The organism is Pseudomonas sp. 9AZ (genome assembly GCF_902506525.1).
Taxonomy (GTDB): Bacteria; Pseudomonadota; Gammaproteobacteria; order Pseudomonadales; family Pseudomonadaceae; genus Aquipseudomonas; species Aquipseudomonas peli.
This window is the reverse complement of record NZ_LR733840.1, coordinates 2,883,419-2,997,060: the sequence shown is the minus strand read 5'-3', so window position 1 is coordinate 2,997,060 and position 113,642 is coordinate 2,883,419. Positions and strand designations below refer to the sequence as shown.

The 113,642-nt window shown below is 59.4% G+C and carries 103 protein-coding genes and 9 tRNA genes (2 of these 112 running past the window's edge); 91 read left to right on the top strand and 21 right to left on the bottom strand.

The window, feature by feature from the left end:
• The 23 genes from ALTER154_RS14030 to ALTER154_RS13920 form a co-directional block, all read left to right on the top strand.
• Positions 1-825, top strand: partial view of a flagellar hook-length control protein FliK gene (locus ALTER154_RS14030; protein ID WP_160087938.1) — the 3' portion only. The gene continues 426 nt to the left of window position 1, outside the view; the window shows 825 of its 1,251 coding nt (coding positions 427-1,251); its start codon lies off the left edge, out of view; it ends in the stop codon at positions 823-825.
• A 233-nt stretch (positions 826-1,058) separates the two neighbouring features.
• The gene (gene fliL / locus ALTER154_RS14025) at positions 1,059-1,586 is read left to right on the top strand and encodes a flagellar basal body-associated protein FliL (protein WP_090252085.1); all 528 of its coding nucleotides are present in this window, start codon (positions 1,059-1,061) and stop codon (positions 1,584-1,586) included.
• A 13-nt stretch (positions 1,587-1,599) separates the two neighbouring features.
• The gene (fliM, locus tag ALTER154_RS14020; protein ID WP_090252087.1) at positions 1,600-2,571 is read left to right on the top strand and encodes a flagellar motor switch protein FliM; all 972 of its coding nucleotides are present in this window, start codon (positions 1,600-1,602) and stop codon (positions 2,569-2,571) included.
• A gap of 32 nt (positions 2,572-2,603) precedes the next feature.
• On the top strand, positions 2,604-3,074 hold the full coding sequence (gene fliN, locus ALTER154_RS14015) for a flagellar motor switch protein FliN (protein WP_090252089.1): 471 nt from the start codon (positions 2,604-2,606) through the stop codon (positions 3,072-3,074).
• A 2-nt stretch (positions 3,075-3,076) separates the two neighbouring features.
• Positions 3,077-3,508, top strand: a complete 432-nt coding sequence (gene fliO, locus ALTER154_RS14010; RefSeq protein ID WP_160087936.1) for a flagellar biosynthetic protein FliO — start codon at positions 3,077-3,079, stop codon at positions 3,506-3,508.
• Positions 3,508-4,293 carry a flagellar type III secretion system pore protein FliP gene (gene fliP / locus ALTER154_RS14005; RefSeq protein WP_160087934.1) on the top strand — a complete coding sequence of 262 codons (786 nt, stop codon included), beginning with the start codon at positions 3,508-3,510 and terminating at the stop codon, positions 4,291-4,293. The genes fliO and fliP overlap by 1 nt, the downstream gene beginning before the upstream one ends.
• 2 nt (positions 4,294-4,295) lie before the next feature.
• Complete coding sequence (gene fliQ, locus ALTER154_RS14000; protein WP_090252096.1) at positions 4,296-4,565, top strand: flagellar biosynthesis protein FliQ; 270 nt, start codon at positions 4,296-4,298, stop codon at positions 4,563-4,565.
• Between the two features lies 1 nt (position 4,566).
• Positions 4,567-5,343: a flagellar biosynthetic protein FliR gene (gene fliR, locus ALTER154_RS13995; protein ID WP_160087932.1), complete on the top strand. Its 777-nt coding sequence runs from the start codon at positions 4,567-4,569 to the stop codon at positions 5,341-5,343.
• Positions 5,344-5,346: 3 nt separating this feature from the next.
• Positions 5,347-6,483 carry a flagellar biosynthesis protein FlhB gene (flhB, locus tag ALTER154_RS13990; protein WP_160087930.1) on the top strand — a complete coding sequence of 379 codons (1,137 nt, stop codon included), beginning with the start codon at positions 5,347-5,349 and terminating at the stop codon, positions 6,481-6,483.
• 132 nt (positions 6,484-6,615) lie between these two features.
• A complete protein-coding gene (flhA, locus tag ALTER154_RS13985; protein ID WP_160090136.1) occupies positions 6,616-8,739 on the top strand; it encodes a flagellar biosynthesis protein FlhA in 2,124 nt (707 codons plus the stop codon).
• A 15-nt stretch (positions 8,740-8,754) separates the two neighbouring features.
• Positions 8,755-10,056 carry a flagellar biosynthesis protein FlhF gene (flhF, locus tag ALTER154_RS13980; RefSeq protein ID WP_160087928.1) on the top strand — a complete coding sequence of 434 codons (1,302 nt, stop codon included), beginning with the start codon at positions 8,755-8,757 and terminating at the stop codon, positions 10,054-10,056.
• Positions 10,057-10,133: 77 nt separating this feature from the next.
• Positions 10,134-10,964 carry a flagellar synthesis regulator FleN gene (fleN, locus tag ALTER154_RS13975; RefSeq protein WP_090252106.1) on the top strand — a complete coding sequence of 277 codons (831 nt, stop codon included), beginning with the start codon at positions 10,134-10,136 and terminating at the stop codon, positions 10,962-10,964.
• The gene (gene fliA / locus ALTER154_RS13970; protein ID WP_167145311.1) at positions 10,961-11,707 is read left to right on the top strand and encodes an RNA polymerase sigma factor FliA; all 747 of its coding nucleotides are present in this window, start codon (positions 10,961-10,963) and stop codon (positions 11,705-11,707) included. The genes fleN and fliA overlap by 4 nt, the downstream gene beginning before the upstream one ends.
• A 97-nt stretch (positions 11,708-11,804) precedes the next feature.
• Positions 11,805-12,179 (top strand): chemotaxis response regulator CheY, encoded by a 375-nt coding sequence (locus tag ALTER154_RS13965; RefSeq protein ID WP_090254048.1) that lies wholly within the window; start codon positions 11,805-11,807, stop codon positions 12,177-12,179.
• A gap of 19 nt (positions 12,180-12,198) precedes the next feature.
• A complete protein-coding gene (locus tag ALTER154_RS13960) occupies positions 12,199-12,987 on the top strand; it encodes a protein phosphatase CheZ (RefSeq protein ID WP_160087926.1) in 789 nt (262 codons plus the stop codon).
• Positions 12,988-12,998: 11 nt separating this feature from the next.
• Positions 12,999-15,230 carry a chemotaxis protein CheA gene (locus ALTER154_RS13955; RefSeq protein ID WP_160087924.1) on the top strand — a complete coding sequence of 744 codons (2,232 nt, stop codon included), beginning with the start codon at positions 12,999-13,001 and terminating at the stop codon, positions 15,228-15,230.
• A gap of 43 nt (positions 15,231-15,273) precedes the next feature.
• Positions 15,274-16,389 carry a chemotaxis response regulator protein-glutamate methylesterase gene (locus ALTER154_RS13950; protein WP_160087922.1) on the top strand — a complete coding sequence of 372 codons (1,116 nt, stop codon included), beginning with the start codon at positions 15,274-15,276 and terminating at the stop codon, positions 16,387-16,389.
• A complete protein-coding gene (locus tag ALTER154_RS13945) occupies positions 16,389-17,129 on the top strand; it encodes a flagellar motor protein (RefSeq protein ID WP_090252121.1) in 741 nt (246 codons plus the stop codon). The genes ALTER154_RS13950 and ALTER154_RS13945 overlap by 1 nt, the downstream gene beginning before the upstream one ends.
• Before the next feature lie 12 nt (positions 17,130-17,141).
• Positions 17,142-18,011: a flagellar motor protein MotD gene (gene motD / locus ALTER154_RS13940; RefSeq protein WP_090252123.1), complete on the top strand. Its 870-nt coding sequence runs from the start codon at positions 17,142-17,144 to the stop codon at positions 18,009-18,011.
• A gap of 50 nt (positions 18,012-18,061) precedes the next feature.
• On the top strand, positions 18,062-18,850 hold the full coding sequence (locus ALTER154_RS13935) for a ParA family protein (protein ID WP_160087920.1): 789 nt from the start codon (positions 18,062-18,064) through the stop codon (positions 18,848-18,850).
• Between the two features lie 87 nt (positions 18,851-18,937).
• A complete protein-coding gene (locus ALTER154_RS13930; protein ID WP_160087918.1) occupies positions 18,938-19,777 on the top strand; it encodes a CheW domain-containing protein in 840 nt (279 codons plus the stop codon).
• A 105-nt stretch (positions 19,778-19,882) separates the two neighbouring features.
• Entirely contained in the window at positions 19,883-20,362 is a 480-nt protein-coding gene (locus ALTER154_RS13925; RefSeq protein ID WP_090252131.1) for a chemotaxis protein CheW, read from the top strand.
• A 3-nt stretch (positions 20,363-20,365) separates the two neighbouring features.
• The gene (locus ALTER154_RS13920; RefSeq protein ID WP_160087916.1) at positions 20,366-20,770 is read left to right on the top strand and encodes a DUF2802 domain-containing protein; all 405 of its coding nucleotides are present in this window, start codon (positions 20,366-20,368) and stop codon (positions 20,768-20,770) included.
• Positions 20,771-20,778: 8 nt separating this feature from the next.
• Here the strand turns inward: ALTER154_RS13920 and ALTER154_RS13915 are convergent, their stop codons facing one another.
• The gene (locus ALTER154_RS13915) at positions 20,779-21,105 is read right to left on the bottom strand and encodes an EscU/YscU/HrcU family type III secretion system export apparatus switch protein (RefSeq protein WP_160087914.1); all 327 of its coding nucleotides are present in this window, start codon (positions 21,103-21,105) and stop codon (positions 20,779-20,781) included.
• A complete protein-coding gene (locus ALTER154_RS13910; protein WP_160087912.1) occupies positions 21,102-22,646 on the bottom strand; it encodes a flagellar hook-length control protein FliK in 1,545 nt (514 codons plus the stop codon). Before ALTER154_RS13910 ends, ALTER154_RS13915 begins: the two co-directional genes overlap by 4 nt.
• A gap of 163 nt (positions 22,647-22,809) precedes the next feature.
• Between ALTER154_RS13910 and ccmA the strand changes: the two genes are divergently transcribed.
• The 10 genes from ccmA to ALTER154_RS13860 all read left to right on the top strand — a co-directional run bounded on the left by ccmA (position 22,810) and on the right by ALTER154_RS13860 (position 30,110).
• Entirely contained in the window at positions 22,810-23,445 is a 636-nt protein-coding gene (gene ccmA / locus ALTER154_RS13905) for a cytochrome c biogenesis heme-transporting ATPase CcmA (protein WP_160087910.1), read from the top strand.
• On the top strand, positions 23,442-24,113 hold the full coding sequence (ccmB, locus tag ALTER154_RS13900; RefSeq protein ID WP_090252142.1) for a heme exporter protein CcmB: 672 nt from the start codon (positions 23,442-23,444) through the stop codon (positions 24,111-24,113). The genes ccmA and ccmB overlap by 4 nt, the downstream gene beginning before the upstream one ends.
• A gap of 73 nt (positions 24,114-24,186) precedes the next feature.
• Positions 24,187-24,945 (top strand): heme ABC transporter permease, encoded by a 759-nt coding sequence (locus tag ALTER154_RS13895; protein ID WP_178126366.1) that lies wholly within the window; start codon positions 24,187-24,189, stop codon positions 24,943-24,945.
• Positions 24,942-25,118: a heme exporter protein CcmD gene (ccmD, locus tag ALTER154_RS13890; RefSeq protein WP_090244811.1), complete on the top strand. Its 177-nt coding sequence runs from the start codon at positions 24,942-24,944 to the stop codon at positions 25,116-25,118. The genes ALTER154_RS13895 and ccmD overlap by 4 nt, the downstream gene beginning before the upstream one ends.
• Positions 25,115-25,603: a cytochrome c maturation protein CcmE gene (gene ccmE / locus ALTER154_RS13885; RefSeq protein ID WP_090252147.1), complete on the top strand. Its 489-nt coding sequence runs from the start codon at positions 25,115-25,117 to the stop codon at positions 25,601-25,603. Before ccmD ends, ccmE begins: the two co-directional genes overlap by 4 nt.
• Complete coding sequence (locus ALTER154_RS13880; protein WP_160087906.1) at positions 25,600-27,573, top strand: heme lyase CcmF/NrfE family subunit; 1,974 nt, start codon at positions 25,600-25,602, stop codon at positions 27,571-27,573. The genes ccmE and ALTER154_RS13880 overlap by 4 nt, the downstream gene beginning before the upstream one ends.
• Complete coding sequence (locus ALTER154_RS13875; RefSeq protein WP_160087904.1) at positions 27,570-28,106, top strand: DsbE family thiol:disulfide interchange protein; 537 nt, start codon at positions 27,570-27,572, stop codon at positions 28,104-28,106. Before ALTER154_RS13880 ends, ALTER154_RS13875 begins: the two co-directional genes overlap by 4 nt.
• Positions 28,103-28,585, top strand: a complete 483-nt coding sequence (locus tag ALTER154_RS13870) for a cytochrome c-type biogenesis protein (protein ID WP_160087902.1) — start codon at positions 28,103-28,105, stop codon at positions 28,583-28,585. Before ALTER154_RS13875 ends, ALTER154_RS13870 begins: the two co-directional genes overlap by 4 nt.
• Positions 28,585-29,787 carry a c-type cytochrome biogenesis protein CcmI gene (gene ccmI, locus ALTER154_RS13865; RefSeq protein ID WP_090252157.1) on the top strand — a complete coding sequence of 401 codons (1,203 nt, stop codon included), beginning with the start codon at positions 28,585-28,587 and terminating at the stop codon, positions 29,785-29,787. Before ALTER154_RS13870 ends, ccmI begins: the two co-directional genes overlap by 1 nt.
• Positions 29,784-30,110: a hypothetical protein gene (locus ALTER154_RS13860; protein WP_160087900.1), complete on the top strand. Its 327-nt coding sequence runs from the start codon at positions 29,784-29,786 to the stop codon at positions 30,108-30,110. Before ccmI ends, ALTER154_RS13860 begins: the two co-directional genes overlap by 4 nt.
• Before the next feature lie 6 nt (positions 30,111-30,116).
• Here the strand turns inward: ALTER154_RS13860 and ALTER154_RS13855 are convergent, their stop codons facing one another.
• The 4 genes from ALTER154_RS13855 to ALTER154_RS13840 form a co-directional block, all read right to left on the bottom strand.
• A complete protein-coding gene (locus tag ALTER154_RS13855) occupies positions 30,117-30,560 on the bottom strand; it encodes a MerR family DNA-binding protein (protein WP_090252164.1) in 444 nt (147 codons plus the stop codon).
• A 75-nt stretch (positions 30,561-30,635) separates the two neighbouring features.
• Entirely contained in the window at positions 30,636-31,394 is a 759-nt protein-coding gene (locus ALTER154_RS13850; protein ID WP_372239955.1) for a VacJ family lipoprotein, read from the bottom strand.
• Positions 31,395-31,404: 10 nt separating this feature from the next.
• Positions 31,405-32,703, bottom strand: coding sequence for a serine/threonine protein kinase (locus ALTER154_RS13845; protein WP_160087898.1), 1,299 nt, complete (start codon positions 32,701-32,703; stop codon positions 31,405-31,407).
• 136 nt (positions 32,704-32,839) lie between these two features.
• Positions 32,840-33,412, bottom strand: coding sequence for a hypothetical protein (locus tag ALTER154_RS13840; RefSeq protein WP_160087896.1), 573 nt, complete (start codon positions 33,410-33,412; stop codon positions 32,840-32,842).
• 104 nt (positions 33,413-33,516) lie between these two features.
• Between ALTER154_RS13840 and ALTER154_RS13835 the strand changes: the two genes are divergently transcribed.
• The gene (locus tag ALTER154_RS13835) at positions 33,517-33,885 is read left to right on the top strand and encodes a hypothetical protein (protein WP_090252173.1); all 369 of its coding nucleotides are present in this window, start codon (positions 33,517-33,519) and stop codon (positions 33,883-33,885) included.
• Here ALTER154_RS13835 and ALTER154_RS13830 read toward each other — a convergent pair whose 3' ends face one another.
• The 5 genes from ALTER154_RS13830 to ALTER154_RS13810 form a co-directional block, all read right to left on the bottom strand.
• On the bottom strand, positions 33,886-35,445 hold the full coding sequence (locus ALTER154_RS13830; protein ID WP_160087894.1) for a beta (1-6) glucans synthase: 1,560 nt from the start codon (positions 35,443-35,445) through the stop codon (positions 33,886-33,888). It abuts the gene before it with no gap.
• 106 nt (positions 35,446-35,551) lie between these two features.
• A complete protein-coding gene (locus ALTER154_RS13825) occupies positions 35,552-35,776 on the bottom strand; it encodes a DUF2061 domain-containing protein (RefSeq protein ID WP_090252175.1) in 225 nt (74 codons plus the stop codon).
• A 263-nt stretch (positions 35,777-36,039) separates the two neighbouring features.
• Positions 36,040-36,116 (bottom strand) — tRNA-Pro (locus ALTER154_RS13820).
• Positions 36,117-36,125: 9 nt separating this feature from the next.
• Positions 36,126-36,201 (bottom strand) — tRNA-Asn (locus ALTER154_RS13815).
• Between the two features lie 67 nt (positions 36,202-36,268).
• Positions 36,269-37,465 (bottom strand): amino acid aminotransferase, encoded by a 1,197-nt coding sequence (locus ALTER154_RS13810; RefSeq protein WP_160087892.1) that lies wholly within the window; start codon positions 37,463-37,465, stop codon positions 36,269-36,271.
• A 176-nt stretch (positions 37,466-37,641) separates the two neighbouring features.
• Here ALTER154_RS13810 and uvrB point away from each other — a divergent pair, with 176 nt between their 5' ends.
• Positions 37,642-39,657, top strand: coding sequence for an excinuclease ABC subunit UvrB (uvrB, locus tag ALTER154_RS13805; RefSeq protein ID WP_090252181.1), 2,016 nt, complete (start codon positions 37,642-37,644; stop codon positions 39,655-39,657).
• Between the two features lie 80 nt (positions 39,658-39,737).
• Here the strand turns inward: uvrB and ALTER154_RS13800 are convergent, their stop codons facing one another.
• Genes ALTER154_RS13800 through ALTER154_RS13790 form a run of 3 tightly spaced genes read right to left on the bottom strand, consistent with a single transcriptional unit; the run spans position 39,738 to position 43,274 of the window.
• Positions 39,738-40,637 (bottom strand): EamA family transporter, encoded by a 900-nt coding sequence (locus tag ALTER154_RS13800; RefSeq protein ID WP_160087890.1) that lies wholly within the window; start codon positions 40,635-40,637, stop codon positions 39,738-39,740.
• A 47-nt stretch (positions 40,638-40,684) separates the two neighbouring features.
• Positions 40,685-42,175, bottom strand: coding sequence for an MDR family MFS transporter (locus ALTER154_RS13795; RefSeq protein WP_169852846.1), 1,491 nt, complete (start codon positions 42,173-42,175; stop codon positions 40,685-40,687).
• Positions 42,176-42,224: 49 nt separating this feature from the next.
• Positions 42,225-43,274, bottom strand: coding sequence for an HlyD family secretion protein (locus tag ALTER154_RS13790; protein WP_160087888.1), 1,050 nt, complete (start codon positions 43,272-43,274; stop codon positions 42,225-42,227).
• Positions 43,275-43,380: 106 nt separating this feature from the next.
• Here ALTER154_RS13790 and ALTER154_RS13785 point away from each other — a divergent pair, with 106 nt between their 5' ends.
• The 8 genes from ALTER154_RS13785 to ALTER154_RS13750 all read left to right on the top strand — a co-directional run bounded on the left by ALTER154_RS13785 (position 43,381) and on the right by ALTER154_RS13750 (position 48,073).
• Positions 43,381-44,301: a LysR family transcriptional regulator gene (locus ALTER154_RS13785; protein WP_160087886.1), complete on the top strand. Its 921-nt coding sequence runs from the start codon at positions 43,381-43,383 to the stop codon at positions 44,299-44,301.
• Between the two features lie 32 nt (positions 44,302-44,333).
• Positions 44,334-45,815 carry a glutamate--tRNA ligase gene (gene gltX / locus ALTER154_RS13780; protein ID WP_160087884.1) on the top strand — a complete coding sequence of 494 codons (1,482 nt, stop codon included), beginning with the start codon at positions 44,334-44,336 and terminating at the stop codon, positions 45,813-45,815.
• Between the two features lie 146 nt (positions 45,816-45,961).
• Positions 45,962-46,037, top strand: a tRNA-Ala gene (locus ALTER154_RS13775).
• A gap of 63 nt (positions 46,038-46,100) precedes the next feature.
• A tRNA-Glu gene (locus ALTER154_RS13770) sits at positions 46,101-46,176 on the top strand.
• Between the two features lie 51 nt (positions 46,177-46,227).
• Positions 46,228-46,303 (top strand) — tRNA-Ala (locus ALTER154_RS13765).
• Positions 46,304-46,367: 64 nt separating this feature from the next.
• Positions 46,368-46,443, top strand: a tRNA-Glu gene (locus ALTER154_RS13760).
• 240 nt (positions 46,444-46,683) lie between these two features.
• Positions 46,684-47,223: a TetR/AcrR family transcriptional regulator gene (locus tag ALTER154_RS13755; RefSeq protein ID WP_160090132.1), complete on the top strand. Its 540-nt coding sequence runs from the start codon at positions 46,684-46,686 to the stop codon at positions 47,221-47,223.
• A 10-nt stretch (positions 47,224-47,233) separates the two neighbouring features.
• Positions 47,234-48,073 (top strand): alpha/beta fold hydrolase, encoded by an 840-nt coding sequence (locus ALTER154_RS13750; RefSeq protein WP_160087882.1) that lies wholly within the window; start codon positions 47,234-47,236, stop codon positions 48,071-48,073.
• On the opposite strand, the gene ALTER154_RS13745 is transcribed toward ALTER154_RS13750, so the two are convergent.
• A complete protein-coding gene (locus tag ALTER154_RS13745; RefSeq protein ID WP_178126342.1) occupies positions 48,043-49,914 on the bottom strand; it encodes a diguanylate cyclase in 1,872 nt (623 codons plus the stop codon). The two genes, ALTER154_RS13750 and ALTER154_RS13745, sit on opposite strands and share 31 nt — an antisense overlap.
• Positions 49,915-49,998: 84 nt before the next feature.
• Here ALTER154_RS13745 and ALTER154_RS13740 point away from each other — a divergent pair, with 84 nt between their 5' ends.
• From ALTER154_RS13740 to ALTER154_RS13715, 6 genes are all read left to right on the top strand, one after another.
• Positions 49,999-50,679 carry a 6-phosphogluconolactonase gene (locus ALTER154_RS13740; protein ID WP_160087880.1) on the top strand — a complete coding sequence of 227 codons (681 nt, stop codon included), beginning with the start codon at positions 49,999-50,001 and terminating at the stop codon, positions 50,677-50,679.
• A 102-nt stretch (positions 50,680-50,781) separates the two neighbouring features.
• The gene (edd, locus tag ALTER154_RS13735) at positions 50,782-52,590 is read left to right on the top strand and encodes a phosphogluconate dehydratase (RefSeq protein ID WP_218585100.1); all 1,809 of its coding nucleotides are present in this window, start codon (positions 50,782-50,784) and stop codon (positions 52,588-52,590) included.
• A gap of 35 nt (positions 52,591-52,625) precedes the next feature.
• Positions 52,626-53,276: a bifunctional 4-hydroxy-2-oxoglutarate aldolase/2-dehydro-3-deoxy-phosphogluconate aldolase gene (locus tag ALTER154_RS13730; protein ID WP_090252212.1), complete on the top strand. Its 651-nt coding sequence runs from the start codon at positions 52,626-52,628 to the stop codon at positions 53,274-53,276.
• Positions 53,273-53,722 (top strand): thioesterase family protein, encoded by a 450-nt coding sequence (locus tag ALTER154_RS13725; RefSeq protein ID WP_090252215.1) that lies wholly within the window; start codon positions 53,273-53,275, stop codon positions 53,720-53,722. The genes ALTER154_RS13730 and ALTER154_RS13725 overlap by 4 nt, the downstream gene beginning before the upstream one ends.
• A gap of 115 nt (positions 53,723-53,837) precedes the next feature.
• Positions 53,838-54,818 (top strand): tRNA-dihydrouridine synthase, encoded by a 981-nt coding sequence (locus ALTER154_RS13720; RefSeq protein ID WP_160087878.1) that lies wholly within the window; start codon positions 53,838-53,840, stop codon positions 54,816-54,818.
• A gap of 144 nt (positions 54,819-54,962) precedes the next feature.
• Positions 54,963-55,409: an Hsp20 family protein gene (locus tag ALTER154_RS13715; RefSeq protein ID WP_090252221.1), complete on the top strand. Its 447-nt coding sequence runs from the start codon at positions 54,963-54,965 to the stop codon at positions 55,407-55,409.
• 48 nt (positions 55,410-55,457) lie between these two features.
• On the opposite strand, the gene ALTER154_RS13710 is transcribed toward ALTER154_RS13715, so the two are convergent.
• Together ALTER154_RS13710 and ALTER154_RS13705 are read right to left on the bottom strand one after the other, a co-directional pair.
• A complete protein-coding gene (locus ALTER154_RS13710; RefSeq protein ID WP_160087877.1) occupies positions 55,458-58,757 on the bottom strand; it encodes a bifunctional diguanylate cyclase/phosphodiesterase in 3,300 nt (1,099 codons plus the stop codon).
• 103 nt (positions 58,758-58,860) lie between these two features.
• On the bottom strand, positions 58,861-59,754 hold the full coding sequence (locus ALTER154_RS13705; protein WP_160087876.1) for a LysR family transcriptional regulator: 894 nt from the start codon (positions 59,752-59,754) through the stop codon (positions 58,861-58,863).
• Between the two features lie 182 nt (positions 59,755-59,936).
• Between ALTER154_RS13705 and leuC the strand changes: the two genes are divergently transcribed.
• From leuC to ALTER154_RS13625, 16 genes are all read left to right on the top strand, one after another.
• Complete coding sequence (gene leuC / locus ALTER154_RS13700; RefSeq protein ID WP_160087875.1) at positions 59,937-61,364, top strand: 3-isopropylmalate dehydratase large subunit; 1,428 nt, start codon at positions 59,937-59,939, stop codon at positions 61,362-61,364.
• A 10-nt stretch (positions 61,365-61,374) separates the two neighbouring features.
• Positions 61,375-62,022: a 3-isopropylmalate dehydratase small subunit gene (gene leuD, locus ALTER154_RS13695; RefSeq protein ID WP_160087874.1), complete on the top strand. Its 648-nt coding sequence runs from the start codon at positions 61,375-61,377 to the stop codon at positions 62,020-62,022.
• 51 nt (positions 62,023-62,073) lie between these two features.
• On the top strand, positions 62,074-63,156 hold the full coding sequence (gene leuB, locus ALTER154_RS13690) for a 3-isopropylmalate dehydrogenase (protein WP_160087873.1): 1,083 nt from the start codon (positions 62,074-62,076) through the stop codon (positions 63,154-63,156).
• A 54-nt stretch (positions 63,157-63,210) separates the two neighbouring features.
• On the top strand, positions 63,211-64,323 hold the full coding sequence (gene asd / locus ALTER154_RS13685) for an aspartate-semialdehyde dehydrogenase (RefSeq protein ID WP_069521323.1): 1,113 nt from the start codon (positions 63,211-63,213) through the stop codon (positions 64,321-64,323).
• 144 nt (positions 64,324-64,467) lie between these two features.
• On the top strand, positions 64,468-65,478 hold the full coding sequence (locus tag ALTER154_RS13680; protein WP_160087872.1) for an aspartate-semialdehyde dehydrogenase: 1,011 nt from the start codon (positions 64,468-64,470) through the stop codon (positions 65,476-65,478).
• 154 nt (positions 65,479-65,632) lie between these two features.
• Complete coding sequence (locus ALTER154_RS13675) at positions 65,633-68,446, top strand: FimV/HubP family polar landmark protein (protein WP_160087871.1); 2,814 nt, start codon at positions 65,633-65,635, stop codon at positions 68,444-68,446.
• A gap of 3 nt (positions 68,447-68,449) precedes the next feature.
• Entirely contained in the window at positions 68,450-69,316 is an 867-nt protein-coding gene (truA, locus tag ALTER154_RS13670; RefSeq protein WP_160087870.1) for a tRNA pseudouridine(38-40) synthase TruA, read from the top strand.
• A 51-nt stretch (positions 69,317-69,367) separates the two neighbouring features.
• Entirely contained in the window at positions 69,368-69,988 is a 621-nt protein-coding gene (locus ALTER154_RS13665; RefSeq protein WP_160087869.1) for a phosphoribosylanthranilate isomerase, read from the top strand.
• Positions 69,989-70,204: 216 nt separating this feature from the next.
• Complete coding sequence (gene accD, locus ALTER154_RS13660; RefSeq protein ID WP_160087868.1) at positions 70,205-71,089, top strand: acetyl-CoA carboxylase, carboxyltransferase subunit beta; 885 nt, start codon at positions 70,205-70,207, stop codon at positions 71,087-71,089.
• Complete coding sequence (gene folC, locus ALTER154_RS13655; protein ID WP_160087867.1) at positions 71,086-72,393, top strand: bifunctional tetrahydrofolate synthase/dihydrofolate synthase; 1,308 nt, start codon at positions 71,086-71,088, stop codon at positions 72,391-72,393. Before accD ends, folC begins: the two co-directional genes overlap by 4 nt.
• Complete coding sequence (locus ALTER154_RS13650) at positions 72,377-72,985, top strand: SPOR domain-containing protein (protein WP_160087866.1); 609 nt, start codon at positions 72,377-72,379, stop codon at positions 72,983-72,985. The genes folC and ALTER154_RS13650 overlap by 17 nt, the downstream gene beginning before the upstream one ends.
• A 148-nt stretch (positions 72,986-73,133) precedes the next feature.
• Positions 73,134-73,688, top strand: coding sequence for a CvpA family protein (locus tag ALTER154_RS13645; protein ID WP_160087864.1), 555 nt, complete (start codon positions 73,134-73,136; stop codon positions 73,686-73,688).
• 45 nt (positions 73,689-73,733) lie between these two features.
• Positions 73,734-75,242, top strand: coding sequence for an amidophosphoribosyltransferase (gene purF / locus ALTER154_RS13640; protein WP_090252254.1), 1,509 nt, complete (start codon positions 73,734-73,736; stop codon positions 75,240-75,242).
• 45 nt (positions 75,243-75,287) lie between these two features.
• Positions 75,288-76,499, top strand: a complete 1,212-nt coding sequence (locus ALTER154_RS13635) for an O-succinylhomoserine sulfhydrylase (RefSeq protein ID WP_160087861.1) — start codon at positions 75,288-75,290, stop codon at positions 76,497-76,499.
• A gap of 232 nt (positions 76,500-76,731) precedes the next feature.
• A complete protein-coding gene (locus tag ALTER154_RS13630) occupies positions 76,732-79,371 on the top strand; it encodes a LuxR C-terminal-related transcriptional regulator (protein WP_160087859.1) in 2,640 nt (879 codons plus the stop codon).
• 138 nt (positions 79,372-79,509) lie between these two features.
• Positions 79,510-82,254, top strand: coding sequence for a peroxidase family protein (locus ALTER154_RS13625; protein ID WP_160087857.1), 2,745 nt, complete (start codon positions 79,510-79,512; stop codon positions 82,252-82,254).
• A gap of 85 nt (positions 82,255-82,339) precedes the next feature.
• On the opposite strand, the gene gspD is transcribed toward ALTER154_RS13625, so the two are convergent.
• Positions 82,340-84,289, bottom strand: coding sequence for a type II secretion system secretin GspD (gspD, locus tag ALTER154_RS13620; protein ID WP_160087855.1), 1,950 nt, complete (start codon positions 84,287-84,289; stop codon positions 82,340-82,342).
• A 4-nt stretch (positions 84,290-84,293) separates the two neighbouring features.
• Positions 84,294-84,938, bottom strand: a complete 645-nt coding sequence (locus ALTER154_RS13615) for a type II secretion system protein N (RefSeq protein WP_160087853.1) — start codon at positions 84,936-84,938, stop codon at positions 84,294-84,296.
• A gap of 246 nt (positions 84,939-85,184) precedes the next feature.
• On the opposite strand from ALTER154_RS13615, the gene gspE reads away from it, so the two are divergent.
• The 12 genes from gspE (at position 85,185) to ALTER154_RS13555 (ending at position 93,058) form a co-directional block, all read left to right on the top strand.
• On the top strand, positions 85,185-86,672 hold the full coding sequence (gene gspE, locus ALTER154_RS13610; protein ID WP_160087851.1) for a type II secretion system ATPase GspE: 1,488 nt from the start codon (positions 85,185-85,187) through the stop codon (positions 86,670-86,672).
• Positions 86,673-86,685: 13 nt separating this feature from the next.
• Entirely contained in the window at positions 86,686-87,903 is a 1,218-nt protein-coding gene (xcpS, locus tag ALTER154_RS13605; RefSeq protein ID WP_160087849.1) for a GspF family T2SS innner membrane protein variant XcpS, read from the top strand.
• A gap of 3 nt (positions 87,904-87,906) precedes the next feature.
• Positions 87,907-88,332 carry a type II secretion system major pseudopilin GspG gene (gene gspG / locus ALTER154_RS13600; RefSeq protein ID WP_160087847.1) on the top strand — a complete coding sequence of 142 codons (426 nt, stop codon included), beginning with the start codon at positions 87,907-87,909 and terminating at the stop codon, positions 88,330-88,332.
• A gap of 5 nt (positions 88,333-88,337) precedes the next feature.
• Positions 88,338-88,877, top strand: coding sequence for a type II secretion system minor pseudopilin GspH (gspH, locus tag ALTER154_RS13595; RefSeq protein ID WP_160087845.1), 540 nt, complete (start codon positions 88,338-88,340; stop codon positions 88,875-88,877).
• Complete coding sequence (gene gspI, locus ALTER154_RS13590) at positions 88,877-89,266, top strand: type II secretion system minor pseudopilin GspI (protein ID WP_160090130.1); 390 nt, start codon at positions 88,877-88,879, stop codon at positions 89,264-89,266. The genes gspH and gspI overlap by 1 nt, the downstream gene beginning before the upstream one ends.
• The gene (gene gspJ, locus ALTER154_RS13585; RefSeq protein ID WP_160087843.1) at positions 89,263-89,958 is read left to right on the top strand and encodes a type II secretion system minor pseudopilin GspJ; all 696 of its coding nucleotides are present in this window, start codon (positions 89,263-89,265) and stop codon (positions 89,956-89,958) included. Before gspI ends, gspJ begins: the two co-directional genes overlap by 4 nt.
• Entirely contained in the window at positions 89,955-90,920 is a 966-nt protein-coding gene (gene gspK / locus ALTER154_RS13580; RefSeq protein ID WP_160087841.1) for a type II secretion system minor pseudopilin GspK, read from the top strand. Before gspJ ends, gspK begins: the two co-directional genes overlap by 4 nt.
• A complete protein-coding gene (gene gspL / locus ALTER154_RS13575; RefSeq protein ID WP_160087839.1) occupies positions 90,917-92,053 on the top strand; it encodes a type II secretion system protein GspL in 1,137 nt (378 codons plus the stop codon). The genes gspK and gspL overlap by 4 nt, the downstream gene beginning before the upstream one ends.
• Entirely contained in the window at positions 92,050-92,571 is a 522-nt protein-coding gene (locus ALTER154_RS13570; protein WP_160087837.1) for a type II secretion system protein M, read from the top strand. Before gspL ends, ALTER154_RS13570 begins: the two co-directional genes overlap by 4 nt.
• 125 nt (positions 92,572-92,696) lie before the next feature.
• Positions 92,697-92,772 (top strand) — tRNA-Val (locus ALTER154_RS13565).
• Positions 92,773-92,805: 33 nt separating this feature from the next.
• A tRNA-Asp gene (locus ALTER154_RS13560) sits at positions 92,806-92,882 on the top strand.
• A 99-nt stretch (positions 92,883-92,981) separates the two neighbouring features.
• Positions 92,982-93,058 (top strand) — tRNA-Asp (locus tag ALTER154_RS13555).
• A 288-nt stretch (positions 93,059-93,346) separates the two neighbouring features.
• Here the strand turns inward: ALTER154_RS13555 and ALTER154_RS13550 are convergent.
• On the bottom strand, positions 93,347-94,387 hold the full coding sequence (locus ALTER154_RS13550) for an AraC family transcriptional regulator (protein WP_372239929.1): 1,041 nt from the start codon (positions 94,385-94,387) through the stop codon (positions 93,347-93,349).
• Positions 94,388-94,617: 230 nt separating this feature from the next.
• Here ALTER154_RS13550 and ALTER154_RS13545 point away from each other — a divergent pair, with 230 nt between their 5' ends.
• The 5 genes from ALTER154_RS13545 to ALTER154_RS13525 all read left to right on the top strand — a co-directional run bounded on the left by ALTER154_RS13545 (position 94,618) and on the right by ALTER154_RS13525 (position 100,882).
• Complete coding sequence (locus ALTER154_RS13545; RefSeq protein WP_160087835.1) at positions 94,618-96,651, top strand: NADPH-dependent 2,4-dienoyl-CoA reductase; 2,034 nt, start codon at positions 94,618-94,620, stop codon at positions 96,649-96,651.
• A gap of 65 nt (positions 96,652-96,716) precedes the next feature.
• Positions 96,717-97,148: a nuclear transport factor 2 family protein gene (locus ALTER154_RS13540; protein ID WP_160087833.1), complete on the top strand. Its 432-nt coding sequence runs from the start codon at positions 96,717-96,719 to the stop codon at positions 97,146-97,148.
• 262 nt (positions 97,149-97,410) lie between these two features.
• Positions 97,411-98,781, top strand: coding sequence for a chromosome partitioning protein ParA (locus tag ALTER154_RS13535; protein ID WP_160087831.1), 1,371 nt, complete (start codon positions 97,411-97,413; stop codon positions 98,779-98,781).
• Between the two features lie 2 nt (positions 98,782-98,783).
• On the top strand, positions 98,784-99,719 hold the full coding sequence (locus tag ALTER154_RS13530; protein WP_160087829.1) for a 1-aminocyclopropane-1-carboxylate deaminase/D-cysteine desulfhydrase: 936 nt from the start codon (positions 98,784-98,786) through the stop codon (positions 99,717-99,719).
• 53 nt (positions 99,720-99,772) lie between these two features.
• Positions 99,773-100,882 (top strand): cyclic nucleotide-binding domain-containing protein, encoded by a 1,110-nt coding sequence (locus tag ALTER154_RS13525; RefSeq protein ID WP_160087827.1) that lies wholly within the window; start codon positions 99,773-99,775, stop codon positions 100,880-100,882.
• Position 100,883: 1 nt separating this feature from the next.
• On the opposite strand, the gene ALTER154_RS13520 is transcribed toward ALTER154_RS13525, so the two are convergent.
• Positions 100,884-101,831 (bottom strand): DUF1853 family protein, encoded by a 948-nt coding sequence (locus ALTER154_RS13520; protein ID WP_160087825.1) that lies wholly within the window; start codon positions 101,829-101,831, stop codon positions 100,884-100,886.
• A gap of 183 nt (positions 101,832-102,014) precedes the next feature.
• Here ALTER154_RS13520 and ALTER154_RS13515 point away from each other — a divergent pair, with 183 nt between their 5' ends.
• The 9 genes from ALTER154_RS13515 to ALTER154_RS13475 form a co-directional block, all read left to right on the top strand.
• On the top strand, positions 102,015-102,902 hold the full coding sequence (locus ALTER154_RS13515; protein ID WP_090252309.1) for an NAD(+) kinase: 888 nt from the start codon (positions 102,015-102,017) through the stop codon (positions 102,900-102,902).
• Positions 102,902-103,876 (top strand): metallophosphoesterase, encoded by a 975-nt coding sequence (locus tag ALTER154_RS13510; RefSeq protein ID WP_160087823.1) that lies wholly within the window; start codon positions 102,902-102,904, stop codon positions 103,874-103,876. Before ALTER154_RS13515 ends, ALTER154_RS13510 begins: the two co-directional genes overlap by 1 nt.
• Positions 103,873-104,742, top strand: coding sequence for a rhomboid family intramembrane serine protease (locus ALTER154_RS13505; protein ID WP_160087821.1), 870 nt, complete (start codon positions 103,873-103,875; stop codon positions 104,740-104,742). Before ALTER154_RS13510 ends, ALTER154_RS13505 begins: the two co-directional genes overlap by 4 nt.
• A gap of 46 nt (positions 104,743-104,788) precedes the next feature.
• Entirely contained in the window at positions 104,789-105,052 is a 264-nt protein-coding gene (locus ALTER154_RS13500) for a YeaC family protein (protein WP_090252318.1), read from the top strand.
• Positions 105,052-105,888 carry a DUF2797 domain-containing protein gene (locus tag ALTER154_RS13495; RefSeq protein WP_090252321.1) on the top strand — a complete coding sequence of 279 codons (837 nt, stop codon included), beginning with the start codon at positions 105,052-105,054 and terminating at the stop codon, positions 105,886-105,888. The genes ALTER154_RS13500 and ALTER154_RS13495 overlap by 1 nt, the downstream gene beginning before the upstream one ends.
• 54 nt (positions 105,889-105,942) lie before the next feature.
• A complete protein-coding gene (gene pepN, locus ALTER154_RS13490) occupies positions 105,943-108,603 on the top strand; it encodes an aminopeptidase N (RefSeq protein WP_160087819.1) in 2,661 nt (886 codons plus the stop codon).
• A 636-nt stretch (positions 108,604-109,239) separates the two neighbouring features.
• Positions 109,240-111,270: a DUF1302 domain-containing protein gene (locus ALTER154_RS13485; protein WP_160087817.1), complete on the top strand. Its 2,031-nt coding sequence runs from the start codon at positions 109,240-109,242 to the stop codon at positions 111,268-111,270.
• A gap of 66 nt (positions 111,271-111,336) precedes the next feature.
• The gene (locus ALTER154_RS13480; protein ID WP_160087815.1) at positions 111,337-112,707 is read left to right on the top strand and encodes a DUF1329 domain-containing protein; all 1,371 of its coding nucleotides are present in this window, start codon (positions 111,337-111,339) and stop codon (positions 112,705-112,707) included.
• Between the two features lie 210 nt (positions 112,708-112,917).
• Positions 112,918-113,642, top strand: the 5' portion of a protein-coding gene (locus ALTER154_RS13475; RefSeq protein WP_160090126.1) for a YCF48-related protein. 349 nt of this gene lie beyond the right edge of the window; 725 of the gene's 1,074 nt are visible here — the first part of the coding sequence; its start codon is at positions 112,918-112,920; its stop codon lies beyond the right edge, outside the window.

Here is a 113,642-nt window from a genome sequence, read left to right as displayed (position 1 = left end):
TCCGGCCCGGCGAGCATGACCGAGGCCAGCTTTGATGCTGAGCTGGATGCGCTCAATCAGCTGCCGGCAGTGCGCATGGCCCTGGAAATGGGGGCGAAGGAGAAGCTGCAGGCCGATCAGGCTGGAGCACCCTCGGTTCAGGCGCAAAACGTCAGTCAAAGCTTGTTGGCCAGTCAGGTGGTGCAGGATGAAACCCCGGTCGAGGGGGATAGCCTGGAACTGCCAGAGTTACAGCTTGAAGCCCTTACCGGTAAAAGCCTGGAGGCGTTGAAGGAAGGCACGGCCAATAACGCGCCGGAGAACTTTGTCAGTAAGCTCAATGCCCTGACTCAGGCGATGAACCAGCAAGTGACCCAGGCACGCGCGCCCTTATTGGCTGGCCAACCGGTGGCCATGCAGCAGGGTGGCTGGAGCGAAGCAGTGGTGGATCGGGTGATGGTGATGTCCAGCCAGAACCTCAAGTCGGCTGAGATTCAGCTGGATCCTGCAGAGCTCGGCCGTCTGGAGGTGCGCATCAGTGTCAACCAGGACCAAAGTCAGGTGACGTTCGCCAGTCCACATGCCGGTGTGCGTGAAGCGCTGGATTCGCAGATGCACCGTCTGCGTGAACTGTTTGCCCAGCAGGGTATGAATCAGCCGGACGTGAATGTTTCTGATCAGTCGCTCAACCGCGGTTGGCAAGGGCAGGGGAGCGATGGTGGCAACAGTCGCGGAGGGTCCTCCAGTGAACTGCTTGGCGGGGATGAGGAACTGCATTCGAGTGCGGTCGAATCGGCTCGCACGTCATCTGTAAGTGCCCGTGGCTTGGTTGATTACTACGCATAGAACGCTTGCTGCTGTAGTTGCATGGCCCACTGATCTAAACTGCATTTCGCCCGACTCCCCGTGTGTGGGAGTCGGGCGATTTTGTTTGGGCGTACGTTGATCGAATGCCTTGGTCGCATCACCTTCAGGTGCTGCGCCACTCGTACTGAGCAGGTTTGTTGACAGACTGGCATAACACTTGCTCGTAACCCTTTGAAAACGGATAGAACTCCGAATAACGACGGATTATTGGCATGGCTAAGAAAGAAGCAGCACCGGCACCGGCAAATGCCGAGGCGAAACCAGCCGGCAAAATGAAGCTGATCATTATCATCGTTATTGCGGTGTTGCTCGCTGTGGGCCTTTCTGTGGGGGGAACCTGGTTCTTTTTAAGTAAAAAGGACGCAGGGGCTGAAGAAGCCAAGGCAGAAGTCAGTGCCGAACCAGCAGTACCCGTCAAACAGGCCGCAATCTATGAAGAGCTGTCACCGGCCTTTGTCGTGAATTTCAACCACCAAGGCCGCGCCCGCTATATGCAGGTTAGTGTGGCGTTGATGACCCGTGATCAAGTGGCCCTGGATGCGCTCAAGGTGCATATGCCGGTGTTGCGTAACCGACTGGTGATGCTGTTTTCCGGTCAGGATTTCGGTTCCTTGCTAACCCCGGTCGGTAAAGAAATGCTGCGTCAGCAAGCGACTGCCAGCGTGCAGGAGCTGGCAGAGAAAGAGACCGGCAAAGTCACGGTTGAGCAAGTGCTGTTCACCAACCTCGTGTTGCAGTAATCAGGAGCCATCTATGGCTGTGCAAGACCTGCTTTCCCAGGATGAGATCGATGCCCTGCTGCATGGTGTCGACGACGGCTTGGTTGAAACCGAGGACGAAGCCGAACCGGGAAGCGTCAAGCAATATGACCTGACCAGTCAGGACCGCATTGTCCGTGGGCGCATGCCGACGCTTGAGATGATCAACGAGCGTTTTGCCCGCTATACCCGCATCAGCATGTTCAACCTGCTGCGCCGCTCCGCCGATGTGGCGGTGGGCGGTGTGCAGGTCATGAAATTTGGCGAATACGTGCACTCGCTGTACGTGCCGACCAGCCTCAACCTGGTGAAGATGAAGCCGTTGCGCGGCACCGGTCTGTTTATTCTCGACGCCAAGCTGGTGTTCAAGCTGGTCGACAACTTCTTTGGTGGCGATGGCCGGCACGCCAAGATCGAAGGGCGTGAGTTCACCCCCACTGAGTTGCGTGTGGTGCGCATGGTGCTCGATCAGGCCTTTATTGACCTCAAGGAAGCCTGGCACGCGGTTATGGATATCAACTTCGAGTACGTCAACTCGGAAGTGAATCCCGCGCTGGCCAACATCGTCAGTCCCAGTGAAGTGATCGTGGTATCGACCTTCCATATTGAATTGGATGGCGGTGGGGGTGACCTGCACATCACCATGCCGTATTCGATGATTGAGCCGATCCGCGAGATGCTTGATGCAGGCTTCCAGTCCGATGTGGACGATCAGGACGAGCGCTGGATCAAAGCGCTGCGCGAAGACATTCTTGGCGTCAGCGTGCCCCTGGGCGCGACTGTTGCCCGCCGCCAGCTCAAACTGCGCGACATTCTGCATATGCAGCCCGGTGACGTGATCCCGGTGGAACTGCCGGAAAGCGTGGTGCTGTGCGCTAACGGTGTGCCCTCTTTCAAGGTCAAGATGGGGGCGCACAAAGGCAAGCTGGCTTTGCAGGTGCTCGGCCCCATTGAGCGTAACCGCTAATTCCCCTATTCAACGCCAGCCGAGGAAATACGATGGCAGACGAAAACGAAAACGAAGCCAGCTCGCCCGAGGAGCAGGCACTCGCTGATGAGTGGGCGGCTGCATTGTCTGAAGCCGGCGATGCCGGGCAGGATGATATCGACGCCATGCTCGCCGCCAGCGACCCTGCTCCATCAGCGCCGCGTGCGCCAATGGAAGAGTTTGACAGTGCGCCGAAGATGAACCTGCCGGTGAATCTGGATGGGCCGAATTTGGATGTGATTCTGGATATTCCGGTGTCCATTTCCATGGAGGTCGGCAATACCGATATCACCATCCGTAACCTGCTGCAGCTCAACCAGGGCTCGGTGATCGAGTTGGATCGTTTGGCCGGTGAGCCGCTGGATGTGCTGGTCAACGGCACCCTGATCGCCCACGGCGAAGTGGTGGTGGTGAACGAGAAGTTCGGCATTCGCCTGACTGACGTGATCAGTCCAAGTGAACGCATCAAGAAGCTGCGCTAACCATGCTTAGAACCCTTGTGTTGGGCTTGCTGCTACCGGTTGCGGCCCTGGCTGCCGAACCGGCCGCGCAAGCGGCTGTACCCCTTGCTGGAACAGGTATGGGCGGGCAACTTGTGCAGCTGCTGCTGGGCCTGCTGTTGGTGATCGGTCTGATTTTTCTGCTGGCCTGGCTGGTGCGCCGCGTGCAGCAAATCGTGCCGCGGGGTGGCCAGGTCATCAAAGTGCTGGCCACCCAGGCGCTGGGGCCGCGTGATCGCCTGGTGCTGGTGCAGGTGGGTAACGAGCAGGTATTGCTGGGTTTGACCCCGGGCACCATCACGTCGTTGCATGTGCTGAAAGAACCGGTGCATATGCCGGATGTTGAACCTGCCTCGACCGAGTTTGCTCAGCGCCTGATGGAGCTGTTGGGTAAAGACCAGAAGGACAAGTCGTGATGCTGCGTTTGCTGCTGATGCTGGTTTTTAGCGTGGGTGCGTCACTGGCATTCGCTGCCGATCCTCCGACTGCCAGTACCTTGATTCAGTCGGGCAATAACCCGCTGTCGATCCCGGCCATCACCCTGAGTACCGACACAGCTGGGCAGCAGGAGTACTCGGTCAGCCTGCAAATCCTGCTGATCATGACTGCGCTGAGCTTTATTCCAGCGTTTGTCATGCTGATGACCAGTTTTACCCGGATCATCATTGTCTTCTCGATTCTGCGTCAGGCCCTGGGCTTACAACAGACACCGTCTAACCAGATCCTGGTTGGTATGGCGCTGTTTTTGACCATGTTTATCATGGCACCGGTGTTCGATCAGATTAACCGCGAGGCACTGCAGCCCTACCTGAACGAGCAACTGCCTGCGCAGGAAGCGATTCTCAAGGCCGAAGGGCCGATCAAGAATTTTATGCTGTCACAGACCCGTGAAAGCGATCTGGAACTGTTTGTGCGCTTGTCCAAACGCACGGATATCGCCAGCCCGGAAGAGGCGCCGCTGACCATTCTGGTGCCGGCGTTTGTCACGTCCGAGCTGAAAACCGCCTTCCAGATCGGCTTTATGATCTTTATTCCGTTCCTGATCATCGACATGGTGGTGGCCAGTATCTTGATGGCGATGGGGATGATGATGCTCTCGCCGTTAATCATTTCTCTGCCGTTCAAAATCATGCTGTTTGTGTTGATTGATGGCTGGGCGCTGATCATGGGCACTCTGGCTGCCAGCTTTGGAGGCACTTAGCCATGACCCCTGAGGTGGCTGTCGATCTGGTGCGCGATGCCTTGTGGCTAACGGCCATGATTGTGGGGATTCTCGTGGTTCCTAGTCTGATTGTTGGTTTGCTGGTGGCGATGTTTCAGGCGGCCACTCAAATCAACGAGCAGACCCTAAGTTTTTTGCCCAGGCTGCTGGTGATCCTGCTCGTGCTGATTTTTGCGGGTCCCTGGCTGGTGCGTGAGCTGATGGAGTACACCGAGAATCTGATCATGAACATTCCGATGCTGATCGGCTGACATGCTCGAGCTAAGCAACGAGCAGATCGGTGCGTGGGTGGGTAGCTTTCTGCTGCCGCTGTTTCGCATTTCAGCCCTGCTGATGTTTATGCCGATCATTGGTACCCAGCTGGTTTCGGCGCGGGTACGCCTGTACCTGGCCCTGGCTATCTGTGTGGTGATTATGCCGACCTTGCCACCGATGCCGGTGATTGATGCCATCAACCTGCAAGCCTTTATCTGGATTGCCCAGGAAGTCCTGATTGGCATGATGTTCGGGTTTGTCCTGCAACTGTTCTTTCAGGTGTTTGTCATTGCCGGTCAGATTGTGGCCATCCAGATGGGCCTTGGCTTTGCCTCAATGATTGACCCGGCCAATGGGATCTCGGTGCCAGTGATCGGTCAGGTGTTCATGATCTTGGTGACCTTGCTGTTTCTCGCCATGAACGCTCACCTGGTAGTGTTTGAAGTGCTGGCTGAGAGCTTCTTCACCCTGCCAGTAGGTGGTGGCTTTCTAGTGGAAAACTACTGGGAGATCGCCAACAAATTAGGCTGGGTATTGGGGGCGGCTCTGCTTCTGGTATTGCCGGCGATTACCGCGTTGTTGGTGATCAACCTGGCATTCGGGGTAATGACCCGCGCCGCGCCGCAGCTGAATATCTTCTCCATTGGTTTCCCACTGACCCTGGTGTTGGGCATGGTCATCGTGTGGATTGGCATGGCCGATATCCTCGCGCAGTACCAGGTATTTGCCACTGAGGCGTTGCAGTTTCTTCGTGAAATGGCGGGGGCGAGTTAAGCCATGGCCGAATCCGAGAGCGGTGCCGATAAAAGCGAAGAACCCACGGAGAAACGCCTACGCGAATCCCGTGAAAAGGGGCAGGTTGCCCGTTCTAAAGAACTCAATACCCTGGCGGTAACCCTCGGTGGTTTTGGTGGCATGCTCGCGTTTGGCGGCAGCATGGCTAACGCCATGCTCGACATCATGCGGGGTAATTTCTCGCTGACCCGCGAGGTGATCATGGATGAGCGCAGCATGTCGCTGTGGCTGGCAGCCTCTGGGCAGATCGCGCTGGAAGCGCTGTTCCCGCTGTTCGTGTTGTTGTTGATTGTGTCGATTGTGGGGCCGATCTCTCTCGGTGGCTGGCTGTTCTCGGCCGAAGCCATGGCGCCTAAACTCAGCCGCATGAACCCTCTGGCGGGGCTTAAACGCATGTTTTCGACCGATGCCTTGGTTGAGCTGCTCAAGGCGTTGGCCAAGTTCACTCTGATTCTGTTGGTGGGCGTAGCGGTGCTTTCCGCCTGGCAAGAAGACCTGCTGGCGATCGTCCATGAGCCGATTGAAGCGGCCATCCTGCACTCCGCCACCGTGGTGGGTTGGAGTGCATTGTGGATGTCCTGCGGGCTGATTCTGATTGCCGCCGTGGATGTGCCGTTTCAGCTCTGGAGCAGTAAGCAGAAGCTGATGATGACCAAGCAGGAAGTGCGCGACGAGTACAAGGACAGCGAGGGTAAGCCCGAGGTCAAACAGCGTATTCGCCAGTTGCAGCGTGAAATGGCCGAGCGACGCATGATGCAGTCGGTGCCCGACGCTGATGTGGTCATTACCAACCCGACGCACTTTGCCGTGGCTTTGAAGTACGACCCGGCCAAAGGCAGTGCGCCGGTGCTGCTGGCCAAGGGCGGTGACTTCACCGCATTGAAGATTCGCGAAATCGCCAACGAGCACAAGGTCATGGTGCTGGAGTCACCAGCCTTGGCGCGGGCGGTGTTCTATTCCACTGAGCTGGATCAGGAAATCCCGGCCGGCCTGTACCTGGCCATCGCTCAGGTCCTGGCGTACGTCTACCAGCTGCGTCAGTACCAGGCGGGCAAGGGCAAACGTCCTGGCCCGTTGCCGGATATGCCCATCCCGCCAGATTTACGCCGCGACGAGTAACGCTCAGCCACATTGCTTTGGCGCGTTGGCTGTTTGACGGGCTCTGGCAAAGTTGGACAGCTTCTTGCAAAACCCCTCCCAAAGGCGCGACTCGCGTCAAAAGATTGAATTGGCTGGGGTAGTGGTGTGGCAATAGATCGCTCACAAATGATCGGTGATGTGCGCAGTAACCTGTCGGGGTTGAAACAGGGCAACCTGGGCATCCCACTGTTGCTGCTGGTCATGCTCGGCATGGTCATGCTGCCGATTCCACCGTTTCTCCTTGATGTGCTGTTTACCTTCAGTATTGCCCTGTCGATCGTCGTCCTGCTGGTAGCGATCTACGCCCTGCGCCCGCTGGATTTCGCGGTATTCCCGACCATTCTGCTGGCGGCAACCTTGCTGCGTCTGGCGCTTAACGTCGCCTCCACGCGGGTGGTGCTACTTAACGGTCAGGACGGTCACGACGCTGCGGGTAAGGTGATCCAGGCTTTCGGTGAGGTGGTGATCGGCGGTAACTACGTGGTCGGTATCGTGGTGTTCGCGATCCTGATGATCATCAACTTCGTGGTGGTCACCAAAGGTGCCGGACGTATCTCCGAGGTCAGTGCGCGTTTCACCTTGGACGCCATGCCGGGCAAGCAGATGGCCATCGACGCGGACCTGAATGCCGGGTTGATCGATCAGGCGGAGGCCAAGAAGCGTCGCAGCGAAGTGTCCCAGGAAGCCGACTTCTATGGCTCCATGGACGGTGCCAGCAAGTTTGTGCGCGGCGATGCGATTGCCGGCCTGCTGATTCTGTTCATCAACCTGATCGGTGGCATCGCCATCGGTATTTTCCAGCATGACCTGAGTTTCGCCGACGCGGGCCGTATCTACACTTTGCTGACCATCGGTGACGGCCTGGTGGCGCAGATTCCATCGCTGCTGCTGTCGACTGCCGCCGCGATCATGGTGACCCGTGTTTCCAGCTCGGAAGACATGGGTGCTCAGGTCAATCGGCAGATGTTCGCCTCGCCGCGTGCGCTGGCGGTGACGGCTGCGGTGATGATCGCCATGGGCCTGGTGCCCGGCATGCCACATTTCTCTTTTATAAGCCTGGGCCTGGTGGCTGCGGGTGCTGCGTACTGGATTGCCAACAAACAGCGTACAACCAAGGAAAATGAGATCAAGGAAGTGCAGCGCCAACAGGAGATGCTGCCGGCGCAGAAGGCTCAAGAGGTCAAGGAGCTGGGCTGGGACGACGTGACACCGGTGGATATGGTCGGCCTGGAGGTGGGGTATCGGCTGATTCCGTTGGTTGACCGTAACCAGGGTGGCCAGCTGCTGGCGCGGATCAAGGGCGTGCGTAAGAAGCTCTCACAGGAAATGGGCTTTCTGATGCCCTCGGTGCATATCCGCGACAACCTGGACCTGCAGCCCAATGCTTATCGCCTGACGCTGATGGGGGTCAGCGTAGCCGAGGCCGAGGTGTACCCGGATCGTGAGCTGGCGATCAACCCCGGCCAGGTGTTCGGTCCGCTCAATGGCATCGCCGCCAAGGATCCGGCATTCGGTCTGGAGGCGGTGTGGATCGACCCGAGTCAGCGCGATCAGGCGCAGTCGCTTGGCTACACCGTGGTGGACGCCAGTACCGTAGTGGCGACACACCTCAACCAGGTCCTGCACAAACATGCCCACGAGCTGCTGGGTCACGAGGAAGTGCAACAGTTGATGCAGCTCTTGGCCAAGAGCTCGCCGAAGCTGGCTGAAGAGCTGGTGCCAGGGATGATTTCCCTGTCAACCCTGCTCAAGGTGCTGCAGAGCCTGCTGCAGGAACAGGTGCCGGTACGCGATATCCGCACCATCGCCGAGGCCATCGCCAACGTCGCTGTGAAGAGTCAAGATCCCGCCGCGATGGTGGCGGCGGTACGCGTCGCGTTGGCTCGCGCAATCGTGCAAAGCATTGTGGGACTAGAGCTGGAGCTGCCTGTTATCACCCTTGAACCCAGGTTGGAACAGATATTGCTCAACAGTATCCAGAAGGCCGGTCAAGGCTCCGAGGAGGGCATCCTCCTCGAACCTGGCATGGCCGAGAAGCTGCAGCGTTCCCTGGTGGAAGCGGCGCAGCGCCAGGAAATGCTCGGCAAGCCAGTGATTCTGCTGGTGGCCGGTCCGGTCCGGGCGATGCTCTCGCGATTCGCGCGGCTGGCGGTTCCGAGTATCCATGTACTGGCATACCAGGAAATTCCGGATAACAAGCAGGTCACCATCGTTGCGACGGTGGGGCAGAACTAACCGAGGTTACAGGCCATGCAGGTCAAACGCTTTTTCGCCGCCGATATGCGTACCGCCATGAAATTGGTGCGTGATGAGCTGGGTGCCGATGCCTCGATCATTGGCAATCGCCGGGTAGCCGGTGGTGTCGAATTGACCGCCGCGCTGGATTATCAGGTGCCAGCCGCACCGGCCCGTCAGCCCAACCCTGCGTTGGAAGCCGAGCTGCGCAAGACTCAGGCGAAAATTGCCACGGCCCAGGCCGAGCTGACCACCCGCACTCAGGTCGATGCCGGCAAAGATCGTCAGCTGTTTGGCGCGGCTGACAGCCTGCCTGCTGACAGCTTGGCGGCCGTGATGCGCAAATCGCAGGCAGCGCCAGCTGCGGCAACCGATCAGCGCGCTCTGGATGCCATGCGTTTCGAACTGCATGGCCTGCGTGAGCTGATTGAAGTGCAGCTGGGCTCGATTGCCTGGGGTCAGTTGCAGAACCGTCGCCCGCAGCAAGCCAATTTATGGCGTCGCCTGCAGCGCATGGGCTTGTCGGCCGAATTGTCGAAAGCGCTGCTGGAGCGTGTGAATACGGTGACAGAACCTCGCCAGGCCTGGCGCATGGTGCTGGCGCACCTGGCTCACGCGATCAAAACGCCGAAGCAGGAACCGATGGAAGAGGGCGGCGTAATCGCCTTGGTTGGCCCCGCTGGCATGGGCAAAACCACTACTTTGGCCAAGCTGGCCGCGCGTTACGTGCTCAAGTACGGCGCGCAGCATATTGCCCTGGTCAGCCTGGACAGCTACCGCATTGGTGCTCAGGAGCAGCTCAAGACCTTGGGGCGTATTCTCAATGTCCCGGTGACCCTGGTTGATCCTGGCCAATCGTTGACTCAAGCCTTGGCACCGCTGGCGCGTAAGCGAGTGGTGCTGATTGACACCGCCGGCCTGCCCGCCAATGACCCAGCCCTGCGCATGCAGCTGGAAACGCTGGCCAGCCGTGGTGTCAACGCAAAAAATTATCTGGTCATGGCCGCTACCAGCCAGGGCCAAGTGCTGAAAGCCGCCTACCATAGTTATAAGCGTTGCGGCTTGTCTGGCTGCATTCTGACAAAAGCGGATGAGGCCACCAGCCTGGGTGAGGTTTTAGGACTGGCTATTAGCCAGCGTCTACCGGTAGCCTATCTCGCTGATGGGCCACGCATTCCCGATGATTTGCAGATTCCACGCAGTCATCAATTGGTTAGCCGGGCCGTAGGGCTGCAGGCGACCCAGGATCCAAGCGAAGATACGATGGTGGAGATGTTTGCCGGGCTTTACCAGCAACCCGCACGACGCGTCAGTTAAGCGTCCTGCTGTTGGCAATGAACCGCGCTTAGCCAGCCAAGTGGCTCCAGTCGAAGTTAGACAAGGTGTGTAGAAATATGGGTATGCATCCCGTACAGGTGATTGCGGTGACCGGCGGCAAAGGTGGCGTCGGTAAGACCAACGTCTCGGTGAACCTGGCGTTGGCCCTGGCTGATCTCGGCCGTCGGGTGATGCTGATGGACGCCGACCTTGGCTTGGCCAACGTCGACGTGTTGTTGGGCCTCAGCGCCAAACGCACCCTGGAAGACGTCATCAGTGGCGAGTGCGAGCTGCGCGATGTGTTACTGCAGGGCCCTGGCGGCATTCGTATCGTGCCGGCAGCCTCGGGTATTCAGAGCATGGTGCAGCTGTCACCCATGCAACATGCGGGGCTTATCCAGGCGTTCAGCGATATCAGTGACAACCTCGACGTGTTGATCATCGACACCGCCGCGGGTATTGGTGACGGTGTTGTGAGCTTCGTGCGCGCTGCCCAGGAAGTGCTGGTGGTGGTGTGTGATGAGCCGACTTCGATTACCGATGCCTACGCACTGATCAAATTGCTTAATCGCGATCACGGCATGAACCGTTTCCGGGTATTGGCCAATATGGCCCACAGCCCGCAGGAAGGTCGCAACCTCTTTGCTAAGCTGACTAAAGTGACTGACCGTTTCCTTGATGTTGCCCTGCAGTATGTAGGCGCGGTGCCATATGACGAGTCAGTGCGCAAGGCCGTGCAGAAGCAGCGTGCGGTCTACGAAGCCTTTCCGCGTTCGAAGTGTGCGCTGGCGTTCAAAGCGATAGCCCAGAAAGTTGACGCCTGGCCGTTACCGGCCAATCCGCGTGGCCATTTGGAGTTTTTCGTTGAGCGTCTGGTGCAGCAACCGATCGCGGACACGGCTATATGACAGCAGCCTCTGGACTTCGTATGTATAGCAAGGCGCAGGCGCAGGATTCCCAGCACCAGTTGATCGAGCGCTACGCGCCCCTGGTCAAACGCATTGCCTATCACCTGTTGGCCCGCCTGCCGGCCAATGTACAGGTCGACGATCTGATTCAGGCCGGAATGATCGGCTTGCTCGAAGCGTCAAAAAAATACGACTCCAGTAAAGGCGCCAGTTTCGAAACGTTTGCGGGTATTCGCATTCGCGGTTCGATGCTCGATGAAGTGCGCAAAGGCGACTGGGCGCCACGTTCGGTGCATCGCAATAGCCGCATGGTCAGTGATGCAATTAGAAAAATTGAGGCCAGAACGGGTCGAGACGCTAAAGATCAAGAGGTTGCGGCCGAACTCCAATTGAGTCTCGAGGATTACTACGGCATTCTTGGCGACACTTTAGGCAGCCGCCTGTTCAGTTTCGACGACCTGTTGCAGGACGGCGAACACGGTGGGCTGGGTGAAGACGCTGGCAGCAACCACCTCGAACCTTCTCGTGATCTGGAAGATGAACGCTTTCAGGCGGCCCTGGCAGATGCCATTGCCAACCTGCCGGAGCGCGAGCGCTTGGTGTTAGCGCTATATTACGATGAAGAACTGAATCTTAAAGAGATCGGCGAGGTGTTAGGGGTTAGCGAATCACGTGTAAGCCAACTACACAGTCAGTGTGCCGCACGTTTACGTGCTCGACTGGGTGAGTGGCGCGCACATTGAGTTGTATTCGCTGATGCTGGGCCGGTTTCACGATTAAAAGCGCATGCAGGTTGCTGCCTGCGTTTGGGACTGTACGGAGGTCGACTTGGACAAGAACATGAAAATCCTCATCGTTGATGACTTTTCAACGATGCGACGGATCATCAAGAACCTTCTGCGTGACTTGGGGTTCACCAATACCGCGGAAGCGGATGATGGCGTAACCGCGCTGCCCATGCTGCAAAGCGGTAGCTTCGATTTCCTCGTGACTGACTGGAACATGCCTGGCATGACGGGTATCGATCTGTTGCGCGCAGTGCGTGCGGATGATCGCTTGAAAACCTTGCCGGTGCTGATGGTCACGGCAGAAGCCAAGCGTGATCAGATCATCGAAGCAGCCCAGGCGGGGGTTAACGGTTATGTGGTCAAGCCGTTCACAGCCCAAGTGCTGAAAGAGAAGATTGAAAAGATCTTCGAGCGAGTCAACGGCTGATGTTTGCCACGAGGGTGCTATGGAGCATAAAGATTCCGTTCAAGGTGACCTTGAGTCGACCCTGAAATACAACGCTCGCCAACTGGTAGATAGCCTGGAACAAGGCAACTTTGGTGAAGCGGTACAGCTGATACATGAGCTCAACAAGGCACGTGACCGTGGTCTTTACCATGAAGTCGGTAAGCTGACTCGTGAGCTGCATAACGCCATCGTCAATTTCCAGCTCGACCCCCGTGTGCCACATGCCACTGAGGTTTCGCAAATTACCGATGCCACTGAGCGCCTGAATTATGTGGTGACGATGACCGAAAAAGCGGCCAATCGCACCATGGATCTGGTCGAGCAAAGTGCCCCGCTGGTAAATGACCTCAGCGATGAAGCGCAAAGCCTCAGCGGTGATTGGGGGCGCTTCATGCGCCGGGAAATGAGTGCCGATGGCTTTCGCGAGTTAGCCAAGCGTGTGGAACTTTTTCTCGCGCGAAGCGAGCGCGACGGTGCCAAGATTTCTGCACACCTCAATGACATCCTGTTGGCCCAGGATTATCAGGACCTGACCGGCCAGGTGATCAAGCGTGTAACGCAGCTGGTTACCGAAGTGGAAAGCAACTTGCTGAAACTGGTGCTGATGGCCAGTCAGGTCGATCAGTTTGCCGGCATTGAGCACAACCATGAGTTGCTCCGCGCCGAACAAGAAAAACAAAAAGAGCCTTCGCGTGGTGAAGGTCCGCAGATTCATGCCGATAAGCGTGAAGACGTCGCATCCAATCAGGATGATGTCGACGACCTGCTTTCCAGCCTGGGATTTTAGGAGCACGTCTTATGAGCTTCGGCGCCGATGAAGAAATCCTCCAGGACTTCCTGGTAGAGGCCGGCGAGATTCTTGAACTACTGTCTGAGCAGCTTGTAGAGCTGGAAAGTCGCCCGGACGACATGAATCTACTCAACGCCATTTTTCGCGGGTTTCACACCGTCAAAGGTGGTGCTGGCTTTCTCCAGCTCAATGAGCTGGTGGAATGCTGCCATATCGCAGAAAACGTCTTTGACATCCTGCGTAAGGGTGAGCGGCGCGTCGACTCCGCGTTGATGGATGTGGTGCTGGAAGCACTGGATGCCGTCAACAGCATGTTTACCGAGGTCCGTGAACGTACCGATCTCACTCCGGCTACGCCTGAGCTGCTTGCCGCCTTGGCGCGTTTGGCTGAGCCGGCGGGTGCTGATGATGCCGCACCCGTTGAAGCGCACGCTGAACCTGAGCTGGAATCTGAACCTGAGGTTGCAGTCGAGGTTGAAGAGGCCGCTGGCGATATCACGGACACTGAATTCGAGCAGTTATTAGGCGCCTTGGGGGACTCACCGGCGCCAATGGCCGCGGCTGCCAGCAGTGATGAAATCACCGATGATGAGTTTGAGTCGTTGCTTGATCAGCTGCATGGCAAAGGCCAATTTGTAGCACCTGATGTAGCTGTAGCTCCCGCTATGCCTGCTGTAGCGGCACCTGCTGCAACGGCCACGGGCGGTGATGAAATCACCGACGATGAATTTGAATCGTTGCTTGATCAGTTGCACGGTAAAGGTCAGTTTGCGCCTCCTCCTGTATCGGCACCTGCTTCACCTGAAGCGGTGGCTGAGTCCGCTGCTGTGCCGAGTGGCGACATCACGGATGATGAGTTTGAAGCACTGCTTGATCAGCTGCATGGCAAAGGCAAGTTTGTTGAGCCTGAAGCGATCAAACCTGTAACGCCTGCGCCGACTGCCAAGCCTGTGGAACCTGCCAAAGCGGCCGCCAAACCTGCGGCAAAACCTGCCGCTAAGGTTGAGCCTGCAAAAGCTCCTGCAGCTCCGGCCGCTGCGCCTGTTGCTGAGAAGGCTGCGCCGCCCAGTGAGGCGGAAACCACTGTGCGGGTCGATACCGCACGGCTCGACGAAATCATGAACATGGTTGGCGAGCTGGTGCTGGTGCGAAATCGCTTGGTGCGACTTGGATCAAGCAGTGGCGATGAGGCAATGTCTAAAGCGGTGTCGAACCTAGATGTGGTGACGGCTGACTTGCAGACAGCGGTGATGAAAACCCGCATGCAGCCCATCAAGAAGGTGTTCGGGCGCTTCCCTCGGCTGGTTCGCGATTTGGCGCGAAACCTTAAGAAAGAGATCAACTTGGAGTTGGTCGGTGAAGAAACTGACCTCGACAAGAACCTGGTTGAAGCCTTGGCTGATCCGCTTGTCCACTTGGTGCGCAACGCGGTTGACCATGGCATTGAAACCCCGGAAGAGCGCGAAGCCTCAGGTAAGGCGCGTGGCGGTAAGGTGATATTGTCCGCTGAGCAGGAAGGTGATCACATCCTCTTGTCGATCTCTGACGATGGCAAGGGCATGGATGCGGATGTGCTGCGCGCCAAAGCCGTGGAAAAAGGCTTGCTGGATAAAGACGCGGCCGACCGTCTCAATGAGTTCGAATGCTACAACCTGATCTTTGCCCCGGGCTTCTCGACCAAGACTGAAATTTCCGATGTGTCTGGGCGCGGCGTGGGCATGGATGTGGTGAAAACCAAGATTTCCCAGCTCAACGGCACGGTCAATGTGTTTTCGGTCAAGGGACAGGGCTCAAAAATCGTTATCAAGGTGCCGCTGACCCTGGCGATTATGCCAACACTGATGGTGATGTTGGCCAATCAGGCGTTTGCTTTCCCGCTGGTCAACGTGAACGAGATTTTCCACCTCGATCTGTCGCGAACAAATGTGGTTGACGGCCAGGAAGTGGTGATCGTGCGCGACAAGGCGTTGCCGTTGTTCTATCTCAAGCGCTGGTTGATCGGCAGTGCAGCACACGTGGAGCAGGGTGAGGGCCATGTGGTGATCCTCACTGTTGGCAGTCAGCGTATTGGCTTCGTGGTCGATCAACTGGTCGGACAGGAAGAAGTGGTCATCAAACCGCTGGGCAAAATGCTACAGGGTACGCCGGGCATGTCGGGTGCAACCATTACCGGTGATGGTCGTATTGCCCTGATTCTTGACGTGCCGAGCATGCTCAAACGTTACGCGCGGCGCATCTGATTGTTAGCGGCGCAGCTATCTGTGGCGCCGTTTAGGAGTGTTTATGGCTGTTAAGGTGTTGGTGGTTGATGACTCCGGTTTTTTCCGCCGGCGCGTGTCGGAAATTCTTTCAGCCGACCCGAATATTCAGGTAATCGGCACCGCCACTAACGGCCGTGAAGCCATTGAGCAGGCGCAGGCGCTCAAGCCCGATGTGATTACTATGGATTACGAGATGCCGATGATGGATGGCATCACCGCTGTACGTAATATCATGCAGCGCTGCCCGACACCCGTACTGATGTTCTCTTCGCTAACCCATGAAGGTGCGCGAGTGACGTTGGATGCGCTGGAAGCCGGGGCGGTGGATTTTCTGCCGAAGAATTTTGAGGACATTTCGCGCAATCCTGAGCGAGTTAAGCAACTGCTTTGCGAGAAAATTCACACGATTGCCCGCAGTAATCGTCGCAGTTTCAGCCCATCCCCTGTCTCTACTCCCGCAGCTATACCCGCTGCAGCAGCCAAGCCTGCGTCGCGTCCAGTAACCTCTGCCAGCACGCCAGGCCGTCCAGCTGTGGCGCCTGCCCCCGTTGTTGCCAGTGCGGCGCCAAAACGTAAATCCTACAAGCTTGTTGCGATCGGTACTTCCACCGGTGGACCGGTTGCGCTTCAGCGGGTACTGACTCAATTGCCGGTGAATTTTCCAGCACCAATCGTGCTGATCCAGCATATGCCGGCTGCCTTTACCAAAGCCTTTGCCGAACGTCTCGACAAGCTCTGCCGCATCAGTGTCAAGGAAGCTGAGGACGGTGATGTCTTGCGTCCCGGTCTGGCACTGCTCGCACCGGGTGGCAAGCAGATGATGGTGGATGCGCGGGGCGTGGTGAAAATCCTGCCTGGCGATGAGCGCCTGAATTACAAACCCTGTGTCGATATCACTTTCGGTTCCGTCGCCAAGTCTTATGGTGACAAGGTGCTGGCGGTGGTGCTCACAGGTATGGGGGCGGACGGCCGTGAGGGCGCTCGCCTGCTAAAGCAGAGTGGAAGCCAAGTGTGGGCACAAGACGAAGCCAGCTGCGTGATCTACGGCATGCCGATGGCTATTGTAAAAGCCAACCTGGCTGATGCGATTTACCCGCTGGATGATATCGGCAGGCACCTGGCGGAGACCTGTATTTAATGGATGTACTGAGCCTTATTGGGGTCATCCTGGCGTTTGTCGCCATTCTTGGCGGCAACTACCTCGAAGGGGGCCATGCTGCGGCCCTGCTCAATGGGCCGGCTGCATTGATTGTGATTGGCGGTACCTTGGGTGCGGCTTTTTTGCAGGCGCCCGTGCATGTGTTCAAACGGGCCCTGGCCATTATTAGCTGGATATTCTTTCCGCCGCGCGTGGACCTGGCCGGTGGTATTAACCGGGTGGTTGGTTGGAGCATGACTGCGCGCAAGGAGGGTTTGCTCGGTCTTGAGGCCGTGGCAGATGCCGAACCCGATCCCTATGCGCGCAAAGGCTTGCAGCTGTTGGTCGATGGCGCCGAGCCTGAGGCTATTCGCAGTATTCTCGAGGTCGATCTGTACACCCAGGAAGGCCGTGATATTCAGGCGGCCAAAGTGTTTGAAAGCATGGGCGGTTATGCGCCGACCATCGGCATTATCGGTGCAGTGATGGGCTTGATCCATGTGATGGGTAACCTGGCCGACCCAAGCATGCTCGGCAGTGGAATTGCCGTGGCGTTCGTGGCAACTATCTACGGCGTTGGCTTTGCCAACCTGTTGTTATTGCCTATTGGTAACAAGCTCAAAGCTATCGCTCAGCGCCAATCCCGTTATCGCGAGATGCTGCTTGAAGGCATCCTGTCGATTGCGGAGGGTGAAAACCCGCGCTCCATCGAACTGAAGCTGCAAGGCTTCATGGATTGATGGGGACACCTTATGGCCCGCCGGCGTCATCAAGAAGAGCATGAAAATCATGAGCGGTGGCTAGTCTCTTACGCCGACTTCATTACTCTGCTGTTCGCCTTTTTTGTGGTGATGTACTCGATTTCCTCGCTCAATGAAGGCAAGTACAAAATTCTTTCTGACAGCCTGACCGGGGTGTTCAATCAACCTGATCGCGCTATCAAACCGATTCCGGTTGGTGACGAGCGTCCGCGGACCACGGAGCCGGACCGTTCCTTGGTGGATGAAGAAAGCGCTCAGTCTTCGGCTGATGATCTGCAGAATATTGCCAACAGTGTGCGCGAGGCTTTCGGCGACTTGATTCAGTCGGATCAGCTGAAGGTCAGTGGAAATGAGCTGTGGATCGAGATTGAGCTCAGCTCTAGCCTGTTGTTCACCAGCGGCGATGCTATTCCTAACAACGCAGCGTTCGATATCATCGAAAAGGTAGCCAAAATTCTGGCGCCGTACGAGAATCCAATACATGTGGAAGGCTTTACCGATAATCTGCCGATTCAGACGGCTCAGTTCCCGACCAACTGGGAGCTGTCTACCGCAAGGGCTGCGAGTATCGTGCGTATGCTGACGATGGATGGGGTCAACCCCAGCCGCCTGGCAGCGGTCGGTTATGGTGAGTTCCAGCCCGTCGCGGATAACACCACCGCTGAAGGGCGCGGGCGCAATCGTCGCGTCGTGTTAGTGATCTCGCGTAATCTAGACGTACGTCGCAGCGTTAGCGGTGTGGGCAGTGCCAATGCTAAGCCTGATGCGGCGTTGCAACGTGCTGGCACGCAACCTGCAAAAGCCCCAGCAGCGCCGGTCCCGCAAGCGGGTGCCGTCAATCCCCCGTCGCCGGTCCCATAGGGTGGCCCCGTTCTCGGTCAGGCTGCAGCTGAACCGGGAGGATGATAACGATGAGAGTCTGGGCAGTAGCCAATCAAAAAGGTGGAGTCGGTAAGACCACCACATCAATCGCTCTGGCAGGCCTGTTGGCAGATGCCGGCAAGCGTGTGGTGATCGTTGATCTCGATCCCCATGGGTCGATGACCAGCTACTTCGGGCACGACCCGGACAGCCTGGAACACAGCAGCTTCGATTTGTTCCAACATAAAGGCTCTGTACCGCGCGGTTTGCCCCAGCAGCTGCTCCTGCCTACCAGTGATGAGCGTATCTCCCTGCTGCCGTCCAGCACTGCACTGGCCACCTTGGAGCGCCAGTCACCCGGGCAGAGTGGCTTGGGCTTGGTGATAGCCAAGAGCCTTGCGCAGCTTTGGCAGGATTTTGATCATGCGGTGATCGACAGTCCGCCCTTACTTGGCGTGTTGATGGTCAATGCCTTGGCGGCAAGTCAGCAGCTGGTAATTCCTGTGCAGACTGAATTTCTGGCCGTAAAAGGCTTGGAGCGGATGGTCAATACCCTGGCGATGATCAACCGTTCGCGTCAGCAGGCGTTGCCGTACACCATCGTACCGACCCTGTTCGACCGTCGTACCCAAGCGTCGATGGGCACGCTGCGTGTGTTGCGCAACAGTTACCCTGATCACCTGTGGCCGGCCTATATTCCGGTTGATACGCGTTTACGTGATGCCAGTCGGGCAGGGGTGACCCCGTCAACGTTTGATAGCAACAGCCGCGGTGTACTGGCTTATCGCGCCTTACTCAAACACCTGCTTTCTCAGCAGATTGCTGCTCAGGTCGCTTGAGATGAACGACTATGCTGAAGATATGGGCTCAAGTCTGTCGCTAGCGCGGCCGATAGTCTGTACAGATTGTTATTGCGAGTTGTCTTGATGAGTCGTCCTTTAGCCACCGCTACACGTTCGCAACAGGTCTTGCAGTCCTATTTGGATGGCTTGTTGCAGGAGGCTGCGGTCGAGTTTGTCGATAGCATCACGCTGGATGAATTCGAGGCCGCGGTGCTGGAAGAGCAGGTGCGCGATGCGCGCAGCATGCCGCAGGTGAGCGTCGCTAAGGTCAAGCCTCTGGCTGAGCTGGCGCCACGTCCATTGGTGCTGCCCACTTTCGAGATGCCCACTGCGCACGTTGAAGTTCACGTCGAGTCGCTGCCAGAGGTTGTAGAAACTGTTGTAGTGGCTGAGTCGTTGCAGTCAGAGCCGCAGATGTTGGTGGTACCTGAGGCGGTGCCGCAGGGGCGGCCTGAATGGGCGCAAGGGTCTTTCGAATGCCTGTTATTTGATGTAGCTGGGCTGACCTTAGCCGTTCCGCTGGTGTGCCTGGGTTCGATTTATCCCCTGGAGGGGCAGGAGCTGACACCATTATTTGGTCAGCCTGACTGGTTTCTCGGCATACTGCCGAGCCAGGCCGGTAACCTGAAAGTGTTGGATACAGCGCGCTGGGTGATGCCTGACCGTTATCGCGATGATTTTCGCGAAGGGTTGCAGTATGTAATTTCCGTTGAAGGTTATGAGTGGGGGCTGGCTGTGCATCAAGTCAGCCGCTCGATTCGGCTGGATCCCGACGAGGTTAAATGGCGCAGCCAGCGTACGCAGCGTCCGTGGCTCGCGGGTACGGTGATTGAACACATGTGCGCCTTACTGGATGTCGCATCTCTGGCCGAGTTGATTGCCAGTGGTGCTGCCAAGCGCATGACTGCCAAGCAGGTGCATTGAATAACGCAGGGCTGTGCGAGGTGCGCAGCTTTGCATCTATAGTAATCACAGCGGGGTATACACCCGCGATCGCCGCCGCGAGCGGTTCATGACGAGGCTAGGGACATGAAGAAAAGTTCTGCACAAGGTTCTGATGATCCGATTCTGCAGTGGGTAACGTTCCGCCTGGATAACGAAACCTATGGCATCAATGTGATGCAGGTTCAGGAAGTCCTGCGCTACACCGAAATTGCCCCTGTGCCGGGTGCGCCGAGCTATGTGCTGGGCATCATCAACCTGCGCGGCAATGTGGTCACAGTCATCGATACACGTCAGCGTTTCGGGTTGGACTCCACCGAGGTGACCGATAACACCCGTATCGTGATTATCGAGGCCGACAAGCAAGTGGTCGGTATCTTGGTCGATAGCGTGGCCGAAGTGGTTTATCTGCGTCAGTCTGAAGTGGAAACTGCTCCGAACGTGGGTAATGACGAATCTGCCAAGTTTATCCAGGGCGTGTGCAACAAGAACGGCGAGCTACTGATTCTGGTTGAGCTGGACAAGATGATGAGCGAAGAAGAGTGGTCCGATCTGGAGAGCATCTAAGTCATGCTCGAAGCGCTGCTGGTCGCATTAGCCCTGGTGTGCCTGGGGCTGGTATGCGCCAGTATCTGGCTTCTCAGGCAGTTGCGCGACTTTATCAAGTTGCAAGGTGAGCGTGACGCAGTGCGTGATCGCCGGCTCAAAGAACTTAGCCGGCGGCTGGATGCCTACCTGACTGGTAGCGTGCAGATGGGGGAGGAGTTGCACGAATTGCGTAGGGTTGTTGCACCTTTGCCGGACAAACTTAATCAGATTGAGCAGCGTGATCCCAGCAGCCTGTCATTCACTCAGGCTGCACGTTTGGCGGGTATGGGTGCCAGCGTGGATGATCTGACCCAGTCATGCGGTCTGAGTAAGGCCGAGGCTGAGTTGGTCAGCAAGATGCAGCAGGCCAAACTGCAGCGCTCCTGAGGCTCCCTTCACTCTGGCGGTCCTGCCAATAAACGCAGCGGCGGTGTGATGTCGGTATCCCGCCCTGTACCGGCCGGTGCCTTACCTTTCAAATACCAGGCAAAGGCGATGATTTCCGCGATACAGCGATACAGCTGCTCGGGAATTGCATCACCCAGTTCCAGTCGCGCCAACAATCGCACCAGCTCAGCATTTTCATAGATCGGTACTTCGTACTCGCGGGCAATCGCCAGAATGGCTTCGGCCAGTTCGTCATCGCCTTTGGCACTGAGTACGGGCGCTTTCTGGCCGTCGTAGGTGAGGGCGATGGCTTGGCGGGGGGCGCTCTTCTTCATGCGGTTTCATCCACCCAGCGCTGTTCCAACGTCGTGCGCGGCCCGCGTGGCGGCGTGCCTTGGTTGCAGGCCAGCTCGCCAACCTGCACGCCGGCGGCATTCAGGCGTTGACGCAGGTTATCCAGCTCCGCATCGATCAGGTTGACGGTGCTGCTGCGCTCAGCCCACAACTGACTAGAAAGGCGGCCATGGGCCAATTGCGCCTGCACCTGCAAGGGCCCTAGTGGATCCAGATCAAAGGCCAGTTCGACTTTCCACAGGGTTTCCTTTTTATCGGGTTTGCCTTGTGGGTTGCTTTCATCGCGCTGGATTTTTACCTGCAGTGGAACCAATTCCTGCTGATTGCGCATCGGCAGTTCCAGTTGCCAGGTGGTCAGCAGGTTGCCATCCGGACCGACCTGGCTCTGCGCAAGGCTGGAAAGTTGGTGGGTCTGCAGGCGAGAGAGGGCAGCCGCGGCGAGCTTTAGCATGGTTTCCAGGTCGGCCTCACCTTCCATGGCCTGTAGCAGGCGTGAGGGCAGGGGGAAATTCAGCGCTTGCTGGCGATTCGTGGCTTTGCCCAGGTTGCCGAGCAGGTCGCGTGCGAGTGCGGGCATCGCCTGGGCCAGCGATGTCCCTGCGGTGGCTGCGGCCAGTGGTGTGCCGGTGGACAGATTCGGCAGTAATTGAGTGATCAGGCGCAGCAGGTTGGCTTTCAGGTCGTTCGGCAGTGCCTGGCCCTGACCGCCAAGTAATTTGCTTTCCAGCAGGATGCCACTGTTTTCAAGGGCGGCAGCCAGGCCTTTGGCGCTGCTCAACTGCGCGGCGTCGGGCATGATGCCGAAGAGTTTATCGATGCTGGTGCGCAGGCCTTCGCTCATGTCGGCATTGCCACGCATACCCTGCAGGGCGCTGAACAGCCCTTCCAATGAGCCCTGGCGGTTGCTTTGGTTGCCCAGTTGCTGGCTCAGGGCAAGTTGGTCAAGGCGGCCACTCAGAGGCAGGAAATTCAGCGCCTGGCTGCCCTGTACCTGAGCGCTGAGCAGGCTACCCAAAGGCAGTGCCAGTGGGGTTTCCAGAGACAGCTTGCTGCCAGCCAGTGGCGTATTGAGCAAGCTGACCAGCACCTTGTAGATCACCTGTTGCGAGCGGCCCTGCAGCAATTCTTCGCGTGCCACTACCTTGCCCTGCAGCAGGGTGCCAACGGGCAATTGGTCGAGGTTCAGGCTGGTCAGAGGTTTGTCTCCTCCCATCAGCAGGGACAGGGCCAGGCGGGTTTCCGACAGGGCTGTTACGGCCAGGGATGTGCCCTGGGCCAGCGGGCGCGGGCTGTTGGCCTCAAGGGTCGCCTGATTTCCATTATTCAGGGTCAGCTTGAGCAGCACTTGAAAACTCTGCGCCACTTCCTTGAGTGCGATGACTTCGGCCTTGGCGGTTTCGCCACTGGCCAGCAAGCCCTGCATGGGCTGTAACAGTTTCACTGCCAGGTCCGCCGCGACAGCGCTGGGGCGGCTGCTGGGGGGCGTTGGCGCAATAGGCCGCGGGCTGCTGATTTCGCTCATTGGCGGGTTACACCCTGTCGAAAATGCCCGCTGCGGCAGGCGGAGCTGGGCATGTATAATCGCGCCCCGTCTGGTTCGGCTGCGCATTCCATTTGCGTCAGTATAGCGGCCAAGACGCTGCCGACTTGAACAGCTTTTGCCATCCATCTTAGGTGCCGATGCCTTGACCAGCCCTCTTCTTGAAGCCGTTGCGCTCGCCTGTGAGCGAGACTGGCGCATGCTCTTCGAGCGTGTGGAGCTGCGTCTGGTTCCCGGTGAAATGCTTCAGGTGGCAGGCCCCAATGGCAGTGGTAAAACCAGCCTGCTGCGCTTGCTGGCTGGGTTGATGCAGCCCACTGCCGGTGAGATTCGTCTGAATGGTCGCCCATTGATCGCGCAGCGCGCCGAGCTTGCGCGCAACCTGCTGTGGATTGGACATGCTGCCGGCATCAAGGGCTTGCTTACTGCCGAGGAAAACCTCACCTGGCTTTGCGCCCTGCATCAGCCGGTCGAGCGCGAGACCATCTGGCAGGCTCTGGCGGCGGTGGGGCTGCGCGGGTTTGAAGATGTGCCTTGCCACACCCTGTCCGCCGGGCAGCAGCGCCGTGTCGCGTTGGCGCGTTTGTATCTGCCAGGCCCGTCGCTGTGGGTGCTGGATGAACCGTTTACTGCGCTGGACAAGGCGGCAGTAGCACAGCTGGAGAACCATCTCGCCGCGCATTGTCAGCAAGGTGGCCTGGTGGTGTTGACCACGCACCATGAATTGACGGTCAAGCCGGCCGGCTACCGCGAGCTTGATCTGGGGCAGCGTCCGTTATGAGCAATGTCTTTAGCCTATTGCTCGCCCGCGAGGCGCGCCTGTTGTTTCGCCGCCCGGCCGAGCTGGCCAATCCGTTAGTGTTCTTTGCCATTGTGATTGCGTTGTTCCCATTGGCGGTGGGGCCGCAGACGCAGTTGTTACAAAGCCTTTCGCCGGGGCTGGTGTGGGTGGCGGCCCTATTGGCCGTGCTGCTCTCGCTGGACGGGCTGTTTCGCAGTGATTTCGAGGACGGCTCGCTGGAGCAGTGGGTCCTTTCGCCGCACCCCCTGGCTCTTCTGGTTCTGGCCAAGGTGCTGGCACACTGGCTGTTCTCTGGCCTGGCGCTGGTGCTGTTGGCGCCACTGCTGGCGTTGATGTTGGGTTTGCCGGGGCGCTGCCTGCCGGTGCTACTGATCTCGCTGCTGCTCGGTACGCCGGTGCTGAGCTTACTAGGCGCAGTCGGCGCGGCGCTGACGGTAGGTCTGAAGCGTGGCGGCCTGTTGCTCGCGTTGCTGATTTTGCCGTTGTACATCCCGGTGCTGATTCTCGGCAGCGGTGCGCTACAAGCCAGCCTGCAAGGATTGCCGGCGGTTGGTCACTTGTTGTGGCTGGCCAGCCTCACCGCATTGGCGGTGACCTTGACACCTTTTGCCATCGCCGCTGGTCTGACGATCAGTGTCGCTGAGTAGACAATAAGCCTGAATGGCCGGTTGATCGTGGTGCCTGCCTGCGCCCTGATCAGCCCTAGCACTGATGAGTAACCTGATGAACTGGACGTGGTTTCACAAGCTCGGCTCGCCTAAATGGTTTTATGAAATCAGCCGCCGCTGGCTCCCCTGGTTGGCCCTGGCCGCCGCTGTGCTGTTGGCGGTCGGCCTGGTTTGGGGCCTGGCGTTTGCGCCGCCGGATTACCAGCAGGGCAACAGCTTTCGCATCATCTACATCCATGTGCCTGCGGCGTTTCTCGCTCAGTCGATCTACGTGATGTTGGCGGTGGCCGGCGTTGTCGGGCTGGTGTGGAAAATGAAACTGGCCGATGTCGCCTTGCAGCAGGCCGCACCCATCGGCGCCTGGATGACGGCGATCGCTCTGGTGACCGGTGCGGTGTGGGGCAAGCCGACCTGGGGCACGTACTGGGTGTGGGATGCCCGCCTGACCTCGATGCTGATTCTGCTGTTCCTGTATTTCGGTGTAATCGCCCTCGGCAATGCCATCACCAACCGTGACAGCGCGGCTAAGGCCTGTGCGGTGCTGGCCATTGTGGGTGTGGTGAACATCCCGATCATCAAATACTCGGTGGAGTGGTGGAACACCCTGCACCAGCCGGCCACCTTCAGTGTGGTGGCCAAGCCGGCCATGCCGTTTGAGATGTGGATGCCGCTGCTGATCATGGTACTGGGCTTCTACTGTTTCTTTGGGGCCGTGCTGCTGATGCGCATGCGCCTGGAAGTGCTCAAGCGCGAGGCCCGCAGCAGTTGGGCCAAAACCGAGATCAACGCGCAGGTGGAGAAGGGGCTATGAGTTTTGCCAGCTTCAGCGAGTTTCTCGCCATGGGCACCCACGGGCCTTATGTCTGGTCCTGTTATGCCATCAGCCTGGCTGTGCTGGGGCTGAATGTGGCGCTGCCAATCCTGGCGCGTCGCCGTTATCTGCAAGACGAGGCGCGTCGTTTGCGCCGGGAGGAGTCGAAGTGAACCCCGTGCGTAAAAAACGCCTGTATATCGTCCTGGCAATCATCGCCGGTGTCGGCATCGCTGTGGCGCTTGCCCTGAGCGCGTTGCAGCAGAACATCAACCTGTTCTACACCCCGACCCAGATCGCTAACGGCGAAGCCCCGCAGGACACCCGCATCCGTGCCGGCGGCCTGGTTGAGGAGGGCTCGGTGAAGCGCTCCAGCGACTCACTGGACACCGATTTTGTCGTCACTGACGGCGCCAAGAGCGTGACCATCCGCTACAGCGGCATCCTTCCGGACCTGTTTCGTGAAGGGCAGGGCATCGTCGCCATGGGCAAGCTCGACGCCAGTGGCGTGCTGATTGCCGATGAAGTACTGGCCAAACACGATGAAAACTACATGCCGCCGGAAGTCATGCAGGCCTTGGAGCAGAGCGGCATGAAACAGCAGCACGACGCGGCCAAAGCGGCCAAGCAAGCGTCCCCATCGGAGTACGCACAATGATCCCCGAACTCGGCCATCTGGCGATGATTCTGGCGCTGTGCATGGCGCTGGTGCAGGCAACACTGCCGTTGATCGGTGCCTGGCGGGGTGACCGGCAATGGATGAGCCTGGCGCAGCCGGCTGCCTGGGGGCAGTTCGCCTTTATGCTGTTTGCGTTCGTCTGCCTGACCTATGCCTTTATGATCGACGACTTCACCGTCGCCTATGTGGCCAACAACTCCAATAGTGCACTGCCGTGGTATTACAAATTCAGCGCTGTGTGGGGCGCCCACGAAGGGTCGCTGTTGCTGTGGGGGCTGATCCTTGCCGGTTGGACCTTTGCTGTGTCGATCTTCTCGCGGCAGTTGCCGGAAGAGATGATCGCCCGCGTGCTGGCGATCATGGGCATCATCAGCATCGGCTTTTTGTTGTTTTTGATCATCACGTCCAATCCTTTCGAGCGGCTGCTGTTTGACACCCCGGCTGATGGCCGTGACCTCAACCCGCTGTTGCAGGACTTCGGTCTGATCATCCACCCGCCGATGCTCTACATGGGCTATGTCGGTTTCTCCGTGGCCTTCGCCTTCGCTATTGCTGCGTTGCTGGGCGGCAAGCTCGATGCAGCATGGGCGCGCTGGTCGCGGCCGTGGACCATCGTCGCTTGGGCCTTCCTTGGCATCGGTATCGCGCTGGGCTCGTGGTGGGCCTACTACGAACTTGGCTGGGGTGGTTGGTGGTTCTGGGATCCGGTGGAAAACGCCTCCTTTATGCCCTGGTTGGTCGGCACCGCGTTGATCCACTCCCTGGCTGTGACGGAAAAACGCGGCGTGTTCAAAAGCTGGACCGTACTGCTGGCGATTGCCGCGTTCTCCTTGAGCCTGCTGGGCACCTTCCTGGTCCGTTCCGGCGTGCTGACCTCGGTGCATGCTTTCGCCAGTGACCCTGAGCGCGGCGTGTTTATTCTGGTGTTCCTGCTGATCGTGGTGGGCAGCTCCTTGGCGCTGTTTGCCATCCGCGCGCCGGTGGTGAAAAGCCAAGTTGGCTTTGCCCTGTGGTCGCGGGAAACCTTGCTGCTGGTCAACAACCTGATTCTGGTGGTGTCCGCTGCGATGATCCTGCTCGGCACCCTCTACCCCTTGGTGCTGGATGCCACCACTGGCGCTAAATTGTCCGTTGGGCCGCCTTACTTCAACGCCTTGTTTGTGCCGCTGATGGGCTTGCTGATGGCTGTAATTGCCGTCGGTGTGATCGTACGTTGGAAGGACACGCCGGTGCAGTGGTTGCTTGGCATGCTCGCCCCGGTGCTGATTGGCAGCGTGGTGCTGGCTGTTGTCGCGACGTTCCTGGTCGGTGATTTCAACTGGGCGGTGCTCGCTGTTTGCCTGTTGTCCGCTTGGGTGGTGCTGGCGGGTGTGCGCGACATCCTTGAGAAAACCCGTCACAAAGGCCTGCTCAAAGGGCTGCCGAGCCTGACCCGTAGCTACTGGGGCATGCAAACTGCGCACCTCGGCATGGCGGTGTGTGCCCTCGGTGTGGTGTTGACCAGCGTGGGCAGCTTTGAGCGTGACATGCGCATGGCGCCGGGCGAGTCGGTCGAAATCGGCGGTTATCAGTTTATCTTTGAAGGGGCTGAGCACTTCGAAGGGCCGAACTTCACGTCGGATAAAGGCACGGTGCGGATCCTCGAAGCGGGCAAACAAATTGCCGTGCTGCACCCCGAGAAACGCCTGTACACCGTGCAGCAATCGGTGATGACCGAGGCGGGCATTGATGCTGGTATCACCCGTGACCTGTTCGTTGCTTTGGGTGAGCCGTTGGAAGACGGGGCGTGGGCGGTGCGTGTCCACATCAAACCGTTCGTCCGTTGGATCTGGTTTGGCGCCTTGTTGATGGGGCTCGGTGGCTTCCTGGCCGCAGCGGATAAGCGCTACCGGATGAAGGTGCGCACCCGTGTGCGTGATGCCCTGGGTATGGCGGGGGCGCAGGCATGAAGCGTTTACTGCTGCTGTTGCCGTTAGTGGTTTTCCTAGGCGTCGCGGTGTTTCTCTACCGCGGCTTGTTCCTAGATCCTTCCGAACTGCCGTCGGCGTTGATCGGTAAACCCCTGCCGGCGTTCTCCCTGCCGGCGGTGCAGGATGGCAAGCCGCTTACCGAGGCTGATCTCAAGGGCAAACCGGCGCTGGTCAACGTTTGGGCCACCTGGTGTGTGGCCTGCCGCGTGGAACACCCAGTGTTGAACAAACTGGCCAAGTTGGGTGTGACTATTTACGGGGTCAACTACAAGGACGACAACGCCGCCGCGCAGAAGTGGCTGGTGGAGTTCCATGACCCCTATCAGCTGAACATCAATGATGCGCGCGGCACCCTGGGCCTGGACCTGGGCGTGTATGGCGCACCCGAGACCTTCCTGATCGACAAGGACGGCATCATCCGCCACAAGTTTGTCGGGGTGATCGATGAGCGTGTCTGGCGCGAACAGCTGGCGCCGCTGTATCAGGCACTTGTCGACGAGGCCCAGCCATGAAGCGTCTGCTGAGTGCTGCGGTACTAGGGTTGGCCTTGCTGGGCACCGCTCAGGCCGCAATCGACACTTACGAGTTTGCCAGTGAGGCGGAGCGTGAGCGTTACCGCAACCTGGTCGAAGAGCTGCGTTGCCCCAAGTGCCAGAACCAGAACATTGCCGACTCTGATGCGCCGATTGCCATGGACCTGCGCGCGCAGATCTTCCGAATGCTGGAAGAGGGGCAGAGCAATGAGCAGATCATTGATTTTCTGGTCAGCCGTTATGGTGATTTCGTGCTCTACAAACCGCCGGTCACCGCGCGCACCTTGCTGCTGTGGTATGGCCCAGCTGGCTTGTTGGCCGGTGGTTTTGTCCTGCTGGGGGTCATCCTGTTGCGTCGTCGTAGCAAGCCGGGCGTTATCGCCAGCGGCCTGTCTGCCGATGAACAGCAACGTCTGGCTGCTTTGCTAAATCAAACGCCTGTGGATAAGAAAGACTGATGATTGAATTCTGGTTGTGCGCTGGCCTGCTGTTGCTGACAGCCCTGGCGTTTCTGCTGATCCCGGTGCTGCGTGCACGCAAGGTTCAGGCTGAGGAAGACCGTACGGCACTCAACGTGACCCTTTATCAGGAGCGCTTGCTGGATCTGCAAAGCCAGCACGCTGCCGGGGCACTGAATGCTGAGCAGTTGGCCAGTGGCCGTGACGAGGCTGCTCGCGAGCTGCTCGCGGATACTGAGGGTGCGCTGGCGCAGCCGACCCAGCGCAAGCTGGGCAGCACGGTCCCGTTGATTGCCGCGCTGCTGATGCCGCTGCTGGGTTATGGCCTTTATCAGCACTGGGGCGCCATTGGGGATGTTGAGCGCGCACAGGTTTTTGCAGCGCAGCCGAAGACCATCGAGGAAATGACCGCACGCTTGGAGGCCGCAGTAAAGAGCAACCCTGAGTCGGCGGAAAGTTGGTACTTCCTGGGGCGTACCTATATGGCGCAGGAACGTGCCGCCGATGCCGTCGTGGCGTTTGAGCGTGCTGTGGGTGTGGCCGGGCGTGAGCCGGAGTTGCTCGGGCAGTGGGCTCAGGCGCTGTATTTCGCCGGTGACAAGCAGTGGACCGCGCAATTGCAGGCGTTGACAGATGAAGCACTGAAAGCCGATCCGGCGGAGGTTACCAGTCTTGGGCTGTTAGGGATTGCGGCCTATGAAAGCGGCCAGTTCCAGAAAGCCATCGGTCACTGGCAGCAGCTGGTAGCGGTGTTGCCGGCGGAAGACCCGTCTCGCCAGGCTATTCAGGGTGGTATTGAGCGTGCTCAGGAGCAATTGGGCGAGCCCGCCACTCAGTCAACACCCGCTACCTCTCCAGGTCTGACAGTTCGGGTTGAGTTGGACCCTGCGCTGCAGGGCAAGGTGCAACCGGGCGATGCGGTGTTCGTGTTTGCTCGAGCGGTCTCCGGGCCGCCGATGCCGCTCGCGGTCAAGCGTCTGAGCGTGGCTGATTTGCCGGCTGAGGTCAGCCTGTCAGACAGCGATGCGATGATGCCGCAGCTGAAAATCTCCGGCTTCGAACAGGTGCAGTTGGTCGCGCGCATTTCGCGCAGTGGTAACGCTACGGCCGGTGAATGGGTAGGTAGCAGCCAGCCGCTGGCCAGCAAGACCACGGAATTGCAGCAGCTGCGGATCGACAGTGCCGACAGCAAAGCGCCATGAAGTCGTTACTGCGTGGCGTCGTGCTGATTGGCCTGCTGGGACTCGGTGCTTGCGTGCAAACACCAACGGCTACCGCGCCCGTTACCAGTCCAAGTGGCAGCAGCAACCACCCACGCTTTGCCCCGCCACCTGGGGTGGACAGCCAGTGGAATGCGCAGTTAGGGGTGTACGTGGTGGGTGGTGCTTCTCACCTCTATTACCGTGAGCGCACTTATTACCGCTGGAACTCTGGCTGGAGTTTGGCCGGTAATCCGCAGGGCCCCTGGTTGCCTACCGACAGCAGCGGTGTGCCGCCGGGCTTATATCGTCGTTACGCTCAGTAAGCGTTTTTAGTGGGCAGGGCAGGGCGTCGCTGGGCGGCGTTCGATATCCGGCTCGAAATCTTCGATCAACCGGCAGATGGCCTGACCATCTGGTGCGCATTCGCCCTTGTCGGCCCAATCGTCGAAGGCGTTCTGCATCACCAGCGCCAGGCGTTGGCACTCCTCGATGTGTGCCTGTAGCGCCGCCAAGCGTTCACTGAGCAGGTCACGGACCTCTGCGCAGGGCGCCTGGCCGTTATCGGCACTGGTGAGTATCTGCTGGGTGTCTTTCAGGCTAAAACCCAAGCGCCGGGCGCGCGCGATAAAACGCAGGCGTTGCAGGTCGGTGCTGGAGTATTCCTGGTAGCCGTTATCCGGGTTGCGCGTAGGTCTGAGCAGGCCGAGATCGGTGTAGTGACGCACGGTCTCACTGCTGACGACGGCGGCTTTGGCCAGTTGGGCGACACGCATCGATAAATACTCCGAAAAACTAAAGGCCGCGCCAGGTTAAAACCTGGGGGCGGCCCTTGGGTCAAGCTCGCAGGCTTATTCGGCGATCTGCAGCTTGCGCGCCTCGTGGTAGAAGAAGCGAATTTTCTCGTACTCGAACGGTGAATTGAGCTGACCGTAGCGGAAGTTCACCGTGGAGCGCTGGTCGACCACTTCCAGCAGGGTAATTTCTGGGTGGCTGACACTGGCTTCGGCGACATTCAACCAATTGACCTGGCTCTTGGCGGCAAAGTCTGCCACCAGACCGCCGGTATCACGCAGGTTCGATGGCCCCAGCAGCGGCAGAATCAGGTAAGGCCCGGCAGGTGTGCCGTAATAGCCCAGGGTCTGACCGAAGTCTTCGCGTTGCTTGGGCAGGCCCATGCGCGTAGCAGGGTCCCAAAGGCCGGCGACCCCCAGGGTGGTGTTGAGCAGCAGGCGCCCGGTGGTCTGCATGGCGCGCTTGCCCTTGAGCTGCAGCGCGCTGTTGAGCAGGTTAGGTACATCACCCAGGTTGCTGAAGAAGTTGCTGACGCCGGTCTGCACCAGGTTGGGGGTGATATAGCGGTAGCCATCGACAATCGGCAAGAACACCCACTCATCGAAGCGGTAGTTGAAGTGATAGACGCGACGGTTCCACGACTCCAACGGGTCATAGACGTCGAGCGCGTTGAGGGTCGAGCGTTCAAACTCGCGCTGGTCCAGCCCCGGATTGAACTGCAGGTGCTGCAGCGGTTGTTTGAAACCGTCGTCATCAACGGTGTGCTGGGCATGCGCCAGGCCGCTACCGAGCGCAAGGGTGAAAAACACGGCAATAAAGGTTGGCTTAGCCACGGAAGAACTCCAGCATGGCGTCGCTATTGACGCGGTAGTTGAGGTTGCCGCAATGGCCACCCAGCGGATAAACGGTCAGGCGATCCCCCAGGGTGCGCCGCAAAAAGCCCAGGTCACCTGGGCCGAGGATGAGGTCATCGGCATTGTGCATAACGGCGATCTTGCTGCTGTTTTTCAGGTAATCGGCGACGCCATACAGGCTGATCTGGTCAATCAGCTGCGCCACGCTGCCACCGTCGGTGCGTGCGCGCCACATGGGGATCAGTTGCTCGGTCAGGTAACAGTCGAAGTCGCACTGCAGGGCGCGCCGGAAGAACGGCGTAAGACTGGTGCCTTCGCTGATCGGGTAGTTGATCGGGGTGATCAGTCCGCGGCGGTTGATCAGGTCCGAGGTAAAGGTGATATCGGCAGCTGAGAAGCGAAAAGCCGCGCCAATCAGCATGGCCATCTGCTCGTCGTTGAGCTGCTCGCCGGAGTTCTGGAAGTCATAGAGCAGGGCGTCATTGATGTCGACGTAGCCCTTGTTCTGGAAGTAGCGGGTCAACTTGCCTAACACCAGTTCATAGAATGTGGTGCTGTTGTCGATGCCATCCACCTTGGTCTGCACGAGGCGGTCGAGATTAGTGGTCGAGGTGTAGAGGTTGACCGGCGGGTTGAGCAGCAGCACGCGTTTGAAGTTGAAGCTGCGACGCGTCTCGTCCAGCTCGCTGACAAAGGCCGCCTGCAGCGCACCCAGGCTGTAGCCGGTGAGGTGATATTCACTGACTTTCAAGCGCGGATGCTGGGCGCGCACCGCCTGCATGGTGCGGTACAGATCGTCGGCGTCTTCACGGGTAATGCCGGGCGTGGCAAAGCGTGAGGCGGAGGTCATGAAGTCATAGCTGGTCGGCGATGACAATTGCACCACGTGATAACCCGCACCGTAGAACAGCTTCTTCAGGTATTCCGGGGTGCTGCTGGCGTAATGCGCGCCCGTGCCGGCAATGATAAAGATCAGCGGCGCTTCGCCGGACTGTTTGGCAATGCGGTAGTGCATCTTGGTCACCGGCCAGAAGTTTTCTGGCAACTCAAACTCGCGCTCCGGGCGCAGTTTGATCTGGTGGTCACTTTGGTTGATGTCCGCGTCAGCCGGCAGTTTCGGGCGCAGCTCGGGCGGTGTGGTTGCCAGCGTGGCTTCGAAAGGGTTGCTGATCGGGTAGCCATAACTGCTGGCGTCGATATCGGCGGCGCTGACGGGAGCCACCAGCGCGAGGCAACTGAGAAGGGCAAGCAGACGAGGGACAGGCGACATGGCTAAATCTCTTGAGAGCTAGGGCTGATGCAGTGCTTCAGGTGCGGGTCGATTTGACCACATAAGCGTGGTTAAGTGCCGTTTAGTTATAGAACTGTCAGTTTTCAGGCAAAAGAGCCATTTGAAACTGGGTGCGTCAAGGCAATACGGCCAATTGTTCAACCCAGATTAGCTCGCAGGCGCCGTCACCGGTGTCTTCGCGGCTGAGTGAACTGATCCAACGATAGCCATCGTCACCGTCGATTCGCACCAGCTGTCCACTCAGGCGAATCTGCTGACCTTCTTTGAGCCTGGTCAGGGTGCTGGCTACCGCCGGGTTGGCGGGTATCAGGTGCATATTGGCGCTGTGAATCTCGATCTGTCGGCGTTCGATTGGCAGTTGTTCGGCGCGCCAGAAGTACCAGCGGTTACGCTGGCTGATGGTGATATGGCGCAGCACCTCCGGATCAGCCATCGGCCCCCAGCCGAGCGCCAGGTCGGTTGGCGAGAGCTTGGCGCCGCGGTCAAAGTAATAGTCTTCACGCCCGAGGATGCGCGCTTCCAGTTGGAACGGCTGCAACGTACTGACGGTGTGCGCGGCTAAGCGCCAACTGCCGCTGTGTGATGGGGTGCTGGCAGGCGGGCCGCTGGGCGTGGGCAGCACAATGACCCACAGCATCCAGAGGCCGAGCAAGCTTGCGACGATCAGTATCAGGCGACGTATCAGCATGGCTGGATTCTAGCCGCAGCGGCGGTGAGTAGGCGATCTCGGGGGGTGTTATCCGCGACGCGGCGGCTTATCCTACGCAGCCTTTTCAATTGCCCGAGTTACCCATGTCTCGTTATTTGCCTCTGACTGCTCTGCTGATCGCCGCGGCCCTGTGTCTGGCCCTGAGCTTTGTGCTGCGTTACCAACTGATGGAAGGCGCACAGTGGGTTGGTTTATGCGTTGATGACCCGCAGCAGATGGCTTGCCAGGTGCGTGCCAGCCTTGGCTGGTTGATCCATTTCCGTGTATTGGCTTGGGCTGCGCTGGTCTGTGCTGTGTTGGCATTTGTGTTGCCCGGCGCTTGGGGCAAGCGACTGGCAGTGCCGGCCTTGCTGCTCGGCCTGCCGGCGCTGGTGTTGTACAGCGCCAGCCTGGCAGTTTTTGCCGTCGTGCTGGCGCTGCTGCGTTGGGTGCGTGCGCCGCAAATCGCCTGATTAGGCGGCTTGCGCTTTAACCCGCAGGCTGCGCCACAGCGCCGCCACCAGTAGCACGCAGGTCATCGCCCAGCCGATGGCTTGCCAGTTGCTCAGGGTTTCCTGGTACAGCTGCGGTGCAATGCAGGCGCCGATCAGCAAGGCAAGCAAGGCTACTTCACGGCGGTAGCCGCCTACTGGGCGGCACAGGTAGACCAGTGCCGGTAGCAGCAGTGCCGCGCTGGGGAAGCTGCGGTAGCGCGCATCCACCACCAGCGCGAGCATCATCACCGCACCGGCAAAGCCGCTTAGGGTCAACCACAGTGCGCCCCGGCTATGCAGCCAGTTGAAGGTGCGTGCGCGCCAGCCATTTCGGCTGCTGAGTAGCAGTGCGCCATGGCTCAGCACCACGAGGTTGAGCACGATCAGTGCCCCTGCCCAGAGCCATTCGCCCACGTAACGGCTGGTGACCAGCGTTAGTTCTGCAAACAGGCCGATACAGGCAGCACCCACTGCCGCGAGCAGCGGTAGCAAGAGCGCGGCGCGGGGTGAGTGGGGACGGCCAGCCCACAAGAGGGCAGCGGCTGCAAGTGCCAGGCTGATCATCAGCCAGGTCGGCCAGTGCGGCAGGTTGGACACCGGGCCGGCGAGGATTGATTTGTCCTGGCGATCCGCATCGTAGAGCCCCCAATAACCCCCGACGGCACCTTCACTGACGCGTTTCCACGGCTGGTCAAAGGCCTCGATCAGGTTATAGCGCCAGCCGTTTTGCTCGGCCATGGCGACGAAACCACGAATGAATTTCGCCTGGTTGACCAGGCTGGGTACGGCGGTTTCGCGTTGGCGACCTTCGCTTGGCCAGCCAGTCTCGCCGATTAGGATGTCCTTGGGGGCATAGGCATTGCCAAAGGTCTGGCGGACCTCGGCGACTTCATGCAGCGCATTTTCGATACCCGCTGGGTTGTCTTCCCAATAAGGCAGCAAGTGGATGGTGATGAAGTCCACTGCGGGAGCAACTTCCGGATGCTTGAGCCAGAACTCCCAGACATCGGCATAGGTCACCGGCTGCTTGATCTGTGCCTTGACCTGTTCAATCAACACCACCAGTTGCTGTGGGGTCACTTCCTTGCGTAGCAGCGCTTCGTTACCGACGATCACTGCTTGCACCACATCTGGGTGTGCGTTGGCGATTTTAACCAGGCCGGCAATCTCAACCGCGGTGTCGGCTGGGTTTCGGCTGACCCAGGCGCCGACGATGAGCTTCAAGCCATGTTTGCGCGCCATGTTCGGCAACTCTTCCAGATCGGTCACCGAATAGGTGCGCAGGCACTCAAAGCGCTCGGCGAGTAGCGCCAGGTCGGCTTCCATTCGCTCTGGACGCAGCTGCATCGGTTGATCGAAGGGCGATTGGTCTTTGTCGAACGGTGTGTAAGACGCGCACTGCAGTTTGTGCGTGGGCGTTGCGGCATCCGCCAATGTGACGGGTTGACCAATGCCATACCACAGGCCGAATAGCGCAAGGAGGCCAAGCAGGCAGGCAAATGCAAAAGGAGCGGTAGGAAAGCGAGAGGTAGCAGGCATGATGCGGGCGCGTATGGTGGTTGAGCCGCGCATAGTAGCGGATTGGCACAGTGCCACGCTGGCTGTTTTTTATGCCCTGTTCAGGTTTTTACCCTCGCACCAGGCCTTATGCCTGGTGATGCAGCCAGGCATGTGTGGGGCGTTCAGCGGCAGCCTTAGGGCGCCCCTCAATACGCTGCCAGACCTTCTCGTGAAAGTAGAAACCCACCGAGTTGCACAGCGGTTCGATAGCCGCCACCAGGCCACTGGCTGCGATACTGCCGGTCAGGGCGTAAGTGACACCAAAGGCGATGCAGAAGTGCATGAGGGTGAAGGTCAGGGTCTTGAGCATGGCGCACCTCGAGTGAGAATTATTCTTCATTGAGGTGTAGCGTAGTGGTGAGGCTGTGATTGGTGAAATGTTTGGATTGAATGGCTTTAATAGTTTTTGATGATTTATGTTCGTGGTGCGCGCCATAAGATAGGCAATAAAAAACCCGCACAAGGCGGGTTTTTTACATTCAAGCGAACTTGAATGGTGTTGCATGCGACTTGCGTGTTCTGCGAACAGCTGCGTAAAGACAGCTGCATTTCGCACCACGTGCGACCCAAAAATGGTCGGGGTAGGGGGATTCGAACTCCCGACATCCTGCTCCCAAAGCAGGCGCGCTACCGGACTGCGCTATACCCCGATGAACTACTGGCTCCGCGACCTGGACTCGAACCAGGGACCCAATGATTAACAGTCATTTGCTCTACCGACTGAGCTATCGCGGAACGATGGCGCGTATCCTACTGATTCAAAAAGGGAAGTCAAGCATATGCTGACTTCCTTTTAGCAGGTTTACAGCACCTGGGCGATGGCCTGGGTCACCGCAGGCAGGTTTCGCTGGTTCAGCGCGGCGACGCAGATGCGGCCAGTGCTGACCGCGTAGATGCCAAACTCGGTTTTCAAGCGTTCTACCTGCTCGGCGGTCAAGCCCGAGTAGGAGAACATACCGCGCTGCTGAGCGACAAAGCTGAAGTCGCGTTTGCAGTTCAATGCAGCCAGCTGTTCAACCATGGCCATACGCATGCCGCGAATACGCTCGCGCATGCCGGCCAGCTCTTCTTCCCACAGTGCGCGCAGCTCAGGGCTGTTCAGCACACTGGCCACCACGGTGGCGCCGTGGGTCGGCGGGTTGGAGTAGTTGGTGCGGATCACGCGCTTGGCTTGCGAGAGCACGCGGCCTGCTTCTTCCTTGCTGCCGGTGACAATCGACAGGGCGCCGACGCGTTCGCCGTACAGCGAGAAGGATTTGGAGAACGAGCTGGAGACGAAGAACGGGATGCCGGAGGCGGCAAACAGGCGCACGGCAAAGGCATCCTGCTCGATACCGTCGCCAAAGCCCTGGTAGGCGATGTCGAGGAATGGCACGTGCTCGCGCTCGCGCAACACCTCCAACACGGCTTTCCAGTCGTCCAGCGACAGGTCGACACCGGTCGGGTTATGGCAGCAGGCGTGCAGCACGACAACCGAGCGCGCAGGCAGATTTTTCAGGTCTTCGAGCATGCCGGCACGGTTGATGCCGTGGCTGGCTGCGTCGTAATAGCGGTAGTTCTGTACTGGGAAACCCGCTGATTCAAACAAGGCGCGGTGGTTTTCCCAGCTTGGGTCGCTGATCGCCACCACAGTGTTGGGCAGCAAGCGCTTGAGGAAATCAGCGCCGGTCTTCAGTGCGCCCGTACCGCCAACGGCCTGGGTGGTGATCACCCGGCCAGCGGCGATCAGTTCAGAGTCAGCACCCAGCAACAGTTTCTGCACGGCGCTGTCATAGGCGGCAATGCCTTCGATCGGCAGGTAGCCGCGTGGGGCATGGGCTTCAATGCGGGCTTTCTCGGCTTCGGCTACGGCGCGTAGCAGCGGAATGCGGCCTTCCTCGTTGTAGTACACGCCTACGCCCAAATTGACCTTGGTCGTGCGGGTATCGGCGTTGAAGGCTTCGTTGAGGCCCAGGATAGGATCGCGCGGAGCCATTTCGACGGCAGAGAACAGACTCATGGATGCGGCAGCTCTGAAGAGGAGAAGTGGGGATCAGGCAACACCCGACTAGGGGTTGCGTAAGTGCGGCGGTAGTATAACGGCGCATAACCTGTGCTGCGACAGCAGGCACACGCTTTTCACCGGTTTTGACGTAGGCTTTCAGGCCGCGTCACATCCGCTTGTCGAGGTCCGTCATGTCCGAGTTTCAACTGGTCACCCGTTTCCAGCCTGCCGGCGATCAGCCCGAGGCGATTCGGCAGATGGTCGAAGGCCTTGAAGCAGGTTTGTCACACCAAACACTGTTAGGCGTGACGGGCTCGGGTAAGACGTTTTCCATCGCCAACGTGATTGCCCAAGTCCAGCGGCCGACGCTGGTGCTGGCGCCGAACAAGACCTTGGCTGCGCAGTTATACGGGGAGTTCAAGAGCTTCTTCCCGAACAACGCGGTGGAGTATTTCGTGTCGTACTACGACTACTACCAGCCAGAAGCCTATGTGCCGTCCTCGGACACCTTTATCGAGAAGGATGCGTCGATCAACGACCACATCGAGCAGATGCGCCTGTCGGCGACCAAAGCGCTGCTGGAGCGGCCGGACGCGATCATCGTCACCACCGTGTCGTGCATCTACGGCCTGGGGAGCCCCGAGTCGTACCTGAAGATGGTGCTGCACGTCGATCGCGGCGACAAAATGGACCAGCGCGCCTTGCTGCGCCGCCTGGCCGACCTGCAATACACCCGCAATGACATGGACTTTGCCCGCGCCACCTTCCGCGTGCGCGGTGATGTGATTGATATTTACCCGGCCGAATCTGACCTAGAAGCCATTCGCATCGAACTGTTTGATGATGAGGTGGAAAGCATTTCGGCCTTCGACCCGCTGACTGGCGAGGTCATCCGTAAGCTGCCGCGTTTCACCTTCTACCCCAAGAGTCACTACGTCACCCCGCGTGAAGTGCTGCTGGAGGCAGTGGAGAAGATCAAAGTCGAGCTGGTTGAGCGCCTGGAGTACCTGCGCAGCAATAACAAGCTGGTGGAAGCGCAGCGCCTGGAGCAACGCACCCGTTTTGACCTGGAAATGATCATCGAGCTGGGTTACTGCAACGGCATCGAAAACTACTCGCGTTACCTCTCGGGCCGTGATTCTGGCCAGCCGCCGCCGACGCTGTATGACTACCTGCCAGACCAGGCGCTGTTGGTAATCGACGAGTCCCACGTCTCGGTGCCGCAGGTCGGCGCGATGTATAAGGGCGACCGTTCGCGTAAAGAAACCCTGGTCGAATACGGTTTCCGCCTGCCGTCGGCGCTGGATAACCGCCCCATGCGCTTCGAAGAGTGGGAAGCCGCCAGCCCGCAGACCATCTTCGTTTCCGCCACGCCGGGCAACTATGAAGCCGAGCATGCCGGCCGGGTGATCGAGCAGGTAGTGCGGCCGACTGGTCTGGTTGACCCGCAGATCGAGGTGCGCCCGGCGTTGACCCAAGTCGACGACCTGCTCTCGGAAATTCACAAGCGCGTGGCCATTGAGGAGCGCGTATTGGTCACCACCCTGACCAAACGCATGGCCGAAGACTTGACCGATTACTTGGGCGATCACGGGGTCAAGGTGCGTTACCTGCACTCGGATATCGACACCGTAGAGCGCGTCGAGATCATCCGCGACTTACGCATCGGGGCGTTCGACGTGTTGGTGGGTATCAACCTGCTCCGCGAAGGCCTGGATATGCCGGAAGTGTCGCTGGTAGCAATTCTTGATGCGGACAAAGAGGGTTTCCTGCGTTCCGAACGCTCGTTGATCCAGACCATTGGCCGCGCTGCCCGTAACCTCAATGGTCGGGCGATTCTGTATGCCGACCGCATGACCGGTTCGATGGAGCGCGCCATCGGCGAAACCGAGCGGCGGCGCAACAAGCAGATCGCGTTCAACGAAGCCAATGGCATTACCCCCAAGGGTGTGTTCAAAGACGTTAAGGACATCCTGGAGGGGGCCGTGGTGCCTGGCGCGCGCAGCAAGAAGCGCAAGGGCATGGCTCAGGCGGCTGAGGAAAGTGCGCGTTACGAGAACGAACTGCGGTCACCGAGCGAAATCACCAAGCGCATTCGCCAGCTGGAAGAGAAAATGTACGCCTTGGCCCGCGATCTGGAATTCGAGGCCGCCGCCCAGCTGCGTGATGAAATCCAGAAACTGCGCGATCGATTGCTGCAGGTTTGATTGGCTGGGTGTGGAAGGGGCTTTCGCCGCGACAGGCTGACTGTTTGTCCGCGGCTAAAGCCCCTTTTTCAGGTGTGCGATTAACGTCGGCCGAAGATAATCAGCACTACACCGCTGAGGGTGATGCCGCAGGCCAGCAGTGCCATCAAGCTGAGCCGTTCGCCCAGCAGCAGGTAGCCCAGCAGCAAGGCTACCACTGGGTTGACGAAGGCGAAGGTCGACACCAGGCTCGGGCGCACTTCACGCAACAGCCAGAAATACGCGGGATACACACCCAGGCTGACAGGTAGCACCAGATACGCCAGCCACAGCCAGGCATTGCCGCTTATTGCGCGCAGGTCCAGCGCTTGCCAGTCGCCATGCCACAGGCCGAACAGCGCCAGCAGTAGCGCGCCGATCAGCATCTGCAGGCTTAGTCCCAGCCAGCTGGAACGAAACGGCGGGCGCTGGCGCATAAGCCAGGCACCGCCGGCCCAGAGCAGTGTGGCGAATACCACCAGCAGACCGGCAAACCATTGCTCAGTCGACGCGCGTTGGTCCAAGCCGTTGTTCATCAGCAGGACAATCCCGCTGCAGGCCAGCGCCAGCCCACACATTACCCAAAGCGGCGGACGCTCACCGAGCAGCCATTCCAACGCTACGCTCCACAGCGGCAGGGTGGTGTAGAGCATGGCCAGCATGCCGGTGGGCAGGTACTGATTGGCGTAGATCAGCGCGCCCTGGCCGACGGCAATCAGCGCCAGGCTGCCGATCAGTACGCCGCCCCAGTCGCTGCGCTGGATGCGCAGTTGGCCGCTGAGCAGCACCCAGACCAGGGCGAGCAGGCCGGCAATCGAGAAACGTAGGCTGCCGATGGCAAAGGGCGGTACTTCCAGCAAGAGGAAGTGGTTGGCCAGGTAAGTCGTGCCCCAGCCAATGTAAATAATGGCGAAGGCACCGATCAGCAGCAGGGAGCGGGTGCGCGAAGCGGATGCGGACATGGATGACCTGAAACAGCAGCGCGCCGGTATGCGGCGCGCGCGATGGATTAGTGCGCGGCACCACCGGTAGTGCCAGCGGGCAGTTTGCGCGTCAGCAGAACTGCCAGCATGCTGATGCCGAGGGCGATGCCGATGCAGTGGAAGGCGTCATTGTAGGCCATGATCGCCGCCTGCTGATGGGTGATCTCGCTGAGTTTGGCCAGTGCCGCTTGTTCGCTGCCGAGCTTTTCAGTCAGTAGCGCCAGGCGCTCGGCGACCTGCGGGTTTGTCGGTACCAGCGACTCGCGCAGGTAGTCGAAATACACCTTGGCACGGCTGTCCAGCAGGGTCGCTAGCAGGGCGATGCCAATGGCGCCGCCGAGGTTACGCAGAATGTTGAACAGGCTCGACGCCGAGCCGGCATCCTGCGGTAGCGTATAAGCAGTGGCGATCAGTGAAATGGTGACCATCACCAGCGGCTGGCCCAGCGCACGCAACAGCTGGATGTGGTTGAACTGCTCGCCGGCGAAATCCGGGTTGAGTACCCCGGAGAGGAAGCTGGCACCGCCGAATAGGCCAAACCCCAGTGCGCACAGCCATTTCGGCGAGATCTTCTTCATCAGCAGCGGCACCAGCGGAATCAGAAACAGCTGTGGCACGCCCATCCACATGATCACCTCGCCGATCTGCAGGGCGTTGTAGCCCTGGATCTGCGCCAGGTACAGCGGCAGTACATAGATCGAGCCATACAAGCCCATGCCCAGGCCGATGCTGGAAATACTCGACAGGCCGAAGTTACGTTCACGCAGCACGCCGAGGTTGATCAGCGGGTTGGGACGCGAGATTTGCAGGATGACGAACAGCACCAGGCTGATCGCGGCGATGCTGCCCAGCCCGCTGATCAGGCTGGACTCCAGCCAGTCCTTGCGATGGCCTTCTTCGAGAAACACCTGCAGGCAGCCCAAGCCCATACCGAGAGTGACAATGCCGGCGTAATCGGTGCTTTTCAGCAGCTGCCAGTCGGCGGGCTTTTTCTCCAGACCGTACATCAGCCCGGCGATCATCAGCAGACCGGGCGGCACGTTGATGTAGAAGATGTATTCCCAGCCGAAGTTTTCTGTCAGCCAGCCGCCGAGGGTCGGGCCGATCGAGGGGGCGAAGGTGGCGGTCAGGGCGAACAGCGCCATGCCCTTGGCGCGGTGGTGTTCCGGCAGTTTGATCAGCGTCAGGGTGAACGCCAGGGGAATCAACGCGCCGCCGGTAAAACCCTGCATGGCGCGGAACACGATCATGCTCTCCAGGCTCCAGGCCATTGAGCAGAGCAGCGAGGAGGCGAGGAAACCCAATGACACCCATACCGCCAAGCGGCGTGCCGACAGCAACTGCACCAGCCAGGCGGTGAGCGGGATCATGATGATTTCCGCCACCAGGTAGGAGGTGGAAATCCACGAGCCTTCCTCCAGGGTGGCCGACAGCGCGCCCTGGATGTCCTTCAGCGATGAGTTGGTGATCTGGATATCCAGTACCGCCATAAAGGCACCGAGCATCACGCTCATCACCGCGATCCAGTCGCGCCGGCTCGGCTCGCCTGTGGGGCGGATCAGCGCATCAGCTGCCATGGTGCGGCTCGGACTGCAGGTCGACCTTGACCTCGACCGACATGCCCGGACGAATCAGCCCCTTGAGTGGGTTGTCGGCGGCAAAGGTAAGTTTCACCGGGATGCGCTGCACCACTTTGGTGAAGTTGCCGGTGGCGTTATCCGGCGGCAGCAGGCTGAACTGCGCACCTGAGGCGGCAAATAAGCTTTCGATGCGGCCTTCGATCGGCGTGTCAGGGAAGCTGTCGAAGGTCAGTTCGGCACTCTGCCCAGGGCGCATGTGGCCGATCTGGGTTTCTTTGAAGTTGGCCTGAATCCAGATGTCCTGATCCGGTACCAGTGACAGCAGGTAGGCGCCGGTCTGCACATATTGGCCGTGGCGTGCGGCGCGCTGGCCGATAAAACCGCTGATGGGGGCGCGAATTTCAGTGCGGGCAATATTCAGTTCAGCCTGGGCCAGGTCGGTACGGGCGCTGCTGATCTGCGCTTCCAGACGCTTGATCTCGGCTTGCAGGGTGCTGACCTGCTGACGTTGGGCTTGTAGGTCGGCTTGCGCTTTGCTCACTTGCGAGCGGGCAATGCGGCTGTCGGCGGCCAGGGTGGTGACACGCTCTTCGGAAACGAAACCGGGCTTGCGCAGGGTTTGCGCGCGCGACAGGTCGATCTGCGTACGACCCAGGGTGGCTTCACTGGCCGACACATCGGCACGACTTGCAGCAATCAGGCTGTCCTGTTGGTTCAGTGTGCTGCGCGCCTGACTCAGTTCGGCCTCGCGGATGGCCAGGGTGGCTTCGGCGCGTTGCTTGGCCAGCTCAAAGTCGGCGCTTTCCAGCACCAATAGCAGCTCACCCTGCTCGACATGCTGGTTGTCTTGCACCAATACCTTGTCGATGCGTGCGCCCAGCTGGCTGGACACACGGGTGATTTCACCTTGTACATAGGCGTTGTCGGTGCTTTCAAGGTGTCGGCCGATCAGCCACCAATGGCCGAAAAAGGCGGCAGCGATGAGGCTGAGAATAAGTAGGAAGACAAACAGGCGGCGTTGCAGTTGGGCAGGCATGGTGGGCGCTCGAAGCTCGGGCAAAAGTGTAAGCAAATCTAACAGTGTTCCTTTAGTGCCTGTAGTCGTTAGAATTCGGAAACTTTGTTGCTTATGAGGAACAATCATGGGGCTGGATGATGCGCTGATCTTTACGCGGGTGGTCGAGTGCCACAGCTTCACCCTGGCAGCGCAGGGGCTGGGTATGCAGAAGTCGACCGTCAGTCGGCGCATTGTTCTGCTCGAAGAGCGTCTTGGTGTGCGCCTGCTCAATCGCACCACACGCAAGCTGCGCCTAACGGAAGTCGGACAGGCCTATTACGAGCGCTGTCGGCAGATCATGCTCGACTTTGCCGAGGCCGAGCAGGCGGTGATGCAATTGCAGTTGGAACCCTCGGGATTGCTGCGCATCACTGCACCTATTGAATTTGGTCAGCTGTTCCTTGGCAGGGTACTGGGTGACTTCATGCGCCAGTACCCGCAGATCAGCGCCGAGGTGGAGTTGACATCGCGGCATGTCGACCCCGTTGAGGAAGGGGTGGATATCGCCATTCTGGTGGGGCAGCCGCAGGACTCCACCTTGATTGCACGCAAGATGTTCGAGACCAGTCGGCGTCTGTATGCCAGTCCGGATTACCTGGCTCGGCACGGTACGCCGCGAACGGTCGAGGAATTGGCGGGGCATCGCGCCGTTATGTTGCCGCGAGACTCGTCGCGTTATTGGCCGTTGGCGGGCGAAAACATCACCTGCCAGAGCGTGCTGTCGTGCAACAACATCACCTTTGCCCGAGAAGCCGTCATGGCGGGGGCTGGTATCGCCGGGCTACCCGTGATGATCTGCGGTGCTGCTGTAGAGGCGGGGCAACTGGTTGAACTGTTGCCCGAAGCGCGTCTGACGGTCGGCGAACTCTATGCGGTCTATCCATCACGGCGGTTCCAGGCCATGAAGGTGAAAACTTTCCTGGATTTTCTGATACGCAGTCTGTCGTTGTCGGGTGGTCACCTGCTGGAGCCGCCCACGGCTGGCCTGTTACCATCGCCGTCTTAATCCGCGTTCACTGCAACTCTTCGAGACTTTCCATGACCACCGTCCGCACCCGTATTGCGCCGTCGCCCACTGGTGATCCGCACGTAGGCACCGCCTATATCGCCCTGTTCAACCTGTGCTTTGCCCGTCAGCACGGTGGCGAATTTATCCTGCGTATCGAAGATACCGATCAGGTGCGTTCGACGCGTGAGTCTGAGCAGCAGATCTACGACGCCCTGCGCTGGCTGGGCATCGAGTGGAGTGAAGGTCCTGATGTCGGCGGCCCGCACGGCCCGTATCGGCAAAGCGAGCGCGGCCACATCTACCAGAAGTACAGCGCCGAGCTGGTGGAGAAGGGGCATGCCTTCCACTGCTTCTGCAGTGCTGAGCGCCTGGACAAAGTGCGTGCCGAGCAGATGGAAGCCAAGCAGACGCCGCGTTATGACGGCCATTGCATGCACCTGTCCGCCGCCGAAGTGCAACAGCGCCTGGCGGCTGGCGAGCCGAATGTGGTGCGGATGAAGGTGCCGACCGAAGGCGTTTGCGTGGTGCCGGACATGCTGCGTGGCGAAGTGGAGATCCCATGGGATCGCATGGACATGCAGGTGCTGATGAAGACTGATGGTCTGCCGACCTACTTCCTGGCCAACGTAGTTGACGACCACTTGATGGGTATCACCCACGTGCTGCGCGGTGAAGAATGGCTGCCGTCGGCACCCAAGTTGATCCTGTTGTACGAGTACTTCGGCTGGGAAAAACCGCAGCTGTGCTACATGCCGCTGCTGCGTAACCCGGACAAGAGCAAGCTGTCCAAGCGCAAAAACCCGACCTCGATCACTTTCTACGAACGCATGGGCTTCTTGCCCCAGGCGATGCTCAACTACCTCGGGCGTATGGGCTGGTCGATGCCGGATGAGCGCGAGAAGTTCAGTCTCGACGAGATGGTTGCGCACTTCGATATCAACCGCGTATCGCTGGGCGGGCCGATTTTCGACCTGGAGAAGCTGTCCTGGCTCAACGGCCAGTGGATGCGTGAGCTGAGCGTCGAAGACTTCGCCGCTGGCGCGCAGAAGTGGGCGTTCAACAGCAACTACCTGATGCAGATCGCCCCGCATGTACAGGGCAGGGTAGAGACGTTTAGCCAGATCGCCCCGCTGGCCAGTTTCTTCTTTGCGGGCGGCTTGACGCTGGACGCCAAGCTGTTCGAGAGCAAAAAGCTCAGTGCCGATCAGGTACGCCAGGTCATGCAGTTGATCCTGTGGAAGCTTGAAGCGCTGCGTCAGTGGGAAAAGGACAGGATCACTGGTTGCATTCAGGCCGTGGTGGAGCACCTGGAGCTGAAGTTGCGTGACGCCATGCCGTTGATGTTTGCTGCTGTCACCGGTCAGGCCAGCTCGGTATCCGTACTTGATGCCATGGAAATCCTCGGCCCGGATCTGACTCGCTTCCGTCTGCGTCAGGCCATTGAGCTGCTCGGTGGTGTGTCGAAGAAAGAAAACAAAGAGTGGGAGAAGCTGCTGGCAGCCATTGCCTAAGCAGCTGAATGCCCCGTCCGGCCGTCGTTTTGGCGTGCCGGTATGGGGTAAGTGGTTGTTCTGTCAGCATAAAGAATGCAGATGCTGGTAAAAATTTTGTTGACAGGTGTGGGGCGCGCTCTTAACATGCGCCCCGTCCTTGAGATGGGGCTATAGCTCAGCTGGGAGAGCGCTTGCATGGCATGCAAGAGGTCAACGGTTCGATCCCGTTTAGCTCCACCATCTTCAAAGCCGAAAGGCTTGCAACAATCAGCTCCCGTAGCTGGTTGTTTGTAGAAGGGTTACGTCCCCTTCGTCTAGTGGCCTAGGACACCGCCCTTTCACGGCGGTAACAGGGGTTCGAGTCCCCTAGGGGACGCCAGTTTCAAAAAGCAGTGCTGGTTTGGGCTGTGAGCCGAGAGGCGATAAATCTGGGGGTATAGCTCAGCTGGGAGAGCGCTTGCATGGCATGCAAGAGGTCAACGGTTCGATCCCGTTTATCTCCACCAATTTTGCAGCAGTAACAACTGCCACGGGGCCAGCGTAAAGCTGGCCTTGTTCTTCGAAGGTTTCGTCCCCTTCGTCTAGTGGCCTAGGACACCGCCCTTTCACGGCGGTAACAGGGGTTCGAGTCCCCTAGGGGACGCCATTTTTGCCCGCTTTGCGGGATTTTGAAGGGTCATTCATTAGTGAATGGCCCTTTTGTTTTTGTGGTCTGACATCCCTGGCGGCCACCCTGCGAACCGTTGCTACGCGACGTTAAAAATTGCCCCGAGCAATTTTTTCTACCTCCTGAACAGTATTCTCTAGCCGATCAGCGGTTGCCGCAGAGGCTTGCTTAATTATATTTCGACCTTAATATTATGGTTGTAATGTTAAGGAGGCAGGCATCAGCGATAAGAAGGCGCAAACCCGCGAGCGCATCCTCGCAGCTGCTGGTGCGGCGTTGTTGCAGCGCGGTCCGACTGAGCCTGGTCTGGCGGAGTTGATGGGCGCTGCAGGCCTGACAGTCGGTGGCTTCTATGCGCACTTCACGAGCAAGGACGCGCTGATGTTGGAAGTGTTTCAGCAGATGCTTTGTCAGCGCCGCGAGCGAGTCACGCAGTTTGATGCCGCGCTGCTTGGCCATGAGCGTCGGGTGTTGCTGGCTGCCTTTTATCTCTCGCGTAAGCACCGTGATGCTAGCGAGCAAGGGTGTCCGTTGCCCAGTTCGATAGGCGAGCTGGCGCGTATGCCGGAAGGCTTTCGCGTCGTGCTGGCCGAGCATATCGAGTTGATCACGGCGCAGCTGGCGGGCCGTCCTGAAGAGGCTGAGCAGGCGCTGGCCGATATTGCCTTGATGGTCGGAGGGCTGCCGCTGGCACGCGCGCTGGGCCCCGGTGAGTTGTCTGATCGAGTCTTGCGTGCCGCTAAATCGGCAATCGTCTGAGGATATGTCAATGAATAGCATGAGCTGGGTTCGTGGTTTCAACGCATCGATTGGTCTGCTGGCGCCGCATGCCCTGGCCAGCAAGTTGCGCCGGGAGTTTATGACGCCACACACCTTGCCGCCGCGGGATTGGGAATTGCCGCTGCTGGCGCAGGCCGAGCGCATCACCCTGCGTTTCGGTCTGTCCGCGCTGCGCTGGGGCAGTGGGCCAGCCGTGTTGTTGATGCATGGCTGGGAAGGGCGGCCGACGCAGTTTGCCGAGCTGATCAAGGCTTTGGTTAATGCTGGCTACGGCGTGGTGGCGCTGGATGCTCCGGCTCATGGCCGTTCGCCTGGGCGCGAGGCCAATGTGGTGCTGTTTGCCCGTGCCTTGCTGGAGGCTGCCAGTGAGTTGCCACCACTCAAAGCAGTGATTGGTCACTCCATGGGCGGCGCTAGCGCCTTGCTGGCCACTCAGTTGGGCTTGCGTACTGAGGCGCTCGTCAGCATTGCCGCGCCCAGCCGAATTCTGACTATGCTGCGGCGCTTCTCGCACTACATGGGGCTGCCGCGCCAGGCCCGCGCGCACTTTGTCCAGTTGGTCGAAGAGCAGGCAGGGATTCCTGCAGGGCAACTTGATAGCGCGCACTATCAACTGGATTTTCCCGGACTGGTCGTGCATGCGGTAGACGATCCGATGGTGCCGTTCAGCGAGGCAGAGGCCATTCACCAGCGCTGGTTCGACAGTCGTCTGCTGCGCCTCGAGCGTGGTGGGCATCAGCGCGTATTGGCTGATCCGCAGGTGGTGCAGGCCGTGCTGACGCTGTTGGCGTCGTTGAATCAGGCACCGTCCAATGCGCTTGCCTCGTAGCCAACAACCCGGTTACGCCCGGCGGCCTTGGCTTGATAGAGCGCTTGGTCAGCGTGCCGTAACAGCTGCTCGCGTTCGCTGTTGGGGCCTGGCGTGAGGGTGTACACGCCGATGCTTAGGCTCAGGTCGATACTCAAACCCTGGTGCATGCAGGGATGACTGGCCAGGTCTGCGCGAAGCTGCTCGGCCAGGTCCATGGCGCCAGATTGGTGGGTGTCGCAGAGCACGGCGGCAAACTCCTCACCGCCAAAACGTACCAGTAGGTCATTACTGCGCATGCGCTGCTGCATGCGCAGGGCGGCGTGCTGCAAGCAGGCATCGCCGACCAGATGGCCGTGCAGGTCGTTGACCTTCTTGAAGTGATCCAGGTCCATCATCAGCATTGAAATCGGCTGCTGGCTGCGTTTGGCCTGTGCCAGCAGACGCTCCAGTTCTTCGTTGAGCACCTGACGATTGAAGAGCCCGGTCAGGCTGTCGCGACGACTCAGTTCAGCCAGCTGACGGTTGGCAATCGATAGTTCCTGCAGGGCCTGTTGCAGGGAGGCGGTGCGCTCCTGCACGCGGGCTTCCAAGCCTTCGTTAATTTGTTGTTGCAGGTCCAGGCTCTTGGCCTGCTCCAAGCGCAGCTGGTGCTCGTTGGCAAATAGCTGAGCTTGAGCTTCTTGCTGGGCGTTTTGCGCAAGCCGAATGCGTAAGCCAAGGGCTATTGAAAAGATCACCAGCTCAAGCAGGCTGCCGATCTGCTGGGCGTGCAGGGTTAGCAGCGAATTGGCGATCAGGCCGGTGCCGCTCAGCACGCTGAACAGGCTGGCGATAATCAGTGCTGACCAGCCCAGGGCAAACAGCTTGGCCGGCGGGTAGCCGTCGCGCCAGCGCAGCACGGTGAAGATGCAGCCGAAAATTGCACAGACCAGAAGCAGCACGAAACTGCCGATTAACGCGACGAGGTAGGGCGCTGCCACGGCCAGTGCCATCACCAGCAGGCTGCAGCCAATTAGGCCGTGGCAAATCCAGCTGTAAGCCCGATGGTGATTTTTGAGGTCGAGCACGCCATGGGTGAACAGTACGCCGAACAGTGTCGCCAGCGCCGAACTGAACGGGAAACTCATCTGCTGCCATGTCAGTGACTCGGGCCAGAACCATTGCAGGGCGAAGCCTAACTGGATGAACTGGTAAAAGCTGAAGCTGGCGACAAACAGGCTGTACCAGAGGTAGTTACGGTCGCGGGTGATGATAAAAATCGACAGGTTGTAAATCATCATCACCAGCAGCGCACCAAAGAACAGGCCCTGGAGCAGCAGCATGCGTTGTTCATACTGGTTGAAGGCCTGGCTGCTCATCAGGCTAGCGCTGAGGTTGGCCGAGCCGTCTGTCTGCATGCGCAGGATCAGCTCACGTTCTTCCCCGGCAGCCAGGCTGAATGGCAACACCAGTTGGCGATGATTGACCCAGCGTTGGTGGAACGGCCGCTGATCGCCCGCCTGGTACACCCGGCCGTCGTCCAGACCGTAGGCATCCAGAGTGTCGAGCAGCGGATTACCGATCAACAGCACCCAGTTGATGGCGTTATCAGCCGGGTTGTGCAGGCTGAAACGCAACCAGTAGGCGTGTGTGCTGTAGCCGAAACTGGCATCGCGACGGGCTACCGGTTGCCAGGCCGATTCAGGCAGCTGGCGAACGCTGTGAATGTCCGCCAGGCCTTCGGGGTCAGCCCAGACATGCATGGCCGGGCCTGGCAGTAGCGGGGTATCGCTGGCTAGAAGCGGCAGGCTGGAGGCCTGCGCCAGTGTCGGCAGCAACAGCAGTAGGAGTACGCGCAGCAACACAATCAAAAGAGGCATTCCATGGCAAGGATGTTGGCGACACGACAAAGGTGCATTATTACGCGGCCTTATGACATACCGATAGCTTCTCCGGGGTCGCTTATGAGCCAAAATTTGTTGCATTGCTATGCTCAGCGCGACGCTTGTCTGCATGCGCTGGCTGCTGATCTGTCAACGCAGATTCGGGCCACGCTGGGGCAGCTGCCTCGCGCCGGTCTGATCCTACCCGGCGGCAGTAGCCCACAGGCCTTATTGCCCCTCTTGGCGCAGCAGTTGGACAGCGAGCGGATTGATCTCAGTCCCAGTGATGAGCGCTGGGTGCCATCGCAGGCGGCCGAAAGTAATTGGCAGTTGTTGCATCAGGGGCTGCCGCAGGCTAATTGCCTTGACCCACGTCAGGGCGCAACGCTTGAACAATCGGCATTGAGCTGGGGCGAGCAGTTGGCGCAGTGGCCGCCGTTTAGTGCTGTGTTGCTCGGCATGGGTGAAGACGCGCATATCGCCTCGCTGTTTCCCGGTATGCCCGGCCTGGCTGCTGCGCTGGATCCGCAAGCTCAACCTGCAGCCTTGCCAGCTCTGGCGCCGCAAGCACCGCTTGAGCGGTTGTCGCTGAACCTGGCGATGCTGCAGCGTGGCCAGTGGCTCGGCTTGCTGGCGTTCGGCGAGCGCAAGCGCGAGCTGATTGATGCCGTGCTGGCGGACCAACCTTCGGCTCGCGAGTTACCGCTGTATGCTTGGCTGCAGCGCAGTCCGTTGCCGGTAAATATCTACTGGGCACCCTGAGAGCATGTTGAGGTCTGCTGCATATAGGCGCTGCTGCGTTAGAGCAGTGGCTAAGCCGTTACACTGCAAGCCTGTACCTCACCGAGAAAGGGAATAGTCATGTTGCATCCGGTTGTTGAGCAGGTGACCGCAGCACTGGAAAAACGCTCGGCCAAACGCCGCGAGCGTTATTTGCAGCGCCTGACCCAGGCTGCCGCGCGCACCGCACATCAGGCCCTGGGCTGCTCCAACCTGGCCCATGCCCTGGCGGCGCAGCCTGATGATGCGCGGCTGATCATGAAGCAGGGCGGCTCGCCGCATGTCGCGATCATTTCCAGCTACAACGATCTACTCTCGGCCCATGCGCCGCTCAGGGACTATCCCGAGCGCCTGAAAGTGGCGCTGGCCAAGGCCGGCGCGACCTCGCAGTTTGCGGCTGGGGTGCCGGCCATGTGCGATGGCATTACTCAGGGCGAAGGCGGCATGCAACTGTCGCTGTTCTCCCGCGACCTGATTGCCCAGGCTGCTGGCATCGGGTTGACCCACGGTATTTTCGATGGCGCGCTGTATTTGGGGGTGTGTGACAAGATCGTCCCTGGCCTGCTGATTGGCGCGCTGCATTTCGGACATCTGCCGGCCGTATTCGTGCCGGCCGGGCCCATGCAATCGGGGCTGCCGAACAAGGAAAAAGCCGCAGTCCGCCAGCGTTATGCCCGTGGCGAAGCCAGTCGTGATGAGCTGCTGGCTGCCGAGTTGGCTGCCTACCACCAGGCCGGCACCTGCACCTTCTACGGCACGGCCAATACCAATCAGTTACTGATGGAAGCCATGGGCCTGCACGTGCCGGGCAGCGCCTTTATTCACCCCTATACACCGCTGCGCGATGCCATGACCGATGAGGCCGCGCGGCTGGTGGCGCACAACAGCCGCCAGGGCGAGCGCTATCTGCCGGTCGGTCAGCAGATTGATGCGCGGGCGCTGATCAATGCGGTGGTGGCTTTGCTTGCCAGCGGCGGCTCAACCAATCACACCTTGCACCTGCCGGCCATCGCTCGAGCAGCGGGCTATGAACTGAGCTGGGATGATTTCGCCGCGTTGTCCAAGGTGGTGCCGCTGCTGGCGCGGGTTTATCCGAATGGCGCGGCGGACGTGAATCAGTTTCAGGCCGCCGGTGGGCCGGCCTGGTTGCTGCGTGAACTGCTCGACGTCGGCCTGCTGCATGACGATGTTGCCACCGCTGCCGGACATGGTTTGCGTGCCTATACCCGCGAGCCCTGGCTGGAGGGCGAACGTCTGGCCTGGCGTGACCTACCGGCACAGAGTCCGGCGCCGGATATTGTTCGGCACGTGGCTGAGCCTTTTGCTGAGGAGGGCGGGCTGGTGCTGCTGGCTGGCAACCTGGGGCGCGCCATCCTGAAAACCTCAGCGGTGGATCCGGCGTTCTGGCACATCCGCGCCCAGGCGCGCATCTTCGATTCGGAAGCAGCTGTGCAGGCGGCCTACAGCGCCGGCGATCTACAAGGTGACCTGGTGCTGGTGGTGCGCTTCCAAGGCCCACAAGCCAATGGCATGCCTGAGCTGCACAAACTGATGCCGTTGTTGGCCAATTTGCAGCAAGCCGGCCAGCGGGTGGCCCTGGTGACCGATGGGCGCATGTCTGGGGCTTCGGGGCAGGTATCCACTGCCTTGCACGTCACCCCGGAGGCGGCAGCCGGTGGTCCCTTGGCGCGGCTGCAGGACGGTGATTGGTTGGTACTGGATGCACAAAATGGTCTGCTGCAGGTGGAACTGACTGAGCAGCAATTGGCCGCGCGGCCATTGGCATCTGCCAGTACCGAGCTGGAATTGGGCTATGGTCTGGAAATGTTCGCCGCGCAGCGCCGCCTGGTCGGCTCGGCTGAGCAGGGCGCCAGCAGCCTGTTTGAAGACTGAACGCGACAATTGAATTTGAGAGCGGGGAGCAAGGCATGAGCCTGACGATGGATGTGGTGCTGCAGCAGGCCCGCCCGGTGTTGCCGGTGCTGGTGATTGAAGACATCAGCCTGGCGGTGGACCTGGCCCGTGCGCTGCACGCCGGTGGCATCCGCGTGCTGGAAGTGACCTTGCGCACGCCGCGGGCATTGGATGCCCTGGCGGCGATGCGCAAGGAACTGCCGGACCTGTTGATTGGCGCCGGAACAGTGATCCACGCCGAGCAGTTTCTCGAAGCCCGCGATGCCGGTGCACAGTTTGCCGTCAGCCCTGGCTGCACTGAACGTCTGGCGGCGGCGGCAGAGGATTCAGGCCTGCCATATCTGCCGGGTGTGATGACGCCGTCCGAGGTGCTGCTGGCGCTGGAATACGGCTACCGCTCGCTCAAGCTATTTCCGGCTGATGGCGCCACCAGCATCAAGATGCTCAAGAGTTTCAAAGGCCCGTTTACCGGTATTCGCTTCTGCCCAACCGGCGGGGTAACCCCGGATAACCTGCTGGGCTTCCTGCGCTTGCCCAACGTGGCCTGTGTCGGCGGCACCTGGATCGCGCCAAGTAACCTGGTACGCGCACGTGCCTGGGATCAGATTACCCAGCTGGCTGCCGAGGCGCGCGCCTTGGCCGGTAGCCTGGAGCAGTCGGCATGAGCTGGGAGCTGAGCAATCCCTTTGTCATTGATATTCAGGTGACGGCCGAGGATATCGACGGCCTTGGTCATGCCAATAATGCGGTCTACGTCAGCTGGTTGGAGCGCTGCGCCTGGCGCCATTCGCAGTTTCTGGGGCTGGACCTGGCTGAGTATCGCCGCCTCGACCGCGCTATGGCCGTACTGCGCCATGAGATCGACTATCTGGCCAGCGCCTACGAAGACCAGCAGCTGCAGATGGCTACCTGGATCGTCGAGTCCGACCAGCGCCTGAAGATGGACCGACGCTTCCAGCTGATTCGCCCGGAAGATGGCATGACCCTGTTGCGCGCGAAAACCACCTTTGTCTGCATCGAACTGTCCAGTGGTAAGCCCAAGCGTATGCCGCCAGAGTTTGTTGAGGGTTATGGCGCTGCTTTGCAACCCCCATTTCCCATGGAACTGTGACGCGCCGTTGGGCTAATGCCTGAGCGTTTCACCATCACGCCGCGTACACTACGCGGCGTTTTTCTACCTGCGACTTTTAGCCGAAGCGCAGCACCGCATTTTCAAGAGATTGCCTATGCAAATCGCCCTGGCCCCGATGGAGGGGTTGGTCGACGAAATCCTTCGCGATGTGCTCACTCAGGTGGGCGGCATCGATTGGTGTGTGACGGAATTTATCCGGGTGACCGAGCGGGTATTGCCCGTCAGCACCTATGAGAAGCTCGCGCCCGAATTGTTCTGCGACGCGCAAACGGCCGCCGGCACGCCGCTGCGTGTGCAGTTCCTCGGCTCCGATCCTGCCTGCCTGGCGGATAACGCGGCGTTTGCCTGCACCCTCGGCGCGCCTGTGATCGACCTCAACTTCGGCTGCCCGGCCAAGACGGTGAACAAGTCCCGTGGCGGCGCGGTATTGCTCAAAGAGCCTGAGCTGCTGCATGCCATCGTCCGTGAAGTGCGTCGTGCGGTGCCGGCCGCGATCCCGGTCACGGCGAAAATGCGCCTGGGTTTTGATCACAAGGACTATGCCCTTGAGTGCGCCGAGGCATTGGCCGAGGGCGGCGCGGCGCAGATCGTTGTGCACGCGCGGACCAAGGTCGAAGGCTACAAGCCGCCGGCACACTGGGAGTGGGTGGCGCGGGTGCAGGACGCGGTGAAAGTGCCGGTATTTGCTAATGGCGAGATCTGGACCCTGGATGACTGGCGGCGTTGCCGTGAGGTCAGTGGGGTTGAGGACATCATGCTTGGTCGTGGCCTGGTGGCGCGTCCTGATTTGGCCCGGCAGATTGCCGCTGCCAGGGCAGGGCAGGACGTGGTTGCCATGAGTTGGGCTGAGTTGCAGCCGTTGCTTGCGGATTTCTGGCTGCAGGCGCGGCGCAAAATGTCACCACGCTACGCACCGGGTCGGCTCAAACAGTGGTTGGCTATGCTGACACGCAGCTACCCCGAAGCCACCGAGCTGTTCAACCTGCTGCGCCGCGAAAACGACTGTCTGCGCATTGATGGCTTGCTCGGTATCCAGTTTGCCGAGGTAGAGCCCGTCGAGCAGGCCAGTGCCTGACGATCTGCCAGCCCTTACTGCCGCTCTGGCGCTGTGCAATACATGCAGCACTTGAAATTTTTCTGAGTCACCACATGTTCAGTGGTGTGGGATGCCGAAGTCGGGTCCTGCGCTTATTCACTCGCTGAACCTCAGGAGATTTTTATGAGCACTGCATTTTCCATGACACCGCTGTTCCGTCAGTCCGTTGGCTTCGACCGGTTTAATGATCTGTTCGAGTCGGCCATGCGCAACGAGGCAGGTAGCAGCTATCCACCCTATAACGTCGAGAAGTATGCCGACGATCAATACCGCATCGTGGTTGCGGCTGCGGGCTTCCAAGAAGACGATTTGGAGCTGCAGGTCGAGCGCGGCGTGTTGACCGTTAGCGGTGGCAAGCGCGATACCAGCGCCGAGAACGTCACATACCTGTACCAGGGCATCGCTCAGCGCGCCTTCAAACTGTCGTTCCGCTTGGCCGACCATATCGAGGTCAAGGCTGCCAGCCTGGTCAACGGCCTGCTGAATATCGACCTGGTGCGTATCGTGCCGGAAGAGGCAAAAGCCAAGCGCATTCCAATCGGTGCTGGCCGCACTGTGCTGCAAAGCTAAGCAGCGTTGCGGTTAACAACAAGGGCACCTGCGGGTGCCCTTGTTGTTTTACAGGGGCGCCGGTATGCGGTTGTCGTGCAGCATCTGGCGGAACTGCTGCAGTGGCACCGGCCGGCTGAACAGGTAGCCCTGATAGTGGTGACAGCCCTGTTGCTGGAGAAACTCCAACTGATCGACCTGTTCAACCCCTTCGGCAATCATGCCCAAGCCCAGGCTGCGAGCCATGGCGACGATTGCGCGGATAATCTCGGCATCGTTGGCATCCAGGGTGGCGTCGCGCACGAACGACTGATCAATCTTCAGCACATCCACCGGCAGGCGCTTGAGGTAGGTCAGCGAGCTGTAGCCGGTGCCAAAATCGTCCATGGCGAAGGTCACGCCGATGCGCTTGAGGCGGTTCATCTTGGCGATGGTGTCGTCGATGTTCTGGATCACGATGCCTTCGGTGATTTCCAGTTTGAGCATCTGCGGCGGCAGGTGGCTGTTGGTCAGGCTGCTTTCTACTCGGTCAACAAAGTCATGCTGACGGAACTGTCGAGGGCTGATGTTGACGCATAGGCTGAACTGCGCGCCGTTGACCATGCCCTGCTCAATCAGGCGGGCGCAGGCGTGGCAGGCTTCGGCAAGTACCCATGCGCCGACTTCAAGAATCAGCCCGCTTTCTTCGAGCACATGGATAAACAGCGCCGGCGACTGCGGCCCGAGGGTTGGGTGCATCCAGCGCAAGAGGGCTTCGGCCCCGATAATCTGGTTGTTCCGTGCATCCACCTGAGGCTGAAAGTACAACTCGAATTCACCCCGGGCGAGCGCCAGGCGCAGGTCGTTTTCCAGGCGCAGGCGCTCGCTGGCAGCCTTCTGCATGGTGTTGCGAAACAGTTGGATGCAGTTGCGGCCCGAATCTTTGGCCCTGTACAGGGCGATATCCGCACGCTTGAGCACATCGGATGGTGTATCGCCGTGGTCAGGCACCAGGGCGATGCCAATGCTGGGCGTGACTTGCAGTTGGTGGCCGTCGAGCAGCATGGGTTCGGCGAGTAAGTGGCGCAGTTTTTCCGCCAGGGCGCGGACCTGTTGCACGACCTTTGAACGCTTGCCTTCCAGGCCGGAAATCAGCACGACAAACTCGTCGCCACCCAGGCGTGCCACCGTGTCTTCCTGACGTACGCTGGATTCCAAGCGCGCCGTCACCAGCTTGAGCACCGCATCGCCGACGGGATGGCCGAGTGAGTCGTTGATGTGTTTGAAGTGGTCCAGGTCAATAAATAGCAGGGCGCCACGCAGTTCGTGACGTTTGAGCAGAGCGATTTGCTGGGTCAGGCGATCAAGCAGCAGTGCACGGTTGGGCAGGTTGGTCAGCGAGTCGTGGTAAGCCAGGTGCTGCACCTGAGCCTGGGCCTCCTTGAGCTCGCTGATATCGCGGGCGGTGAGCAGCAGGCAGGGGATGTTGTTGAGCTGGATGGGATTTACCGATACCTCAACCATTTTGATGCTGCCGTCGCGGTGTCTTCCATGCATTTCCATGCGGCGCACATGCCCGTCGCGTTTAAGCGTATCTAGCATCTGGATGCGTTCTGATGGATCGGCCCACACGTTAATTTCTAGGGCCGTACGCCCAATGACCTCTTCAGCGCTGTAGCCGTTTAGCCTGCAGAAGCCTTCATTTACCTCAATGTAGCGGGCAGTGTCGCGTTCGGTAATGGTGATGGCGTCCGGGCTTGATTGGAATGCCAGGGCGAACTTCTCCTGGCTGGCTTGCAGCGCTGCTTGGGCTTTTTGCCGTTCACTGATGTCACGGAAGGTGGTAAGGATGCAGGGTTGATTATTCAGCAGCAGGGGTCTGGTGGACACCACGCAGGTGATCACGCGTCCTTGTTTATCGAGGTAATCCGCCACTTCGTTATGCAGGCTCTTATCGCGTTCGAGCTTGTCGTATAGCGCGTTTCGTACGTCGAGGTTGGCCCAGAAGTTCAGCTCGGTCATGCGCCGGCCGATAATTTCCTCGGGCTGCCAGCCGAAGGCCTGGCTGAAGCTTGAGTTGATTTCCATGGCCACGCCGTCCGGCAGGGTGGTCAGGGCGACGGGGTCAGGGCTGGCTTGGAACAGGTTGGCGAATTTGGCTTCAGAAGCGGCCAGGCGTTGTTCGCGGCGCACACGCTCGCTGATATCGATGAGGATGCCGGCCATGCGTTCAGGCTTGCCGTCTGCGTCGCGGTAGAGCTTGGCGGTGCTTTCCAGGTAATGCACCTCCTTGTTGCCGTATACCGCGCGGTAGGTGACCTGGTAATCCTCGGTGAGTCCCTGCGCCAAGTTATTGAAGTGCTTGCGCATGGCGTGACGATCTTCCAGTGGGACGCAGCTGAAGAACTTGCGAAAATCATCATGGAAGGGCTCATCTTCCAAGCCGTGTAGCTTTGAGGCGCGCGCCGAGCCAAACAGCATATTGCTGGGAATGTGCCAGTCCCACGTGCCGAGGTCGGCCGAATCCAGGGCCAGATTCAGGCGCTCCTGGCTGTCGTGAAGATCGCGCTCCTGCTGGCGTTGCTGGGTAATGTCACGCAGCGACAGAACCAGGCAGGGAATGCCATCCAGGATAATTTCGCCGCCAAACAGCAGATTCCGGCGAATACTGCCATCGCGGTGGTAGAGCGGTACTTCCAGGCCGTTGAGGGTGTTGCTTTTGACTGCACCCATCATCCGTTGGCGATCTTTGAGGCACGCCCAGATGCCCATTTCCAGCGAGGTGCGGCCCAGGGTCTGTTCGCTGGTCCAGCCGAATTGACGTTCGAAACCTGCGTTGATTTCGATAAAGCGGCCGCTGGATTTCTCCGTGATAACCACCGCGTCCGGGCTGTAGTTGAAGGCCTGGGCGAACTTTTCCTCGCTGCTGCGCAGTGCCTGTTCGCGGGCTTGCTGGTTGCTGATGTCGCGGATGACACCAATGACACGCTGCTTACCATCGGCGTCCAGTTGCAGGCTGCCGCTGATCTCCAGCCAGTGCAAGCTGCCGTCCGGCCAGCGAATACGGTGGCGGAAGGCACGGTTGCTGGGGTTGCCGGCCAGCAGTTGTTCAAACAGGCGTAGAATATCTGGGCGGTCTTCCTCGGGAATCAGCTCGATATAGTCGATGCGTTTTTCCAGCGGTTGCTTAGGGTCGAGGCCGAAAAGCGCCTGGGCGCCCCGTGACCAGCTGACACGGCCGCTTTCGATGTCCCAGTACCAAGTGCCCAGTTTGGCGCCGTTAAGGGCGCGCAACAGGCGCGGGGCATCGTTCCAGGCGTTTTCGAATTCGGCAGGATCCAGTGCCGGGATAAACGGCAGTGGCGGACGGCGATCACTGGATTTAGCCACGACCAACTCTTCCTTTGTATGCGTGGGTTTCCTGGTCGCTGGCTGAGCTACGGGGCTGAGTCATGCAGAAACCTTTCTTATCGTTATAAGCCCACGTTAGCCCCTAGTCGCTGGCCATTGCAAGGCCATCACGCTGAGCATCCAGCAGGTTCATAAAGGCCCGCGCGGCGTTGGAAAGGGTGCGTTCAGTGTGGCTGATATAGCCCAGCTGACGGGTCAGCTGGATGCCCGGTAATGGCAGGCGCGCGACCTGATCATCGAGCATGGTGCGCGGTAGGACGCTCCAGGCTAGGCCGATGGAAACCATCATCTTGATGGTTTCCAGGTAGTTGGTGCTCATGGCGATATTCGGCGTCAGCCCTTGGGCCTCAAACAGGCGTCGCACAATGTGGTGGGTAAAGGTGTTGCCACCGGGAAATACCGCCGGGTGATGCGCTACATCGGCCAGACTGATCGCCTGGCTGCGTGCCAGCGGGTGCTCGGGAGCGGCGACGAAATCCAGCGTGTCGTCCCACACGGCCACGGCATGCACCGGCTCGCGGGTTTCCGGAGCCAGGGTGATCACCGCCAGCTCAGCGCGACCATGCAGCACCTCTTCATAGGCCACTTCGGAGTCGAGGAACTGGATATCCAGTGCCACCTGCGGGTGCGCCCGGGTAAAGGCGCGTAGCAGCGGCGGCAGGCGGTGCAGGCCGATATGGTGGCTGGTGGCAAGCGTCAGGCGGCCGCTTATCTCGCCGTTCAGATTGGTCAGCGCACGGCGCGTATCATCCAGCACATTGAGTATCTGGTAGGCCCGCGGCAGTAAGGCGCGGCCGGCTTCGGTCAGGCTGACCTCGCGGCCCAGGCGATCGAACAGGCGCACACTCAGCTGCTGCTCCAGGCTGGCGATGCGTTTGCTCACCGCCGGCTGGGTAAGGTGCAGGCGTTCCGCCGCTTCGGAGAAGCTGCCCAGCTCGGCGATGGCAATAAAGGCATTGAGGGTGGCGAGATCCATGCGGCTTTTCCTGGCAGTGGGCGAAGCGCAATTTGCGCTGCTCAAGTTTACTTGTATTCCATTGAGGAATCCTTTGGATGAAAAATATGAATTTGAGTAATTTAACTCAAGCCCATAGGATTACCCCATAAGCCAAAGGGCTATTTGCCCAGGCATAGAAACAGGTTGATGAGGGATAGCGGATGGCCGGCAAAACGCTGTACGACAAGCTCTGGGAAATGCACGAAGTGAAGCGCCGCGACGATGGTTCGTCGCTGATCTACATCGACCGGCATATCCTCCACGAAGTGACCTCGCCCCAGGCCTTTGAGGGCTTGCGTCTGGCCAGCCGTAAACCGTGGCGCATCGACGCCAACATCGCCACCCCGGACCACAACGTGCCGACCACCAAGGCCGAGCGTCAGGGCGGCCTGGAAGCAATCGCTGATGAAGTGTCGCGCATTCAGGTGCAAACCTTGGATGAGAACTGCGATGACTTCGGCATTCTCGAATTCAAGATGAACGACATTCGCCAGGGCATCGTTCACGTAGTTGGCCCAGAGCAGGGCGCGACTTTGCCGGGCATGACCGTGGTCTGCGGCGACTCGCATACCTCGACCCATGGCGCCTTCGGTGCGCTGGCCCATGGCATTGGCACCTCTGAGGTCGAGCATGTGCTCGCCACCCAGTGCCTGGTGGCCAAGAAGATGAAGAACATGCAGGTGCTGGTCGAAGGCAAGCTGCCGTTCGGCGTGACCGCCAAAGACATCGTACTGGCCGTGATCGGCAAAATCGGCACCGCCGGCGGTAACGGCCATGCGTTGGAGTTTGCTGGCAGCGCAATCCGCGACTTGTCGCTGGAAGGGCGCATGACCATCTGCAACATGTCCATCGAAGCCGGTGCCCGCGTGGGCCTGGTGGCGGTGGATGAAAAAACCATTGCCTATGTCGAAGGTCGTCCATTTGCCCCGAAAGGCGCCGATTGGGCCGCCGCCGTGGCGCAGTGGCAGGATCTGGTGTCCGACGCCGATGCGCATTTTGACACTGTGGTTGAGCTGCGCGCTGAAGACATTAAGCCGCAAGTCAGCTGGGGCACTTCGCCGGAAATGGTGCTGGCGGTTGACCAGAACGTGCCGGACCCGGCTGCCGAAAGCGACCCGGTGAAGAAGGATTCGATCATCCGCGCCCTGAAATATATGGGCTTGCAGGCCAATCAAGCGATCACCGATATCCAACTGGATCGCGTGTTTATCGGCTCCTGCACCAATTCGCGGATCGAAGACCTGCGCGCCGCTGCTGAAGTGGCCAAGGGTCGTAAGGTCGCCAGCACCATCAAGCAGGCAATGGTGGTGCCGGGCTCCGGCTTGGTCAAAGCCCAGGCGGAACAAGAAGGTTTGCACCACATCTTTATCGAAGCCGGTTTTGAATGGCGCGAGCCGGGCTGCTCGATGTGCCTGGCGATGAACCCGGACAAACTCGGCAGTGGTGAGCATTGCGCATCCACCTCCAACCGTAACTTCGAAGGCCGTCAGGGCGCCGGTGGGCGTACTCACTTGGTCAGCCCGGCGATGGCTGCTGCGGCGGCGGTGACTGGTCGTTTTATCGATGTGCGCGAATTGATCCAGGCTTAAGGAGCTGACGATGAAAGCCTTTACCCAACACACCGGCCTGGTCGCTCCACTTGATCGCGCCAACGTCGACACCGACCAGATCATCCCCAAGCAGTTCTTGAAGTCGATCAAGCGCACCGGCTTCGGTCCGAACCTGTTCGATGAGTGGCGCTACCATGATGTCGGTCAGCCGAATCAGGACAACTCCAAGCGCCCGGTGAATCAGGAGTTCGTACTGAACTTCGCGCGTTACCAAGGTGCCAGCGTGCTGCTGGCGCGGGAGAACTTTGGTTGCGGCTCCAGTCGTGAGCACGCCCCTTGGGCGCTTGAAGAATACGGCTTCCGCACAATCATCGCGCCGAGCTTTGCCGATATCTTCTTTAACAACAGCTTCAAGAACGGCCTGCTGCCGATCATCCTCAAAGAGGACGAGGTCGATGCGCTGTTCCAGCAGGCGGAAGCCACTGTCGGCTACCAGCTGACCGTCGACCTGGCCGCGCAAACCGTGACCCGTCCGGATGGCGTGCAGTACAGCTTCGAGGTCGATGCCTTCCGCAAGCATTGCCTGCTCAATGGCCTGGACGATATCGGCCTGACCCTGCAGGACAGCGACGCGATTAAGACCTTTGAAACCACCTATCAGCAGCGCAGCCCTTGGCTGTTCGGCGCCATCAAGTAATCAGTGGGCGAGTGCATGTGTCACTTGCCGATTTAATGAGTTGAGAAAAGCATGTCCAAACAGATTCTGATTCTCCCTGGTGACGGTATTGGCCCGGAAATCATGGCCGAAGCGGTCAAGGTGCTGGAACTGGCCAACGATAAGTACAACCTGGGTTTCGAGCTGAGCTTCGATGACCTCGGCGGTGCGGCCATCGACCGTTATGGCGTGCCGCTGGCCGATGAAACGCTGGATCGCGCCAAGGCCGCCGATGCCATTCTGCTCGGCGCTGTTGGCGGGCCGAAGTGGGACGCCATTGACCCGGCGATCCGTCCGGAGCGCGGCCTGCTGAAGATTCGCTCGCAGCTGGGGCTGTTCGGCAACCTGCGTCCGGCGATTCTCTATCCGCAACTGGCCGATGCCTCCAGTCTCAAGCGCGAAATCGTCGCTGGCCTGGATATCCTCATCGTGCGTGAGCTGACGGGCGGCATCTATTTCGGTCAGCCGCGTGAAAGCAAAGTGCTGGAAAACGGCGAGCGCATGGCCTACGACACCCTGCCGTACAGCGAGAGCGAAATCCGCCGTATCGCCCGCGTCGGCTTCGACATGGCTCGCGTGCGTGGCAAGAAGCTCTGCTCGGTGGACAAGGCCAACGTGCTGGCCTCCAGCCAACTCTGGCGTGCCGTGGTCATTGAAGTGGCCAAGGACTACCCGGACGTCGAACTCAGCCACATGTACGTCGACAACGCCGCCATGCAGCTGGTGCGCGCGCCGAAGCAGTTTGACGTGATGGTCACCGACAACATGTTCGGCGACATTCTTTCGGACGAGGCCTCCATGCTCACTGGCTCCATCGGCATGCTGCCGTCGGCGTCGCTGGACGCCAACAACAAGGGCATGTACGAACCGTGCCACGGCAGCGCGCCGGATATCGCCGGGCAGGGCATTGCCAACCCGTTGGCGACCATCCTCTCGGTGTCGATGATGCTGCGTTACAGCTTCAATCAAACGGCGGCGGCTGATGCCATCGAGCTGGCCGTAAGCAACGTGCTGGATCAGGGCCTGCGTACCGGCGATATCTTCAGTGCGGGTACAACCAAGGTCGGCACCGCGGCAATGGGTGATGCGGTAGTCGAAGCGCTGCGTAGTCTGTAATCTTCCTGGCCCGCCGGAGGTCTCCGGTGGTCAGCTTATATAGGTGTAGTGGTTATGAAACGTGTAGGTCTGATCGGTTGGCGCGGCATGGTCGGTTCCGTGCTGATGCAACGCATGCTGGAAGAGCAGGATTTCGACTTGATCGAGCCCGTGTTCTTCACCACCTCCAATGTCGGCGGCCAAGGCCCGGCGATTGGCAAGGAAACGGCGCCTTTGAAGGACGCCTACAGCATTGACGAGCTGAAAAGCCTGGACGTGATTCTCACCTGCCAAGGTGGCGACTACACCAGCGAAGTGTTCCCCAAGCTGCGCGAAGCCGGCTGGCAGGGTTACTGGATCGATGCCGCCTCGTCGCTGCGCATGGATGACAGTTCGGTCATTGTGCTCGACCCGGTTAACCGCAAGGTGATCGACCAGCAACTGGATGCCGGCACCAAGAACTACATCGGTGGCAACTGCACCGTCAGCCTGATGCTGATGGCGCTGGGCGGCCTGTATGAGGCTGGCCTGGTCGAGTGGATGAGCGCCATGACCTACCAGGCGGCTTCTGGTGCTGGTGCGCAGAACATGCGTGAGCTGATCAAACAGATGGGCGCGATCAATGCTTCCGTGGCTGATGAACTGGCCGACCCGGCTAGCGCCATTCTGGATATCGATCGCAAAGTGGCCGAAGCCATGCGCGGCGAATCCTTCCCGGTCGATAACTTCGGCGTGCCGCTGGCCGGCAGCCTGATTCCTTACATCGACAAGGAACTGCCGAACGGCCAGAGCCGTGAAGAGTGGAAGGGCCAGGCAGAAACCAACAAGATCCTCGGTCGTTTCAAGAACCCGATCCCGGTTGATGGCCTGTGCGTGCGCATCGGTGCCATGCGTTGCCACAGCCAGGCGCTGACCATCAAGCTGAACAAGGACGTGCCGCTGTCGGACATCGAAGGCCTGATTAGCCAGCACAACCCTTGGGTCAAGCTGGTGCCGAACCAGCGTGAAGCGAGCATTCGCGAGCTGGGTCCGACTGCTGTAACGGGTACCCTGAGCGTACCGGTCGGCCGTCTGCGTAAGCTCAACATGGGCTCGCAGTACCTCGGCGCGTTCACCGTCGGTGACCAGCTGCTGTGGGGCGCGGCCGAGCCGCTGCGGCGCATGCTGCGTATCCTGCTGGAGCGTTAATCGCGCGGTGCTGATACGTAAACAGGCTGATTAGGAGGGGCGGGCTGTTGGGCATTCGAGTCAAATCGAGTGCTCAATAGTCCGCTCCTTTGCATTTTGCGGGTGCAGCTATACAGTGCTGGGCTTATTTATCAGAGCCTTGCCATGACCCGTACTTTTGATATTGCCGTAATCGGCGCCACCGGCAGCGTTGGTGAAACCCTGGTGCAGCTGCTGGAAGAGCGCGAGTTCCCGGTGGCTAATCTGCATCTGGTAGCCAGCGGTGAGTCAGCCGGACGCTCCTTGTCCTACAAGGGCAAGAACCTGCGCGTACGCGATCTGGAAACCTTCGATTTTGCCAGCGTGCGGCTGGTGTTCTTTGCTGCTGGCAGCAAAGTGACGCAGAAGTATGCCTCGCAAGCCGCTGCGGCTGGCTGCGCAGTGATTGATCTGGCCAGTGGTTTGCCCGCCGCCCAGGCGCCACGAGTGATTCCCGAGGTCAATCCTGTCGTCTTAGCGAGCTTGACGGCGCCTTATCTGTTGACCAGCCCAAGCGCCCCGGGTGTTGCACTGGCCGCGGTGCTAGCGGCGTTGCCTGAGCAAGTGCGTATTCAGCGGGTGACTGTGACGGCCTGCCTGGCGGTTTCCAGTCGCGGGCGGGAAGGGGTGTCCGAGTTGGCGCGGCAAACCGCCGAGCTGCTCAATGGCCGAGCATTCGAGCCGCAGCTGTTTGATCGGCAAATGGCCTTCAATCTGCTGGCGCAGGTCGAACAGACCGATAGCGCAGGGCACGCAGCGCTAGAGCGGCAGATTGCCGGCGAGCTTAAGGAGTTGCTGGCCTTGCCCGATTTGCAGGTTGCGGTGACCTGTATTCAGGTTCCGGTGTTCTTTGGCGACAGCCTGAACGTTTCAGTGCAGACCGAGTCGGCCATCGACCTTACGCAGGTATACGCTGCTCTGGACGCCGCGCCGGCTCTGGAATTAGTGCAAATGGATGATTATCCGACCGCGGTCGGCGACGCCGTCGGCCAGGATGTGGTCTATGTTGGCCGAGTGCGCGCCGGTTTGGCTGATCCTGCTGAACTCAATTTGTGGATTGCGTCTGATAACGTGAGAAAAGGCGCGGCGCTAAATGCTGTGCAATTGGCCGAGTTGTTGATAAAACACTATCTGTAAAAGATACTTACCAAGAAATTTGAAGAATCTTTCGAGCTTGGCAATACTGGCTGAGTTGATTGCTGGATGGGGTTGCGTCTTCGGGCGTAGTAGGCAGCAATTATCAACATCCTCTCGCTGGTCGAGAAAAAAAGATAAAACAAGGGATAACGCTATGGTTCGGGTTCGCAAACTGGTGCTGGCAATCGCAGCTGCTTCGGCGCTGTCATCCGGTATGGCGCACGCGCTGGGGCTGGGTGAGGTGACCCTGCAATCGGCGCTCAATCAGCCGTTAGTGGCTGAGATTGAGTTGCTGGAAGTTCGTGACCTGGCTTCCAACGAAGTTATACCGACCCTAGCGTCCCCGGAAGCATTCACTAAAGCCGGCGTTGATCGTCAGTTCTTCCTGACTGACCTGAAATTCACCCCGGTGCTCAAGCCCAATGGCAAAAGCGTCATTCGGGTGACCTCCAGCAAACCCATGCGTGAGCCTTACCTGAACTTCCTGGTTGAAGTGCTCTGGCCGAATGGCCGTTTGTTGCGTGAATACACCGTGTTGCTGGATCCGCCGCTGTATACCCCGCAGAGCGTTATTCCTGCTGCAGCGCAAATGCCTGTAGCTGCACCAGCGCCTGCGCCACGTGTGCAAGCTCCTGCTCCGCGCCCGGCCTCAGCTGCCGTTAAGCCTGTAGCGCCAACAGCTCCAGCAGCACCTGTTGCGCCAGCGGCCAAACCGCTGGAAGGCAATGAATACAAAACCACCGCCAACGACACCCTCTGGGAAATTGCCCAGCGAGCGCGTGCTGGTGGCAGCGTGCATCAGGCCATGTTGGCGATTCAGGACTTGAATCCGGATGCCTTTATCGGCGGCAACATCAACCGCCTTAAAAGTGGTCAGGTGTTGCGTCTACCCGATGAGCAACAAGTCAAGAGTCGTGCCCAGGGCGAAGCTCTCGCTCAGGTTGCCGAGCAGAATGCAGCCTGGCGTGAAGGCCGCAGCGTTGCTGCCAGCGCGCGTCAGCTGGATGCCACCAAACGCACCAGCGCCGCCGCGACTCCAGCCAAGGTTGAAACTGGCGATAGCCTGAAACTGGTTGCTGCTGACAGTGGTAAAGCCACTACTGGCAGCGACAAGGGCGCAGCCGACAGCAAAGCGCTGACTGACAAATTGGCCGTTACCCAGGAAAGCCTGGATTCCAGTCGTCGTGAAAATGATGAGCTGAAAGGCCGTATGACAGACCTGCAGAGCCAGCTCGACAAGCTCCAGCGTCTGATTCAGTTGAAAGACGACCAAATGGCCAAGCTGCAGGCTGATCTTGCTGCGCAAGGCCAAGCCCCAGCTGTTGCACCTGCCGCCCCAGTAGCACCGGTAGCTGAGGCCCCGGCTACTCCGGTTGAGCCTGCGCCAGAGGCCGCGCCACAGGATCCAGCTGCTGCTACTCCCGTAGTCCCGGCTGCTACACCTGAAACGGATTTTAACTACAGCGAAGAGCCTGCAGCTCAGCCCGAGACCGTAGCGCCTGTTGCGGTAGAGCCCGCGCCGATTGCTGCTCCTGAGCCAGCTCCGGTCACCCCTGTTGCTGAAGCACCGGTAGTGGCTGAGCCGCAGGCTGAAAGCAGTGCCTTTGATGATTTGTTGGCTAACCCGATTTTGCTGGGCGCTGCAGGTGGTGGTGCACTGCTGATATTGCTGGTGGCGCTGATGATGCTGTCTCGCCGCAATGCACTGAAAGAAGCCGAGCTGCAGGAAAGCTTGGCAGCTGATGACGCCCCGTCTGATCTGGATTCTGGTCTGGACCTTCAGGATGACAGCTTTGCTGGCATGGCTGATGAACTGGATGGTCAGCAAACCGATCTGCCGAGCGAAGAGCGTGTGACTGCGCAAACCGGCGATGCCTTGGGTGAGGCTGACATCTATATTGCCTACGGTCGCTTCCCTCAGGCTGCTGAACTACTACAAAGCGCCATCAATGATGAGCCTCAGCGCAGTGATCTGCGTCTGAAATTGATGGAAGTCTATGCCGAGATGGGTGACCGTAATGGTTTTGCCCGTCAGGACAGCGAGCTGCGTGAGATTGGTGGCAGTGCTGCCGAGCTTGATCAGATCAAGGCCCGCTACCCAGCTATGGCCGTTGCTGCTGGCGCAGGCTTTGCTGCCGCAGCTGCTGCTGAAGAAAGCCTGGACACCTTCAGTCTGGACGATCTTGCTCTGGACGAGCCTAGCCCGAAAGCCGCTGCTGGCGATCAAGACGATGCATTCGATCTAAGCCTGGATGATCTCGAGTCTGAGCTGGATCGTGATCTGCAGGCTGCCGGTAACACGGCTTCGCTGGACGATTTGGATAGCTTGTCACTTGATGACGATCTGGACTTCAGCTCGCCGGTTGAGCAAGCCGACAGCAAGGATGACGACCTAGGTTTTGATCTGAGCCTACCTGAAAGCGGCGATAGCAGTCTTGACCTGAGCGGCGATCTGGCTGACTTCAGTCTGGATCTAGATACTCCGGCCAAGCCTGCGGCAGCTGCCGAAGATGACTTTCTGCTGAGTCTGGATGACGAGCTAAGTGCAGCGCCGGTCGTAACTGAGCCAGGCTTTGATCTGCCGAGTGAGCAAGCGGGTGGTGATTTCGACCTGTCGGCTGATTTCGACCTGTCGCTGAATGATGAGGCGCCTGCGCAGCCATCAAGCGACAGTTTCGCTGCTCAGTTGGATGAAGTTAGCGCTGAGCTTGACCTGTTGTCTGATGACCTGGATCAGCCAGCGGATCTGGGTATGCCGGCAAGCACTGCTTCGTCTGGTATGGATAATGACGATGACTTCGACTTCCTCTCGGGTACCGACGAGACGGCAACCAAGCTCGATCTGGCGCGTGCCTACATCGATATGGGTGATACCGAAGGTGCTCGCGATATCCTCGATGAAGTCATCACCGAAGGTAACGAAGGTCAGCAAAGTGAAGCGCGTGAGCTGATCGCTAAATTGGTTTGATACATGTCTGATGGTCTTACTACAACGGCAGCCGAATCGGCTGCCGTTGGCGTTTTCAAGATAGCCCTGGGTGTCGAGTACAAAGGTTCGCGCTATCGCGGTTTTCAGCGTCAGCGTGCAGGTGTGCCTTCAATTCAGGAATCGTTGGAAAAAGCCCTGGCGAAAGTCGCTGGCGGCGTTCCCGTAACCCTGAGCTGTGCCGGGCGTACCGATGCTCTGGTGCATGCCAGTGCCCAGGTGGTGCATTTCAGTACGCCGGTCGAGCGCTCCATGCATGCTTGGGTCATGGGCGCGAATATGAATTTGCCTGGTGATATCAGCGTGACGTGGGCGAAATCGATGCCGGCGCACTTTGATGCGCGTTTTTGCGCCCAGGCGCGGCGTTACCGTTATGTGATCTATAACGACCAGATTCGCCCGGCGCATATGGCCGAAGAGGTCACGTGGAATCATCGGCCGCTTGATATCGAGCGCATGCGCCAAGCCGCGCAGTGTTTTATCGGTACCCATGATTTCAGTGCGTTCCGCGCACGGCAGTGCCAGGCCAAGTCGCCGATCAAAACGGTGCATCACCTCGAGTTATTGCAGCACGGACGGTTTATCGTGCTGGATATCCGCGCCAATGCCTTTCTGCATCATATGGTGCGCAATATCGCCGGGGTGCTGATGACCATTGGCGCAGGCGAGCGGCCGGTTGAGTGGGCGCAGGAAGTGCTGGAAACCCGTGTGCGACGTACCGGTGGAGTGACTGCGCACCCTTATGGTTTGTATTTGGTGCAGGTTGATTACCCCGAGGAGTTCGACTTGCCCAAGCGTTACTTGGGGCCGCACTTTCTTTCCGGCTTGCCTGATGTGGCGGCTGACGCCTGAAAGGCTATTTGCTAGCATCCGGCTTCCACTGAATTTATCGAGGTCATCCTGTTGTCAGCCGTTCGCAGCAAGATTTGTGGCATTACCCGCATAGAGGACGCACTGTCGGCTGTCGAGACGGGCGCTGATGCAATTGGCCTGGTGTTCTATGCCAAGAGCCCGCGCGCGGTCACGCTGCAGCAAGCGCGCTTGATCATTGCTGCTTTGCCACCTTTTGTGACCACGGTGGGCCTGTTTGTCGATGCCAGTCGCTGTGAGCTAGGTGAGATTCTCGATGCGGTGCCGCTCGATTTGCTGCAGTTCCATGGCGACGAGAACCCTGAAGACTGTGATGGCTACCATCGCCCCTATATCAAGGCGTTACGGGTCAAGCCGGGCGATGACATTGCTGCGCAGGTGGCGCTGTTCAAGAATGCCAGTGGTGTCCTGCTGGACACCTATGTGCCAGGCATTCCGGGGGGGACGGGGGAGGCCTTCGATTGGTCGCTGGTGCCTCAAGGCTTGAGCAAACCGGTTATTCTGGCGGGCGGCCTGACGGCTGAGAATGTTGCCCAGGCCATCGCTCAGGTGCGTCCCTATGCCGTGGATGTCAGTGGTGGCGTCGAAAAGACCAAGGGCATCAAGGATGCTGAGAAGATTCGCGCTTTTATGCAGGCGGTAAAGACTGCTTAAGGTGCGCAGGGTTGATGTGACGACGCTGCTGGCTTGGCCGTCCATACCCCTGTTGCAGGTTTGATAAACGCTGCAGGCGGTCGTTTGAGGTGGCGGGTGGGCAATGCGGATAGCTCTCACCGGCCCCTGAAACGACCGTACCCATGAATTTTCCCGGTTAGGCTTGGTCGCATTTAGTGCAGCCCGTCCGGTTAACAGCTTTGGAGAGTCAAGAGCATGAGCAACTGGTTGGTAGACAAACTGATCCCATCGATCATGCGTTCCGAGGTCAAAAAGAGTTCGGTGCCCGAAGGCCTGTGGCATAAGTGCCCGTCCTGCGATTCGGTGCTGTACAAGCCCGAGCTGGAAAAGACTCTGGATGTTTGCCCCAAGTGCAATCACCACATGCGTATCGATGCCCGCACGCGCCTGGATATCTTCTTAGATGCTGAAGGACGTGAAGAGCTGGGCGCCGATCTTGAACCGGTTGATCGCCTCAAGTTTCGCGACAGCAAGAAGTACAAGGATCGCCTTGCTGGCGCGCAAAAGCAGACCGGCGAGAAAGATGCCCTGGTGTCGATTCGCGGCACCCTGGAAGGTATGCCGATTGTGACTTGCGCGTTCGAGTTCTCCTTTATGGGTGGTTCGATGGGCGCCATTGTGGGTGAGCGCTTTGTCCGCGCCGCCAATTCCGCTTTGGAGCAGCGTTGCCCGCTAGTGTGCTTCTCCGCATCCGGCGGTGCACGCATGCAGGAAGCGCTGATCTCGCTGATGCAGATGGCCAAGACTTCGGCCGTGCTGGCACGCTTACGTGAAGAGGGTATTCCATTTATTTCCGTGCTGACTGACCCCGTGTACGGCGGCGTGTCGGCCAGTCTGGCCATGCTCGGTGATGTGATTGTTGCCGAGCCCCGCGCTCTGATTGGCTTTGCTGGCCCGCGGGTGATTGAGCAGACCGTGCGCGAGAAGCTGCCAGAAGGCTTCCAGCGCAGCGAATTCCTGTTGGAGCACGGCGCCATCGATATGATCATTCACCGTGCTGAACTGCGTCCGCGTCTCGCGCGTTTGCTGGCTCAGCTGATGGGCCTACCGTCGCCTGTAGCCCTGCCGGCGACTGCATGACCGAGCGCTCCCTTGCCGATTGGCTGAGCTATCTGGAGCAGCTGCACCCCAGCGCCATTGATATGGGGCTGGAGCGCTCGCGGATCGTTTTGCAGCGTCTTGGCTTGTCCAAGCTGGCGCCGCATGTGGTTACCGTCACTGGAACCAATGGCAAGGGTTCGACCTGTGCGTTTATTGCCTCGCTGCTGCAAGCGCAGGGCCTCAAAGTCGGTGTCTACAGCTCACCGCACCTGTTGCGTTACAACGAGCGAGTACAGATCGCGGGCGTCGAAGCCACTGACGCCATGCTCTGTGAGGCCTTCGCCGTTGTCGAGGCCGCGCGTGGTGACACCTCACTGACCTATTTCGAAATGGGCACCCTGGCCGCTTTCTGGTTATTCCAGCAAGCTGGTCTGGATGCACTGGTGCTGGAAGTTGGCCTTGGCGGGCGTCTGGACGCAGTGAATCTACTGGATGCCGATATCGCCCTGGTTACCAGCATCGGCATCGACCACGCCGACTGGCTGGGTGATACCCGTGAGTCGGTGGCTTTTGAGAAGGCTGGTATTTTCCGTACTGGAAAACCTGCTCTGTGTGGCGATCTTGAGCCGCCGCAGCCGCTGCTAGATCAAGTAGCATTGCTCGATGCTCCATTCTTTCTGCGTGGCCGTGACTATGACCTGAGCCTGAATGCGCAGGATTGGTCCTGGTACGGCCTCAATCATCAAGGCGAAGTGCTGAAGCTGGCTCACTTGCCGCTGCTCGACCTGCCCATGGAAAACGCTGCCCTGGCTCTGCAGGCGTATGCAGTGATGCAGCTGCCCTGGCAGCCTGAGGTGATCAGTCAGGCGTTGCAGCAGACCCGGGTGACCGGGCGTCTAGATCGCAGAAGCCTCAATTGGCAGGGTAAGTCACTCACGCTGTTGCTCGATGTTGGGCATAATCCCCATGCTGCCGAGTATCTCGCTCAGCGTTTGGCCAGTCGTTCGCTAGCAGGTAAGCGCCTTGCCGTGTTTGGTTTGCTGGCTGACAAGGACCTGCCCGGTGTAGTGGCGCCGTTGTTAAGCGAAGTGGACAGTTGGGCGGTGGCGGCTTTGCCGACCAGTCGCACACGGGCTGCCAGCGAGCTGCAGGCGCATCTGCATAACAGCGGGGCTCAAGTGGCTGCTTACACCAGTGTGCAGGCAGCGCTTGAAGCTCAGTGTGAGCAGGCTTCGGATGGGGATGAAGTGCTGCTGTTTGGATCTTTCTACTGCGTGGCCGAGGCCCTGGATTGGCTGGCCCGCCAAGCCAATGGGGGCGTGCAGGATGGCTTTGCTGGATAAGGGATTGAAGCAGCGCATGGTCGGTGCGCTGGTATTGCTGGCGCTGGCAGTTATTTTCCTGCCAATGCTGTTGTCGCGTGAGGATGATTCGCAGCGCGTGCAGGTAGACGCGCCTGAAATGCCTGCGGTTCCCCAGGCTCCTGACGTTGAATTACAGCCTGTGGCCGTGCCTGAACCGCAGCTTTTGCCTGATGAGCCGATTGGTAGCGAGGCCGCGCAAAGCCTGGAGCCAAGCGAGCCTGTTGTGAGTGAGCTGCCGGCCGAACCCATCACTCCAGCGACACCAGCTGCCGCTCCTGAGACTTTGGCAGAACCACCTCAGCCTGCGCCGAGTAAGCTGGATGCCAATAGCCTGCCGATCAGTTGGTCGGTGCAGCTGGCGAGTTTGTCCAGCAGCGACGGTGCGCAGAAACTGCAGAAAACCCTGCGCACTCAGGGCTATAACGCCTATATCCGGAGTGTCGATGGCATGAACCGGGTATTTGTTGGGCCGCTGATTGAGCGTGCCGAGGCGGATCGCCTGCGTGATCAGCTCAATCGTCAGCACAAGCTCAATGGTTTTGTGGTGCGTTTTCAGCCCGAAGCCGGCTGAGTAAGCGGCTTGGCGTTCTTCGTCAAGCCGAACTGTTTGGCCCGCCACTAGGCGGGCCGGGCATTTCAGCGGTTGGCGAATCCTTTGCTTACGCCCCACACAGGTGCTCTGCTAAAATGCAGCGCCTTTCTCGTCGGTAACCTGCATCGTGGCATTCACCTGGGTCGATTGGGCGATTATCGCCGTTGTCGCCGTTTCAAGTCTGATCAGTCTGAGCCGAGGCTTCGTCAAGGAAGCCCTGTCACTGCTTACCTGGATTATTGCTGGCGTGGTCGCTTGGATGTTCGGCGGCGCACTGTCACAGCACCTGGTGGATTTTATCGAGACGCCCTCGGCGCGCGTCATTGCAGGTTGCGCGATTCTATTTGTGGTCACCTTGTTGGTGGGTGCCCTGGTCAATTACCTGATTGGTGAATTGATTCGGGTGACCGGACTGTCAGGGACAGATCGTTTTCTCGGCATGGTTTTCGGCGCGGCGCGCGGAGGCCTGCTGGTCGTGGTGCTGGTCGGTTTGATCAGCCTGGCACCGGTGGAGCAAGACAGCTGGTGGCAGGAATCAGCACTTGTACCGCATTTTCTGATGGTTGCTGATTGGTCGAAAAACCTGATTCTGGGTCTGTCCAGTGAGTGGCTGGCCAGCGGCGTTACGGCGCCGGTGGAGTTACCGTTCAAAGAGGCACTGCAGCAGCCTAAACTGCCGTAAGTGCATTGCGAATCATCGTGTTTCATTGAGTAGGGGTTGCGTCACATGTGCGGCATTGTCGGTATCGTCGGTAAATCGAACGTCAATCAGGCGCTGTATGACGGGCTCACCGTCCTCCAGCACCGCGGCCAGGATGCTGCCGGTATTGTCACCAGCCATGATGGCCGCCTGTTCCTGCGCAAGGACAACGGCCTGGTGCGTGACGTGTTTCAACAGCGGCACATGCAGCGCCTGGTCGGTCATATGGGCATTGGCCATGTGCGCTACCCGACTGCGGGCAGCTCCAGCTCGGCCGAAGCCCAGCCGTTCTACGTCAACTCGCCTTATGGCATCACCCTGGCGCACAACGGCAACTTGACCAACGTCGAGCAGCTGGCCAAGGAGATCTACGAGTCCGACCTGCGCCACGTCAACACCAACTCCGATTCGGAAGTGCTGCTCAACGTGTTCGCTCACGAGCTGGCCCAGCGCGGCAAGCTGCAGCCCACCGAAGAAGACGTGTTCGCCGCGGTGACTGATGTGCACGAGCGCTGCCTGGGTGGTTACGCGGTAGTGGCGATGATCACCGGTTACGGCATAGTCGGTTTCCGCGACCCCAACGGTATTCGCCCGATTGTCTTCGGTCAGCGTCATACCGACGAAGGCGTGGAATACATGATCGCCTCGGAAAGCGTCTCCCTCGACGTGCTCGGCTTCACCCTGATTCGCGACCTCGCGCCGGGCGAAGCGGTGTACATCACCGAAGAAGGCAAGCTGTTCACCCGTCAGTGCGCGGCGAACCCAAAATACGCGCCGTGCATCTTTGAGCACGTCTATCTTGCGCGTCCGGACTCGATCATGGATGGCATCTCGGTGTACAAGGCGCGCCTGCGCATGGGCGAGAAGCTGGCTGACAAGATCCTCCGTGAACGTCCGCAGCACGATATCGACGTGGTCATCCCGATTCCGGATACCAGCCGTACCGCAGCACTGGAACTGGCTAACCATCTGGGCGTGAAGTTCCGCGAAGGCTTCGTCAAGAACCGTTATATCGGTCGTACCTTTATCATGCCGGGCCAGGCTGCCCGTAAGAAATCCGTACGGCAGAAGCTCAACGCCATCGAACTGGAGTTCCGCGGCAAGAACGTGATGCTGGTGGATGATTCCATCGTGCGCGGCACCACCTGTAAGCAGATCATCCAGATGGCCCGCGAAGCCGGGGCGAAGAACGTCTACTTCTGTTCGGCCGCGCCAGCGGTGCGTTACCCGAACGTGTACGGCATCGACATGCCAAGCGCCCATGAGTTGATCGCGCACGGCCGCACCACCGAGGAAGTGTGCGAGCTGATCGGCGCCGACTGGCTGATCTACCAGGATCTGCCGGACCTGATCGAAGCGGTCAGTGGCAGCAAGAAGATCAAGATCGACAACTTCGACTGCGCGGTGTTTGACGGCAAGTACGTGACCGGCGATGTCGACGCGGCCTACCTGGATAAGATCGAGCAGGCGCGCAACGATGCCTCCAAGGTCAAGTCCCAGGCCGTCAGCGCGATTATCGACCTGTACAACAACTAGGTTGCAGTCCGGCCCGCTGCTGCGGGCCGGTTGAGGAAATTGGCAATGACGATTGAATGGCAAGCCGGGCGTCTCGACAGCGATCTCGACGGCGTCGGCTTCGATACTCTGGCGGTGCGCGCCGGTCAGCACCGCTCGCCAGAAGGTGAGCACAGCGAGGCGATCTACCCAACCTCCAGCTACGTATTCCGCACCGCGGCCGATGCTGCCGCGCGTTTTGCTGGCGAAGTGCCGGGCAATGTCTATTCGCGCTACACCAACCCGACAGTGCGTGCTTTCGAGGAGCGCATTGCCGCCCTGGAAGGGGCCGAGCAGGCGGTCGCGACCTCATCCGGCATGTCGGCGATTCTGGCTATTGTCATGAGTCTGTGCAGCGCTGGCGACCACGTACTGGTGTCGCGCAGCGTATTCGGTTCGACCATCAGCCTGTTCGAGAAGTACCTCAAGCGCTTCGGCGTGCAGGTTGATTACGTGCCGCTGGCTGATCTTGATGGCTGGGCCGATGCCTTCAAATCCAACACCAAACTGCTGTTTGTCGAGTCACCGTCCAATCCGCTGGCTGAGTTGGTGGATATTGCCGCATTGGCGGATATCGCCCACAGCAAAGGCGCGCTACTGGCGGTGGACAACTGCTTCTGCACCCCAGCGCTGCAACAGCCGCTCAAGCTCGGTGCAGATGTGGTGATGCATTCGGCAACCAAATATATCGATGGTCAGGGCCGCAGCATGGGCGGTGTGGTCGCAGGCTCGGCCAAGCTGATGACCGAAGTGGTGGGCTTTCTGCGTACCGCCGGGCCTACACTCAGCCCTTTCAACGCCTGGATCTTTCTCAAAGGCCTGGAAACCCTGCGTATCCGCATGCAGGCGCATTGCGCCAGCGCGCTGCAATTGGCGCAGTGGCTGCAGCAACAGCCCGGCATTGAGCATGTCTACTACGCCGGTTTGCCCAGTCATCCGCAGCATGAGTTGGCCAAGCGTCAGCAGAGTGCCTTCGGTGCAGTAGTCAGCTTTGAGGTCAAGGGTGGCAAAGAGGCGGCTTGGCGTTTTATCGATGCCACGCGGGTGATCTCGATCACCACCAACCTCGGTGACACCAAGACCACCATTGCCCACCCGGCGACGACCTCGCATGGTCGCTTGAGTCCCGCCGAGCGTGCGAACGCCGGTATTCGTGACAACCTGATCCGCGTCGCGGTGGGCCTGGAAGACCTGGCCGACCTGCAAGCCGATCTGGCTCGCGGCCTGGCGGCGCTCTAAGTCGCTCTCCCCACCTGGCGGGCCTTCCCGGCCCGCCAGGCTGCTTCATTTCTCCCCAAATTCATTCTCTTGTCTCGCGAAATTCTCAGGCGCGTATGGTTGTGGGCAATCCTTTGGTTAGCTGCGGGTAAAACATGACGCACTTCAAAGTCTGAAGGTGCGCAGGCGCTAGCATCCATGGCCAAGTGCGGCGTCTGACCGTGCGAAGAATAATAAGAACAGGGTCTGCCTGATGGACCGACTTCAGCCATGCGTATTGCCTGCCAATGGTGTGCTCCGCCAGAGCCTGCTGGAGCTGTTGGCGCGCAGTGAGCGCTTTGCCCTGACTTTGTTGCTGGCCCCGGCCGGCTCGGGAAAGTCGACGCTGTTGCAACACTGGCGCGGCCGTTGCGCTGCGATGGTGGTGCATTACCCGCTGCAAGCGCGGGACAGCGACCCATTGTGTTTTTTCCGTCGTCTGGCTGACAACATTCGCGCCCAGGTGGTCGATTTCGATACGTCCTGGTTCAACCCTCTGGCGGTGGCTTCCAGCCTGTCGCCGCAGCTGTTGGGTGATCTGCTCGCTGATGCTCTGGCGCGAGTCGAGGGGCCGCTGTTTATCGTGCTGGATGATTTTCAGTGGATCGAGTCGCGCAGCATTCTCGAGGTGATGGCGGCGCTGCTGGAGAAGCTGCCAGGCCATGTCCACCTGATCATCGCCAGCCGTAACCACCCAGGCTTTGCCCTGAGCCAGCTGAAGTTGGAAAACCGCCTGCTGTGTATTGATCAGCATGATCTGCGTCTGTCGGTCGAGCAGGTACAGCAGCTCAACACTCACCTGGGCGGTCAGGCGCTGAGTCAGGCGTATGTCGACAGCCTGCTGGGCATGACCGAAGGCTGGGTGGCGGGGGTGAAGATTGCGCTACTGGCCTATGCGCGCTTCGGCACTCAGGCGCTGCAGCGCTTTAACGGCAGTCAGCCAGAAATCGTCGATTACTTCGGCCATGTGGTGCTGCGCCAGTTGCCGCCGAACCTGCGTGAATTCCTGCTGTGCAGTGGCCTGTTCGAGCGCTTTGATGGCGCGCTTTGCGATCATGTGATGCAGCGCAGTGGCTCGGCGTTGCTGCTTGAAGAGTTGGCTGAGCGCCAGCTGTTTCTGTTGCCAGTGGACAATCAGCCAGGCTGGTTCCGTTTTCATGCCCTGTTGCAGGATTTTCTCTGCCGCCGCCTGCAGGTCGAGGAATACGCGCGCCTGGATCAGCTGCACAGCCGCGCCGCCGACTATTACCTGAGTCTGGGCGAGTACGAGCAGGCGTTGCAGCATGCCCGGCACTGTAGCGATCAGCACATCTTCCTCGGGCTGCTGGAGCACTGCTGCGCGTCATGGGTGCGCTGTGGGCAGTTTGGCGACATTCTGCGCTGGCTTGAGTCGCTGCCGGAGACGCAGCTGCTGGCGCAACCCAAGTTGCTCGGCTGGCTGATTGCGGCGCTGTCACTGTCGCGGCGTTTTCACCAGGCGCATTACCACCTTGAGTTGCTCGATACTCTCGAGCACACCACGCCAGGCGTAAATCTGGAGCCGGCAACGCGGCAGTTTCTTGCCCTGTTGCTGGGCTTGTTTGAGCAGGACAAGGACTTTGTGCCGCCGCCTGCCTGGCGCGACTTGCTGGGTGCTGGGCAAGACCTGGAAATTCGTGCTTGCACCTTGGCGGTGATTGCCTATCAGCATTTATTGGCCGCACGTCTACAGGATTCGATTCGTTTTGCCAGCGAGTCCAAGCAGTTGCTTGCGCAATGTGGACACAGCTTTCTGGAAAGTTACACCGATCTGATTATCGCGCTTTGCCACCGCAATGCTGGGCGCGCCACCCATGCGCGTAAGCAGGTGTGTCTGGACTACCAAGGCACCGATTCTGTGTCTCCGGCCTGGGTCAATCGCGCCACGGCCATGGTGGTGGTGCTGTATGAGCAGAATCAGCTGGTCGAGGCGCAGCAGCTGTGTAACGAGCTGATGGCGATGGTCAATTCATCCTCGGCCACCGAAGCGATTGCCACGGTCTACATCACCTTGTCGCGGTTGCTGCATCGCCAGCAGCAGACAGCGCGGGCCAGCCGCTTGCTCGATCAACTCTCATGCATTCTGCAGTTGGGCAACTACGCGCGTTTTGTCAGCCAGGTGGTCCAGGAAAGCATGCGTCAGGCGTACCTGAGCGGTAAGAGTGCCGTCATGGATGCCGTAGCTCAGCGCTACGGTTTGTCTGGGCGGTTGCAGGCCGGGGAGTGGGAGCGCGTGCGCGCCTATGACGAAAGTTGGGAACGTCAGGGGTTGGCCTGTGTGTACTGGTTGCAGGCACGCGGTGCTCAGGCGCAGGCCGAGCGGATTCTCAAGGTGCTGGCGGCCTCATTGCGGCAAAGTGAGATGCGTGCGCGGCTGCTGATCGTCGAAGCCAACCGCCTGGTGCTGGCGGCGCCCAGCCAGAGCAAGGGCCAGCAACTGGCTGCTTTGGCGGGGCTGGTTGAGACTTATGGCATCGTCAATATCAATCGCTCGGTATTCGATGAGGCCCCAGGTTTTGCCGCCGGGGTGCTGGATCTGGTGCAGGCCGGCTTATTGGTGATACCGGACAATTACCGTGAGCACTACGCAGAGTTTCTCCAGGGTATTCAGGTTGCGCCGGCTCTTGATACGCTGGCCGGCGGCCTGCTGACAGGGCGTGAGGTGGAGGTGTTCGAGTGCCTGCTTAGCGGCCTGTCGAACACTCAGATTAGCGACAAGACCGGTATCGCTTTGTCCACCACCAAATGGCACCTGAAAAACATCTACTCCAAGCTCAATGTCTCCAGCCGCACCGAGGCGATTCTCGCCGTACGGCCGCGCGCCACGCTCAACTAGATCGCTCTGCCCACCTGATTGGCCATAGCCCCTCCGCTGGAAGGGGGCGATGGGCTGTACCCGTCGATAGGCTTGATCCTGCGCTGCTATGTCAGTAGCCGCCTTGTCCGTACAACAATAAAAACGGGAGCATTAGCCATGTCGGTATGGGTCACTTGGCCAGCTTTGACCAAGCTGGGAACGTTGGGCGTAGTCTCCGGACTACTGGTGCTGGCGGTTGAACGCCAGGCGTTGTTCGAGAACAACCTCTTCGATGTTGAAAACTACGCCGGCTACAACGCCAACATCACCTGTGATGCGCGCAGCCAGGCGGCTCGTACTGAAGACGGTACCTGCAACATTCTCAGTAACCCGGCCGAGGGTTCGGTGTATCGGCGCTTTGGCCGTAACGTCAACCCGGCGGTGACCCAGGGCGAAACCACCACCTTGCTTAGCCCCAACCCGCGTGAAGTGAGTAACAGCCTGATGGCGCGCGATGAATTCAAGCCGGCGCCGAGCCTGAACTTTATCGCCGCCGCCTGGATTCAATTTATGGTGCACGACTGGTTCGACCACGGCCCGAATGCCGACGCCGACCCGATCCAGTTCCCGCTGCCCCCGGGCGATGTGCTGGGCAGCGGCAGTATGTCGGTCAAGCGCACTCAACCGGACCCGAGCCGCAGCAGCAGTGACGCCGGCAAACCGCAAACCTATCGCAACCACAACACCCACTGGTGGGACGGCTCGCAGCTATATGGCAGCAGCAAGGAAACCAACGACAAGGTGCGCTCGTTTGTCGACGGCAAGCTCAAGGTCAACGCCAACGGTACTTTGCCCACTGAGCTGCTCAGCGGTAAACCGGTCACCGGGTTCAACGAAAACTGGTGGTTGGGCCTGAGCATGCTGCATCAGCTGTTCACCCTCGAACACAACGCCATCGCCAGTAAGCTCAAGCAGAAGTACCCGGCGCAGAGCGACCAGTGGCTGTATGACCGCGCACGCCTGATCAACTCGGCGCTGATGGCCAAGATCCACACCGTGGAGTGGACCCCAGCGGTGATTGCCAACCCAATCACCGAACGCGCCATGTATTCCAACTGGTGGGGCCTGCTCGGCCAGGGCGGCCCGCGTGACGACTTCCAGGCCGAAGTGCGCATGCTGCAGGCGGACCTGGCACGCTCCGATTCCTTCGTCAAACGCATCCTCGGTTTCGACCCGAACGTGGCGCCGGGCGTTGGTAACAGTGCCATCGACCATGCCCTGACCGGCATCGTCGGCTCCACCGCGCCGAACAACTACGGCGTGCCGTTCACCCTCACCGAAGAGTTTGTCGCGGTGTACCGCATGCACCCGCTGATGCGCGACAACGTGCAGGTGTATGACATCGGCTCGAATCAGGTTTCGCGCACCATCGCACTGCAGAACACCCGTGACCGCGACGCCGAAAATCTGCTCAACGACGAGCGCCCGGAGCGCCTGTGGTACTCCTTCGGCATCACCAATCCGGGTTCGCTGACGCTGAACAACTACCCGAACTTCTTGCGTAACCTGTCGATGCCGCTGGTGGGTGATATCGACCTGGCCGCCATAGATGTGTTGCGTGACCGTGAGCGTGGCGTGCCGCGCTATAACGAGTTCCGCCGACAGATCGGCCTCAACCCGATCACCAAGTTCGAGGACCTGACCAAGGATGCCGCGACCCTGGCCGAGCTCAAGCGTCTGTATAACAACGACATCGAGAAAATCGACACCCTGGTCGGTCAGTTGGCGGAAACCGTACGTCCTGATGGCTTTGCCTTCGGTGAAACGGCATTCCAGATATTTATCATGAACGCCTCGCGCCGCCTGATGGCTGACCGCTTCTACACCAAGGATTACCGTCCGGAGGTGTACACCCAGGAAGGGATCGACTGGGTCGAACACACCACCATGGTGGATGTGCTGCGTCGGCATAACCCGCAGCTGCAAGCCAGCTTGGCCGGCGTGGAAAACGCCTTCAAACCCTGGGGGCTGAATATTCCGGCGGACTACGAAAGCTGGCCTGGGGCCAACAAGCAGGAAAACCTTTGGGTCAACGGCGCGCTGCGCACCCAGTATGCGGCGGACAAACTGCCAGCGTTGCAGCCGGTGAATGTTGGCGGGTTGATCGGCTCAATCCTCTGGAACAAGGTCAAGGTGCGCAGCGACGTGGCCCCGACCGGTTATGAGAAGCCGATTCATCCGCATGGTGTGATGGCCAAGGTCAAGTTCGTCGCGGTGCCCAATAACCCCTACAGCGGTCTGTTCCAGGGCTCTGACAGCGGCCTGCTGCGGCTGTCGGTTACCGGTGATCCGGCGGATCGTGGTTTCGCACCGGGGCTGGCGTGGAAGGCCTTTGTCGATGGCAAGCCGTCGGAGAACGTGTCCGCGCTGTACACCCTGAGCGGGCAGGGCGCTAACCATAACTTCTTCGCCAACGAGCTGTCGCAGTACGTGGTGCCGGAAGCCAATGACACCCTGGGCACCACCATCCTGTTCTCCGCGGTGAGCCTCAAACCGACGTTGCTGCTGCTCAACGACCTGGCAGAAGTCACCCAGGCAGGCGCCGCCGTGGCTAAACCCAAAGCGCCGACGCAGATTTACTTTGTGCCGCGCACCGAGCTGCGTAATCGTTTCGCCAGCACAGCCCATGACTTCCGTTCGGACCTGCTGACCCTGAATGCCGGCACCAAGGTCTACGACGTGTATGCCACCTCGATGGAGATCAAAAGTTCGATCATTCCATCCATCAGCCGCAACTACGCCGCACAACGGCGCAACAGTGCGGTGAAGATTGGCGAGATGGAACTGACCTCAGCCTTTATTGCGTCTAACTTCGGTGACAGCGGTGTGTTCTTCAAGCATCAGCGTAACGAAGATAAGTAAGGATTCATCGCGGTAAACAAAAAGGCCTCGGTATCCACCGAGGCCTTTTTTATTGCTATGTCGCCTGATGACGTACCCGTAACCATCACTCGCGCAGGTCGATCGCCTCAGGAGTGTTCTGGTCAAACAGCTGCACAGGGTCGCGCGGCAAAATGCCAGGATGGTAGTCCTCACGTACGTCGCCCAGTACCCGGATATCGCTGTATTTCTTCCCGGACAACGCCGCCAGGCCTGCGCCATCGCGCACCACTGTTGGACGCAGGAAGACCATCAGGTTGCGCTTGATGCGGGTTTCCTTGGTTGAGCGGAACAGTGCGCCTACCAGCGGAATATCGCCGAGCAGTGGCACCTTGGAGTCAGCCTGGGTCACGTCATCCTGAATCAATCCGCCGAGCACGATAACCTGCCCGTTTTCGGCAAGGATAGTGCTCTTGATCGAGCGCTTGTTGGTAATCAGGTCGACGGCATTGACGCCCTGACTGGTGGGGGCAATGGAGGAAATTTCCTGCTCAATTTCCAGGCGCAGGTTGGCGCCTTCGTTGATGTGAGGGGTAACTTTCAGGGTCACGCCGATGTCCTGGCGTTCGATGGTGGTGAAGGGGTTGTCCGCGCCCGAACCGCTGGTGGTAAAGGAGCCGGTCTGGAAGGGGACGTTCTGCCCGACCAGAATTTCCGCTTTCTGGTGATCCAGCGTCAGCAAGCTGGGCGTGGACAGTAGATTGCTTTTGCTATTTGCCGACAGCGCAGTAATTAGCACCCCGAAACTGTCTGTGCCCAGGCCGATGATTGCGCCATCCGGCAGGTTGGCCAGGGTGTTGTTATCTGTATCGCTGCCGCTGTCCTGAATGGCTTGTAATACACGTCCCACAGACAATCCGGTGCCGCTGAAGTTGGTTCCGCCCAGGCCACCGGTACTGCCGCGGCCATCCACGGCCCACTGCACACCGAGGGCGTCGGTGATATCGCCTGAGACTTCGACAATCGCTGCTTCGACCATAACCTGAGCGCGTGGCACATCCAGCTGGCGCACGATGTCTTCCAGGGTCGCCACCACATCAGGTTCGGCCAGCAGCACCAGTGCGTTGAGGCTCTCGTCGGCGCGGATCAGGATGGTCTGCGGCTTGCCAGTGGTTTCACCACCGGTTTCAGGTTTGAGTTTTTCGGAAATCTCGCCGAGGGTTTCCGCCAGGCTCTTGGCATCACCATGACGCAGGCGAATCACGCGGGTATTGGCCGAACGGCTGGTGCGGGTGTCTAGCGACTGTGCAAGGGCCATCAACTTGGCCCGTGCGGCCGGCGGGCCGAGCAGAATCAGGCGGTTGGTGCGGCCGTCGGCAATCACCTGAGTACCGGACGCGCCCTTGGCTTGGCCACGGTCTACGGCATTGCGCAGCACTTCGGCGGTGTCCATGACCCAGGCGTGTTGCAGGTTGAGCACGCTGTAGTCGTTTTGGCCTTTCTGGTCGAGCTGACGCAGCAGGTCTTCGATGCGTTCAATATTGGCCGTACGGTCGCTGATGATGATGGCGTTGGCGCTGCTGATCGCCGCCAGGTGGCCGTACTGCGGCACCAGTGGGCGGATCAGCGGAATCAGTTCGGTGGCCGAGCCATGCTGGACCTGAATCAGCCTGGTTTCCAGGCGGTCTGGTGCGTTGCGCCCGGCGTCCGCATCGGCCTTGGCCTCGGCGTTGGGGACGATACGCGCCTGGTCGCCCTGGGTGATCACGCTGAAGCCGTGGGTGGCCATCACCGAGAGAAACAGTTGATACACCTCAGTTAGTGTCAACGGGCTGTTGGACACCACGCTGACCTGGCCCTTGACCCGTGGGTCGACGACGAAGGTCTGCCCGCTGATCTGCGCGACCTGGTCGATAAACTCACGAATATCGGCACCCTTGAGGTTGATGGTCCAGCTTTCTTCCTGCTGGCTGGCGCTGGGCGCTACAGCAGTAACGGCAGCACTCAGTGGCAGCGAGCTGAAGGCAAGGCCGGCGGCCAGCAGGGCGAAGGTGAGGCGCGAGAGAGTCGGAGTCATCGTGTCAGTTGGTTTCCAAGGGCTGTTCGGTGGATTCTGCAGTGCCCGGCAGTGTGCTGGAGTCCTGCATCTGCTGGCGCAACGCATCCATGCGTTCACGTAATTGGCTCAGGTCGTCGGATTCCATTTCGCTGAGCTGCTCAAGTGGGTCCGCCACGGCCTCAGGGGTATTGCTCTGCAGGCTGCCGGTGCTCGAGTTATTCAGCGGGAAGCTAAGGCTTTCGCGGCGGCCATTGCGCAGCAGTTCAACGTGCTCGGCAGCTACAGCATGCAGGCGCACACCGCTGCTGATCTCGCTGTTAAGGGTGTAGCGCTGGGCGGTGCTGCCTTCACTGCGAATAATCGCGGTGGAGCGCTGTGGATCGGCATGTACAAAACTGCCAAGCAGGGTTAGGCGCAGGTTGGTACTGGGTGCTGGACTGTCGCTGGTTGCGCTGCTGGTGCCAAATAGCTGGCCGATTTCAGTAGGCTGTACAGCGGTTTGCACGGTGGTGGCCGAAGTGTCATTCGCACTGATCGGGGTGCGCAGCAGGCGCAGCCAATCGGCACTTTGCCAGGCAAGGCTAACGCTCATGGCGATCACCAGCGCAGAGCCCACCAGAGTGGTGGCATGGCGCTGCAGCCAGCGTTGGGAGGCCAAAAGGGGCAAGGGGCGTCACTCCGGAACTTATTATTATGTGGCGTGGATCGCGCGCTGATCATAGACACTTGCCGGGCATTTGGCAGCCCCCCGTTGGGGTAGTGTGTCGATCCGCTCAATGTGCTAAAGATAGTGCGCTGTTTTCATGCTGTTTCCGCCAACTTACAACAATTAATTCACAGAACCCTGGCTAGCTGTCCTGCGTTTGGCGCCTGTTGCGTGGTGTCGGGTTATTGTGACAAAGGCATGTTACGAATGAATGCGCTGCTTATCGAAGTGCCCTTACGGCGTTTGCCCTTCAGCTTTGCCAAGCGCCATGGTGTGGTGCTGTTAAGCGTTGAGGGTGCATCCAGCCTGGTTTATCGCCCAGGCGTCGAACTGGTGGCGCTGAGCGAGGCGCAGCGTTTTGTCGGTGCACAGCTGCCGTTGCAGGCGCTGTCGGCAGAGGCCTTCGAGCAGGCCCTGGCCAAGGCCTATCAGCATGATTCAGCCTCAATGCAGCTGGCCGAGGACATCGGCGGCAGCCTGGACTTGGCGGCATTGGCCGAGCAGGTGCCGGAAACCGAAGACCTGCTGGAGCAGGAGGACGACGCGCCGATCATCCGCCTGATTAACGCCATCCTCGGCGAGGCGATCAAGGAAAACGCCTCGGACATCCACCTGGAAACCTTCGAAAAACGCTTAGTCGTGCGCTTCCGGGTGGACGGCATTCTGCGTGAAGTGTTGGAGCCCAAGCGCGAACTGGCGGCGTTATTGGTCTCGCGGATCAAGGTCATGGCGCGGCTGGATATCGCTGAAAAGCGCATCCCGCAGGATGGCCGTATTTCCCTGAAAGTCGGTGGCCGCGAGGTCGACGTGCGGGTTTCGACCCTGCCATCGGCCAATGGCGAGCGCGTGGTGCTGCGTTTGCTGGATAAACAAGCCGGCCGTCTCAACCTGCAACACTTGGGCATGAGCCCGCGTGACCGCGATCAGATGGAAGCCACCGTGCGCAAGCCCCACGGCATTCTGCTGGTCACCGGGCCTACCGGTTCGGGTAAGACCACCACGCTGTACGCCAGCCTGGTCAGCCTGAATGACCGCACACGCAATATCCTCACCGTCGAAGACCCCATCGAATATCACCTCGAAGGCATCGGCCAGACCCAAGTTAACTCCAAGGTCGATATGACCTTTGCCCGTGGCCTGCGCGCGATCCTGCGTCAGGACCCGGACGTGGTGATGGTTGGCGAGATTCGCGACAAGGAAACCGCCGAAATTGCCGTGCAGGCCTCGTTGACCGGTCACCTGGTGCTCTCGACCCTGCACACCAACAGCGCCATCGGCGCGATTACCCGTCTGGTGGACATGGGCATTGAGCCGTTCCTGCTGTCATCATCCTTGCTTGGCGTGCTGGCTCAGCGCCTGGTGCGGGTGCTCTGTCCGCATTGCAAAGAGGCCTACCAGGCCGATGAAGCCGAGTGCAAATTGCTCGGCGTGCCGTTCGCACAGCCACCGACGCTGTATCACGCCCGCGGCTGCGCCGAGTGCCATCAGCAGGGCTACCGCGGCCGTACCGGTATCTACGAGCTGGTGGTGTTCGATGACCACCTGCGTACCCTGATTCACAACGCCGCCTCCGAGCAGGACATGACTCGCCACGCCCGCAGCCTCGGCCCGAGCATTCGTGAGGATGGCCGACGCAAGGTGCTGGAAGGCGCGACCACGGTTGAGGAAGTGCTGCGCGTGACTCGCGAAGAATGAGCGGGGAAGAATAATGGCCGCGTTCGAATACCTCGCCCTCGACGGCAAAGGTCGCCAGCAGAAAGGCGTGCTGGAAGCCGACAGCGCGCGTCAGGTGCGGCAGATTCTGCGTGAACGGCAACTGGCGCCGCTGGATGTGAAGGCCACGCGCACCCGTGAACATGTTGGTGCAGGCTCGCATTTCAGTTTTGCTCGGGGTATTTCCGCCCGCGATCTGGCGTTGATTACCCGGCAGTTGGCGACATTGGTGCAGGCGGCCTTGCCTATTGAGGAGTCTTTGCGCGCGGCCGCCGCTCAAGCCAGTTCGCCACGTATCCAAAGCATGCTGCTGGCGGTGCGTGCGCGCGTGCTGGAAGGTCATGACTTGGCCAGTAGTCTGAAAGAATTCCCCTCGGCCTTCCCTGAGCTGTACCGCGCCACGGTGGCGGCGGGCGAGCATGCTGGCCATCTTGGCCCGGTGCTGGAGCAATTGGCCGATTACACAGAACAACGTCAGCAGTCGCGGCAGAAAATCCAGCTGGCGCTGCTCTATCCGTTGATCCTGATGTGCGCGTCCCTGCTGATCGTCGGTTTCCTGCTCGGTTATGTGGTGCCGGACGTGGTGCGCGTGTTTGTCGACTCCGGGCAAACCCTGCCGGCACTGACTCGCGGTCTGATTGCCCTGAGCGATTGGGTCAAAGGCTGGGGCTGGCTGGCGGTGATTCTCGTCATCTTTGGCGTGTTCGGCCTGCGTTGGGCGCTGCGTGATGATGCAGTCAAAGCGCGCTGGCACGGCTTCTTGCTGCGTATACCGCTGGTCGGGCGCTTGATTCGTGCCACTGACTGCGCACGTTTTGCTTCGACCCTGGCCATTCTGACCCGCAGCGGCGTACCGCTAGTTGAAGCCCTGGGCATTGGTGCGCAGGTAATCGCCAACCGGGTGATCCGCGCTGACGTGGTGATTGCCGCGCAAAAGGTCCGCGAGGGCGGCAGCCTGACCCGCGCGCTGGAAGCCAGCGGCCAGTTTCCGCCAATGATGCTGCACATGATCGCCAGCGGTGAGCGCTCCGGCGAACTGGACCAGATGCTGGCACGCACCGCGCGCAATCAGGAAAACGATTTGGGTGCCCAGGTGGCGCTGCTGGTGGGGCTGTTCGAGCCCTTTATGCTGGTCTTTATGGGGGCGGTGGTGCTGGTGATCGTACTGGCCATTCTGCTGCCGATTCTGTCTCTCAATCAATTGGTGGGGTAAGCAGTGAACAAGCGTCAATCCGGTTTTACGCTGATCGAAATCATGGTGGTGGTGGTGATTCTCGGCATCCTCGCCGCTTTGGTGGTGCCGCAGGTGATGAGCCGGCCCGATCAGGCCAAGGTCACCGTGGCCAAGGGCGATATCAAGGCTGTAGCGGCCGCGCTGGATATGTACAAGCTGGATAACCATGCCTACCCCAGCACCCAGCAGGGGTTGGAAGCGCTGGTGAAGAAACCTTCTGGCAACCCGCAGCCGAAAAACTGGAACCGCGACGGTTACCTCAAGCGCCTGCCGGTCGATCCGTGGGGCAACGTCTACCAATACTTGGCGCCGGGCACCAAGGGTGCTTTCGACCTGTATTCCTTGGGCGCCGACGGCAAGGAAGGCGGTAGCGATCAGGATACCGATATCGGTAACTGGGACCTCTGATCCCCATGCGCCAGCAACCGAGCCAGGCTGGGGGCTTTACCCTGATCGAACTGCTGGTGGTGCTGGTGATTCTCGGCAGCCTGATCGGTATTGCGGTGCTCAGCGTGGGCATCGCCGGTCCGGGGCGCGAGTTGCATAACGAAGCCGAACGGCTGGCCGGGTTGATTGGTGTACTGGCCGAGGAAGCGGTGCTGGATAACCAGGAGTACGGCCTGCTGCTCAGTCGCGAGGCCTATCAGGTGCTGCGCTACGACTCGGCGAAACAGAGTTGGAAGGCCTTGTCGGCCAAGCCGCATAAGCTGCCGGGCTGGGCCGAGCTGAGTGTCGAGCTGGAAGGTGCGGCGCTGGAGCTGCCGCTGCCAGAGGGCGAAGAATCCAGCAAAGGCGCACTGACGCCGCAGTTGTTGTTTCTGTCGAGCGGCGAGATCAGTCCGTTTCGTTTGCGCTTGGCCGAGCGCCGCGCCGATGGACTGCGCCTGCAATTGGTCAGCGATGGTTTCCAGCTGCCCAAGGTTGAGAGCGAGCTGCCGGCAGGGCGCAAATGATGAGACGCGCGGGCGGTTTTACCCTGCTTGAGGTGCTGGTTGCTTTGGCAATTTTCGCGCTGGTCGCCGCCAGCGTGCTGACCGCCACCGCGCGCAGCCTGCAAACCGCCTCGCGCCTGGAAGAAAAGACCCTGGCCATGTGGATCGCCGACAACCAGCTGGCGGAGTTGCAGTTGTCGAAGACTCCGGTTGCTGATGGCCGCGACCAGGGCGAGGTGGATTTCGCCGGGCGGCGCTGGCAATGGCAAAGCGAGGTGCTGGCCACCAGTGAGGCAGATATGCGCCGCGTCACCCTGTGGGTCGCGCCCGCAGAGCAGGGGCGTTTAGGCGGTGATGTGCGTGAGCGCGCATTGGTCAGCCTGAATGGTTTTCTCGGGGTGCTGCAATGAGGGGCGCGCGCGGTTTTACCCTGCTTGAATTGCTGATCGCCATCGCCATCTTTGCCCTGCTGGGGCTTGGCACCTACCGCATGCTCGACAGCGTGCTGCAAACTGACAGGGTCACCCGTGACCATGAACTGCAACTGCGCGAGCTGGTGCGCGCCATGGCCGCATTCGAGCGCGATGTGTTGCAGGTGCAGGCCCGGCCCACGCGTGATCCATTTGGTGATCCGCGCGCCGCGTTGCTCGGCGAAGACCTCGATAACCCTGCCCTGGAACTGACTCGCAGCGGCTGGCGCAATCCCCTCGGGCAGCCGCGTTCTGGCCTGCAGCGCGTGCGCTGGCAACTCAGTGGTGAGCAATGGCAGCGTCAGTACTGGACGGTGCTGGATCAAGCGCAGGACAGCCAGCCGCAGGTGCAGCAGGCGCTGGATGGGGTGACCCGACTGCAACTGCGCTATCTGGATCAGGAGGGTGCCTGGCAGACCAGTTGGCCGCCGTTGGGCAATAACCCGGATGATGCGCTCAAGTTGCTACCGCAGGCCGTTGAACTGGTGCTGGAGCATCGTCGTTATGGCGAGTTGCGCCGTCTGCTGCGTTTGCCAGAAGGCTTGCCGGAGCGCTTGCAGCAAGCACCCGAGCCGAGCCCGGACGATCCCGCCGAGCCTGGCGGCGATATTCCCGAGGAGCCGCGCTCATGAGTCGGCAACGCGGCATGGCGCTGATTACCGTGTTGCTGGTGGTAGCGGTGGTCACTGTGGTCAGCGCCGGGATTATCGCCCGTCAGCAACTGTCGATCCGCAGCAGCGCTAATCAGCTGCATGTGCGCCAGGCCTGGCAGTACGCCCTGGGTGGCGAGACCCTGGCCAAGGCCATTCTGCAGCGCGACCTGCGCGAAGGTGACCCGCGTGCGCCGGTGGATCATCCGGGCGAGGCCTGGGCCAAAGCCCGAGCGCCCTTTGCCCTGGATGAGGGCGGCGCCTTGCGGGTGCAGATCACCGATCTGACCGCACGTTTCAACCTCAACAGCTTGCTGCGTCAGGGCCAGCCTAATGAGGCCGCCGTGGCGCAATTTCGTCGTCTGCTGCTGGGGTTGCAGATCGAAGCGCCTTACGCCGAGCGGCTGCTCGATTGGCTGGATGCCGACGATCAGCCAGGCGGCGGTTACGGTGCGGAAGACAATCAGTACCTGCTCGCGCAGCCACCTTATCGCGCAGGCAACCGCGAGTTGAAGGATGTCTCCGAGCTGCGCCTGTTGCTGGAAATGACCGAGGCGGATTACCAGCGCCTGGCGCCCTATGTCAGCGCCTTGCCGGCGGATGCCACGCTCAACGTCAATACCGCTAGTGCGCGGGTATTGGCCAGCGTGGCTGAAGGGTTGCCGCTGAGTACTGCTCAGGGCCTGGTCGCCGCGCGGGGCAGTGAGGGCTATCGTGATTTACCGAGCTTTACTGCGCAGCTAAGCGGCTTGCAGGTGCAGAGCCAAGGGTTGGCTGTGGGTAGTCAATATTTTCAGGTGCTCAGCGAGGTCACTGTGGGTGAGCGCCGTCAGGTTTTACGCAGCACTTTGCAGCGCGCCAGCGATGGCAAGTTGTATGTTCTAGCCCGTGATTTGGGGCAGGGCGGTATGCCGCCGGCGCCCGTTGAGGAAGTCGAACCATGAGTCAGACCTATGTATTTCTGCCTCCCGCCGCCTGTGCTGGCGTGCAGGCGGATCTACCCGTGCAGAGGGTGGCCGACGGGGTAAGTGAAACCCTGGCGTTTGATGACGCGCAGATGCAGCTTGGCACTAGCTGGACCCTGGTCCTGCCCGTTGAGGCGGTAACGGCCTGCGCGGTTAACCTGCCGACGCGCAAAGCCCGCTGGCTGCGTCAGGCGTTGCCGTTTGCGGTGGAAGAGCTGCTTGCCGAAGAAGTCGAACTGATGCACCTGGCGTTGGGCGAGCAATTGGCCGATGGTCGCCATCGGGTGTTTGCCGTGCGCCGCAGCTGGTTGGCCGGCTGGCTGGCGTTGTGCCCCACAGCGCCGCAGGCGATTGTGGTGGATGCCGATCTGTTGCCCGGGCCGGGTACTGCGCTCTTGCCGCTGCATGGCCGCTGGTTGCTGGGCGGCGAAAATGTCTCGCAAATGGCGCTGCAGGCGCAGGACTGGCCGCAGCTGAGCCCCTTGTGTGTGCAACCGCAGGTGGCCTGGTGTGATTCTCAGCATCAAGCGCCACAGCCGGTGGATGAACGCATGGCGGTGACTGAGCCCTTTGTTTGGCTCGCTCAACAGCCGCTGCGCAACAACCTGGCCCAGGGCGAGTTCGCCGTGCAAAGCAGTAATGGCCACTGGCAACGCTGGCGGCCCTTGCTGGGGCTGGTCGGCATGTGGCTGGTGCTGCAGTGGGGCTTCAATCTGGCGCAGGGCTGGCACCTGCAGCGTCAGGCCGATGAATACGCTGCCGCCAGCGCCGCGTTGTACAAGGAGCTGTTCCCGCAGGACAGCAAGCTGGTCAACCTGCGTGCGCAGTTTGATCAGCATCTGCAGGCAGGCGCGGGCAGTGGGCAAACCCGCTTGCTCGGCTTGCTCGCCCAGGTCAGCGGCGCGTTGGCTGCTGAGGGCGGCCAGGTGCAGATCAGTCAGGTGGATTTCAGTGAGGTGCGTGGCGATCTGGCCATGCAGGTACAGGCTGCCGGCTTTGCCGAACTGGAGCGTCTGCGTGAGCGCTTGCAAGAAACTGGCTTGGCGGTGCAGTTGGGCTCAGCCAGCCGTGAAGGCAGTGGCGTCAGCGCGCGCGTGGTGATCGGAGGATGAGCATGGTTCCGCAAGGCAAAGGCTTTACCGCGCAATTGGATAATTCGCTGTTGCTGCAGCGCTGGCGTGCTCTGGCGCCGCGTGAGCAGTTCTCGCTTGGTAGTCTTGGGGCGTTTCTGCTGCTGGTGTTGCTCTACCTGACACTCTGGCAACCGACGCAGGAGCGCCTGGCCGCTGCGCGCAATGCGTTTGAAACGCAGCGCGAGTTGAATGCCTACCTGCATAGCCAGGCGCCGGCGGCGCGCAACTTGGCCAGTACCCCGCAGCAGGCGATTGATCCGGAGCGGCTGCAAGGCATGGTCACGGCCACGGCGGCAACCCAGGGGTTGACCATCGAGCGTTTGGACAACGCCGGCGACGGCGCCGTGCAGCTCAATCTGCAGCCGGCGCCTTTTGCCCAGTTGCTGCGCTGGTTCACAGTGCTACAGGAGCAGGGCGTGCAAATCGCTGAAGCCGGGTTAGATCGTGCTGAGGACAATAAAGTGGCTGCCCGGCTCAGCCTGCGGGTGGCGCAATAATGGTGCGGCGTGCCCTGCGATAGCACCTGGCAAGGGCAGCGTTTTTTGCACTTTTTTAGAAAAACTTGAAGCAGGGTGTTGACTTAGGTGCGGCCCTTGCGTAAATTTCGCGCCTCGCAAGCAGCGGGTGATTAGCTCAGCTGGGAGAGCATCTGCCTTACAAGCAGAGGGTCGGCGGTTCGATCCCGTCATCACCCACCACTCTTGTGAAACCGGACGAAAGTCCACCGACGCGCAGCGGTAGTTCAGTCGGTTAGAATACCGGCCTGTCACGCCGGGGGTCGCGGGTTCGAGTCCCGTCCGCTGCGCCATATTTTCCAGTTTGAGTTCGCTCAAGCTGAGATGAAGAAGACCTAAAGGCTGCTTCGTCAGACGAAGCAAGAGTTGTACGGACGAAAGTCCACCGACATGCAGCGGTAGTTCAGTCGGTTAGAATACCGGCCTGTCACGCCGGGGGTCGCGGGTTCGAGTCCCGTCCGCTGCGCCATATAGGAAGCCCGCTGATAGCGATATCAGCGGGTTTTTTATTGCCTGCAATTCCTTGTCATGCGTCGCTAGAGCTGTCGCGCGACAACCTGTCATCTTGCGTTCATCTGCCTGCTCTAGCTTGATTGGCATGTTCTTTGTTTATGCAATGAGCAGTCGCTGACATATCGAGTGGGAGGAATAGGCAATGGACGATTATCAAGAAGAGCTGCTGGAAGCGCGCGCCACCGAGCAGGATGTGCCGGAGCGCGACGAAGACGCCACTGAGCTCTGATCTGTTTTAGCGCTGCTAGAGCGCCCGGCGCTGCTCGCGGCGGTATTCGCCTGGGGTTTGCTGATTCCAGCGTTTGAACGCGCGCTGGAAGGCTTCGGCTGAGGCAAAGCCGAGCAGGTAGGCTATTTCACCGAAGGCCAGTTCGGTGTCGCGGATATAGGCCATGGCCAGGTCGCGGCGGGTGTCGTTGAGAATGCTGCGAAACTGCGTGCCTTCCTCGGCCAGCTTGCGCCGCAGGGTCCAGGTCGGTAGCTGCAGGCGCGCGGCTACTTCGGCGAGGTCTGGTTCGCGGCCGTGCAGCAGTGGGCCGAGCAACTGAGTAATGCGCTCGCGCAGGTTGCGGGTGCGGGTCAGCTGCGTGAGTTCCCGTTCACAGATTTCCAGCAGGTGCCGCCAGGTGCTTGGGCAGTGCTCCGGGTTGCATAGGTTCAAGCTTTGCTGGCTCAGGCGCAGCTGGTTGTGTTCACTCGCAAATTCCACCGGGCAGGCAAACAGCGCGGTGTATTGCACCGCATAGTCAGGTGCAGGAAATTCGATCTGCACTTTCTCCACGGGCAGGGCCTGTTGCGCCAACTTGCACAGTTGCTGTGCCCAGCTGGCCAGCACTGAGTCGACCACGAAGCGGTTGTAAGCGTTGTATGGGCTGATCGAATAGAAGCGCAGCCAGGCGCCCTGAGCGTCTTCATGCAGACTGGATTGGCCACGGTAGTTGCTGGCATACAGCGGCTCAAAGCGAATCAGCGCGCGCGCCGCTTCCCGCACGGTCGGTGCCTGCATCGCCGTCACACCTGCCAGGCCCAGTTGGCTCAGGCGGCTGGTTTGCCCCATCAGCAGGCCCAGGCCGGGTTCGCTGCATTGCTGGATGGCACTATGGCCCAGGCGCATATAACGCGGAATCGACAGCCGTGCGCGCGGCTCGGCCAGGCGTGCGGCATCCAGGCCATAACTGTCGAGCAGCGGTTGTGGGTCCTCGGCGCAATGGCGCATGGCGTCGGCCAGGCTGTCGACAAACCCTACCGACAGGTCACCGAGTTTGACCCGTGTGCTTTTCAGCATTGCGTCGTTATCCCGACTGCGCCCAATCGTGTTGGGCATTTAGACAAGGCCGCCAGGGTAGGCAGACGTATGGGTTTTGCCAAGAGCTGCTGCTCTTTTTGGCCATTAGGTTGTTACTTTTAGTCATTGAGCTGTTCGGCGCGGCTGATTATCGTCTAGACCATATTCGACCGCGACCCGCTAAGAGGTTTCGGCATCCGTGAAAGCCAACACCCGATGTGGAGATATCCATGACTGCTCTGTACCCCAATCTGCTGGCCCCGCTTGATCTGGGCTTCACCACGCTGAAGAACCGCACCCTGATGGGCTCGATGCACACCGGGTTGGAAGAAAAGCCTAATGGTTTTGAGCGCATGGCGGCGTATTTCGCCGAGCGTGCCCGTGGTGGCGTTGGCTTAATGGTCACCGGTGGTATCGGCCCGAACGATGAGGGCGGTGTGTATTCCGGCGCAGCCAAGCTGACCACCCCGGAAGAAGCCGAAAAGCACAAGATCGTGACCCGCGCCGTGCACGCTGCGGACGGCAAGATCTGCATGCAGATTCTCCACGCTGGTCGCTACGCCTACAGCCCTAAATCGGTAGCGCCGAGCGCCATTCAGGCGCCGATCAACCCGTTCAAGCCGAAAGAGCTGGACGAGGAAGGCATCGAGAAGCAGATCCAGGATTTCATCACCTGCTCCGTGCTGGCCCAGCAGGCCGAGTACGACGGTGTGGAGATCATGGGGTCGGAAGGTTATTTCATTAACCAGTTCCTCGCCGCGCACACCAACCACCGTACCGACCGTTGGGGCGGTAGCTACGAGAACCGCATGCGTTTGCCGGTGGAGATCGTCCGTCGCGTGCGCGAGGCCGTCGGCCCGAACTTCATCATCATCTATCGCCTGTCGATGCTGGATCTGGTTGAAGGCGGCAGCACCTGGGACGAGATCGTCCTGCTGGCCAAAGCCATCGAAAAAGCCGGCGCGACCCTGATCAATACCGGCATCGGCTGGCACGAAGCACGTATTCCGACCATCGCCACCAAGGTGCCGCGCGCCGCGTTCACCAAGGTCACCGCCAAGCTGCGCGGCGAGGTCAGTATTCCGCTGATCACCACCAACCGTATCAACACCCCGGAAGTGGCCGAACAGGTCCTGGCTGAAGGTGACGCTGACATGGTCTCCATGGCGCGTCCATTTCTCGCCGACCCAGACTTCGTCAACAAAGCGGCCGAGGGCCGAAGCGATGAGATCAACACCTGCATCGGTTGTAACCAGGCCTGCCTGGACCACACCTTTGGTGGCAAGCTGACCAGCTGCCTGGTCAACCCGCGTGCTTGCCACGAAACCGAGCTGAACTACATTCCGACCACCACGGTGAAGAAGGTTGCCGTGGTCGGTGCTGGTCCTGCTGGCCTGTCAGCGGCCACTGTGGCCGCTGAGCGTGGCCACAGCGTGACCCTGTTCGATTCGGCCAGCGAAATCGGCGGCCAATTCAACGTGGCCAAGCGTGTACCGGGCAAGGAAGAGTTCTTTGAAACCCTGCGCTACTTCAAGCGCAAGCTGGAAACCACCGGCGTTGATCTGCGCTTGAACACCCGCGTATCGGCTGATGACCTGGCTAAGGGTGGCTACGACGAGATCATCCTGGCCACCGGTATTGCGCCACGCACCCCGGCTATTCCAGGTATCGAACACGCCAAAGTAATCAGCTACCTGGACGCCATTCTGCAGCGCAAGCCGGTCGGCCAGAAGGTTGCGGTGATTGGCGCGGGTGGCATCGGCTTCGACGTGTCCGAGTTCATTACCCATCAGGGCGAGGCCACCAGCCTCAACCGCGATGAGTTCTGGAAGGAGTGGGGCATCGACACCGCGCTGGAAGCTCGCGGCGGCGTGGCGGGCGTGCAGGCCCATCCTCACCCGGCGGCGCGTGAAGTGTTCCTGCTGCAGCGCAAAAAATCTAAGGTTGGCGACGGCTTGGGTAAGACCACGGGTTGGATCCACCGCACCGGTCTGAAGAACAAGAACGTGCAGATGCTTAACTCGGTCGAGTACCTCAAGGTCGACGACGCCGGCCTGCATATCAGCATCGCCGGTGGTGAGCCGCAGGTGTTGCCGGTGGATACGGTGATTGTTTGCGCTGGCCAGGACCCGTTGCGTGAACTGCAGGAAGGCCTGGAAAACGCCGGGCAGAGCGTGCACCTGATCGGTGGTGCCGATGTCGCCAGTGAACTGGACGCCAAGCGTGCAATCAACCAGGGCTCGCGCCTCGCCGCCGAACTCTAATGCAGCCGACGCCCCGCCTAGTGCGGGGCGTTTTGCATACGGCTTACAACAATAAGGAGAAGCCTATGTCCGAAAATTCTCAACTACAAGCGGCCGCCGCCGCTACGCTCGCGCAATGGCACGCATTGATGCAGAACAACGACCTGCGCAGCCTGCCGGAATTGCTGCATCCGCAGGCGGTGTTCCGATCGCCCATGGCCTACAAACCCTATGCCGGTGCGCCCATGGTGTCCCTCATCCTCAATACGGTGAGCAAGGTGTTTGTCGACTTTGCCTACCACCGCGAACTGGCCAGCGCTGATGGTCTCAATGTGGTGCTGGAATTCAGTGCCAAAGTGGGTGAGCGTGAGCTGAAGGGTATCGACATGATTCGCTTCGATGAGGCCGGCAAAATTGTCGAATTTGAAGTGATGGTGCGCCCTATGAGCGGTCTGCAGGCCCTGGGTGAAGAAATGGGCCGGCGGCTGGCCCCTTTTTTGGCCATGGCAAAAGCATGAGACGTTGCACCAAACCCATCACAGTTTCGCCCTGTCGGCCTGTTTTTAGCGGTCTGCTGGCAGGGTGACTGCCAACCCAGTCACATTGCTGGGCTTGGTTTTTCCCCTAGACTTGCTTGAACAAGGGTATAGCGCCTGCAACATAGGTATTGCTTAGCCCGTCAGATTGTTGGCAGTCTTGTCATGTGCGCCATTTTTTGCGCAGCGTGATCAAGATGAGTCACCGCTGAGCGGAGCCCCGTTTCGGCCTAGAGGAAAAGCGATGAGCATGCAGAACAAGCCACAGATGGTTGAGGCCGTACTGTTCTTCAGTGAGCGCGGTGGCATCTGCAAGCAAATGTTTTTCCCCGAATTCGAAGCGTTGCTCGATGGCGTAGTGAATATGCCGGAGTTCGCCGACGAGCAGATGCGGGTGGCCTATGTGCTGATCAACCCGCGCTTGCTGATCAAGGCGCTGGTGTTTTTCTACCTCGATTTCGACGAAAAGGGTGCGCCGGATTCCGGTTGGAATATCCCCTTGCAGGCTTTGGCCGAGCGGGCAGGGCGCGGCCCTGATCTGGGCGCGGGACCGATTCGCCTGGCGTGCCGCAGCCAGTGTCCTGTGTCCTGGCACCAGATGCACCTGTGGGACCCCAGCCTGACCCCAGGCAATAACGACCTGGCACTGCTGCGCGATGTGGTCAAACGCAACAGCTTGGGGCTTCTCGCCGAAGATGAAAGCACTCAGGCGGTGGCTCCTGAGCGCTTGCAAATGGCTTCGGAGGATAAGTGGTACGCACCTGATCCCGTTCAGGAAGAAGCTGCCAAGGCCACCGAGAAGCTTGATCAGGAACAACGTCTGAAAGCTGCACAACTGATCAAGCAGCAACGTCTGCGTATCAGCAGCCTGACCCAGCAGCATGAGGAAGAGCTGGCCAAGTTCAAGTTGGCCAGCGACGAGCAGAGCAAGAACTTGCAGGCGCAAATCCACGGTCTGCACCAGGCCTTGCGTCAGCAAGAAGAGCACAATGCTGCGTTGAAGGCGCAGCTGGCTGCCCAGGCGGCCAGTTTCCAGACCTCACGTGAGGAGATGACCGAGCAACTGCGGGCGCTGGAGCGTGATGGTCGCAGTGAGAGCGACAGCTTGCGCGCGCAGTTCGAAGGCGAGATGCAGGCCAAGATTGCTTCTGCAGTGGCTGAATACAAAGAGCAGATTGCCATTCGCGATGTTGAGCTGGCTTATCGCGGCGAGCAGGACACGCAAGCGTTGCAGGAGATCAATCGCCTCAAACGCGCATACGCCGATCTGGCCAGTCAGGGCGGTGATCAGATTCTCGAGCGCCTGGCCAAGCTCGGTGTGGTCTTTGTGGTCTATCACCCAGGCGCGGGTCACCTGACCATCCCGCTGCAGGACATCGCTGCCTACCAGGACAACCCGCTGGCTTATGCCGCTGCCAAGTGTTTTGTCAGCGAAGAGCAATACCGTCACTGGTTGGCGCATTATCAGAAACCGAGTTGTGAGGCTTCTTTGCCCAGTGGCGAGCGTTGCGCCATCCCCATCGACCGTATCGATACGCCGAGCCGTTTTGTTTTGGGTGAATCCAATTGCTGTGCGCGGCACAAAGCCAGTAGCCGTTTGCGCACTGTCAGTTAACCTTGTCTGTTGTCCTGCCTGAGTGGGCGCCCCATGCCCCGTTGCGGCACTTTCCGTTGGATTGGTCGGTGGCTGCTGGAGTTGAGCTGGCGGTGCTGCGCCTTGACCTGCTCGACCCACTGATCAGCGGTAATAAATGGTTCAAGCTCACCCATCATCTGCGCGCTGCAGAGGTCGCTGGCGCCTCGGGCGTGATCAGCCTGGGCGGCGCGCACTCCAATCATCTGCATGCACTTGCTGCCGCCGGTCAGCGTTTCAACTTTCAAACGGTCGGGCTTTTACGCGGCCACCCGCAGCAAACGCCAACAGTGAACGATCTGCAGGCCTTTGGCATGCAGCTGCATTGGCTGGGCTATGCGGGTTATCGCGCTCGGCATGCGGCTGATTTCTGGTTGCCATGGCAAGCGCTTTATCCGGGCTTCTATCCAGTGCCAGAGGGCGGTGGTGGTCTGCCGGGTGCGCTGGGGTGTATGGGCTTGGTGCAGCACGTTCGCCAGCAGCTTCCAGCTCTGGGGTGGGCTGATTACGATGCCTGGTGGTTGGCAGCAGGGACGGGCACCACGCTGGCCGGTTTGCTGCTCGGTGAAGCGGCTGCGCATCAGGTGCATGCGGCGCTCGCTGTACCGGCGGATCATGGCGTCGAGCAGCAGGTGCAAACGATTATTCAGGCGGCCGGTATGCCGGTGGGGTCTTATCAGCTGCATGAGGCCAGCCGTGGTGGATTTGCCAAGGTGGATGCTGAATTGCTCCATTTTATGCAGGCGGCAGAAACGCAAAGTGGTGTACCGCTGGAGCCGCTGTATACCGCCAAGGCATTAATGGCGTTGCGCCAGCAGGTCGAGGCCGGTTACTTTGCTCGTGGCAGTCGTTTGGTGTTTGTTCACACGGGCGGCTTGCAGGGCCGTGCCGCGGCCTTGCAGCAGACGGCGAAAGCATGATCGGCCGATTAACCCGGCTACACTGAATTTCACCAGCGGAGCCTGGATACTCCATGAGCGAACCTCTTAACCCCGAACAGCTGCGCAGCCTGACGCCACTCAATGTGCTGTCTGAACAGCAATGGCGCGAATTGCGTGCGCAGTTGGTGCCGCAACCGTTGTTGGCGGGTCAGTTGTTGTTTCGCCCGGGGGATCAGGCGCGCCTGACCTATTACCTGTTGGCGGGTGAGCTATTGCTGCAATCGGTCGATGGCCAGGAACAGCGCTTGCAGGCTGGCAGTGAGGCCAGTTGTCACCCGTTGTCGCCGAGCCTGCCGCGCTTGCACGAAGCGCGGGCACTGACTGATGCCAGTGTGCTGGCGTTGGACACCGCGACCCTCAATCGGCTGCTGACCTGGCGCCTGGCTTATCAGGACTTGCTACTCGAACTGGGGCAGGATCATGCCGAAGTCGAATGGTTGGAACGCCTGCTGGAGAACCCACTGTTTGCCAAGGTGCCGCCGTCTAACGTGCGCGCTATGTTGGCACGCCTGCAGCGTGTCGAGCTGGCCGCGGGCAGTACCGTACTGCAGGAGGGTGATGTCGGTGACAGCTGCTATTTCCTGAAAAATGGTCGGGCTGAGGTGATCCGCGGTGCGGGCAGCGCTCAGCAGGTGTTGGCCGAGCTGGAGATCGGCGCCTGCTTTGGTGAGGAGGCCTTGCTGGCCGACAGCCCGCGCAATGCCACGGTAACCATGCTGGAAGATGGTGTGGTACTGCGTCTGGATCGTCAGGATTTCTTTGCGTTGCTGAAGGCTCCGGTGGTCGATGAGGTGTCGCTCGGCGAAGCATCACGTTTGCTGGCGGCGGGTGCGCAGTGGTTGGATGTGCGTCTGCAGGAAGAATACGAGCGTGCCCATGCGCTGCAGTCGCTGAATATGCCGTTGCAATTGCTGCGTCTGAAAGCGCGCTTACTGGATAAGACGCGTACTTATCTGTGTTACTGCGACAGCGGCAAGCGCAGCAGCAGTGCAGTATTTCTACTTTCGCAGCTTGGCTATCGCGCCTATGCACTGCGTGATGGGGTGGATGCCTTGCCGGCGGTCCAGCGTGATGCGCTGCTCTGTGAGAGTGGTTCGGGCTATCTCGCGCGCTCGGGCGGTCGAACCGAGCGCAGCCTCTGAGCTAGTCGCCCGGTTGCGCGGGCCAGTGGTCATTGACCAAAAATACTCGCTCGGCTTCCAGCCAATCATTCTGTGGGCCTTCAATCAGGCGTACGAGCAGCTGTGCGTTAGCATCGCTCGGTAGTGCCGCAAGCCATTGATTGAAATGCTCCCGCGACCATAAATACGCTTCTTCAATACACGCAGGTGCTAGCCAGGCGTGACGGTCCAATGGCTGCCATTGACCGGGGGTGTGCATGGCAAAATCGCTCCAGTCAGCACGATGCAGCCAACGCCCACGCAGGTGTTCAGGGTTGCCCTCTGCTGGCGCGGCATAGGAAAGCTGCTGCCAGGGATAAAACAGATAACCGCCCAGCCACAGCGCCGCCTGTGGCCGATGAATATCCAGCTCGGTTAAGCGCTGTTGGGCTTCGGCGCGGGTCGACAACGGCAACTGGTGCTGGCCTAGATGCGTCAGCTTGAGATCCAGGCGGTCGTGGCTGCCGGGGCCCAGCCAGTGCGCCAGATCCGTGCCATTGCACGACGGCTGACCCAGATACAGCTTGATGGCCAACTCCAGGTGATGCACGCCTTCCTCGTCGCGCAGCAGTATGTCCAGCTCACCTAGGGTATGACCCTGTTGGCGGATTGGCAGGTTGGCGGCCAGTACCACGACACCCGGCGCGGCATGCAGGGCAAACTGCCAGAGCCGTTCGTAATACAGCCCCAGGCGGCGTATTGATCGTTGGCTTAGCCACTGCTGCAAATCATGGCTGTCGGCATCCAGGCTCAGCAGCCAGTCCGCCAAAGCGTCGGGTTGCTGGCTCCAGCGGCTGGCCTTGAGCGGGTGACGCTGTGGCCAGGGTGTTTGCGCCAGCAGCGGTGGTGAAAGCAGCGCCCAGGCCAGGTCGCGTACAGCAGGCTGGCGCAGCTGCGAAGGCAGGTCGGTGAGCAGAGGAAAGGGCGTCATGTTGCGAGCATAGCGCTTCAAGGCTAAGTGGCGTCGACTGCGCATCGGTGCGGCGGGTTTAAAAACCATTCACGCGTTCTCAACGGGTTGTTAATCGATGCCATAGACAGTCAGCGGTTTGCCGCTGCCATGGGCTTTCGCCCATAATCCGACCCATTAGATCCAGAGCCTGGCGGGAGCACCATGGAGCAGTTTCGTAATATCGGCATCATCGGTCGGCTGGGCAGCACCCAGGTTCTCGACACCATTCGCCGGCTGAAGAAATTTCTGCTCGCCCGCCACCTGCATGTGATCCTCGAAGACACCATCGCCGAAGTACTGCCGGGCCATGGCTTGCAGACCTCGTCACGCAAGATTCTCGGCGAGGTATGTGATCTGGTGATCGTGGTCGGCGGCGATGGCAGCATGCTCGGCGCCGCCCGCGCTCTGGCGCGGCACAAGGTGCCGGTGCTGGGCGTCAACCGTGGCAGCCTGGGCTTTCTCACCGATATTCGCCCCGATGAACTGGAAGTCAAAGTGGCCCAGGTGCTTGAAGGGCATTACCTGACTGAAAACCGCTTTCTGCTAGAGGCCGAGGTGCGCCGTAATGGCGAGGCCATCGGCCAGGGCGATGCACTCAACGATGTGGTGCTGCACCCGGGTAAGTCCACGCGAATGATCGAGTTCGAGCTGTTTATCGACGGCCAGTTTGTTTGCAGTCAGAAGGCCGACGGTTTAATTGTCGCCACACCGACCGGCTCCACGGCCTATGCGCTGTCCGCCGGCGGACCGATCATGCACCCCAAGCTGGATGCCATCGTGATCGTGCCGATGTACCCGCACACGCTGTCCAGTCGACCGATTGTGGTGGATGGCAACAGCGAGCTGAAAATCGTCGTGTCCAAGGATCTGCAGCTGTATCCGCAGGTCTCCTGTGATGGACAGAATCACTTCACCTGCGCCCCCGGTGACACGGTCACCGTGGCCAAACGGCCGCAGAAGCTGCGCCTGATTCATCCGCTGGATCACAACTATTACGAAGTCTGTCGGAACAAGTTGGGCTGGGGTAGCCGGCTTGGCGGGGGGGCTTGATGCACCTCGATCCCGCTCGCAGTTACGACCTGATCGGCGATATCCATGGCTGCGCAAAAACCTTGGAACGCCTGCTCAGCACCCTGGGCTACCGCCAGCAGGCGGGGGTGTGGCAGCACCCTAAGCGTATGGCGATCTTTCTGGGTGATCTGGTCGACCGCGGCCCGCGCATCCGTGAAGCGTTGCATCTGGTGCGCGATATGGTCACGGCCGGACAGGCGCTGTGCATCATGGGTAACCATGAGTTCAATGCCTTGGCCTGGAGTACGCCGGCCGCGCCTGGCAGCGGTCGGCAGTTTGTCCGAGAGCACACGCCACGGCATGCGCGGCTGATCAAGGAAACCCTGGAGCAGTTCGACGCTTACCCGGCGGAGTGGCAGGGTTTTCTCGACTGGTTCTACGAGTTACCGCTGTTTATCGATGCCGGGCATTTCCGTGTGGTCCACGCCTGTTGGGATGACAGCCTGATTGAGCCGCTGCGTGCGCAGTTTGCCGATGGCTGCATCGATGAGCATTTTCTCCAAGCCGCTGCCGTGCATGGCAGTTTTGCCAATACCGCGCTGGATCGACTGCTGCGCGGCACTGATATGCGTTTGCCGCACGGCATGACCCTGACCAGCGATGACGGCTTTACCCGCGCGCACTTTCGCACCAAATTCTGGGAAGAAGACCCACAAACCTACGGCGATATCGTCTTCCAGCCTGATGCTCTGCCGGAACTGGCAGCGCAGATGCCGCTCAGCGAGATGCAGAAAACCGAACTGCTTAAATACGGTGCTGATCAGCCGCTGCTATTTGTTGGCCACTACTGGCGCAGCGGCAAACCAGCGCCAATTCGCAGCAACCTGGCCTGTCTGGATTACAGCGCCGTTTTGAACGGCAAACTGGTGGCCTATCGGTTGGATCAAGAGACGCGTCTGGAGGCCAGTAAGTTTGTGTGGGTCGATGTCGACAGTCCGGAGGCGCGGCCATGAGCGCAGTCGCGGCAATGCGTTTGCCTGAGCATGTCGATCTGAGTGGTTTTATTACCTTGCTGCAGCGCTTGCAGGTGCCGCATAGGGTCGCGGAAGAGGCGGGCGAGCAGGTGCTCTGGGTGTCCGGTGAGGCGTTGGCCGAGCAGGTGCGCGAGCTTTATGGGCGCTATCCGCAGGGTGATACTGAGGTGCTGCTTGAACCGTCGCAGGGCTCTGCGGATGCTGCTCCGAGTTTTGCTCAACAGCTGAAAGCCAGTCGCATGACAGCTGTTGTTCTGTTGGTGACCTTTATCGCAGCTGCTATCACCTTGCTCGGCGATAACCTAGAGACGGTCAGTTGGCTGAGCTTTGTCGACTATCGGGTGCAAGGCGATTACATCTACTTCACCTACCTCAACGACACGCTGGCCAATGGTCAGTGGTGGCGGCTGCTGACGCCGATGCTGATCCACTTTGGCATCCTCCATCTGGCGATGAACAGCCTCTGGTACTGGGAGCTGGGTCGGCGGATCGAGGCGCGTCAGGGTGCCGTGATGCTCTTGGGGCTGTCCCTGCTGTTTAGCCTCGCAGCCAATTTCGCCCAGTACCTGCATGCTGGCCCCTCGCTGTTTGGTGGCCTGTCCGGTGTGCTGTACGGCTTGCTCGGGCATTGCTGGATCTTCCAGCGGCTGGCGCCGACCCCCGCCTATCGCCTGCCGTCAGGGGTCTTGGTGATGATGCTGGCCTGGCTGCTGATTTGTATGACCGGCATTTTCGAGCTGCTGCAATTCGGCGCTATCGCCAACGCGGCGCATGTCGGCGGCCTGCTCGCCGGTTGTTTGACCGGGCTGGTCGGTGGCGCGCTGGCGCGTCGGCGACACAGTTAGTTCTTCTACAGGCTGGTAAACTGCCACTTTGCATTTGGAGGCGCGTATGTCGTCCTTTCTTGAAGCGATTGAAAACATCACCCCTGAGATCTACCAGAGCCTGAAATTGGCTGTGGAAATTGGCAAATGGCCGGATGGCCGCAAGCTGACTCAGGAGCAGAAAGAGCTGACCCTGCAGGCGCTGATCGCCTGGGAAACGCACAACCTGCCGGAAGAAGAGCGCATCGGTTATATGGGCCCGCAGGAATGCAGCAGCAAATCCGCGCCTATCCCCAATCTGTTGTTCAAGTCCTCGGATACTCTGCACTGATGAGTGAGTTGGCCCGTGGTGCCCTGAGCAAAATGGCGGCGCAGCTGGATGCGCCGGTGCAATACAGCTTTCGCTTAGGCGATGAGCTGCTGCCGGTTAATCCGTTGATCGGTAAGACCCTGCGTCTGGAGTTTTTAGGCGCGATCCACTGCACCCACTGTGGGCGTAAAACCAAGAGCAGCTACAGCCAGGGTTATTGCTACCCCTGCATGCAGAAGCTGGCGCAGTGCGATATCTGCATCATGAGCCCGGAGCGCTGCCACTATGACGCAGGCACCTGCCGCGAGCCGAGCTGGGGCGAGCAGTTCTGCATGACTGATCATGTGGTCTATCTGGCTAACTCCAGCGGCATTAAAGTCGGCATTACCCGGGCCACGCAGATCCCTACGCGTTGGATCGACCAGGGCGCGACGCAAGCGCTGCCGATTCTGCGGGTCGCCACCCGTCAGCAGTCCGGCTTTGTCGAAGACCTATTGCGTAGCCAGGTGGCGGATAAAACCAATTGGCGCGCTTTGCTCAAGGGCGATGCCGCGCCGGTGGATCTGCTTGCGGTGCGCGAGCAGCTGTTTGCCACGTGCAGCAGTGGGCTGACCGAGTTGCAGCAGCGCTTTGGCATCCAGGCCATTCAGCCGCTCAGTGATCAGCCGGTGGTGCAGATCAGCTATCCGATTGACGCCTATCCAGCCAAGATCACCAGCTTCAATCTGGACAAGAATCCGCTGGCCGAAGGCACCTTGCTGGGCATCAAGGGCCAGTACCTGATGTTCGATACCGGCGTGATCAACATCCGCAAATACACCGCTTACCAGCTGGCCGTCCACGAACTGGCCGCCTGAGTTACTTATTCGCGAACCCGGCGCCCGCGCGCCGCAGACAAAGGGCCACAAGCCATGCGCACCGAACAGCCGAAGATGATCTACCTCAAGGACTACCAGGCCCCGGATTATTTGATTGATGAAACGCACCTGACCTTCGAGTTGTTCGAGGACCATACCCTGGTGCATGCGCAACTGGTCATGCGCCGTAACCCGGCGGCGGGCACTGGTTTGCCGCCCCTGGTGCTGGACGGTCAGCAGCTTGAGCTGCTCAGTGTGGCGCTCGACGACCGCGAGCTGAGTGCCGGCGATTACCAGTTGAGCGACAGTCATCTGACCTTGCAGCCCACTAACGCCAGCTTCGTGATCGACAGCAGCGTGCGCATCCATCCGGAGAGCAACACCGCGCTGGAAGGGCTATACAAGTCCAGCGGCATGTTTTGCACCCAGTGCGAGGCCGAGGGTTTCCGCAAGATCACCTACTACCTCGACCGCCCGGACGTGATGAGCAAGTTCACCACTACCCTGAGCGCTGCGCAGCATGACTACCCGGTGCTGCTGTCCAATGGCAATCCAATTGCCAGCGGCAATGAAGAGGGCGGCCGGCACTGGGCGACTTGGGAAGATCCGTTCATGAAGCCGGCTTACCTGTTCGCCCTGGTCGCCGGTGATCTCTGGTGTGTGGAAGACAGCTTTACCACCATGAGCAACCGTGACGTGGCGCTGCGCATTTATGTCGAGCCGGAAAACATCGACAAGTGCCAGCACGCCATGGACAGTCTGAAAAAGTCGATGAAGTGGGATGAAGAGGTCTACGGCCGTGAATACGACCTCGACATCTTTATGATTGTCGCGGTCAACGACTTCAACATGGGCGCCATGGAAAACAAGGGCCTGAATATCTTCAACTCCAGCTGTGTGCTGGCCAAGGCTGAAACCGCCACTGATGCCGCGCACCAGCGCGTTGAAGCGGTGGTGGCTCACGAGTATTTCCACAACTGGTCGGGCAATCGCGTGACCTGTCGCGACTGGTTCCAGTTGTCGCTCAAAGAAGGCTTTACCGTATTCCGCGATGCTGAGTTCAGTGCTGACATGCACTCGCGTACGGTTAAACGCATTGAAGACGTGGCTTATCTGCGTACTCACCAGTTTGCTGAAGACGCCGGCCCCATGGCCCATCCGGTGCGCCCCGATGCCTTTATGGAGATTTCCAACTTTTACACCCTGACGGTGTACGAGAAAGGTTCGGAAGTGGTGCGCATGATCCGCACCCTGGTTGGTGCTGAGGGCTTCCGCAAAGGCAGCGATTTGTACTTCGCGCGCCACGACGGTCAGGCTGTGACATGCGACGATTTTATCCGCGCGATGGAAGAGGCCAATGGCATCGACCTGACCCAGTTCAAGCGCTGGTACAGCCAGGCCGGCACGCCGCGCCTGGAAGTCAGCGAAAGCTACGATGCTGCCGCTAACAGCTATCGCCTGCAATTCCGTCAGAGCTGCCCTGCCACGCCAGGGCAGGCCGAGAAGCAACCCTTTGTCATCCCTGTGGAGCTAGCTCTGCTGGATGTCCAAGGGCGTGAGCTGCCGCTGCAACTGGTCAGTGAAAGCGTCGCCTTGGGCACTTCCCGCGTGCTGCAAATAACTGAAGCCGAACAGGCGTTCACCTTTGTCAATTTGGCGGAAAAACCGCTGCCGTCCTTACTGCGCAGTTTCTCGGCACCGATCAAGCTGAGCTTCCCTTACAGTCGTGATCAACTGATGTTCTTGATGCAGCACGACAGTGACGGCTTCAACCGCTGGGAAGCGGGGCAGCAACTGTCCGTGCAAGTGCTGCAGGAGCTGATTGGTCAGCATCAACGTGGTGAGCCGCTGGTGCTTGATCAGCGCCTGGTCGAGGCGTGCCGCACGCTGCTGTCTGATGAGTCGCTGGATCAAGCGATGGTCGCCGAAATGCTCTCGCTGCCAGGTGAAGCCTACCTGACAGAAATCAGCGCGGTGGCCGATGTCGAAGCCATCCATACCGCCCGTGAATTTGCTCGCAAGCAACTGTCGGATGCGTTGTTCGAGCTGCTGTGGGCGCGCTACCAGCGTAACCGCGAGGTGTCCCGTACCAGCACTTATGTGGCAGAGGCCGAGCACTTCGCCCGGCGCAGCCTGCAGAACATCGCGTTGTCTTACCTGATGCTCAGTTGCAAGGCTGAGGTGTTGGCAGCGTGTTTGGAGCAGTTCGAGAACGCTGACAATATGACCGAGCGTTTGACTGCGTTGGCGGTGCTGGTCAATTCGCCGTTCGAAGCCGAAAAGGCAACTGCCCTGGCCAGCTTCGCCGATTTCTTCAAGGATAACCCGCTGGTTATGGATCAGTGGTTCAGCGTGCAGGCAGCTTGCGCCTTGCCGGGTGCGCTACAGCGTGTTGAGCAACTGATGCAGCATCCGGTGTTTACCCTGAAGAACCCGAATAAGGTTCGTTCCGTGATCGGTGCTTTTGCTGGGCAGAACCTGCTGGGTTTCCATCAAGCTGATGGCAGCGGCTACCGTTTCCTGGCCGACCAGGTTATTACTCTGAATGCCCTTAACCCGCAGATCGCCTCGCGTTTGCTGGCGCCGCTGACTCGTTGGGCCAAATATGGCAGCGCACGTCAGGCTCAAATGAAGGAGCAGCTGCAACGCATTCTGGCTGCGGGTGAGCTGTCTAGCGACGTGTATGAAGTGGTCAGCAAGAGTCTGGCTGGTTAATTGATCAGCGGTAACAAAGTAGGGGCGGTCATGTTGCCCCTACTCAAATCTGTATGTGTCTGATCGTTTTATGATCAATTCGTTAATACTAAAGACCGATCAAACAGGCCTGTGTGCAATGCATGGGGTTAGATGCTCTTCATGAAGTCCTTCCGAGTCGCATAAAAGTGTTACCCGATTAGATCGGGTAACACTTTTTGTGTTACCCGATTAAATGTAAGCAAAGTTTGCACAATCTGAATTGGCCTGCTTGGCTTGACCTTGGCCGATTTGTTTGAAGCATCTGAATGCTTAATCCCGGGTGGGGTGACTGATCACGCCAGATGGTAGGACAAAATAGGAAAAATCCATCACCGCATACAGTTGATTGGTTGCTGAATGATCAGTCATAAAATGGTTTTATGGTTTGAGTTGTGCGTTGCTGATTTTTTTATACGGTCGTTTGAATTGGCACCATGGTTGCAAGGAACTAAATTGATTTGACCTCGTCATGGTGCACGCCAAACAGTGAGGTGCGTGTAAGCGCGTTGGGGGCTTGCCTTCCAATCAACATTTAAGGCCGTCATCAGTATGGCCATAACGTGCCTCAGCGGTTGGGGTACAAAAAAGATGATCTGTCCACGGAGTAATGTTTCGATGGAAATTAAGTCCCGTAAGCCCGTATTGCGTTTCGCACCTGCTAAAGCAGGTTTTGCTTTTGTCGGCATTCTTCCACTCCTGGTGGCGGCCCATGCCCAAGCTGTGGAATTCAGCTTCGCAGACAATGAAATCAGCGGCTCCATCGATACCACCGTGTCCTACGGTCAGCTCTGGCGCGTACAGGGTCAGGACAAGACCAACAACGATATCAATACCAACGACGGTAACCGTAACTTCGGTACTGGTTTGGTTTCTGAGGTCTTCAAGGTCACTTCCGATATGGAAGTGACCTACCAGAATTACGGTGCCTTTGTGCGCGGCACGGCGTTCTATGACACCCAAATCATGGACAAGCGTAACGACTACTACGACTCCAGTCTGGCGTATCAGCCAAGCCAGAATGTGCCGAAAGACGACAGCTTTACCCGCGGCACCCGTCACTCGGCCGGCCGTAACGCAGAAATTCTCGATGCCTATGTTTACGGCAATTGGGATGTCGCCGACATGCCGGTTGGCGTGCGCTTCGGTAAGCAGGTATTCAACTGGGGTGAAGGTTTGTTCTACCGCGGTGGGGTAAACACCACCAATCCAGTAGATGCCGGCAAGTTCCGTCTGCCAGGTGCTGAAGTGAAAGAAGTGCTGGTTCCAGTTGAAGCGCTCAGCTTTAGCGTTGGCCTGACTGATAATCTGTCCATGGACGCTTTCTACCAGTTCAACTGGAAAGAGTCGGCAATTGATCCGGTTGGCACCTATTTCTCTGAAACGGACTTGTTTGGTGAGGGCGGTAATACAGCCTATAACAACTTTGCTGGTACGGCGCTTGCTGGTGTTATTCCAGTATATAACGGTGTGGCTAATCCGCTTAATCCGGGATTGCCACTACTTCGTGCTACTGGTCTGTTTCAAGATGGCGCTAATACTTCTTTTGGTAATATTCTTAAGGTTGCTGATGTTACCGAAGATATTAATGCGAAGAACGATGGGCAGTATGGTTTGTCGTTTAAGTATATTTTTGAGGAGTTGAATTCAACTGAGTTTGGTGCTTATTTAGTTAACTATCATGCTAAAGAGCCTACTATTTATGCTGATTTGAATGGTTATCAAGGTGTTAATGTCGGTCAACTAGCAACCAGTCCTGCTTTAACTGGCGTCGATCTAGTTCCACAAGTTGGTGGTGTTCAGGGCTGTAACTCAGGTATTCCTGGTGTGCCGTCTTGCGCAACATTGGCTGGCGGTCTTGCTACGGTAGATCTGCTAGGTTCTACTCAAGCTAAGCGCGAGTATGCTGAAGATATTCGTATGTATGGTTTCAGTTTTAATACTACTTTGAATGAAACTTCTGTTTTTGGTGAGTTGGCTTATCGTCCAAATCTCCCAGTAGGCATCGCAGCAACCAATGATCTGTTAGGTGATTTGGTTCTTCAGGGTGCGAAGTTGGCAGATACATCAGGTGCTATTCCTGGGGCAGGTACGGCTCTTATTTCTGGCAAGCAAATCGTTCGTAGTGGTTCAGTAAGTAACTCTCGTCGTGTCGAAGCTTTTAATGCCTCTATTGGAGCTATACATAATTTTGGCAATGCATTGAGCTTTGATTCGTTGTTTGGTGTTGCTGAGCTTGCTTCTGAGCACCTTCGCGGTGATAGCCTGAAATATAATTCTGTTAATGGTGAGCGTTGCATTGCTGGTCGCGCTAATACTTCCTACGCAACAGATGCCGCCATGGCCAAGCAGGATTGTGCTACTAGCGACTCATACGGCTACACCTTGGTGCTCTCTGGTACTTGGAACGACGTTTATGCTGGCGTAAACCTGTCTCCGTTCACTGTATTAAAACATGACTTCCAGGGTAACTCGCACCAAACCGGTAACTTTATTGAAGATCGCAAGGCTTACACCGTGGGTCTGCGTGCCAGTTACCTGAACAGCCTGGAAGCTGAAATTCAATACACTGAGTTTATGGGCGCCGGTCAGAGCAACTCGGGTCGCGACCGCGACAACGTCGGCTTGAACGTCAAGTATTCCTTCTAAACATAACTAGAAAATATCGAGTGCCTGCGGGCACTCGGTTGCTGACTTATTTCACGGAGAATCAAGATGCTGAAAAAGCACACGTTGATGGGGGCCGCGATTGCGCTGGCACTGTCCGCTGGCAGCGCGTTCGCTGCGGTTTCGCCTGCAGAAGCAGCCAAATTGGGCACAAACCTCACCCCGTTCGGTGCCGAGAAAGCCGGCAACGCGGCGGGCACTATTCCTGAGTGGACCGGTGGTATCACCAAGGCTCCGGCGGGTTACACCACGCCAGGCCAGCACCACGTCGATCCGTTTGCTGATGACAAGCCGCTGTTCACCATCACCAAAGCCAACCTGGATCAGTACAAAGACAACCTGACCCCAGGTCAGATTGCGATGTTCAATACCTACCCGAACAGCTACCAGATGCCGGTCTATCAGACCCGTCGCTCCGGTTCTGCGCCGCAGTGGGTGTATGACAACACCATCAAGAACGCTACCACTGCCAAGTTGCTGGATGGCGGCAACGGCTTCTCCGATGCCTACGGCGGCATCCCGTTCCCGATCCCGCAAAATGGCGTAGAAGCGTTGTGGAACCACATCGCACGCTACCGTGGTACCTACATTGTGCGTCGCGCTTCGGAAGTGGCTGTGCAGCGTAACGGCAGCTACTCGCTGGTGACCTCGCAGCAGGAAGCCATGTTCAAGTTCTACAACCCGAAAGGGACTGCAGCCGACCTGAACAACATCATGTTCTACTACCTGTCCTTCACCAAGAGCCCGGCGCGTCTGGCCGGTGGTGCGGTACTGGTGCACGAAACCCTGGATCAGGTAAAAGAGCCGCGTCAGGCTTGGGGCTACAACGCCGGTCAGCGCCGCGTACGTCGCGCGCCGAACCTGGCTTATGACACCCCGATCGCTGCCGCTGACGGCCTGCGCACAGCAGACGACACCGACATGATCAACGGTTCGCCAGATCGCTATGACTGGAAGCTGGTTGGCAAGAAAGAGATCTACATTCCCTACAACAGCTACAAAGTCACCAGCCCGGACGTGAAGTACAAGGACCTGCTGCAAGTTGGTCACTTGAACCCAGCGTTTACACGCAACGAACTGCACCGTGTGTGGGTAGTTGAGGGCACGCTGAAGTCGGGTTCGCGTCACATCTACTCCAAGCGCACCCTGTTCCTCGACGAGGACAGCTGGCAAGCAGCAGTGGTTGATCAGTACGACGGTCGTGGCGAGCTGTGGCGCGTTTCGATTGCCTATCTGAAAAACTACTACGACCTGCCAACCACCTGGTCTGCGCTGGATTCTTTCCACGATCTGCAAGCCCGTCGTTACCACGTGCAGAACCTGGATAACGAAGAGCCAAGCACCATCGACTTCAGCCAGGCTGTGCCGGATGACGGCTACTTTAAGCCTGCTGCACTGCGTCGTCGCGGTACGCGTTAATACGCGTGTCGGTTGAGCAAAAGGCCGCTACTGTTGTAGCGGCCTTTTGCTATTTATCAGTCGAACAGGGCATGGTAGACGGGCGGGTTTAACAAAACATAACGTCGCACCGATTGTCAGGCCTTTTGAAAGCTCAGTAGGATAGGCGCACTGCTAAAAGTGTAGTGCTACCTATAAGAATAAGGGGGAAGGTATATGAGTGAGCCCGTCATGCGGCGCACCCAGGCCGGTCGTGTTGTGGGATCGTCCCGCGCACCGGTGCTCCGCGTCCACTCACCGATAGCCAAAGCGCTGTCGCTGTGTAGTGTGCTATCCGCGCTGATGTTCGCCAGTGCGCCACTGCAAGCGGCCAGCGATGACGCCAGTCATTACTCGGTCACTTCTGCCAAAGCCCATCAAACTCTGCTGCTGGATGTTGCCAGTCTAGGTAGGCGCTTGGTCACTGTCGGTGATCGCGGGCATATTTTGCTGTCCGACGACAATGGCGCGAGCTGGGTTCAGGCCAAAGTGCCGACCAAGCAAATGCTGACAGCCGTGTTCTTTATTGATGACACCCACGGTTGGGCTGTCGGCCATGATGCGCAGATTCTCGCCAGCACTGATGGCGGCGCCACTTGGGTCAAACAGTTTGAAGACCTTGAGCGTGAAGCGCCGTTGCTGGATGTCTGGTTCAAGGACCGCAATAACGGTTATGCAGTAGGCGCTTACGGTGCCTTGTTGGAAACCACTGACGGTGGCGCCAATTGGGAAGACGTCAGCGACCGTATGGACAACGAAGACGCCTACCACCTCAACGCCATTGTTGAAGTCAAAAACTCCGGCCTGTTTATCGTGGGCGAGCAAGGCGCGATGTTCCGTTCCCCGGACTGGGGGCAGACCTGGGAAACCCTGGAAGGCCCTTACGAGGGTTCTCTATTCGGTGCCCTGGGCACTGA

Coding starts and splice junctions, on each gene's coding strand:
- ALTER154_RS13845 (WP_160087898.1), bottom strand. CDS start 32,703: ATGTCGCCTGTCCCTCGTCTGCTTGCCCTTCTCAGTTGCCTCGCGCTG.
- gltX (WP_160087884.1), top strand. CDS start 44,334: ATGACCACCGTCCGCACCCGTATTGCGCCGTCGCCCACTGGTGATCCG.
- ALTER154_RS13495 (WP_090252321.1), top strand. CDS start 105,052: ATGAGTGAGTTGGCCCGTGGTGCCCTGAGCAAAATGGCGGCGCAGCTG.
- ALTER154_RS13705 (WP_160087876.1), bottom strand. CDS start 59,754: ATGGATCTCGCCACCCTCAATGCCTTTATTGCCATCGCCGAGCTGGGC.
- ALTER154_RS13965 (WP_090254048.1), top strand. CDS start 11,805: ATGAAAATCCTCATCGTTGATGACTTTTCAACGATGCGACGGATCATC.
- ALTER154_RS13870 (WP_160087902.1), top strand. CDS start 28,103: ATGAAGCGTCTGCTGAGTGCTGCGGTACTAGGGTTGGCCTTGCTGGGC.
- ALTER154_RS13790 (WP_160087888.1), bottom strand. CDS start 43,274: ATGCCTGCCCAACTGCAACGCCGCCTGTTTGTCTTCCTACTTATTCTC.
- ALTER154_RS13855 (WP_090252164.1), bottom strand. CDS start 30,560: ATGCGTGTCGCCCAACTGGCCAAAGCCGCCGTCGTCAGCAGTGAGACC.
- ALTER154_RS13860 (WP_160087900.1), top strand. CDS start 29,784: ATGAAGTCGTTACTGCGTGGCGTCGTGCTGATTGGCCTGCTGGGACTC.
- ALTER154_RS13570 (WP_160087837.1), top strand. CDS start 92,050: ATGAGCATGGTTCCGCAAGGCAAAGGCTTTACCGCGCAATTGGATAAT.
- ccmI (WP_090252157.1), top strand. CDS start 28,585: ATGATTGAATTCTGGTTGTGCGCTGGCCTGCTGTTGCTGACAGCCCTG.
- xcpS (WP_160087849.1), top strand. CDS start 86,686: ATGGCCGCGTTCGAATACCTCGCCCTCGACGGCAAAGGTCGCCAGCAG.
- accD (WP_160087868.1), top strand. CDS start 70,205: ATGAGCAACTGGTTGGTAGACAAACTGATCCCATCGATCATGCGTTCC.
- asd (WP_069521323.1), top strand. CDS start 63,211: ATGAAACGTGTAGGTCTGATCGGTTGGCGCGGCATGGTCGGTTCCGTG.
- ALTER154_RS13520 (WP_160087825.1), bottom strand. CDS start 101,831: ATGACGCCCTTTCCTCTGCTCACCGACCTGCCTTCGCAGCTGCGCCAG.
- pepN (WP_160087819.1), top strand. CDS start 105,943: ATGCGCACCGAACAGCCGAAGATGATCTACCTCAAGGACTACCAGGCC.
- ALTER154_RS13675 (WP_160087871.1), top strand. CDS start 65,633: ATGGTTCGGGTTCGCAAACTGGTGCTGGCAATCGCAGCTGCTTCGGCG.
- fliA (WP_167145311.1), top strand. CDS start 10,961: ATGACAGCAGCCTCTGGACTTCGTATGTATAGCAAGGCGCAGGCGCAG.
- ALTER154_RS13535 (WP_160087831.1), top strand. CDS start 97,411: ATGAGCATGCAGAACAAGCCACAGATGGTTGAGGCCGTACTGTTCTTC.
- ccmB (WP_090252142.1), top strand. CDS start 23,442: ATGAGCAATGTCTTTAGCCTATTGCTCGCCCGCGAGGCGCGCCTGTTG.
- ALTER154_RS13505 (WP_160087821.1), top strand. CDS start 103,873: ATGAGCGCAGTCGCGGCAATGCGTTTGCCTGAGCATGTCGATCTGAGT.
- ALTER154_RS13830 (WP_160087894.1), bottom strand. CDS start 35,445: ATGCCTGCTACCTCTCGCTTTCCTACCGCTCCTTTTGCATTTGCCTGC.
- ALTER154_RS13925 (WP_090252131.1), top strand. CDS start 19,883: ATGAAGAAAAGTTCTGCACAAGGTTCTGATGATCCGATTCTGCAGTGG.
- ALTER154_RS13960 (WP_160087926.1), top strand. CDS start 12,199: ATGGAGCATAAAGATTCCGTTCAAGGTGACCTTGAGTCGACCCTGAAA.
- ALTER154_RS13930 (WP_160087918.1), top strand. CDS start 18,938: ATGAGTCGTCCTTTAGCCACCGCTACACGTTCGCAACAGGTCTTGCAG.
- ALTER154_RS13480 (WP_160087815.1), top strand. CDS start 111,337: ATGCTGAAAAAGCACACGTTGATGGGGGCCGCGATTGCGCTGGCACTG.
- ALTER154_RS13910 (WP_160087912.1), bottom strand. CDS start 22,646: ATGAGCGAAATCAGCAGCCCGCGGCCTATTGCGCCAACGCCCCCCAGC.
- ALTER154_RS13650 (WP_160087866.1), top strand. CDS start 72,377: ATGGCTTTGCTGGATAAGGGATTGAAGCAGCGCATGGTCGGTGCGCTG.
- fliN (WP_090252089.1), top strand. CDS start 2,604: ATGGCAGACGAAAACGAAAACGAAGCCAGCTCGCCCGAGGAGCAGGCA.
- ALTER154_RS13835 (WP_090252173.1), top strand. CDS start 33,517: ATGTCTCGTTATTTGCCTCTGACTGCTCTGCTGATCGCCGCGGCCCTG.
- ALTER154_RS13955 (WP_160087924.1), top strand. CDS start 12,999: ATGAGCTTCGGCGCCGATGAAGAAATCCTCCAGGACTTCCTGGTAGAG.
- fliP (WP_160087934.1), top strand. CDS start 3,508: ATGCTGCGTTTGCTGCTGATGCTGGTTTTTAGCGTGGGTGCGTCACTG.
- ALTER154_RS13725 (WP_090252215.1), top strand. CDS start 53,273: ATGAGCTGGGAGCTGAGCAATCCCTTTGTCATTGATATTCAGGTGACG.
- leuC (WP_160087875.1), top strand. CDS start 59,937: ATGGCCGGCAAAACGCTGTACGACAAGCTCTGGGAAATGCACGAAGTG.
- flhF (WP_160087928.1), top strand. CDS start 8,755: ATGCAGGTCAAACGCTTTTTCGCCGCCGATATGCGTACCGCCATGAAA.
- uvrB (WP_090252181.1), top strand. CDS start 37,642: ATGTCCGAGTTTCAACTGGTCACCCGTTTCCAGCCTGCCGGCGATCAG.
- folC (WP_160087867.1), top strand. CDS start 71,086: ATGACCGAGCGCTCCCTTGCCGATTGGCTGAGCTATCTGGAGCAGCTG.
- ALTER154_RS13630 (WP_160087859.1), top strand. CDS start 76,732: ATGGACCGACTTCAGCCATGCGTATTGCCTGCCAATGGTGTGCTCCGC.
- ALTER154_RS13545 (WP_160087835.1), top strand. CDS start 94,618: ATGACTGCTCTGTACCCCAATCTGCTGGCCCCGCTTGATCTGGGCTTC.
- ALTER154_RS13525 (WP_160087827.1), top strand. CDS start 99,773: ATGAGCGAACCTCTTAACCCCGAACAGCTGCGCAGCCTGACGCCACTC.
- ALTER154_RS13800 (WP_160087890.1), bottom strand. CDS start 40,637: ATGTCCGCATCCGCTTCGCGCACCCGCTCCCTGCTGCTGATCGGTGCC.
- ALTER154_RS13750 (WP_160087882.1), top strand. CDS start 47,234: ATGAATAGCATGAGCTGGGTTCGTGGTTTCAACGCATCGATTGGTCTG.
- ALTER154_RS13680 (WP_160087872.1), top strand. CDS start 64,468: ATGACCCGTACTTTTGATATTGCCGTAATCGGCGCCACCGGCAGCGTT.
- ALTER154_RS13730 (WP_090252212.1), top strand. CDS start 52,626: ATGAGCCTGACGATGGATGTGGTGCTGCAGCAGGCCCGCCCGGTGTTG.
- gspK (WP_160087841.1), top strand. CDS start 89,955: ATGAGTCGGCAACGCGGCATGGCGCTGATTACCGTGTTGCTGGTGGTA.
- ALTER154_RS13935 (WP_160087920.1), top strand. CDS start 18,062: ATGAGAGTCTGGGCAGTAGCCAATCAAAAAGGTGGAGTCGGTAAGACC.
- ALTER154_RS13875 (WP_160087904.1), top strand. CDS start 27,570: ATGAAGCGTTTACTGCTGCTGTTGCCGTTAGTGGTTTTCCTAGGCGTC.
- ALTER154_RS13945 (WP_090252121.1), top strand. CDS start 16,389: ATGGATGTACTGAGCCTTATTGGGGTCATCCTGGCGTTTGTCGCCATT.
- purF (WP_090252254.1), top strand. CDS start 73,734: ATGTGCGGCATTGTCGGTATCGTCGGTAAATCGAACGTCAATCAGGCG.
- ALTER154_RS13825 (WP_090252175.1), bottom strand. CDS start 35,776: ATGCTCAAGACCCTGACCTTCACCCTCATGCACTTCTGCATCGCCTTT.
- gspL (WP_160087839.1), top strand. CDS start 90,917: ATGAGTCAGACCTATGTATTTCTGCCTCCCGCCGCCTGTGCTGGCGTG.
- ALTER154_RS13840 (WP_160087896.1), bottom strand. CDS start 33,412: ATGCTGATACGTCGCCTGATACTGATCGTCGCAAGCTTGCTCGGCCTC.
- ALTER154_RS13915 (WP_160087914.1), bottom strand. CDS start 21,105: ATGAAGAAGAGCGCCCCCCGCCAAGCCATCGCCCTCACCTACGACGGC.
- flhB (WP_160087930.1), top strand. CDS start 5,347: ATGGCCGAATCCGAGAGCGGTGCCGATAAAAGCGAAGAACCCACGGAG.
- gspJ (WP_160087843.1), top strand. CDS start 89,263: ATGAGGGGCGCGCGCGGTTTTACCCTGCTTGAATTGCTGATCGCCATC.
- fliM (WP_090252087.1), top strand. CDS start 1,600: ATGGCTGTGCAAGACCTGCTTTCCCAGGATGAGATCGATGCCCTGCTG.
- fliQ (WP_090252096.1), top strand. CDS start 4,296: ATGACCCCTGAGGTGGCTGTCGATCTGGTGCGCGATGCCTTGTGGCTA.
- fliR (WP_160087932.1), top strand. CDS start 4,567: ATGCTCGAGCTAAGCAACGAGCAGATCGGTGCGTGGGTGGGTAGCTTT.
- ALTER154_RS13715 (WP_090252221.1), top strand. CDS start 54,963: ATGAGCACTGCATTTTCCATGACACCGCTGTTCCGTCAGTCCGTTGGC.
- fliO (WP_160087936.1), top strand. CDS start 3,077: ATGCTTAGAACCCTTGTGTTGGGCTTGCTGCTACCGGTTGCGGCCCTG.
- ALTER154_RS13485 (WP_160087817.1), top strand. CDS start 109,240: ATGGAAATTAAGTCCCGTAAGCCCGTATTGCGTTTCGCACCTGCTAAA.
- gspH (WP_160087845.1), top strand. CDS start 88,338: ATGCGCCAGCAACCGAGCCAGGCTGGGGGCTTTACCCTGATCGAACTG.
- gspE (WP_160087851.1), top strand. CDS start 85,185: ATGAATGCGCTGCTTATCGAAGTGCCCTTACGGCGTTTGCCCTTCAGC.
- motD (WP_090252123.1), top strand. CDS start 17,142: ATGGCCCGCCGGCGTCATCAAGAAGAGCATGAAAATCATGAGCGGTGG.
- ALTER154_RS13510 (WP_160087823.1), top strand. CDS start 102,902: ATGCACCTCGATCCCGCTCGCAGTTACGACCTGATCGGCGATATCCAT.
- fliL (WP_090252085.1), top strand. CDS start 1,059: ATGGCTAAGAAAGAAGCAGCACCGGCACCGGCAAATGCCGAGGCGAAA.
- ALTER154_RS13740 (WP_160087880.1), top strand. CDS start 49,999: ATGAGCCAAAATTTGTTGCATTGCTATGCTCAGCGCGACGCTTGTCTG.
- ALTER154_RS13625 (WP_160087857.1), top strand. CDS start 79,510: ATGTCGGTATGGGTCACTTGGCCAGCTTTGACCAAGCTGGGAACGTTG.
- ALTER154_RS13550 (WP_372239929.1), bottom strand. CDS start 94,387: ATGCTGAAAAGCACACGGGTCAAACTCGGTGACCTGTCGGTAGGGTTT.
- ALTER154_RS13540 (WP_160087833.1), top strand. CDS start 96,717: ATGTCCGAAAATTCTCAACTACAAGCGGCCGCCGCCGCTACGCTCGCG.
- ALTER154_RS13720 (WP_160087878.1), top strand. CDS start 53,838: ATGCAAATCGCCCTGGCCCCGATGGAGGGGTTGGTCGACGAAATCCTT.
- leuD (WP_160087874.1), top strand. CDS start 61,375: ATGAAAGCCTTTACCCAACACACCGGCCTGGTCGCTCCACTTGATCGC.
- ccmD (WP_090244811.1), top strand. CDS start 24,942: ATGAGTTTTGCCAGCTTCAGCGAGTTTCTCGCCATGGGCACCCACGGG.
- ALTER154_RS13810 (WP_160087892.1), bottom strand. CDS start 37,465: ATGAGTCTGTTCTCTGCCGTCGAAATGGCTCCGCGCGATCCTATCCTG.
- ALTER154_RS13635 (WP_160087861.1), top strand. CDS start 75,288: ATGACGATTGAATGGCAAGCCGGGCGTCTCGACAGCGATCTCGACGGC.
- ALTER154_RS13745 (WP_178126342.1), bottom strand. CDS start 49,914: ATGCCTCTTTTGATTGTGTTGCTGCGCGTACTCCTACTGCTGTTGCTG.
- ALTER154_RS13950 (WP_160087922.1), top strand. CDS start 15,274: ATGGCTGTTAAGGTGTTGGTGGTTGATGACTCCGGTTTTTTCCGCCGG.
- ALTER154_RS13785 (WP_160087886.1), top strand. CDS start 43,381: ATGGGGCTGGATGATGCGCTGATCTTTACGCGGGTGGTCGAGTGCCAC.
- ALTER154_RS13500 (WP_090252318.1), top strand. CDS start 104,789: ATGTCGTCCTTTCTTGAAGCGATTGAAAACATCACCCCTGAGATCTAC.
- leuB (WP_160087873.1), top strand. CDS start 62,074: ATGTCCAAACAGATTCTGATTCTCCCTGGTGACGGTATTGGCCCGGAA.
- fleN (WP_090252106.1), top strand. CDS start 10,134: ATGGGTATGCATCCCGTACAGGTGATTGCGGTGACCGGCGGCAAAGGT.
- ALTER154_RS13515 (WP_090252309.1), top strand. CDS start 102,015: ATGGAGCAGTTTCGTAATATCGGCATCATCGGTCGGCTGGGCAGCACC.
- gspD (WP_160087855.1), bottom strand. CDS start 84,289: ATGACTCCGACTCTCTCGCGCCTCACCTTCGCCCTGCTGGCCGCCGGC.
- ALTER154_RS13920 (WP_160087916.1), top strand. CDS start 20,366: ATGCTCGAAGCGCTGCTGGTCGCATTAGCCCTGGTGTGCCTGGGGCTG.
- gspI (WP_160090130.1), top strand. CDS start 88,877: ATGAGACGCGCGGGCGGTTTTACCCTGCTTGAGGTGCTGGTTGCTTTG.
- ALTER154_RS13880 (WP_160087906.1), top strand. CDS start 25,600: ATGATCCCCGAACTCGGCCATCTGGCGATGATTCTGGCGCTGTGCATG.
- truA (WP_160087870.1), top strand. CDS start 68,450: ATGTCTGATGGTCTTACTACAACGGCAGCCGAATCGGCTGCCGTTGGC.